This is a genomic window from Streptomyces winkii, assembly GCF_032248595.1.
Lineage (GTDB): Bacteria > Actinomycetota > Actinomycetes > Streptomycetales > Streptomycetaceae > Streptomyces > Streptomyces winkii.
In genome coordinates this window covers 624285-739627 of sequence record NZ_JASTTH010000003.1, presented here as the reverse complement: position 1 = coordinate 739627, position 115343 = coordinate 624285, and the positions used below count along the sequence as shown (strand labels likewise).

The 115343-nt window shown below is 72.1% G+C and carries 90 protein-coding genes, 3 pseudogenes and 1 riboswitch (2 of these 94 cut by a window edge); of the genes and pseudogenes, 34 read left to right on the top strand and 59 right to left on the bottom strand.

Annotation, left to right across the window (positions count from 1 at the left end):
• Window positions 1-1412, bottom strand: partial view of an IlvD/Edd family dehydratase gene (locus QQM67_RS11720; protein WP_314173631.1) — the 5' portion only. It extends 367 nt beyond the left edge of the window; the window shows 1412 of its 1779 coding nt (coding positions 1-1412); it begins with the start codon at window positions 1410-1412; its stop codon lies beyond the left edge, outside the window.
• A gap of 76 nt (window positions 1413-1488) precedes the next feature.
• Complete coding sequence (locus tag QQM67_RS11715; protein WP_399066261.1) at window positions 1489-3906, bottom strand: GH92 family glycosyl hydrolase; 2418 nt, start codon at window positions 3904-3906, stop codon at window positions 1489-1491.
• Window positions 3907-4062: 156 nt separating this feature from the next.
• Between QQM67_RS11715 and lnt the strand changes: the two genes are divergently transcribed.
• Window positions 4063-5655: an apolipoprotein N-acyltransferase gene (gene lnt / locus QQM67_RS11710; RefSeq protein ID WP_314173629.1), complete on the top strand. Its 1593-nt coding sequence runs from the start codon at window positions 4063-4065 to the stop codon at window positions 5653-5655.
• On the opposite strand, the gene QQM67_RS11705 is transcribed toward lnt, so the two are convergent.
• The gene (locus tag QQM67_RS11705; RefSeq protein ID WP_314173628.1) at window positions 5635-7032 is read right to left on the bottom strand and encodes an FAD-dependent monooxygenase; all 1398 of its coding nucleotides are present in this window, start codon (window positions 7030-7032) and stop codon (window positions 5635-5637) included. The two genes, lnt and QQM67_RS11705, sit on opposite strands and share 21 nt — an antisense overlap.
• 113 nt (window positions 7033-7145) lie before the next feature.
• Between QQM67_RS11705 and QQM67_RS11700 the strand changes: the two genes are divergently transcribed.
• Complete coding sequence (locus tag QQM67_RS11700) at window positions 7146-7775, top strand: TetR/AcrR family transcriptional regulator (RefSeq protein ID WP_314173627.1); 630 nt, start codon at window positions 7146-7148, stop codon at window positions 7773-7775.
• A 47-nt stretch (window positions 7776-7822) separates the two neighbouring features.
• On the opposite strand, the gene QQM67_RS11695 is transcribed toward QQM67_RS11700, so the two are convergent.
• From QQM67_RS11695 to QQM67_RS11665, 7 genes are all read right to left on the bottom strand, one after another.
• Window positions 7823-8299: a hypothetical protein gene (locus QQM67_RS11695; protein ID WP_399066257.1), complete on the bottom strand. Its 477-nt coding sequence runs from the start codon at window positions 8297-8299 to the stop codon at window positions 7823-7825.
• Window positions 8300-8377: 78 nt separating this feature from the next.
• Complete coding sequence (locus QQM67_RS11690) at window positions 8378-9064, bottom strand: uracil-DNA glycosylase (RefSeq protein WP_314173783.1); 687 nt, start codon at window positions 9062-9064, stop codon at window positions 8378-8380.
• 137 nt (window positions 9065-9201) lie between these two features.
• Entirely contained in the window at window positions 9202-10794 is a 1593-nt protein-coding gene (locus QQM67_RS11685; RefSeq protein ID WP_314173626.1) for an ABC transporter substrate-binding protein, read from the bottom strand.
• A gap of 310 nt (window positions 10795-11104) precedes the next feature.
• On the bottom strand, window positions 11105-11875 hold the full coding sequence (locus QQM67_RS11680; RefSeq protein WP_314173625.1) for an SDR family oxidoreductase: 771 nt from the start codon (window positions 11873-11875) through the stop codon (window positions 11105-11107).
• Window positions 11876-11892: 17 nt separating this feature from the next.
• The gene (fabG, locus tag QQM67_RS11675; RefSeq protein ID WP_314173624.1) at window positions 11893-12654 is read right to left on the bottom strand and encodes a 3-oxoacyl-ACP reductase FabG; all 762 of its coding nucleotides are present in this window, start codon (window positions 12652-12654) and stop codon (window positions 11893-11895) included.
• A 110-nt stretch (window positions 12655-12764) separates the two neighbouring features.
• Window positions 12765-13163, bottom strand: a complete 399-nt coding sequence (locus QQM67_RS11670; protein ID WP_314173623.1) for a DUF3037 domain-containing protein — start codon at window positions 13161-13163, stop codon at window positions 12765-12767.
• Window positions 13160-14002, bottom strand: a complete 843-nt coding sequence (locus QQM67_RS11665) for a HipA family kinase (protein ID WP_314173622.1) — start codon at window positions 14000-14002, stop codon at window positions 13160-13162. The genes QQM67_RS11670 and QQM67_RS11665 overlap by 4 nt, the downstream gene beginning before the upstream one ends.
• Window positions 14003-14085: 83 nt before the next feature.
• Between QQM67_RS11665 and QQM67_RS11660 the strand changes: the two genes are divergently transcribed.
• Together QQM67_RS11660 and QQM67_RS11655 are read left to right on the top strand one after the other, a co-directional pair.
• Window positions 14086-16338, top strand: a complete 2253-nt coding sequence (locus tag QQM67_RS11660) for a S9 family peptidase (RefSeq protein WP_314173621.1) — start codon at window positions 14086-14088, stop codon at window positions 16336-16338.
• A 68-nt stretch (window positions 16339-16406) separates the two neighbouring features.
• Entirely contained in the window at window positions 16407-16859 is a 453-nt protein-coding gene (locus QQM67_RS11655) for a Rieske (2Fe-2S) protein (protein WP_314173620.1), read from the top strand.
• Window positions 16860-16957: 98 nt separating this feature from the next.
• Here QQM67_RS11655 and QQM67_RS11650 read toward each other — a convergent pair whose 3' ends face one another.
• A complete protein-coding gene (locus QQM67_RS11650; RefSeq protein WP_314173619.1) occupies window positions 16958-17863 on the bottom strand; it encodes a LysR family transcriptional regulator in 906 nt (301 codons plus the stop codon).
• A 74-nt stretch (window positions 17864-17937) separates the two neighbouring features.
• Here QQM67_RS11650 and QQM67_RS11645 point away from each other — a divergent pair, with 74 nt between their 5' ends.
• The gene (locus tag QQM67_RS11645; RefSeq protein ID WP_314173618.1) at window positions 17938-19035 is read left to right on the top strand and encodes a DMT family transporter; all 1098 of its coding nucleotides are present in this window, start codon (window positions 17938-17940) and stop codon (window positions 19033-19035) included.
• On the opposite strand, the gene QQM67_RS11640 is transcribed toward QQM67_RS11645, so the two are convergent.
• Complete coding sequence (locus QQM67_RS11640) at window positions 19026-20357, bottom strand: aminotransferase class I/II-fold pyridoxal phosphate-dependent enzyme (protein ID WP_314173617.1); 1332 nt, start codon at window positions 20355-20357, stop codon at window positions 19026-19028. The genes QQM67_RS11645 and QQM67_RS11640 overlap by 10 nt on opposite strands.
• A 47-nt stretch (window positions 20358-20404) precedes the next feature.
• On the opposite strand from QQM67_RS11640, the gene QQM67_RS11635 reads away from it, so the two are divergent.
• Window positions 20405-21088 (top strand): pyridoxamine 5'-phosphate oxidase family protein, encoded by a 684-nt coding sequence (locus tag QQM67_RS11635; RefSeq protein ID WP_314173616.1) that lies wholly within the window; start codon window positions 20405-20407, stop codon window positions 21086-21088.
• A gap of 12 nt (window positions 21089-21100) precedes the next feature.
• On the opposite strand, the gene QQM67_RS11630 is transcribed toward QQM67_RS11635, so the two are convergent.
• Window positions 21101-22144 carry an EamA family transporter gene (locus QQM67_RS11630; protein ID WP_314173615.1) on the bottom strand — a complete coding sequence of 348 codons (1044 nt, stop codon included), beginning with the start codon at window positions 22142-22144 and terminating at the stop codon, window positions 21101-21103.
• A gap of 12 nt (window positions 22145-22156) precedes the next feature.
• The gene (locus tag QQM67_RS11625; RefSeq protein WP_399066247.1) at window positions 22157-22750 is read right to left on the bottom strand and encodes a peptidase; all 594 of its coding nucleotides are present in this window, start codon (window positions 22748-22750) and stop codon (window positions 22157-22159) included.
• 211 nt (window positions 22751-22961) lie between these two features.
• Here QQM67_RS11625 and QQM67_RS11620 point away from each other — a divergent pair, with 211 nt between their 5' ends.
• On the top strand, window positions 22962-23627 hold the full coding sequence (locus tag QQM67_RS11620; RefSeq protein WP_314173614.1) for a DUF4232 domain-containing protein: 666 nt from the start codon (window positions 22962-22964) through the stop codon (window positions 23625-23627).
• A 60-nt stretch (window positions 23628-23687) separates the two neighbouring features.
• Here QQM67_RS11620 and QQM67_RS11615 read toward each other — a convergent pair whose 3' ends face one another.
• A complete protein-coding gene (locus QQM67_RS11615; RefSeq protein WP_314173613.1) occupies window positions 23688-24302 on the bottom strand; it encodes a PadR family transcriptional regulator in 615 nt (204 codons plus the stop codon).
• A 214-nt stretch (window positions 24303-24516) separates the two neighbouring features.
• Between QQM67_RS11615 and QQM67_RS11610 the strand changes: the two genes are divergently transcribed.
• Window positions 24517-25356, top strand: coding sequence for a PhzF family phenazine biosynthesis protein (locus QQM67_RS11610; RefSeq protein ID WP_314173612.1), 840 nt, complete (start codon window positions 24517-24519; stop codon window positions 25354-25356).
• Between the two features lie 21 nt (window positions 25357-25377).
• On the opposite strand, the gene QQM67_RS11605 is transcribed toward QQM67_RS11610, so the two are convergent.
• Window positions 25378-26133 carry a CPBP family intramembrane glutamic endopeptidase gene (locus QQM67_RS11605; protein ID WP_314173781.1) on the bottom strand — a complete coding sequence of 252 codons (756 nt, stop codon included), beginning with the start codon at window positions 26131-26133 and terminating at the stop codon, window positions 25378-25380.
• A gap of 201 nt (window positions 26134-26334) precedes the next feature.
• Window positions 26335-27831, bottom strand: coding sequence for a glutamate--cysteine ligase (locus QQM67_RS11600; RefSeq protein WP_314173611.1), 1497 nt, complete (start codon window positions 27829-27831; stop codon window positions 26335-26337).
• Window positions 27832-28337: 506 nt separating this feature from the next.
• Between QQM67_RS11600 and QQM67_RS11595 the strand changes: the two genes are divergently transcribed.
• Both QQM67_RS11595 and QQM67_RS11590 read left to right on the top strand, forming a co-directional pair.
• A complete protein-coding gene (locus QQM67_RS11595) occupies window positions 28338-28955 on the top strand; it encodes a hypothetical protein (RefSeq protein ID WP_314173610.1) in 618 nt (205 codons plus the stop codon).
• Between the two features lie 283 nt (window positions 28956-29238).
• A complete protein-coding gene (locus QQM67_RS11590) occupies window positions 29239-29445 on the top strand; it encodes a DUF5999 family protein (protein WP_028437360.1) in 207 nt (68 codons plus the stop codon).
• 93 nt (window positions 29446-29538) lie between these two features.
• On the opposite strand, the gene gcvP is transcribed toward QQM67_RS11590, so the two are convergent.
• A complete protein-coding gene (gene gcvP / locus QQM67_RS11585; protein ID WP_314173609.1) occupies window positions 29539-32439 on the bottom strand; it encodes an aminomethyl-transferring glycine dehydrogenase in 2901 nt (966 codons plus the stop codon).
• Window positions 32440-32626: 187 nt separating this feature from the next.
• A riboswitch (glycine riboswitch) is annotated at window positions 32627-32722 on the bottom strand.
• Window positions 32723-32979: 257 nt separating this feature from the next.
• On the opposite strand from gcvP, the gene QQM67_RS11580 reads away from it, so the two are divergent.
• Window positions 32980-33423 (top strand): PRC-barrel domain-containing protein, encoded by a 444-nt coding sequence (locus QQM67_RS11580; RefSeq protein ID WP_314173608.1) that lies wholly within the window; start codon window positions 32980-32982, stop codon window positions 33421-33423.
• On the opposite strand, the pseudogene QQM67_RS11575 reads toward QQM67_RS11580, so the two are convergent.
• From QQM67_RS11575 to QQM67_RS11530, 10 genes and pseudogenes are all read right to left on the bottom strand, one after another.
• A pseudogene (locus QQM67_RS11575) lies at window positions 33360-34862 on the bottom strand (DNA polymerase IV); the annotation flags it as partial. The gene QQM67_RS11580 and the pseudogene QQM67_RS11575 sit on opposite strands and share 64 nt — an antisense overlap.
• Before the next feature lie 33 nt (window positions 34863-34895).
• Complete coding sequence (locus QQM67_RS11570) at window positions 34896-35507, bottom strand: MerR family transcriptional regulator (RefSeq protein WP_399066239.1); 612 nt, start codon at window positions 35505-35507, stop codon at window positions 34896-34898.
• Between the two features lie 185 nt (window positions 35508-35692).
• Window positions 35693-36166 (bottom strand): bifunctional nuclease family protein, encoded by a 474-nt coding sequence (locus tag QQM67_RS11565; protein WP_028437364.1) that lies wholly within the window; start codon window positions 36164-36166, stop codon window positions 35693-35695.
• Between the two features lie 69 nt (window positions 36167-36235).
• Window positions 36236-36932: pseudogene (locus tag QQM67_RS11560) on the bottom strand (MerR family transcriptional regulator).
• A 25-nt stretch (window positions 36933-36957) separates the two neighbouring features.
• Window positions 36958-37858, bottom strand: a pseudogene (locus tag QQM67_RS30635) (FHA domain-containing protein).
• A gap of 58 nt (window positions 37859-37916) precedes the next feature.
• Window positions 37917-38987: a DUF881 domain-containing protein gene (locus QQM67_RS11550; protein ID WP_399066235.1), complete on the bottom strand. Its 1071-nt coding sequence runs from the start codon at window positions 38985-38987 to the stop codon at window positions 37917-37919.
• A gap of 5 nt (window positions 38988-38992) precedes the next feature.
• Entirely contained in the window at window positions 38993-39325 is a 333-nt protein-coding gene (locus QQM67_RS11545; RefSeq protein ID WP_314173605.1) for a small basic family protein, read from the bottom strand.
• A complete protein-coding gene (locus QQM67_RS11540; protein ID WP_314173604.1) occupies window positions 39325-40221 on the bottom strand; it encodes a DUF881 domain-containing protein in 897 nt (298 codons plus the stop codon). The genes QQM67_RS11545 and QQM67_RS11540 overlap by 1 nt, the downstream gene beginning before the upstream one ends.
• A 59-nt stretch (window positions 40222-40280) precedes the next feature.
• Window positions 40281-42776, bottom strand: coding sequence for a mannose-1-phosphate guanyltransferase (locus QQM67_RS11535; RefSeq protein WP_314173603.1), 2496 nt, complete (start codon window positions 42774-42776; stop codon window positions 40281-40283).
• A gap of 107 nt (window positions 42777-42883) precedes the next feature.
• Window positions 42884-43492 (bottom strand): CDP-alcohol phosphatidyltransferase family protein, encoded by a 609-nt coding sequence (locus QQM67_RS11530; protein ID WP_314173602.1) that lies wholly within the window; start codon window positions 43490-43492, stop codon window positions 42884-42886.
• Window positions 43493-44139: 647 nt separating this feature from the next.
• On the opposite strand from QQM67_RS11530, the gene QQM67_RS11525 reads away from it, so the two are divergent.
• Entirely contained in the window at window positions 44140-44589 is a 450-nt protein-coding gene (locus QQM67_RS11525; RefSeq protein ID WP_314173601.1) for a PTS sugar transporter subunit IIA, read from the top strand.
• Window positions 44590-44676: 87 nt separating this feature from the next.
• Window positions 44677-46347 (top strand): phosphoenolpyruvate--protein phosphotransferase, encoded by a 1671-nt coding sequence (gene ptsP, locus QQM67_RS11520; protein ID WP_314173600.1) that lies wholly within the window; start codon window positions 44677-44679, stop codon window positions 46345-46347.
• Between the two features lie 47 nt (window positions 46348-46394).
• On the opposite strand, the gene QQM67_RS11515 is transcribed toward ptsP, so the two are convergent.
• Together QQM67_RS11515 and QQM67_RS11510 are read right to left on the bottom strand one after the other, a co-directional pair.
• Window positions 46395-47342: a hypothetical protein gene (locus QQM67_RS11515; protein ID WP_314173599.1), complete on the bottom strand. Its 948-nt coding sequence runs from the start codon at window positions 47340-47342 to the stop codon at window positions 46395-46397.
• Between the two features lie 108 nt (window positions 47343-47450).
• Window positions 47451-49487 (bottom strand): acetoacetate--CoA ligase, encoded by a 2037-nt coding sequence (locus QQM67_RS11510; RefSeq protein WP_314173598.1) that lies wholly within the window; start codon window positions 49485-49487, stop codon window positions 47451-47453.
• A gap of 309 nt (window positions 49488-49796) precedes the next feature.
• On the opposite strand from QQM67_RS11510, the gene QQM67_RS11505 reads away from it, so the two are divergent.
• Both QQM67_RS11505 and QQM67_RS11500 read left to right on the top strand, forming a co-directional pair.
• Entirely contained in the window at window positions 49797-52073 is a 2277-nt protein-coding gene (locus QQM67_RS11505; RefSeq protein WP_314173597.1) for a glycoside hydrolase family 31 protein, read from the top strand.
• Between the two features lie 13 nt (window positions 52074-52086).
• Window positions 52087-52938 (top strand): M15 family metallopeptidase, encoded by an 852-nt coding sequence (locus QQM67_RS11500; protein ID WP_314173596.1) that lies wholly within the window; start codon window positions 52087-52089, stop codon window positions 52936-52938.
• A 206-nt stretch (window positions 52939-53144) separates the two neighbouring features.
• Here the strand turns inward: QQM67_RS11500 and QQM67_RS11495 are convergent, their stop codons facing one another.
• Window positions 53145-54605, bottom strand: coding sequence for an aldehyde dehydrogenase family protein (locus QQM67_RS11495; protein ID WP_314173595.1), 1461 nt, complete (start codon window positions 54603-54605; stop codon window positions 53145-53147).
• Window positions 54606-55335: 730 nt separating this feature from the next.
• Between QQM67_RS11495 and QQM67_RS11490 the strand changes: the two genes are divergently transcribed.
• A complete protein-coding gene (locus QQM67_RS11490) occupies window positions 55336-56070 on the top strand; it encodes an MIP/aquaporin family protein (RefSeq protein ID WP_314173594.1) in 735 nt (244 codons plus the stop codon).
• 64 nt (window positions 56071-56134) lie between these two features.
• A complete protein-coding gene (gene glpK, locus QQM67_RS11485) occupies window positions 56135-57643 on the top strand; it encodes a glycerol kinase GlpK (protein ID WP_314173593.1) in 1509 nt (502 codons plus the stop codon).
• Window positions 57644-57728: 85 nt separating this feature from the next.
• Here glpK and QQM67_RS11480 read toward each other — a convergent pair whose 3' ends face one another.
• The 4 genes from QQM67_RS11480 to QQM67_RS11465 are packed head-to-tail and all read right to left on the bottom strand — an operon-like array spanning window position 57729 to window position 62032.
• Entirely contained in the window at window positions 57729-58358 is a 630-nt protein-coding gene (locus tag QQM67_RS11480) for a GTP-binding protein (RefSeq protein ID WP_314173592.1), read from the bottom strand.
• On the bottom strand, window positions 58339-58818 hold the full coding sequence (locus QQM67_RS11475; protein ID WP_314173591.1) for a DUF742 domain-containing protein: 480 nt from the start codon (window positions 58816-58818) through the stop codon (window positions 58339-58341). The genes QQM67_RS11480 and QQM67_RS11475 overlap by 20 nt, the downstream gene beginning before the upstream one ends.
• 23 nt (window positions 58819-58841) lie before the next feature.
• Complete coding sequence (locus QQM67_RS11470) at window positions 58842-59285, bottom strand: roadblock/LC7 domain-containing protein (protein WP_314173590.1); 444 nt, start codon at window positions 59283-59285, stop codon at window positions 58842-58844.
• Window positions 59282-62032 carry a nitrate- and nitrite sensing domain-containing protein gene (locus tag QQM67_RS11465; protein WP_314173589.1) on the bottom strand — a complete coding sequence of 917 codons (2751 nt, stop codon included), beginning with the start codon at window positions 62030-62032 and terminating at the stop codon, window positions 59282-59284. The genes QQM67_RS11470 and QQM67_RS11465 overlap by 4 nt, the downstream gene beginning before the upstream one ends.
• A 236-nt stretch (window positions 62033-62268) precedes the next feature.
• On the opposite strand from QQM67_RS11465, the gene QQM67_RS11460 reads away from it, so the two are divergent.
• Entirely contained in the window at window positions 62269-62778 is a 510-nt protein-coding gene (locus QQM67_RS11460; RefSeq protein WP_399066223.1) for a hypothetical protein, read from the top strand.
• A gap of 83 nt (window positions 62779-62861) precedes the next feature.
• Here QQM67_RS11460 and QQM67_RS11455 read toward each other — a convergent pair whose 3' ends face one another.
• From QQM67_RS11455 to QQM67_RS11440, 4 genes are all read right to left on the bottom strand, one after another.
• Entirely contained in the window at window positions 62862-67613 is a 4752-nt protein-coding gene (locus QQM67_RS11455; RefSeq protein WP_314173588.1) for a coiled-coil domain-containing protein, read from the bottom strand.
• 202 nt (window positions 67614-67815) lie between these two features.
• Complete coding sequence (locus tag QQM67_RS11450; RefSeq protein ID WP_314173779.1) at window positions 67816-68703, bottom strand: hypothetical protein; 888 nt, start codon at window positions 68701-68703, stop codon at window positions 67816-67818.
• Between the two features lie 211 nt (window positions 68704-68914).
• Window positions 68915-70435, bottom strand: a complete 1521-nt coding sequence (locus tag QQM67_RS11445; protein WP_314173587.1) for a hypothetical protein — start codon at window positions 70433-70435, stop codon at window positions 68915-68917.
• A 175-nt stretch (window positions 70436-70610) separates the two neighbouring features.
• Entirely contained in the window at window positions 70611-72083 is a 1473-nt protein-coding gene (locus QQM67_RS11440; protein ID WP_314173586.1) for a HEAT repeat domain-containing protein, read from the bottom strand.
• A gap of 326 nt (window positions 72084-72409) precedes the next feature.
• Here QQM67_RS11440 and QQM67_RS11435 point away from each other — a divergent pair, with 326 nt between their 5' ends.
• Together QQM67_RS11435 and QQM67_RS11430 are read left to right on the top strand one after the other, a co-directional pair.
• Window positions 72410-73924, top strand: coding sequence for a PP2C family protein-serine/threonine phosphatase (locus QQM67_RS11435; protein WP_314173585.1), 1515 nt, complete (start codon window positions 72410-72412; stop codon window positions 73922-73924).
• A gap of 375 nt (window positions 73925-74299) precedes the next feature.
• Window positions 74300-76516, top strand: a complete 2217-nt coding sequence (locus QQM67_RS11430; RefSeq protein WP_314173584.1) for a glycoside hydrolase family 15 protein — start codon at window positions 74300-74302, stop codon at window positions 76514-76516.
• 120 nt (window positions 76517-76636) lie between these two features.
• On the opposite strand, the gene QQM67_RS11425 is transcribed toward QQM67_RS11430, so the two are convergent.
• Entirely contained in the window at window positions 76637-78166 is a 1530-nt protein-coding gene (locus QQM67_RS11425; RefSeq protein WP_314173583.1) for a DNA-binding protein NsdB, read from the bottom strand.
• Between the two features lie 236 nt (window positions 78167-78402).
• Between QQM67_RS11425 and QQM67_RS11420 the strand changes: the two genes are divergently transcribed.
• Window positions 78403-79563, top strand: a complete 1161-nt coding sequence (locus QQM67_RS11420) for an aminoglycoside phosphotransferase family protein (RefSeq protein WP_314173582.1) — start codon at window positions 78403-78405, stop codon at window positions 79561-79563.
• 162 nt (window positions 79564-79725) lie between these two features.
• Window positions 79726-81921 (top strand): N-acetylmuramoyl-L-alanine amidase, encoded by a 2196-nt coding sequence (locus QQM67_RS11415; RefSeq protein ID WP_399066216.1) that lies wholly within the window; start codon window positions 79726-79728, stop codon window positions 81919-81921.
• 134 nt (window positions 81922-82055) lie between these two features.
• On the opposite strand, the gene QQM67_RS11410 is transcribed toward QQM67_RS11415, so the two are convergent.
• The gene (locus QQM67_RS11410) at window positions 82056-82553 is read right to left on the bottom strand and encodes a hypothetical protein (RefSeq protein ID WP_314173581.1); all 498 of its coding nucleotides are present in this window, start codon (window positions 82551-82553) and stop codon (window positions 82056-82058) included.
• Window positions 82554-82790: 237 nt separating this feature from the next.
• Here QQM67_RS11410 and QQM67_RS11405 point away from each other — a divergent pair, with 237 nt between their 5' ends.
• A complete protein-coding gene (locus QQM67_RS11405) occupies window positions 82791-85103 on the top strand; it encodes a HelD family protein (protein ID WP_314173580.1) in 2313 nt (770 codons plus the stop codon).
• A gap of 47 nt (window positions 85104-85150) precedes the next feature.
• Here QQM67_RS11405 and QQM67_RS11400 read toward each other — a convergent pair whose 3' ends face one another.
• The 6 genes from QQM67_RS11400 to QQM67_RS11375 form a co-directional block, all read right to left on the bottom strand.
• The gene (locus QQM67_RS11400; RefSeq protein ID WP_314173579.1) at window positions 85151-85381 is read right to left on the bottom strand and encodes a DUF397 domain-containing protein; all 231 of its coding nucleotides are present in this window, start codon (window positions 85379-85381) and stop codon (window positions 85151-85153) included.
• Between the two features lie 124 nt (window positions 85382-85505).
• Window positions 85506-86021 (bottom strand): VOC family protein, encoded by a 516-nt coding sequence (locus tag QQM67_RS11395; RefSeq protein ID WP_314173578.1) that lies wholly within the window; start codon window positions 86019-86021, stop codon window positions 85506-85508.
• A 103-nt stretch (window positions 86022-86124) separates the two neighbouring features.
• Complete coding sequence (locus tag QQM67_RS11390) at window positions 86125-86844, bottom strand: alpha/beta fold hydrolase (protein ID WP_314173577.1); 720 nt, start codon at window positions 86842-86844, stop codon at window positions 86125-86127.
• A gap of 10 nt (window positions 86845-86854) precedes the next feature.
• Window positions 86855-88303 carry an amino acid permease gene (locus QQM67_RS11385; protein ID WP_314173576.1) on the bottom strand — a complete coding sequence of 483 codons (1449 nt, stop codon included), beginning with the start codon at window positions 88301-88303 and terminating at the stop codon, window positions 86855-86857.
• A gap of 156 nt (window positions 88304-88459) precedes the next feature.
• Entirely contained in the window at window positions 88460-90136 is a 1677-nt protein-coding gene (locus tag QQM67_RS11380; RefSeq protein ID WP_314173575.1) for a phytoene desaturase family protein, read from the bottom strand.
• A gap of 37 nt (window positions 90137-90173) precedes the next feature.
• A complete protein-coding gene (locus QQM67_RS11375; RefSeq protein ID WP_314173574.1) occupies window positions 90174-90938 on the bottom strand; it encodes an MgtC/SapB family protein in 765 nt (254 codons plus the stop codon).
• A gap of 580 nt (window positions 90939-91518) precedes the next feature.
• Between QQM67_RS11375 and QQM67_RS11370 the strand changes: the two genes are divergently transcribed.
• From QQM67_RS11370 to QQM67_RS11360, 3 genes are all read left to right on the top strand, one after another.
• A complete protein-coding gene (locus QQM67_RS11370) occupies window positions 91519-92475 on the top strand; it encodes a hypothetical protein (RefSeq protein WP_314173573.1) in 957 nt (318 codons plus the stop codon).
• 213 nt (window positions 92476-92688) lie between these two features.
• A complete protein-coding gene (locus QQM67_RS11365) occupies window positions 92689-94140 on the top strand; it encodes an amino acid permease (RefSeq protein ID WP_314173777.1) in 1452 nt (483 codons plus the stop codon).
• Window positions 94141-94239: 99 nt separating this feature from the next.
• Complete coding sequence (locus QQM67_RS11360; RefSeq protein ID WP_314173572.1) at window positions 94240-95181, top strand: GNAT family N-acetyltransferase; 942 nt, start codon at window positions 94240-94242, stop codon at window positions 95179-95181.
• On the opposite strand, the gene QQM67_RS11355 is transcribed toward QQM67_RS11360, so the two are convergent.
• Window positions 95159-95326: a hypothetical protein gene (locus QQM67_RS11355; protein ID WP_314173571.1), complete on the bottom strand. Its 168-nt coding sequence runs from the start codon at window positions 95324-95326 to the stop codon at window positions 95159-95161. The two genes, QQM67_RS11360 and QQM67_RS11355, sit on opposite strands and share 23 nt — an antisense overlap.
• Window positions 95327-95463: 137 nt before the next feature.
• Between QQM67_RS11355 and dhaK the strand changes: the two genes are divergently transcribed.
• From dhaK to dhaM, 3 genes are all read left to right on the top strand, one after another.
• The gene (gene dhaK, locus QQM67_RS11350; protein ID WP_314173570.1) at window positions 95464-96456 is read left to right on the top strand and encodes a dihydroxyacetone kinase subunit DhaK; all 993 of its coding nucleotides are present in this window, start codon (window positions 95464-95466) and stop codon (window positions 96454-96456) included.
• 79 nt (window positions 96457-96535) lie between these two features.
• On the top strand, window positions 96536-97168 hold the full coding sequence (gene dhaL / locus QQM67_RS11345; RefSeq protein ID WP_314173569.1) for a dihydroxyacetone kinase subunit DhaL: 633 nt from the start codon (window positions 96536-96538) through the stop codon (window positions 97166-97168).
• Window positions 97161-97583 carry a dihydroxyacetone kinase phosphoryl donor subunit DhaM gene (gene dhaM, locus QQM67_RS11340; RefSeq protein ID WP_314173568.1) on the top strand — a complete coding sequence of 141 codons (423 nt, stop codon included), beginning with the start codon at window positions 97161-97163 and terminating at the stop codon, window positions 97581-97583. The genes dhaL and dhaM overlap by 8 nt, the downstream gene beginning before the upstream one ends.
• 114 nt (window positions 97584-97697) lie before the next feature.
• Here the strand turns inward: dhaM and QQM67_RS11335 are convergent, their stop codons facing one another.
• The 4 genes from QQM67_RS11335 to QQM67_RS11320 all read right to left on the bottom strand — a co-directional run bounded on the left by QQM67_RS11335 (window position 97698) and on the right by QQM67_RS11320 (window position 101524).
• Window positions 97698-98432, bottom strand: a complete 735-nt coding sequence (locus QQM67_RS11335; RefSeq protein WP_314173567.1) for a DUF309 domain-containing protein — start codon at window positions 98430-98432, stop codon at window positions 97698-97700.
• Between the two features lie 41 nt (window positions 98433-98473).
• On the bottom strand, window positions 98474-99712 hold the full coding sequence (locus QQM67_RS11330; protein ID WP_314173566.1) for an NAD(P)/FAD-dependent oxidoreductase: 1239 nt from the start codon (window positions 99710-99712) through the stop codon (window positions 98474-98476).
• Window positions 99713-99811: 99 nt separating this feature from the next.
• Complete coding sequence (tal, locus tag QQM67_RS11325; RefSeq protein ID WP_314173565.1) at window positions 99812-100936, bottom strand: transaldolase; 1125 nt, start codon at window positions 100934-100936, stop codon at window positions 99812-99814.
• A 105-nt stretch (window positions 100937-101041) separates the two neighbouring features.
• Window positions 101042-101524, bottom strand: coding sequence for an NUDIX hydrolase (locus QQM67_RS11320; protein WP_314173564.1), 483 nt, complete (start codon window positions 101522-101524; stop codon window positions 101042-101044).
• Between the two features lie 217 nt (window positions 101525-101741).
• Between QQM67_RS11320 and QQM67_RS11315 the strand changes: the two genes are divergently transcribed.
• Complete coding sequence (locus QQM67_RS11315; protein WP_314173563.1) at window positions 101742-102806, top strand: O-antigen ligase family protein; 1065 nt, start codon at window positions 101742-101744, stop codon at window positions 102804-102806.
• Here QQM67_RS11315 and QQM67_RS11310 read toward each other — a convergent pair.
• Both QQM67_RS11310 and QQM67_RS11305 read right to left on the bottom strand, forming a co-directional pair.
• The gene (locus tag QQM67_RS11310) at window positions 102799-103335 is read right to left on the bottom strand and encodes a hypothetical protein (RefSeq protein WP_314173562.1); all 537 of its coding nucleotides are present in this window, start codon (window positions 103333-103335) and stop codon (window positions 102799-102801) included. The genes QQM67_RS11315 and QQM67_RS11310 overlap by 8 nt on opposite strands.
• 95 nt (window positions 103336-103430) lie before the next feature.
• Window positions 103431-104261, bottom strand: a complete 831-nt coding sequence (locus QQM67_RS11305; RefSeq protein ID WP_314173561.1) for a glutamate racemase — start codon at window positions 104259-104261, stop codon at window positions 103431-103433.
• Between the two features lie 108 nt (window positions 104262-104369).
• Here QQM67_RS11305 and QQM67_RS11300 point away from each other — a divergent pair, with 108 nt between their 5' ends.
• Window positions 104370-105503, top strand: a complete 1134-nt coding sequence (locus tag QQM67_RS11300) for a glycosyltransferase (RefSeq protein ID WP_314173560.1) — start codon at window positions 104370-104372, stop codon at window positions 105501-105503.
• Window positions 105504-105574: 71 nt separating this feature from the next.
• Here the strand turns inward: QQM67_RS11300 and QQM67_RS11295 are convergent, their stop codons facing one another.
• A complete protein-coding gene (locus QQM67_RS11295; protein ID WP_314173559.1) occupies window positions 105575-106888 on the bottom strand; it encodes a TerD family protein in 1314 nt (437 codons plus the stop codon).
• 227 nt (window positions 106889-107115) lie between these two features.
• On the opposite strand from QQM67_RS11295, the gene QQM67_RS11290 reads away from it, so the two are divergent.
• Window positions 107116-107667 (top strand): DUF6643 family protein, encoded by a 552-nt coding sequence (locus tag QQM67_RS11290; RefSeq protein WP_314173558.1) that lies wholly within the window; start codon window positions 107116-107118, stop codon window positions 107665-107667.
• 47 nt (window positions 107668-107714) lie between these two features.
• The gene (locus tag QQM67_RS11285) at window positions 107715-108542 is read left to right on the top strand and encodes an MOSC domain-containing protein (RefSeq protein ID WP_314173557.1); all 828 of its coding nucleotides are present in this window, start codon (window positions 107715-107717) and stop codon (window positions 108540-108542) included.
• Window positions 108543-108688: 146 nt separating this feature from the next.
• Here QQM67_RS11285 and QQM67_RS11280 read toward each other — a convergent pair whose 3' ends face one another.
• From QQM67_RS11280 to QQM67_RS11270, 3 genes are all read right to left on the bottom strand, one after another.
• Complete coding sequence (locus QQM67_RS11280) at window positions 108689-109087, bottom strand: DUF779 domain-containing protein (RefSeq protein ID WP_314173556.1); 399 nt, start codon at window positions 109085-109087, stop codon at window positions 108689-108691.
• On the bottom strand, window positions 109087-110610 hold the full coding sequence (gene exaC, locus QQM67_RS11275; RefSeq protein ID WP_314173555.1) for an acetaldehyde dehydrogenase ExaC: 1524 nt from the start codon (window positions 110608-110610) through the stop codon (window positions 109087-109089). Before exaC ends, QQM67_RS11280 begins: the two co-directional genes overlap by 1 nt.
• Window positions 110611-110674: 64 nt before the next feature.
• Complete coding sequence (locus QQM67_RS11270; protein WP_314173554.1) at window positions 110675-112027, bottom strand: GAF domain-containing protein; 1353 nt, start codon at window positions 112025-112027, stop codon at window positions 110675-110677.
• 140 nt (window positions 112028-112167) lie between these two features.
• Here QQM67_RS11270 and QQM67_RS11265 point away from each other — a divergent pair, with 140 nt between their 5' ends.
• Window positions 112168-114615: a phosphoketolase family protein gene (locus QQM67_RS11265; protein WP_314173553.1), complete on the top strand. Its 2448-nt coding sequence runs from the start codon at window positions 112168-112170 to the stop codon at window positions 114613-114615.
• Window positions 114616-114679: 64 nt separating this feature from the next.
• On the opposite strand, the gene QQM67_RS11260 is transcribed toward QQM67_RS11265, so the two are convergent.
• Window positions 114680-115343, bottom strand: partial view of a family 2B encapsulin nanocompartment shell protein gene (locus tag QQM67_RS11260; RefSeq protein ID WP_314173552.1) — the 3' end only. The gene runs 731 nt beyond the window's last position; the window shows 664 of its 1395 coding nt (coding positions 732-1395); its start codon lies beyond the right edge, outside the window; the stop codon is at window positions 114680-114682.

Sequence of the window (115343 nt, the reverse complement as noted above, 5' to 3'; positions counted from 1 at the left end):
ACGCGTACGACGTCCTCGATCCCGGCCTCCAGCAGCACTTTCGGCACCGGTACGTTCCCCACCTCGGGGAAGCCGGGATACCCCTTGGGGCCCGCGTTGCGCACCACGATGACGGTGGAGGCGTCGACCGGCAGTTCGGGGTCGTCGGCCGCCGCCGTGTAGTCCTCGATGCGGTCGAAGACGAGCGCGCGCCCGCGGTGGGTGAGCAGTCCGGGGTCGGCCGCGGAGACCTTGAGCACCGCGCCGTCGGGGCACAGGCTGCCGTAGAGCACCGCGGTCCCCGCTCCGGCCGGCATGAACGGCTCCGAAACGGTGCGTATGACCTCGCGGTTGAAGCACTCCGCGCCGGCGATCTCCTCACCGATGGCCCGTCCGGAGACGGTGACGGGCTCCTGGTGCAAAAGTGCGCCCAGTTCACGCATGACGACGGGCAGGCCGCCCGCGTAGTAGAAGTCCTCCATCAGGAAGCGGCCCGAGGGCATCATGTCGGCGAGCACCGGGACTTCGGCGGTCAGTTCGTCGAACTCCCCGAGTTCCAGGGGCACTCCGACCCGTCCGGCCAGCGCCAGCAGATGGACGACGGCGTTCGTCGAGCCTCCGAGCGCCGCGTTCACCCGGATCGCGTTCTCGAACGCCTCGCGCGTGAGCACCTGCGAGGGCCGCAGATCCTCCTCCACGAGCCGGACGGCCTGCCGTCCCGACGCCTGCGCCAGCGCGTACCGCCGCGCGTCGACGGCGGGGATGGCCGCGCCGCCGGACATCTGCATGCCGAGGCTCTCGGCCATGCACGCCATCGTCGAGGCGGTGCCCATCGTCATGCAGTGGCCGCGGCTGCGCGACATGCAGCCCTCGGCCTCGCGGAAGTCCGCCTCGGTGATCTTTCCGGCGCGCATCTCCTCGCTGAGCTTCCACACCGCGGTGCCCGAACCGATGTCCCTGCCGCGGAACTTGCCGTTGAGCATCGGTCCGCCGGTGACCATGATCGAGGGGATGTCGACGCTCGCCGCGCCCATGAGCATGGCGGGCGTCGTCTTGTCGCAGCCGGAGAGCAGCACGACGCCGTCGAGGGGATTCGCCCGCAGGGTCTCCTCGACCTCCATGGCCATCAGGTTGCGGTAGAGCATGGTGGTGGGCCGCATCAGTGGTTCGCCCAGCGACATGGCCGGGAACTCCAGCGGCAGCCCGCCTGCTTCCCACACGCCGCGCTTCACGGCGTCCGCCACCTCGCGCAAGTGGGCGTTGCAGGGGGTGAGTTCGGACCAGCTGTTCCCGATGCCGATGACGGGCCTGCCGTCGAAGACCTCGGGCCCGAATCCCTGGTTGCGCATCCACGAGCGGTGGATGAAGCCGTTGCGGCCCTCTGCCGCGAACCAGGCCGAACTGCGGCGGGCGGCTGCGTCGTTGCTGCTCATGCTCACTCCCTGGTGCTGCTCTCGTCGGCGGCGCCCCCGGGTCAACGACGATCTTGGTGTGCGGCCCACCGCCGGGTCAACGGTCGCGTCCGTCTCCGCCGGTCCCGCCGAGCGGCGGCGGGGCGTCCTGCGCGCCGGTGCCCCACCGCGAGGGCTCGGAGCCGAGCCGGAAGTCCAGCGAGCCGCCGCGCCGTATGTCGTCCGTGCTGATCCAGGTACGGGAGATCTGCGAACCGCCGGCCGACACCGAGCGGATGTAGCGGTCGGTGTCGTCCCCGCGCGGCGCGCGGATGGTGAAGCGGCCCCGCGGATACCACTCGCGGTCGAGGGTGAGCTCCACGCGGTCGAAGGCGGGCGCGCTGAGCCCCCAGGTGTCCGCGCCGGGGGCGACCGGGAAGACTCCCATTGCCGAGAGCACCATCCAGGACGACATCGTGCCCAGGTCGTCGTTGCCGGTGACGCCGTCCGGGGCGTCGGTGAAGCGGCACAGTGCCGCGTCGACGACGTCCGTGGTCTTCCAGGGCGAACCGGTCGAGAGGTAGGTGTACGGGGCGATGAGGTCGTGCTCGTTCTGCGGGTTGTAGTTGTCGGACGTGTAGTAGTCGTACGGGCCGTCGACCCACTCGGCGCTCGCCGGCGTCCGCGGGTCCTCGGCCAGCCGGTCGTAGTCGAAGAAGTCGTCCAGGCGCCGCTCGGCGGCCCCGCGCCCTCCGAGACGCGACACCAGACCCGGCACGTCCTGCGGCACCATCCACATGTACTGCGACGGCGTCCCCTCGTGGAACCCTTCGTTCCCGGCGCGGCCGGTGACCGGGGCGAAGGTGCCGTCCGCCTGCCGGGCGCGGAACGATCCGGTACCGGGGTCGAGGATGTTGCGGTAATTGCGGGAGCGTTCCGCGTAGCGGCCGGCGTCCGCGGTGTGGCCGAGGTCACGCGCCATTCCGGCGAGTGCGGCGTCGGCGACGGCGTACTCGAGGGTGGCGGAGCCGCTGTGCGTGAAGTCCGGACTGCCTGGTTTGGGGCGTTTCCTCTCCGGGTCGTACGGGATGTATCCGTCCTCGATGTACTCCTTGTTGGCCATGCGCCCCAAATAGGGGGAATCGGCGGGAGGTACGCCGTCGGCGTTCTTCTTCAGCGCCCGGTACGCCCGCTCTTCGTTCCCCTTCAGCAGGCCCTGCTGATAGGCGTTGGCGAGGAAGGGCGTGACCGGGTCGCCGGCCATGATGTTCGTCTCCCGCGTCGCGTACCCCCATCGCGGCAGCCAGCCGCCCTGCTCGTCGACGTCCAGCAGCGAGAGCGCCATGTCACGGGACTCGCGGGGCGCGACCAGCGAGAGCAGCTGCGCCTGCGTGCGATAGGTGTCCCACAATGACCAGTTCTGGTAGTAGGTGTGACCCTTCGCGCGGTGGACCCGCTGATCCCAGCCCCGGTAGCGCCGGTCCACGTCCTCCCCGGTGTTGGGGTGCAGCAGCGCCCGGTACAGGGACGAGTAGAAGACGCGGAGACGATCCTCGCTGCCGCCGGAGACCTCGACCCTGCGGAGCCGCTCCTGCCAGGCCCGGCGCGCGGCGTCGCGCGTCTCGTCGAAGGAACGGCCGTCCGCCGCGTCGAGATTGCGGGCGGCGCCCTCGGCGTCGACGTACGACAGGGCCGTCACCGCCTCGACGTCGCGGTCGCCGTCGCGGGTGTCGAACCGGGCGTACGCGCCGCGCCTCCCGCCGCCGGCCGAGGAGTCGCCGCCCTCGGTGATCTGCTCGCCGTCCCACGTGCCGTGGGAGTCGAAGGGCCGGTCGAAGCGCGTGACGGCCCACACGGTGTAGGGCTCGGTCCCCTGGCAGAAGCCGCTTCCGGTGACCTCCGTGGCGATGGTGCGGTCGTCGAGGACGCGCACGCTGCTGCCGGTCACCTTGTGCAGCGCCTGACCGGAGTTGAGCAGGACGTTGGCCTTGCCGGTCCGGGGGAAGGTGTAGCGCTGGTGGCCCGTGTGCGTGCCCGCGGTGAGTTCGGCCGTGGTGCCGCCGTAGTCGTCGAGGGCGACCTTGTACGCCCCGGGCGAGGCGCTCTCGGTCTCGTGGCGGAAGCGGGAGGCGTACTCGTTGTTGTCGGTGCTTTTGATGTCGCCGGTGGTCGGCATGGCCGGCAGGTCACCGCCGATGCCGCATCCCACGCCCGACAGGTGTACGGCGGAGAAGCCGCGTATGCGGTCCTCGTCCCAGTCGTAGCCCGTATTGCTGCCCGTGGTGTCGGGCGAGAGCTGCACTTTCCCGAAGGGGACGGCGGCCCCGGGGAAAGTGTTGCCTTCGTCGCGGGTTCCTGTGAAAGGGTCGACGTACGCGGCCGGGTCCGTCACCGGACCCGCGTGCATCCGCCCTCCCCCGCATGGGGCGTCGGGCGGCGAGGCCCCGACGAGACCCGCACAGAGCGTCGCAGCGGCCAGGCCCAGCAGGGTCTGGATCCGTCTCGCTCGTAGCACCTGGGCCTCCGGCCGGGACATCGTTGTCGAACGGCCCAGGGTTGCGACAGCACCGGCGGCTGTCTATGCCCCAGGTCACAACCGGTCCGTACGGTCCTCCCGGGTGCATGCGCTCTTCTCCGCCGGGGAAGCCCTCCGCACAGTCGCCGGTCCGGTCACGAAGGGTGGAGGCGAGGCATGGCCCCAGGGCGTGAGGGTGTCCCCCGTGCCGCGCGACGGAGACCTCGCTGGGTACGCCCGGTGCTGGCCGCCCCGGCGGGCGCCCTGCCCGCGTTCGCCTTCCCGGCGCCGTCCCTGTGGGGCCTCGCCTGGGTGGCGCTGGTGCCGTGGCTGCTGCTGGTGCGGGGTGCGCCCTCCGGCCGTCAGGCGGCGGTGACGGGCTGGATCGGCGGTGCCGCCTTCATGCTGACGGTGCACCACTGGCTCCTGCCGAGCCTGCACGTCTTCATCTTCATACTGGCCGCCCTGCTGGGGCTGTTGTGGGCGCCGTGGGGGTGGCTCGTGCGGCGGCTGCTGTACGGGCGGCCCGGTCCGGGCCGGCTCGCGGCGGCCGTCGTCCTGGTGCCGTCGGGCTGGCTGATGGTCGAACTGGCCCGTTCCTGGGAGTACTTGGGAGGGCCCTGGGGCCTGCTCGGCGCGAGCCAGTGGCAGACCACCGCGGGGCTGCGGCTGGCGTCGGCCGGCGGGGTGTGGCTGGTCTCCTTCGTCCTGGTCGCCGTGGACACGGCCCTCGCGGGGCTCGTGGCTCTGGCGGTGACGCGTTTCAGCACGGGCGGCCGCGTGGTGCCCTCGGCCGTCGCGGGAGCCGTGGCGCTCGCCGTCTGCGGCGGCGGTGTGGCCGCCGCGTGGGCGTGGGCCCCGGTGCCCCGCGCGGACGGCGAGCAGCGCATCGCCGTCGTCCAGCCCGGAGTGGTCAAGGGCCAGCGCGCCCGGCTGGCGCGCAGCGAGGAGCTGACCCGCGAGCTGGAAGGGCGCCGTCTGGATCTGGTGGTGTGGGGCGAGAGCAGCGTCAGCTTCGACCTGGGTGCCCACCCGCGGCTGCGCGAGCGCCTCGCGCGGCTCTCCTCGCGGGTCGGATCGCGGATCCTGGTCAATGTGGACGCCCGGCGCTCCGACCGGCCCGGCATCTACAAGAGTTCGGTGCTGATCGGGCCGGGCGGCCCGGTCGGGCCCCGCTATGACAAGACGCGCCTGGTGCCCTTCGGCGAGTACGTCCCCGCACGCTCCCTCCTCGGCTGGGCCACGTCGGTGGGCCGCGCGGCGGGAGAGGACCGGATCCGCGGCGACGGTCCCGTGACGATGAGGACCGCCGGCGTGACGTTCGGGCCGCTCATCTGCTTCGAGAGCGCCTTCCCCGACATGAGCCGCCAACTGACGCTCGACGGCGCCCGGTTGATCGTCACCCAGTCCTCCACGTCGTCGTTCCAGCACGGTTGGGCACCCGAGCAGCACGCCTCGCTGGCCGCGCTGCGCGCCGCCGAGACGGGGCGGCCGATGGTGCACGCCACACTCACCGGCGTCAGCGCGGTGTACGGGCCACGGGGCGAGCCCGCGGGCCCGTGGCTCGGTACCGACCGCAGCACCGCGCACGTCTACACGGTGCCGCTCGCCACCGGTACGACGCTCTACGTCCGCGCGGGCGACTGGATCGTGCACGCGGCGGCGGCCGCGCTCGTGCTCTTCGGCGCCGTGGCGGCGGGGCGGGCGCTGAGCGGTCGCAGGCGCGTGAAGAGCAACAGGTCCGAGGTCTCACCCCCGGCGCGCCGCTGACGGGCCGTCCGCGGACGCGCTCTTCCCCCGTCCGCCCGTGAACTCCCCGCCCTCTTCCGGCTCTTCGGACGGCCCGGCGGGCTCGCCGTGACCGGGCGGGCTCCAGTCGGCGATGCCGTCGAGTGCGCGCAGTGCCAGATGCGGCCCCAGCCGGTTGACGGCGGCCATCGCGGCGTCCCGCAACGCGCAAGCGGGCGCCGAGGTCATGGTGACGAACCGTCCGACCCGTACGGCACGCCGCACCACCTCGCTCGTACGCGGCAGCCGGTCGCGCGTATAGGCGGCCAGGGCGTCCGGAACGTCCGCGCGGGGGTGGGCGTGATGGGCCAGGACGACGGCGTCCTCGATCGCCTGGTTGCCTCCCTGGCCGAGAGTCGGATTCATGGCGTGGGCGGCGTCGCCGAGGAGGGCCACCCGCCCGCGGTGGAAGGCGGGCAGCGGCACGGCGGCCTGGTACACGTCGTTGCGCAGGACGTCGCCCGGTTCCGCGGCGTCCAGGATCGCCGGCAGCGGATCGTGCCATGTGCCGAATCGGCGCCGGAGTTCGGCGAGTTCGTCGTCGGGCGCGCGCTCGCCCGCCGGTACGGCCGCGGCGGCGTACGCGTAGATGCGTCCGTCGTGCAGCGGCTGCGTGCCCCACAGCGTGCCGCGGCCCCAGGTCTCATGCGGTACGTAGGCCACTTCGGGTGCCGGGATGACGAGCCGCCAGGCGGTGAACCCCGCGTACCGGGGAGCGGGGCTGTGGGGGAAGAGGGCGGGCCGCGCCGCGGAGTGAACTCCGTCGGCGGCGACGACGAGTTCGGCCTCCCACTCCCGTTCGCCGCCGCGCACCCGCGCAGGGCGGTCCGCGGCTCCGGGGTCGGCGACCTCGGCCACCGCGCCCGTGCGCACCGCGCCCTCGGGCAGCCGGGAGTGGAGCAGCGAGATGAGCGTGGATCTGTGCAGCGCCACGACCGGGCCGCCGAACCGTTCGGCCGCGGCGTCCTGGCTCGTACGGGAGAGCCACCGGCCGGAGGGGGTGCGCAACCCGCCCTCGGCGTTCCACGCGCGCATGGACCGGACGGTGTCGCCGAGGCCGATCATGTCCAGCGCCCGCAGGGAGTTGGGGGTCAGGCCGAGGCCCGCGCCCACGGCCTCGATGGCCGGGGCGCGTTCGAGGACGGTGACCTGCCAGCCGTGCTGGTGCAGCGCGACGGCGGCGGTCAGTCCGCCGATGCCGGCGCCGATGACGAGCGCCCGGGGCTCGTGCCCGGGCGGGGGCTGGGCCGGAGGCTCCGGCCGGGTCAGGTTCCCGGGCTCCGCGTCCACTCCCGCGTCCACTCCCGCATCCGCCTCCGGCTCGGCGCCGGAATCGCGCCCGGACTCGGCTCGCGGCATGGGCGGCCTCCTTCTGCATCGGGTGACCTCCGGCAACGGTCACTACATGTGTAGTCTACTACGCCTGTAGTGCCTGCCTGTCGGCGTCCGCACGGCGTCGTACATTTGCTGCCATGACCGCCCCCCGTTCCTCCACTCCTCCCGCCCGCTCCGAGATGATCGCCGACGCCGCGATCGCCCTCGTCGCCGACCGCGGGCTGCGCGCGCTGACCCACCGGGCCGTCGACGAGGCGGCCGGTCTCCCGCAGGGCTCCACCTCCAACCACGCCCGTACGAGGGCGGCTCTGATCGAGGCGGCGGTGCGGCGCCTGGCGGTGCGGGAGGCGCAGGTGGTCTCGGTCGAGGAGATGCCGAGGGGGGAGGACGCCGACGAGCTCGCGGACGGGCTGGCCCTCGCACTGCACCGCTATCTCACCCGGGACCCCTCGCTCCTCATCGCGCGCTACGAGCTGGCGCTGGAGATCACGCGCCGGCCCGAGCTGCGCGCGATGTACGTGCGCACCGGGACCAGCGCGTTCCGGGAGCCGTTGACGGCGATGCTGAGGCAGGCCGGGTCCGCCGATCCGGAACGGCACACGCTGTCGCTGGTCGCGTGGTGCGACGGCATGCTCTTCTCGTGCACGGCGGGCTCCTACGCCGAGGAGGTGCCCACGCGGCAGCAACTGCGGGAAGGACTCGGCGAGTTGCTGGGCGGAATGCTCGGCGGCTCCCCCGCCGGAGCGACCGGCCGGGGAGCCGTCTGAGGACGCACTCACCGCCCGGCCACCCGCCGGGGTCCGGGCTCAGGAGATCAGCCCGGACCCAGCCGGCTCTCCAGCCTCCCCACGGCGGCCCTGATGCCCGCCCCGTACTCGTCGTCCGCCAGGGAGCCCAGTGCGCCCTGTGCGCGGCGCAGTTCGCGCCGCGCGGCGCCGCTGTCGCCGAGCTTGGCGTGGTCCGCGGCGACGTTCAGATAGAGCGAGGGATACAGGGAGCGCACCGCCAGGGAGTGCTCCCCCCACTCCACCTCCTCCTCGGTCAGCGCGTCTGCCGCGGCCAGGGCGCGCAGGTCCCACTCCAGCTCGGCGCCCGGGTCGTCCTGAGTGTCCGCCATGTAGTGCGCGATGGTGCAGCGGTGGAAGAGGTCGCCCTCGCCCGTCGTCTCGGACCACAGCAACGCCAAGCGGTTGCGGGCCTCCTCGCGGTCTCCGGCGCGGTGGAGCATGATCGCCTGGCCGATCCGGACCATGATCCCGTCCGGGGTCGTCTCCTGCTGCGGCTCGGTCACGCAAGCCTCCTTCACCGGGCGCCGTCTGCGGCTGTCACCTGCACCGACGACGCTAGCCGCAGGCACTGACAATCGCGCTCAGGCGCGTGCGCCGGTCTCCGGGATGCGCCAGTCGACGGGCGTGTGGCCGGCGGCCGCGACTGCCTCGTCGATGCGGCTGAAGGGCCTGGAGCCGAAGAACTTCTTCGCCGAGAGGGGCGAGGGGTGCGCGCCCTGCACCACCGTGTGCCATGCGGTGTCGATCAGCGGGAGCTTCTTTTTCGCGTAGTTCCCCCACAGCACGAAGACCGCCGGAGTCTCCCTGGCCGACACGGCCTTGATCACGGCGTCCGTGAACGTCTCCCAGCCCTTGCCCTTATGGGAGTTGGCCTCTCCGGCCCGCACCGTGAGCACCGCGTTGAGGAGCAGCACGCCCTGCTCGGCCCAGGGCATCAGATAGCCGCTGCCGGGAACGGGATGGCCGAGGTCCTCCCGCATCTCCTTGTAGATGTTGCGCAGCGACGGCGGCGTACGGACGCCGGGCCGCACGGAGAAGCACAGGCCGTGGCCCTGGCCCTCCCCGTGATAGGGATCCTGGCCGAGGATCAGCACCTTCACCCGCTCGTACGGGGTGGCGTGCAGCGCGGCGAAGACCTCGTCGCGCGGCGGGTACACGGGCCCGCGCTCCCGCTCCTGCTCGACGAACTCGGCGAGCTCCTTGAAGTAGGGCTTGCCCGTCTCCTCGCCGAGGACCTGCTCCCAGGACTCCGGCAGCGTGCCCAGCATGTCGCTCAACTCTCGTACCTCCGCGGCGGCTTCGCGTCTCGTCATTGCCGTCACGAAAGGTACCTGCCGGCGCCGACACTCCCCCGGGCCTCACCCTCCGGGCCGGGCCCGTCCGGCGCGTCAGCGAGCGGGCGCGTCTACCAGCTGGACTTCTTGTGCAGCTCCCACAGGCGCGGCAGCGTGGAGGGGTCGAGGACCCACTCGACGCCGGCCACGTCCTTGAGCGACGCCACGTACACCCTGCCCTGCCACAGCGGCAGCAGCCTCGCGTCCTTCGCGATGATCTTCTGGGCCTGGGTGAAGGCGCGGCTGGCCGTCGCGCGGTTGCTCTCCTTGCGCGACTTGGGGAGCAGCTGATCGGTGATCTCGCGGTTGTCGTACGGCGTGCCGAGCGCGTTGTTCTTGCCGACGAAGGGGGCGACGTAGTTGTCGGCGTCCGGGAAGTCGGGGAACCAACCGCGGCCGAAGACCGGGTACTTGCCCTTGCTGTAGCCCTCGACGAACTCGGACCAGGGACGGCCCTCGACAGTGACGTCGAACAGCCCGGACTTGTTCAGCTGCCGCTTGAGCTCGGCGAACGTCTCACCCGTCGTGGAGCCGTAGCGGTCGGTGGTGTACCAGAGCTTCAGCGGCACCTTCTTGTTGATGCCCGCGTCCGTGAGCGTCTTCTTCGCCTTCTCCCGGTCCGGCTCGCCGTACCGGTCGTAGTAGGCGCTCGTGTGGCCGGTGATCCCGCCCGGGACCATCGAGTAGAGCGGGTCGGTCGTGCGGTTGTAGACGTTGCGCACGAGCGCCTTGCGGTCGATCAGCTCGGCGATCGCCTTGCGCACGGAGGCGTTCCCCGCCATCGGGTCCTTGGGATTGAAGACGAGATAGCTGATCTCCGAGCCGAGGAGTTCGGTCAGCTCGATCTGCTGGTCGCCGTTCGCCTGCGCCTTCTGGAAACCGCTGACCTGATCCGGCGTCAGGCCGCGGTATGCGACGTCGATCTTCTTGTCCTTCAGCGCGGTCACCATCTTCTTGGAGTCCTGGAAGTACTCGATGGTGACGACGTCGTTCTTGGGCTTCGCGGGACCGCGGTAGCCGTTGTACCTCGTCAGCTCCGCGCTCTTGCCCTTTGCGTAGGACTTCAGGGAGTACGGCCCGGAACCCACGAGTTTGCTTCCCTTGCGCAGTTTCTTCGCGGGGTAGACCTCAGGGTCGACGATCGCGGTCGCCGGGGTCGCGAGAATGAACGGGAACGTCGCGTCGGATTTCTTCAGATGGAAGACGACGGTGCGCTTGTCCGGAGCCTCGACGCGGTCGAGGCTTCCCATCAGCCCGAGCGGGCCCGACTTCGCCTTGATCGTCATCACGCGGTCGACCGAGTGCTTGACGGCGCGGGAGTCGAGAGGGTTCCCGTTGGAGAATTTCAGTCCGTCCCGCAGCGTGCACCGGTAGACCCGGCTCGCGGAGTCGGTGAAGCCGCAGCGCTTGGCCGCGTCCGGCTCGGGGGAGGAACTGCTGCTGGGGAAGGAGAGGAGCGTCTGGAAGACGTTCTTGTAGAGTTCCCACGATCCGTCCCAGGCAGCCGCCGGATCGAGCGTGCTGGGGGCGCTGGTGGTGCCCGTGACGATCTCGCGGCGCTTCTCCTCGCTGTCGCTGCCCGACATCGAACTGCACCCAGCGACCATGGATGTTGCTATGACAACGGTCGCTGCGATCCTCAGAGATCCGTTCCGGTCGAACACCTGCGCGCTCCTAGTCGGCGGGGCCACTACTGCCGATGCAGTTGCAAAAGGGAAATGCCGTCGGCCGGTCAAATGCGTTGATTGCGTTTCTCACCGTCGTACGAAGTACAACGGTGCCCTACGCGGACCCGCTGGCCGAGAGGCGAGAGAGACCCTACCTCAGCATCCGACCCCGGGAACATGCACTGGTCAACCATTCGTCAATTGCCAACAGGACGCGGAGCATTCCGATGACAGCGGGTGCCGGTCCGACGACGGACCGGCACCCGGAATCCCCTCTGCGGCAGTGCGCGCGGTGCTTCGTTATCCCCTACTCGACTCCGGCGTTGAGCGCGAGCCCGCCGTCGACGACCAGAGTCTGGCCCGTGATCCACGCGGAGTCGGCGGATGTCAGGAAGGCGGCGGCCCCGCCGATGTCCTCGGGCACTCCGAGCCGGTTCATGGGGTAGCGCGCGATGGCGTCCTGCTCACGCCCCTCGTAGAGGGCCGCGGCGAACTTCGTCTTCACCACGGCCGGAGCGATCGCGTTGACCCTGACGACCGGCGCGAACTCGTGCGCCAGCTGCTGTGTGAGATTGATCATCGCCGCCTTGCTCATGCCGTACGCGCCGATGAAAGGCGAGGCCGACATCCCGGCGATGGAGGCGACGTTCACGATCGTGCCGCCGTGATCCCGCTGCCAGGCGGCCCATGTGGCCTGCGCGAAGCCCAGCGCGGAGACCACGTTGGTCTCGAAGACCTTGCGGGCCACTCCGAGGTCCAGTTCGGCTATGGGCCCGAAGACCGGGTTCGTGCCCGCGTTGTTGACGAGGTGGTCGACCCGTCCGTAGGCCTCCATGACCTGCTCGACGGCCGTGCGCCGGTGCTCCTCGTCGTGCGCCTTGCCCGCGACGTACATGGCGCGCTCGGCGCCGAGGGACGCGACGGCCTCCTTGAGGGCGTCCTCGTTGCGTCCCGTGATGCACACCCGGTGCCCGCGGGCGATCAGTGCCTCGGCGACTCCGTAACCGATGCCCCGGCTGCCGCCGGTGACGATCGCGACCTCGCCGCTCTCCTGCGGTTCTGCGTTCTGCTGTGCCATCTTCCGCGACCCTCCCGTCAGTTGAGCGGGCCGCCGGCCACGTACAGGACCTGGCCGGAGACGAACCCGGCCTGCTCACCGCTGAAGAAGGCGATGGCGCCCGCGACGTCCTCGGGCCTGCCGACACGCTGTACGGGGATCTGCGAGGCGGCCGCGGTCTGGAACTCCTCGAAGTCCATGCCGACGCGCTCCGCGGTGGCGGCCGTCATGTCGGTGACGATGAAGCCGGGGGCGACGGCGTTCGCGGTGATGCCGAACTTGCCCAGCTCCTTGGCGAGGGTCTTGGTGAAGCCCTGCATCCCCGCCTTGGCCGCGGAGTAGTTGACCTGCCCGCGGTTGCCGAGCGCCGAGGAGGAGGACAGGTTCACGATGCGCCCGAACCCGGCGTCGACCATGTGCTTCTGACAGGCGCGGGACATCACGAAGGCGCCGCGCAGATGCACGTTCATGACCGTGTCCCAGTCGGCGTCGCTCATCTTGAACAGCAGGTTGTCCCGCAGCACGCCCGCGTTGTTCACGAGCACCGTCGGCGGCCCGAGTTCGTCGACGACCCGGGCGACGGCGGTCTCCACCTGCGCGGAGTCGGAGACGTCGCAGCCCACGGCGATCGCGCGGCCGCCCTCGGCTGTGATCTTCTCGACGGTCTCCTTGCAGGCCGACTCGTCGAGGTCGAGCACGGCTACGGCGCGGCCCTCGGCCGCGAGCCGTACCGCGGTGGCCGCGCCGATGCCCCGCGCCGCACCGGTGACGATCGCGACGCGCTGGTCGGTGGTGGACATGCTGTTCTCCTCGCCCTGATTACGTGGTGAGCAACCGCTTAGTACCTGTGGCAGTCGTGACGCTATGAGGACGGACACCGGCTGTCAACGGGTGCCCCGCCACATGAGATTCACCGCACCAGCAGCTCCAGCAGCCGCTCGGCCTCCGCCTCCGGGTCACAGGTCAGTCCCGTGTGCACCGGCCCGGGCTGCACCACGGTGCTGCGGGGAGCGACGAGCCAGCGGAAACGGCTGCCCGGCGTCTCCCCCGCCGCCTGACCGGCCGCGTCGCCGCCGTCGCAGACGCCCTCGGCCGCGTGCAGCGCCGCGCGCACGCCCTCCAGGTCCGCCCGGGGGTCGAGGGCGCGCAGCCGCTCCTCGTCCAGGTGCGTACGGGCGATCACGACGGATCGGGCGCGGCAGTAGAGGACGACTCCGGCGTTCATCGTCTCGCCGCGCTCGACGCGCGGCACCACTCGCAGCAGCGCGTACTCGAACACGTCGCGCCCGGCGCGCTTCTCGTCGCTCACCGCCGCGCGCTCCTCCTGCTCCGCTGCCCGTGCGGCCACCCTCCGGTCAGCCAGCCCGGCGCCTTCGAGGGGCCGTCCTGGCTCGGCTCGCCCAGCGTGATGCGCTCGGCGAGGCCGGGAAGGCGCGAGGAGAGCGCCGCGACATACGCGCCGCGCAGCTCGCCGGGGTCCGCGAACCCGGGCTCGTCCGTGAGCCACTCGTCGGGGACCTCGTCGGCGCACTCGGCCAGCAGCGAGTCGGTCACCAGCGGCGCCAACTCCGCGCCCGCGGCGGCCACATCGGGGCCGAACGGGGCGAGCACGTGATCGGACGCGTCGTACGGCTTCCCCGAAGCCGCCTGCGCGGAAGGCCAGTTGTGGTGCCAGATCATCGTCGCGCCGTGGTCGATGAGCCACATGTCGCCGTGCCACACCAGCAGATTGGGGTTGCGCCAGGACCGGTCGACGTTGCCGACGAGCGCGTCGAACCACACGACACGCCCCGCCTCGGCGGCGCTCACCCGGAACGCCAGCGGGTCGAGGCCGAGCGAGCCCGGCAGGAAGTCCATGCCGAGGTTGAGGCCGCCGCTCGCCTTCAGCAGCGCCTGGACCTCTTCGTCCGGCTCGCCCAGACCGATCACCGGATCCAGCTGGATGCGGACGAGTTCGGGGACGCGCAGGCCGAGCCGCTGCGCGAGCCTGCCGGCGATGACCTCCGCCACGAGCGTCTTGCGGCCCTGCCCGGCGCCGGTGAACTTCATGACGTACGTGCCGAGATCGTCCGCCTCGACGATCCCGGGCAGCGAACCGCCCTCCCGGAGCGGGGTGACGTAGCGGGTCGCGGTGACTTCGCGCAGCATCGGCCCAGGCTATCCGCCCGCGGGGCAGGGCACCGCGCAATAAACCGGGGCCCCGGCGGCGGGGCCGGTGGCATGGTTCGGCCATGACCAATCCTTCCGGTGCTTCCGGTCCCTCCGGTCCTTTCGGTCCTTCCGGTCCTTCCGGCGCCTCCGGTGTTCCCGTGCCGCCCGGCGCCTCGGGCTCTTCCGCCTCGTCCCGTCCGTCCGGCGCCCTGGACGGGGCCCGCCACGCCTACTCCGAGGAGGCCGTCGCGGCCTTCCCCCGGCAGTACGCCCGCACCCGCCGCTTCTCGCTGGGGGCGGTGCGCCACACGGCGCTCTCACCGGACGGGGAGCGCGTGCTGTTCCTGCGCACGCGCAGCGGCAGCGACCCCGTCGGCGGGCTGTGGATACGGGACTCCGGCGGGGAGCGCCTGCTCGCCGATCCGGACGCCCTGGAGACAGAAGCCGCGCCCGGGGCCGCCGTCACCCCGGAGGAGGCGGCGCGCAAGGAGCGGGACCGCGATCTGTCCACGGGCGTGACCGCCTTCGCCGTGGACGACGCCGCGGAGCTGGCGGTCTTCGCGCTCCGCGGCACGCTGTGGGCGGTGCGCACGCGGGACGGCGCTCCCTTCCCCGTACCGGCGGCCGGCCCCGTCGCGGATCCGCGGCCCTCCCCCGACGGACGGCTCATCGCGTACGTCACCGCCGGGGCGCTGCACGTCGTGCGGACGGACGGCAGCGGCGACCGCCGCCTCGCCGGCCCGGAACAGAGCGAGGAAGGGACGGTGACCTACGGGCTGACCGACCACGTCTCGGATGAGTCCATGGGCCGCAGCCGCGGCTACTGGTGGGCTCCCGACGGCAGCGCGCTGCTCGTGGCCCGCGTCGACTGCGCGGCCGTGCGGCGCCGCTTCCTCGGCGACCCGGCCGACCCCGGCGCCCCGCCGCGCACGCAGCACTATCCGGAGGCCGGGACGCCCAACGCCGACGTCTCCCTCCACCTGGTGCTCGACGGGCCGGCCACCCAAGTGGACTGGGACCGCGGCGCGTTCGAGTACGTGGCCGCGGCGGGCTGGGACGCGCACGGCCCCCTGGCCACCGTGCAGAGCCGCGATCAGCGCACCGTGCTGACCCTGGCGATCGACCCCGGCACCGGAGCCACGCGCGAACTGGCACGGCAGCGCGACGAGAGATGGGTCGAGCTCCTGCCCGGCGCGTACTGCCGCACCGCGTCGGGCGCCCTGGTGACGCCGGCGGAGAGCGACGACACCCGGAGGCTGCGGGTCGGTGAGCGCGTCGTGACGCCGCCGGGCCTGCACGTCTCCCAAGTCCTCGGCACCGAAGGGGAGTCGGTGCTCTTCGCGGCGAGCGACGACCCGCTGGAGACGCATGTGTGGTCCTGGTCCCCGGCCACCGGGTGCGTCCGCGTCAGCGACGGCCCGGGGCTGCACTCGGCCGTGGCGCGCGGCGGCACGACCGTGCTCGACAGCATCACGCCGGACGGACCCCGCGTGAGCGTCCTGCGCGACGGCGAAGCCCCCGGCACCATCGCCACTCTCGTCGAGGAGCCGTCGATCCTGCCCCGCCCGGAACTGCTCGCACTCGGCGAACGGCGGCTGAACAGCGCGCTGTTCCTTCCCAGTTGGTACGAGCCCGGGTACCCCGGCGCCTCCCGGCTGCCGGTGCTTCTCGCCCCGTACAGCGGCCCGGGAATGCGGCTGGTGGTGCGGGCGCGCATCTGGCCGGCGCTCGTCGCGCAGTGGTTCGCGGAGCAGGGTTACGCGGTGCTGGTGACGGACGGGCGGGGCACACCCGCAAGGGGCCCCGCGTGGGAGAAGGCCGTCTGGGGCGACCAGCTCACCCCCGTACTGGAGGACCAGATCGACGCCCTGCACGCCGCCGCAGCGGCACGCCCGTATCTCGATCCCGGCCGGGTCGGCATCCAGGGCTGGTCGTTCGCCGGTGCCCTGGCCACGGCCGCCGTGCTGCGCCACCCGGAGACGTTCCACGTGGCGGTCGCGGGCGCTCCCGCCGTCGACCCGCGGCTGTACGACACGCACTGGAAGGAGCGCTTCCTGGGGCACCCGGAGGAACACCCGGAGAACTACGACCGCTGTACGCCGGTCCTGGAGGCCCATCTGCTGCGGCGTCCGCTGCTGCTGGTGCACGGCACCGCCGACGACAACGTGGCCTTCGCGCATACGCTGCGCATGTCGGCGGCTCTGCTGGCGGCGGGACGGGAGCACTCGGTGCTGCCTCTGCCCGGGCAGTCGCACATCGTAAGCGACCCGGTCACGGCCGAGCGGCTGCTCTCGGCTCAATTGCTTTTTCTTGACAAAGCCCTTCGCGGCTGAAGGGCGCCTGTGCAGGATGCCCAGGGCAGAGGCAATGCGTGCAGTCCCAACAGAACAGGATCTTCTCCATGTCAGCATCGACCACCCGTAGGTCCGTGCTCGCCGCCGCGGGCGCCGCCTCGGCCGCCGTCACTCTCGCCGCCTGCGGCTCCGGCGGCAGTGACAGCTCCGGCAGCGACGAGAACGCCGGCGGCGACGGCGGCAGCGAGGAAGGCGGCGGTGGCGCCAAGGGCGAACTCGGCAAGGCCGCCGACATCCCGGAGGGCGGCGGCAAGGTCTTCAAGGAGCAGAAGGTCGTCGTGACCCGTCCGAGCGGGTCGGAGTACAAGGCCTTCTCGGCGACGTGCACGCACAAGGGCTGCTCCGTCTCCGAGGTCAAGGGCGGCACGATCATCTGCCCGTGCCATGACAGCAAGTTCGACATCTCCGACGGCAGCGTCAAGGGCGGCCCGGCGACCAAGCCGCTGCCTCCGGCCAAGGTCTCCGTCAAGGGCGGCAGCATCCACCTCGCCGAGGGCTGAGCCTCCGCGCACGCGACGCGCACGCGGCTCCGGCGCGAGGGCCGCTGTCGCGACACGGCCCACGGGACCGCGTTACGGCCGGTCGCCCGACGGCCCGGCTACGGCGTGATCTCGCGTGCGGCCTTCTCCAGGGCGGCCACGGCCGCCCGGATCGAGGGCCTGCGGTCGGCGTCCGTCCGCCAGACCGCGTGGATACGTCGCCGCAGGGTGTGGTGTACGGGCACGAGCGCCACACCCTGCGGCACGGGCCCGCGCCCGAGGCGCGGGGTGACCGCGACGCCCATCCCGGCCGCCACCAGGGCCAGTTGGGTGTGGTGCTCCGCCGCCTCGTGCGACAGGCGCGGCTCGATGCCCTCGCCGCGCAGCGTCCGCATCAGCCAGTCGTGGCAGAACTCCCCCTCGGGCCAGGAGATCCACTCCTCGTCCGCGACCTCCGTCAGCTCCACCCTTCGCCGGCCGGCGAGCGGATGGCCGGAGGGCAGCGCGAGATCGATGGGGTCCTCCAGCAGCGGCGCCCTGCTCAGCCCGGCGGGCAGCGACAGCTCTCTGTTGTGCCAGTCCAGGACGAGCGCCAGATCCGTGGTGCCGCGCACCAGCCGCGGCAGCGCCACCTCGGCCTCCGACTCCGTGAGCCGCGGCCGCAGTTGGGGATGCTCGCGCCTCAACTGCGCCAGGGCGGCGGGGAAGAGACCGCGCGCGGCCGTGGGGAACGCGCTCAGCATCAGTTCACCGGCCGCCCGGCCGCGGTGCGCCTCCAGGTCCGCCTGCGCGACCTCCAGCAGGGAGAGGACCTTGCCCGCGTGGTCCGCCAGCAGGCGCCCCGCGTCGGTCAGGCGGATCCCCCGGCCGCTCCGGAACAGCAGTTGCTCCCCCGTCTCCCGCTCCAGCTTCGCCATCTGCTGGGAGATCGCCGACGTGGTGACGTACAGGGCCCCGGCCGCACCGCCCACCGTGCCGTGCACGGAGATCTCGTGCAGCACGCGCAACCGCTCCAGATTGAACATGTAAGCGATGCTACGTCTTCACGTCTACTGATTCTCGCTTGTGCTAAATCATGCGGGACGGGACCGTGGGGCGCATGACCACCTCGCCGCGTCCGTCGGGCGGTGCGCCGCACCCGACGGCTCCCCCGCCCTCAGCACCGCAACCGGCCGGCCCACCGCGCGGACCGGCGGGCGGACCGCCGGATACGGCACCTCCCGCGACGCCTTCGCACCGGCTCGACTGGCGCGTGCGCTTCGCCGCGCTGGCGCTCGTATGGGGCTTCAGCTTCCTGTTCATCAAGGTCGGCACCGAGGCCTTCGCCCCGCTCCAAGTCGCCCTGGGGCGCATGGTGTTCGGCGCGGCGGTGCTCGCCGCCGCCCTCGCGGTGAAGCGCGAGCGGCTGCCCGGCTGCGTACGGATCTGGGCCCATCTGTCCGTCTCCGCGTTCTTCCTCAACACGCTTCCGTACTCGCTCTTCGCGTACGCCGAACTCACCATCTCCTCCGGCCTCGCGGGCATCTGCAACGCCACCAGTCCCCTCTTCGGCATGCTTCTCTCGCTCGCCGCCCTCTCCGAGGACCGCCCCACGCGGCGCAGAGTCGCGGGCCTGGTGGTCGGATTCGGCGGTGTGCTGATCGTGCTGGGCGCGTGGCGCGGCTTCTCCGGACAGGACCCCGCCGGTACGGCCATGGCGCTGGGTGCCGCCGCCAGCTACTCCGTCGGCTGGCTGTACGTACGGCGCAACGTCGCCGGCAGCCCGCACTCGGCACTGTCCATGTCGGGCGGGCAGTTGCTGCTCGGCTCCGCTCAACTGCTCCTGCTGACGGGGCTGTTCACGTCGCTGCCGGCCCGTTTCCCGGTCGTGCCGCTGCTGGCGGTGCTGGCGCTGGGCGCGCTCGGCACGGGGCTCGCCTTCCTGATCCAGTACGGAATCGTGGCCGAAGTCGGCCCGACGACGGGGCAGATGGTCACGTACTTCATCCCCGTCATCGCGACGGCGGCAGGCGTGATCGTGCTCGGCGAGCCCCTCACCTGGAACACTCCGGTGGGAGCGCTGATCGTGCTGCTCGGCGCCGCCCTCACGCAGCTGGCTCCGGCGCGCCGGACGCGCCCCGCGGGCGGGGCGGAGAAGCCCGAACGGCGCCTCGGGCGCGGGAAGTTCCGTTCCCGGCTCCGTACCCCTCAGTCGTAGCGCCGGGCGGCGGCGGGGCGGAGGGCGGCGGCGACCGCGTCGGCGACCTCCTCGGTGCTGTCGGCTGTCAGCGGGGAGACGGTCAGCCGCACTCCGGGCGGCGACGCCATCCGGAAGCGGGCCCCCGGCGCGACGGCCCAGCCCGCGTGCAGGAGGCGTGCGACGACGCCCGTCTCGTCGGGCACGGGGACCCATACGTTCATGCCGCTGCGCCCGTGCGCCTCGACGCCGCGTGCCGCGAGCGCCCGTACGAGTGCGTCCCGCCGCCTCCCGTACGAGCGCGCCACCGCGGCCACGTCGACGGCCCGCGTCTCCCACAGATGCAGCACGGCGTCCTGAAGCAGGTGGCTGACCCAGCCGGGGCCGAGGAGCTGGCGGTCGCGGACCCGGTCGAGGGTGAGGGCGTCGCCGGTGACGACGGCGAGCCGCAGATCCGGCCCGTACGCCTTCGCGGTGGACCGCACGACAGCCCAGCGATCCGTGGGCCCCGCAAGGGTGTTGAGCGCCTGGTCGACGATGCCGTGGCCGTGGTCGTCCTCGATGAGGAGGGTGCGGGGATGTGCGGCGAGCACGTCGCGCAGCAGGCCGGCACGCTCGGCGCTCACCGCGGCGCCCGTGGGATTCTGGGCCCGGGCGGTGACGATCAGGGCGCGGGCCCCCGCGCCGAGGGCGCGGGCGGTCTCTCCGGGCAGCGGGCCCTCGTCGTCGACGGCCACGGGCAGCGTCTTCAGCCCGAGCGCGGGGATCAGATCGAGCAGGCTGCCCCATCCCGGGTCCTCGACGGCGACCGCGTCGCCGGGGCGCAGCTGTGCCGAGAGCACGCGGTCGATGGCGTCGAGCGCCCCGGAGGTCACCGCGACCGGCCCTTCGGGGACACCGTCGTCGTCGAGCCGGCCACGTGCCGCCCGCGCGAACTCCTCGCTCACCGCGGGGTCTCCGTAGAGCGCGCTGCGCCGGGCGGCGTTGGCGGCAGCCGACGCGAGCGCGTCGTGCAGCCCGGGCAGCAGGGCGGTGTCGGGGTTGCCGGTGGAGATGTCCACGCATCCCGCGGGCACGTCGGGACGGATGGCCTCCCGCGAGGTCCCGGCGGGCCGCCCCCGTACGCGGCTGCCGCGGCGGCCCGCCGTCTCGATGACCCCGCGGTCGCGCAGGCTGCGGTAGGCGGCCGCGACGGTGTTCGCGTTGACCCCCAGCTCGTTCGCCAACTCCCGCAGGGGCGGGAGCAGTTGACCGTGCCCGAGGCCGCCGCTGTGCACGCCGCGCTCCACGCTCGCCGCGATCTCGGCTGCGCGCCGCCCTTCGATCCGATATTCTCCTAGCACAAAGGAGATTATGCACTAGTTCAAAAATCAGCGCAAGGGAGAGTTCCTTGGCCCGCACCGTCCCGTCCCCCGGCCCCTCCTCGGACGCGTACGTCCGCACGGAGCGCAGCGTCCCGACCCGCCACCGCGAACGCGCCTCGTACGACCGCGAGTTGGTGCACTCGATCCTCGACGAGGAGTACGTCTGCCACCTCGGCTTCGTGCGCGACGGCGCACCCGTGGTACTCCCGACGCTGTACGTGCGCAGGGGCGAGCGCATCTATCTGCACGGCTCCACCGGTTCGCGCCCGCTGCGGGAGGCGGACGGCCCGCAGGGCCTGCCCGTCTGCGTCACGGTCACCCGCGTCGAGGGGCTCGTGCTGGCGCGCTCCGCCTTCCACCACTCGCTCAACTACCGCTCCGTGCTGGTTCACGGGACGGCGCACCGGGTCCCGGAGGGCGAGGAGCTCGCAGCCGCTCTGGACGCGCTGGTCGACGGCGTGGTCCCCGGCCGGGCCGCCGACTCGCGCCGCGCGGACGCCAAGGAGCGGGCCGCCACCGCCGTCCTCCGCCTCGACCTCGCGGAGGTCTCCGCGAAGGTGCGCGAGGGCGGCCCCGTCGACGACCCAGAGGACCTCGCGCTCCCGCACTGGAGCGGCGTCGTCCCGGTCAGCCGCACATACGGGACACCGGTGCCCTCCGAGGACCTGGCTCCCGGCACGGCACTGCCCGGATATCTCAAGGGGCGTTGATCCGGGGCGAGTTCAGGCTCCGGCCCCGGGCTCGTCGGGCGCGGGCGCCGCCCGGAAGGTCGCCGGGCGGGCCGCGCCGCCGGCCGCTCCGCCCGACGCCACCGGCTCGTCCTGCTGCCCCTTCGGGGCCGAACTCTGCGCGATGAGCGCGCCCAGCAGCACGACCGCGCCGCCCACGAGCTGTACGGCGGCGAGGTGTTCGCCGAGGAGCACCCAGGCGAGCACCGTCGCGATCACGGCTTCGAGGCATGCCACGACGCCCGCGACCTGCGGGGAGAGCCTGCGCACCGAGACGACCCCGGTGAGATACGCGGCGACCGTCGCCACCAGCACGATCCAGCCGAGCAGCACGACGGCGGGAAGCGTCCTGCCGTCCATGGACGCCTCCCCGGCCAGGACGCGCCACTCCATCTCCCAGGGCCTGGCGATCACGGTCAGCACGAGGGCGCCGGTCAGCAGTCCGTACGCGATGACGCCCAGCGGATCCGTGGGGCGGCGTCCGTCCGCACCGTCGCTGCCGTGGTCCGACAGCACGAAGTAGCCCACCTGGCAGCAGGCCGCGCCCAGCGCCAGCAGCAGCCCCGCGAGATCGAGCGTGAGCCCCGACCACACCTGCACGACGCAGGCCAGTCCGCCCACCGCGAGGACGACTCCCACCCCCGCGGCGCGGCTCACCGGCCGCCGCTGCACGAAGCGCACCCACCCCAGAACCATCGCCGGCGCGAGGTATTCGATGAGCAGCGCGACGCCGACCGGGATGCGGGAGAGCGCCGCGAAATAGCACGCCTGGACTCCGGCGACGGCCAGCAGCCCGAACCCCGCCAGGAGTACGGGGCGTTCACGCACCAGCCACCGGTAGCGCCAGGCGAGCGGAAGCATGACGCAGGCGGCGCCCGCCACCCGCAGCCACGTCACATGGAGCGGTTCGAGACCGGCCTCGATGAGTGGTTTCGCGGCCGGTCCCGAACCACCGAACGCGAAGGCGGAGATGAGGGCGAGCGTGAGGCCGAGACTGCGGCCGCCGGTGGACGCGGCCGGCTGTGGAGCGTCGTGCATGCGCCCATCATGTCAACCCTCGACAGGAGTGTCACATGCCAGACCCCTGACACCCCGGGGAGCCTCGGACAGCAACACGGCGGCTCCGACGTCGAGTCCGAGTGCGAGCCCCCGCACGTCGACTCCGGCGATACGCAGCACCTCGGCCGCGCGGCACCCCTCGTCGGCGGCCAGCCCGGCGAAGAGGTCGACACCCTCCGCGCGCACGGCGCCCCGCACGGCGGCACGCTCCAGCGCCACCTCCAACGCCCCCGCGGCGGCGGGCGACCAGCCGGGCAGCAGGCCGGTGTTCACCTTCCCCGCACGCGGACCGGCGGCCTTCTCGACCGCGTGGCGCCAGCGCAGCCCGTAGCCGATGGAGCGCTGGGCGAGATAGCCGAGCAGCTTCGCGGTCTGCGCACCGCCTCCGCCGAGGAACGCCCGTACGACGGGGTCCGATTCGAGAAGGCTGTGCAGGAGATGCGCCGTGTCCACCTCGCGGTCGCCCCCGCGCGAGGCCCGCCGGCGCGCGGTCGCGGCGACGGCGGCGAGCTGCTCGCTCAGCCGGTCCTCGATCACCGCGCCTGCCGTTGCGCTGGCGGGCCTGGGGGGCGTACTGATGTCCACATCACCACCACATCACACGCACAACCCGGCTCACATCCGCGCTGCGGGGCATATGTCGTACCCCGGCAGGAGCGTGGGTGCCGGACCGGCCCTCCTCCCTGAGGATGAGGCCGTATCGGGGAACCCACGGAGGGCGTCCGGGAACCGAATGCCCGGAACGTCGCGTCTTGTTCTTCAACAGCCCCCCATACGGCAGCACTTGGAGATTTCCATGGCCGTTCACCATGCACGCTCCGTTCTCGCCGCTCTCGCTCTCGGTGCCGCTGTGACCGTCAGCGGATGCACCGCGGGCTCCGGGTCCTCTTCCAACTCGCCCGCGTCCGTGGACGGCACGGACTCCGGCTCCACCTCGTCACCCCGTCCCTCCGCGCCCGGCGACGCCGGCCCGAAGGGACCGGAGGCGCAAGGTGCCGAGGACGACGGCGGAGGCCGGCCCGGCTCCGGCGACGCGGCGAGCCGAACCCGCTGGTGCACGACGAAGGCGCTCTCGGTCTCGCTGCGCCCGGGGCAGCCCGCCGCCGGCAACCGCTACGCGGACCTCGTCCTCACCAACTCCTCGTCCGCGGCCTGCCGTACGCAAGGCTGGCCGGGCCTCCAGCTGACCGGCGAGGACGGCGAGAAGATCCCCACCGACGCCGTACGGGATCACTCCACGCCCTCGGAGCCGATCACCCTCTCCCCCGGCGGACGCGCGTCGGCCCGGCTGCACTGGACCGTCGTACCGGGCAAGGACGATCCGGCGGACGGCAAGTGCCCCGGCCCGGCGGCGCTGCGCGTGATACCCCCGGACCAGCGCACCGCGAAGTCCGCGGCGTGGAAGATGGGCGAGGTGTGCGGCGCCGGCCAGATCGACGTCCGGCCGCTGCTGCCCGGGTAGGCCCCTCGGGACGGCAGCGGCCGGAGTCCCACCGGGCACGGAGCACCCGTGCCCGGACGGTCACTCGTCCTCGGCGAGGATCAAGTACAGCTTCTTGCGGGCGTCGTTGACGACCTCGACGGCCTTGTTCCGCTGCTCCTGAGTGCCGTTCGCCCAGACCTGCTGGAACGCGCTGACCAGACCGCCGCCGGCCTTGCGGACCTCGTTCATCGCATCCCAGTCGATGCCGCGCCCAGCGTCCTCCCACGGGGCCTCCGGGCCCGCGTCGGCCTCCTCGCGGCCGGCGTCGGTGAGGGAGAAGAGGTTCTTCCCGCCCTCACTGGCGCTGCTGATCAGACCCTCGTCCTCCAGCAGCTGGAGCGTCGGGTAGACGGAGCCGGGGCTGGGCTTCCACGCCCCGCCGCTGCGCTCGGCGATCTCCTGGATCATCTCGTAGCCGTGCATCGGGCGGTCCTTCAGGAGCGCCAGGATCGACGCCCGTACGTCACCGCGGCGGGCCCGCCCACGCGGTCCTCCGCGGCCCCGGCCCCTGGGCCCGAAGGGCGGACCGTCGCCGAAGGGAGGGCCGAAGGCCCCGAAGGCCCGCCGCTCGGACGGACCGAACCCGGAAGGCCCGCGGTGTCCCGGGCCGTGACCGCGCCCGCGGCCACCGAATCGTTCTTCTTCCTTACGCATTGCGTCATCCTTTCGGTGAGCTGTCTTCGACAGCCCATTGACTTGTCGTGATGGGTCAACGATATATCGGCGATGCTCGTATGGCAATGCCCACCGGTCTCCGGATCTGAGAGACCGGCCGGCGCCGCGTACGGTCCGCGTCCACCGGTACCGGTCCACCTGCGCCGCATTGGCCGTCGTCCTCCCGGCGCCGCGTCGTCTAGCCTCCCGGCGCATGAGGATCCGTACAGTCGACGCCTTCACCGACCGTCCCTACTGCGGCAATCCGGCTGCCGTCGTGCTGCTGGAGGAGTCCGCCTTCCCGGCGGACCGGCGCCTCCAGCAGGTCGCCAACGAGATGAACCTCTCGGAGACCGCCTTCGCACACCCGCTCCCCGGCGACGAGGACGCCGACTGGGCACTGCGCTGGTTCACGCCCACCGCGGAGGTCGACCTGTGCGGCCACGCCACGCTGGCTACGGCCCACGTGCTGCACAGCGACGGCCTCGGTGGCGGGACGGTCCGCTTCCGCACCCGCAGCGGCGTGCTCACCGCGGCCACCGCTCCCGGCGGCGCGATCACCCTGGACTTTCCGACGGCTCCGCTCACGCCGGTGGCGCCCCCCGAAGGGCTCGCCGCGGCGCTCGGCGCGGAACCGGTCTCCGTGCACGACACGGGCCCTCTCGGCGACCTTCTCGTCGAGGTGCCGGACGAAGGGACGCTGCGCGCCCTCGCCCCCGACGGGGCGGCGGTGGGCCGGCTGCCGCACCGGGGCGTCATCGTCACCGCGCTCGCGGACGGCGGCGGCGAGGACGACGGCAGCGACAGTCAGGACTACGACTTCGTCTCGCGGATGTTCGCTCCCTCGGTCGGCATCCCCGAGGACCCGGTCACCGGCAGCGCCCACACCGCGCTGGCGCCGCTGTGGTACGCACGGCTCGGCCGGGACTCGCTGACGGGCCTCCAGTGCTCCGCGCGCACGGGCCTGGTGCGTACGACGCTGCGCGGAGAGCGCACGGAACTGACGGGCGAGGCGGTCACGGTGCTCGACGCGCAGCTGTGCGTCGAATGGTGAGAGCGGGGCGGCCCCGCCGTGTCACTGCGTGGGAAGCCAGCCCACCTTGCCGGCGAAGAGCGCGTAGCCGGTGAAGGCCACGATGTCGATCAGCGCGTGAGCCACCACGAGCGGCCCGACCCGTCCCCACCGGCGGTACAGCACGACGAAGACGGCGCCCATCGCCATGTTTCCGAGCAGACCGCCGACGCCCTGGTACAGGTGGTACGAGCCGCGCAGCACCGAGCTGACCCCGAGCGCCGCCCACGGTGAGAACCGCAGCTGCCCGAGCCTGCGCAGCAGGTAGCCGACGACGATCACCTCTTCCACCACGGCGTTCTGCACGGCGGAGGCGATCAGTACGGGGATCCGCCACCACACATGGGGCAGCGACTCCGGGACGACCGTCAGATTGAAGCCCGCCTGGATCGCCGCCAGGTACAGCGCGAGCCCGCTGCCGCCGATGGCAGCCGCCAGCAGCGCTCCCCACCCCAGGTCGAACCCGGGCTTTCTCCGGTCGAACCCGAGGGAGCGCAGACCGCCGGTGCCTTCGCGCATGAGCAGATGTGCGACCAGCGCCACCGGAACCAGTGCCGTGGCGATCCCGAAGAGCTGCCAGGCCAGGTCGAGCCACGGCCGGTCCGGAGCGCGTGAGGTGTTGAGCCGTGCCGCCTGGTCGGCGAGGACTCCGGAGGCGGTCAGCGAACCCACGAAGCTGATCAGGGCCGATACGGCACTCGCCCCGAGCGACAGCGCGAGCACCAGCAGCGTCTCGTGCCGGAGTGCGGGCGCAGGCAGCGTCTCCCCGGACGCCGGGGACCGAGCGGGGTCGCTCGCTTGCGACTGCACACATGCCTCCAGTTCACCGGTCCGCGTCAGCCGGGGACGTCCATAGCTTGCCGGACGGCACGGCGCCGCGCGAAGCGGGGTGGGGCGTCGCCGGAAACCAGGGGGGCGACCCGGCGGCCGGGGAGCGGGGCGGCGGCGTCGCCGGACCGGCTACGCGCCGGGCGGCCAGGTGTGCACCGGCTCGCCCGTGCGCGCGAGTTCGCAGTAGCGCCGCGTGACCGCCGCGAGCGCCTTCTCCCGGTCGAGGCCGGAGTCGACGGCGCGGTGGTAGGCGGCGGCCTGCCACGAGGCCCCGTTGACGCGGCGCCGGCAGCGCTCCTCGATGATGCCCAGACAGCGCTCGCGGTCGCCCTTCTCCACTCCCCACGCCTCCAGCCCGGCGGCCGCCATGGGCAGCAGTTCCTCCTGGACGAGCCGCGCCGCGGGCACCGTCGCCAGCCCGCCGGTGCGCCCGGCCCGCGGCCACGTCAGCTCTGCCTCGATGCCGTGCCGGCAGGCCGCGTCGAAGTTCGCGGACGCCGCCGCGAACGGCAGCCGTGACCAGACGGGGCGCGGCTCGTCGGCGAGGCTGCGCACCAGCCCGTAGTAGAGCGCGGTGTTGGCGAGTACGTCCGCAACGGTGGGGCCCGCGGGCAGCACCCTGTTCTCCACGCGCAGATGCGGCACACCGCCGGTGACGGCGTACACGGGTCTGTTCCAGCGGTAGACGGTGCCGTTGTGCAGGACGAGTTCGGGCAGCGCCGGGATGCCGCCGTCGCCGAGTACGCGGTGCGGGTCCTCGTCGTCGCAGATGGGCAGCAGGGAGGGGAAGTAGCGCAGGTTCTCCTCGAAGAGGTCGTACACGGAGCCGATCCACCGCTCGCCGAACCAGGTGCGCGGCCGGACGCCCTGGGCGCTCAGCTCGGCCGGCCGGGTGTCGGTGGCCTGGAGGAAGAGCGGGATGCGCGACTCCCGCCACAGCTCGCGGCCGAAGAGGAAGGGCGAGTTGGCGCCCATCGCGACCTGCACCGCGGAGACCGCCTGCGAGGCGTTCCACACATCAGCGAAACGTTCCGGCGTCACCTGGAGATGCAGCTGCACCGACGTGCACGCGGCCTCGGGCGCGATCGAGGCGGACGTACGCGTCAGCCGCTCGACCCCTTCGATGTCGAGGACGACCTCCTCGCCGCGCGAGGCCATGATCTGGTCGTTGAGCAGGGTGTAGCGGTCCACGTCGGTGAGGTTGGAGGAGACGAGGTCCTCGTCCGTGAGCGTCGGCAGGATGCCGATCATCACGATGCCCGCGCCCTCCTCCATGGCCTGGCGGTCCGCGTAACCGAGCCCGGTGCGCAGCTCCTCGGCGAGCTGGTCGAACACCCGCCCTGCCAGGCGGTGCGGCACGATGTTCACCTCGAGATTGAACTGCCCGAGTTCCGTCTGGAAGTCCTTGCTGCCGATACGGCGCAGCACCTCGGCGTTCATCATGCGCGGCATTCCGTCGGCGTCCGCGAGATTCAGCTCGATCTCCAGACCCATGAGATTCCGCGGGCGCTCGAACCGCCCCTCGTCCAGGAGCACTCCGAACGCTTCGAGGCACTCCTTCAGTTTCCGCCTGTACCGATGCCGAGCGGACAGGTCGAACCCGTCGGAGACGACCTTCTCACCCATCGGGGTTGTCCCTCCTCGATACGGCCGCGTGGTGTCAGCGATGATGCCCGTACGGCCGGCGGATAACGCCTCAGCAGCATCCCCGTACCCGGCTGCCGGTCACCGCTCACCTGCCCGGGGCGCACGTTCCTCTGGCATGACGCAGCGGTCCAATCCCATCCGCACAATCCTTGTGGGAAACGCAGACGGGATCCGGCCGACCACGGCAGAGCTGTTTCTCCAGGCAGCGGGACCGGACGGTCCCGCACATGCGGTCAAGTACCGCGCAATACTGACCGGATAACGTCTCGCGTGAGAAAGCACGACGTGTTAGTCGAAATGGGGATGTAACACGCTTCGTATAAACTCCGGTCCAGGCTGAGACGCGGTATCACCGGTCGGCCGGTGCCCGCAGTCGACGCCTCCGCCGCTGCTTCGCGGCCCTTCTTTCGCATTCTCACGCCGACACTGCCGTCCGCGCCATGCCGAGCACCACGAGTCTCCAGCTTGAGAGGTGGCGACCCATCATGCCGCTGCATGTCCTTTCCGCCCCGGCTCCCGCATCACGCAGCGTTCTCGCGGCACTCCGCTCCCCCGCCGCAGTGCACCGGGGCGGCAAGCCGTCCGCCACGGATGCCGCCGACGCCGCGGGGCGCTCACTGGAGATCGAACTTCCGCTGCCCGTCCACGAATTGACCGGTTCCGGTTCCTCCGGGGCGGGGTGGAAGACGCGACTGGCGGGCTGGCGCTTCCTGCTGAGGGAAGCGGGAGCAGCCGCCGGGTCGGACGCCGTCGGCGCCGCGGAGACCCTGCTCACCGCCGACGGCTGGGCGTTCGCGTACTTCTGCGGCGGCCCGTACGTCGCCTCGTCCCAACGCGCCCTGCGGCAGGCCGAGTCGGTGCCCGGCCTCCATCAGCCGCGGCTGCTGTCCGTGCCCGGGCTCTACATGCTCACGCTGTGGCTGCACGCGAACACCGCCGCGGACGTGGGCGAGGGCACTCCGCAGCGCTCCGACGTGCTGATCCCGCTCGCTCCCGCGCCGCCCGGCATCGCGGCCCATGTGCCGCATCGGGCCGGTGCCCTGCTGCCGCTGCTCACCAGCCGTTCCGTCCCGGCGACTCCCCTGCTCAGCAGCGGGGCGTGAACCTCCGCGGGGCAGGCGCATCAAGCGGGGGTGCCCCTGGGGCGTGTGCGCCCCCGCTTCCCCGTGTATGAATACGGCAAATCGCCCGTAAAGCCTGCGTAGTTGACGGCAACCACCCGCGCGGGTGAAGCGTCTGTCCTGGTTGAGTACCGGTGACACGAAATCCCTGCGGAATCCACTCCGCTTGGGAACACTGGGACACGCATCAGAACGGGGGGCGGCCATGAAGACCGTCACGAGCCGCAGCACGGACGACACAACACAACGGAAGACGACAGCGACAATGTGCCAGCACCAGCCACCGTGCCCGACAGCCGAGTCCGCCGACCGGGAGGCCGCCCATCCTGTGGCCCACTTCCCGGAGCAGGGCTGGAGCCTGCTGTGCAATGGTGTTCTGCTCTTCGAGGACACGGGCGAACTGCTTCCGGACGGCAAGATCATCGATCCGCACCGTCCTCTCGACAGCCGTAACATCGCCACCGCTGCCTGAATCCGCAGCGGCGAATGGCCAGGGCCGGCCCGGTGTTTCCACCGAACCGGCCCTGACGTACGCGGTATTGCCCGCGTAGCTCCGAGAACGCCGTCAGCCGTCGTACTCCTCGACGGGCGGGCAGGAGCACACGAGATTGCGGTCGCCGTAGGCGCCGTCGATCCGCCGCACCGGCGGCCAGTACTTGTCCGCGGAACCGACCCCAGCCGGGAAGGCCGCCTCCTCACGTCCGTACGGATGGTCCCAGGCCCGGCTCAACTGCCCCGCCGTGTGGGGTGCGTTGCGCAGCGGGTTGTCCTCGGCGGGCCACTCCCCCGAGCCGACCTTGTCGATCTCACCGCGGATCTCGATCATCGCCTCGCAGAACCGGTCGAGTTCCGCCAGGTCCTCGCTCTCGGTGGGCTCCGTCATGAGCGTCCCCGGCACGGGGAACGACATGGTCGGCGCGTGGAAGCCGTAGTCGATCAGCCGCTTGGCCACGTCGTCGATGCTCACGCCGGTCTGCTTCGTCAGCGGCCGTACGTCGATGATGCACTCGTGCGCGACGAGTCCGCGCGGACCCGTGTAGAGCACCGGGTAGTGCGGCTCCAGGCGCTTGGCGATGTAGTTGGCGCCGAGCACGGCCACCTGCGTGGCCCTGCGCAGCCCTTCGGCTCCCATCAGCCGGACGTACGCCCACGAGATCGGCAGGATTCCGGCCGAGCCCCAGGGCGAACCGGAGACCGGGCCGATGCCGGTCGACGGGCCCGCGGCGGGCTGCAGGGGGTGGTTGGGCAGATGCGGTGCGAGGTGCTCGCGCACGCCGATCGGGCCGACGCCCGGTCCGCCGCCGCCGTGCGGGATGCAGAAGGTCTTGTGCAGGTTGAGGTGTGAGACGTCGGCGCCGAACTTGCCGGGACGGGCGAGCCCCATCAGGGCGTTGAGGTTCGCCCCGTCCACGTAGACCTGCCCGCCGGCGTCGTGCACGGCCGCGCAGATGTCGGTGATGTGCTCCTCGAAGACGCCGTGCGTGGAGGGGTAGGTGACCATCAGCACGGACAGTTCGTCGCCGTACTGCTCGATCTTCGCGCGCAGGTCGGCGGTGTCGACGTCGCCGTCCTCGCTGGTCTTGATCACCACGACCCGCATCCCGGCCATCACGGCGCTGGCGGCGTTCGTGCCGTGCGCCGAGGACGGGATCAGGCACACGGTGCGCTGGTCGTCCCCGCGCGAGCGGTGGTAGGCGCGCACCGCCAGCAGGCCCGCCAGCTCGCCCTGGGAGCCCGCGTTGGGCTGCAACGACACCTGGTCGTATCCGGTGATCTCCGCGAGCTGCTCCTCCAGCTGCCGGATCAGCGCCAGGTAGCCCTCGGCCTGGTCGCCCGGCGCGAAGGGGTGCAGCGACGCGAACTCCGGCCAGGTGACGGCCTCCATCTCGGCGGTCGCGTTGAGCTTCATCGTGCACGACCCGAGCGGGATCATGCCCCGGTCGAGCGCGTAGTCCCGGTCCGCCAGCCTGCGCAGGTAGCGCAGCATGGCCGTCTCGGAGCGGTGCTCGTGGAAGACGGGGTGGGTCAGGTAGTCGTCGGTACGCAGCAGCGCCTCGGGCAGTGCGTCCGGGAGCTCGCCGTCCACGGCGCGGTCGTCCAGCTCCCCGGCGTCCGCCTCCACGCCGAAGGCGGCCCAGACAGCCTTCAGCTGGGCCCGGCCCGTGGTCTCGTCGCAGGCCATCCCGACGTGGTCGGCGTCCGTCTCGCGCAGGTTCACGCCCGCCTCGCGGGCGCGGGCGACGATCTCGGCCGCACGCCCCGGGACCCTGGCCGTGACGGTGTCGAAGTAGCTGCCGTGGACGATCTCCACGCCGCCTCCGCGCAGCCCCTCGGCGAGCAGCGTCGCGTAGCGGTGGGTACGGCGGGCGATGCGGGCCAGGCCCTCGGGCCCGTGGTACACGGCGTACATCCCGGACATCACCGCGAGCAGCACCTGTGCGGTGCAGATGTTGCTGGTCGCCTTCTCGCGGCGGATGTGCTGCTCGCGGGTCTGAAGGGCGAGGCGGTAGGCCTGGTCGCCGTCGGCGTCCTTGGACACTCCGACGAGGCGGCCGGGCAGGCTGCGGGCGTACTTGTCGCGCACCGACATGTAGCCGGCGTGCGGCCCGCCGAAGCCCATGGGCACACCGAAGCGCTGGCTCGACCCCACGGCGATGTCGGCGCCGAGGGAGCCGGGCGAGCTGAGCAGCGTGAGGGCCAGCAGATCCGCGGCGACCGTCACGACGGCGCCGAGCTCGTGCGCCTGGTCGATGACCGCGCGGTGGTCCCGCACGGCGCCGGACGCTCCCGGGTACTGGAGCAGCATCCCGAAGACGCCGCGTTCGGCCACCTCCGCGGGGATGCCGTCGGTCAGGTCCGCGACCACGACCTCGACGCCGGTCGGCTCGGCGCGCGTACGGATCACGGCGACGGTCTGCGGCAGGCAGTCGGCGTCGACGAGGAAGACCCCCTGCTTGACCTTGCCCACGCGCCGGGAGAGCGCCATGGCCTCGGCCGCGGCCGTGGGCTCGTCCAGGAGCGAGGCACCGGAGGTCGGGAGACCCGTCAGATCGGCCACCATGGTCTGGAAGTTGAGCAGGGCCTCCAGCCGTCCCTGCGAGATCTCCGGCTGGTAGGGCGTGTACGCGGTGTACCAGGCCGGGTTCTCCATGACGTTCCGCAGGACGACGGACGGCGTGAACGTCCCGTAGTAGCCGAGGCCGATCATGGACGGGAGCACCCGGTTCCGGGAGGCGAACTCGCGCAGCTCGGCGATGACCTCGGCCTCGGTGCGGGCGGGCGGCAGGTTCAGGGCCTCGTTGCTCTTGATCACTTCGGGGACGGCGGCCGCGGTGAGCTCGTCGAGGGATCCGTACCCCACTTGGGCGAGCATCTTGGCCTGAGCACCGGCGTCGGGGCCGATGTGCCGCGATTCGAAGGGGGTTCCGCGTTCCAGATCGGCGAGAGGGATGCGGTTGGCAGTCATCTGCGGGGGCCTCCTGGTCACTGTGACCTTCGGGGACACCACGGCGCTGGTGCCCGGACGCCCTCCCCCTCTGTCATCGCGACCTGAGAGTTTCACCGGCCCGCCCCGGCTGAGCGGCGGCCCGGCTTTCACCGTCGGTGAGGAGGAGCCCAGGCACTGCTCGGCCCGCCCTGCTTTCCAGAGTGACCTCACCCGCGCGGTACGTGAGCCTGAGAGATTCCGGGGAGGAGTTGCTCCTTCGGCGCCCCCGGCTGACGCCGGAGGACTCTCCCGCTCGGGGTCCACAGCCGGTTCCGAGCCTACCAGCGGTTCCTGTCACAGGGGCCCCGAGGTGCACTCGGGTGGCCAACCGCTGAAATGTGCCTTTGGGTGGTAATACGGCTTGTACGACCGGCTCTCGGCGTCCTCGGCGCCCCCGCAGCTCGCCGTTGCGCGGCAGTACGGCAAGGCCGAGGGAGGGGTTCGTCAGACCACCAGACCCAGGGCCGGCCTCGTCGCGCGACGCACCCGGTGCCCCGGTCAGGACGACTTGGAGGGACCGTGCAGAACGACATCGATCCACGGAGCCTTATCGGGCGCAGAGCGCTCGACAGCAGCGGCTGCAAGATCGGGACCATCGGCGAGGTCTACCTCGACGACGCGACCGGCGAGCCCGAGTGGGCGGCCGTGCGCACGGGGCTCTTCCGGCGCGAGGCCCTCGTACCGCTGGAACCGAGCGAGCTGGTCGGCGGCGTCCTCCGCGTCCCGTTCGAGCGGGCTCTGGTGCGCAGCACACCGGTCCTGGGCGTGGGCAGGCATCTCTCTCCGCGCCAGGAGCTTCAGCTCTACCTCCACTACGGGCTGGACGTGCCGCCTTCACCGGAGGCCGGGGGCCCCTCGGCCTCCCCCTCTGCGAAGTCTCCGGGCTCGGCCGCATCGCCCTCGTCCCCCTCGTCGCCCCCTGCCGACAGGGACTTCGGACGGATAGCGGGAACCGAGAGCTGAGACGGTTCTTCCGTCGCTTCCCCTGCCGGGTCCGGCGGATCCGCACGGCCGTGCCGCGACATCGCGGCGAGCGGCGGCGGCTCTGCCGGCTCCAGAGCGGGATCGTCGACCGAGAACGTACGTACGCGCCCGGGCCGCGATCCCGGGTCCTCGAACCGCACGGTGACCCGTCCCAGGCCGCTGCCCTGCACCCAGCCGTGGCCGTGTTCCGTGTGCCGCACGTCCCGTCCGGGGACCCAGCGCCGGCCGCCGCCCGGCAGCTCCGCCGTCTCCGCTACCGCCGCCGGTCCCTGCCGTGGCCGCTCCGGGGCCTCGGCCCCCGTTTCCGTGGACTCACCGGTGCTCGCCGTCGCCTGTGCATGTGCCTGTGCGAACAGATCCTCCTGTGTGAAGTCCGCCAGGCCGCTCACGCCGACGCCGAGCAGCCGCACGCCCGCCGTGGTGTCCACGGTGTCGATCAGCCTGGCCGCGGCCTCGCGCACCACACCCGAGTCGTCGGTGGGGCCGCGGAGGGTCTCCGAGCGCGTCAGGGTGGAGAAGTCGTAACTCCGCACCTTGATCACCACCGTGCGGCCGGATCTGCCCGCAGCGCGCAGCCGCTCCGTACAGCGGTCCGCGAGCCGTGCGACCTGGGCCTGGACGAGCGCCCGGTCGGTGAGATCGACGTCGAAGGTGTCCTCGACCGACACGGACTTCGCGTCGCGCTCCGCGATCACCGGCCTGTCGTCCCAGCCGTTCGCCATCGCGTACAGCGAGGTCCCGTGGGCCTTGCCCAGGAGCCTCAGCAGCTCCGCCTCGCCGGCCTCTGCCGTGTCCCCGACCGTGGTGATCCCGGCCCGGCGCAGCACCTCCGCGGTGGCAGGGCCCACCCCGGGCAGCGTCCGTACCGGCATCGGAGCCAGCAGCTCCCGCTCCGTACCGGGTTCGATGACGACGAGCCCGTCCGGCTTGGCCTCCTCCGAGGCGATCTTGGCGAGCATCTTCGAACCGGCCAGGCCCACCGAGCCGTTGAGGCCCGTGCTCTCGCTGATCTTCTTCCGCAGACGATCGCCGACGACCCGTACGGCGGCCGAGTCCGTGCCCGCCGTGAGCTCGTCGCCCGCCTCCAGGTCCACGAACGCCTCGTCGAGGCTGAGCGGCTCCACCAGCGGCGACATGGCGCCGAGGATCTCCATCACGGCGTCGCTGACCTCGCGGTAGAGGCTGAAGCGCGGCACGAGGTAGGCGGCGTTGGGGCACAGCCGCCGGGCCTGGGCCATGGGCATGGCGGAGTGGACACCGAAGATCCGCGCCTCGTACGACGCCGTCGCGACGACTCCGCGGGGGCCGAGACCGCCCACGACGACGGGCTTGCCCCGGAGGCTGGGCTTGGACGCCTGCTCGACCGCGGCGTAGAAGGCGTCCATGTCCAGATGAAGGATCGTCGGAGCGCTTCTCACGCTCGTCGATGCTGCCGCATGGGACTGACAGTCTCAGCCGGCGCGGTTGCGGCGCCGTGCCAGCTCGTCCCCGGGGTGATCGCCGACGATGGTCTCACCGGTGTCGACGTGCTCGCCGTGCAGCTGTGCCAGCGCCCCCTCGACGTCCTTCCACACCACGCCCACCGCGATCCCGAACACGCCCTGCCCGGCTTGCAGCAGGTCGACGACCTCGTCGGGCGACGAGCACTCGTACACGGTGGCGCCGTCGCTCATCAGCGTCATCTGTGCGAGGTCGGTGCGGCCCCGGGAGCGCAGATGCTGGACGGCGGTGCGGATGTTCTGGAGCGAGACTCCGGTGTCCAGCAGCCGCTTGACGATCTTGAGGACGACGATGTCGCGGAAGCTGTAGAGCCGCTGACTGCCCGACCCGTAGGCGGGCCGGATGCTGGGCTCCACGAGCCCCGTGCGCGCCCAGTAGTCGAGCTGGCGGTAGGTGATGCCGGCGGCTGAGCAGGCGGTGGGGCCGCGGTATCCGATCAGGTCGGGCGATTCCCCGGCGGAACTCTCCCCCTGCTGCGGCTCTGCCGGGGCACCTGGGGGTGGGGATTGGTCCGCTGCCATACCGTCGCCGGTACTTCTCACGCCGACCTCCGTCCTCCACATCCCGGGGCATACCCCGGAACCTGCCTCACCGAAGGTAGGCAGTCACCGGTGGTGCGTCAACGATCGCCGCACTCGGCACGCCGGGTGATGATGCCCCAAGGTGTGGTTTGCCGTAACCACAAGCGGGGAAGACGTGGCGCTTCGCGTTCGGGAGGGGACGTACGGGGAGTGCCGGAGCGGCCGGATCACTGGCTGCTCGTGCCGAAGTCCTCGGGCGAGATCTGGTCGAGGAACTCGCGGAACTTCTCCACCTCGTCCTCCTGCTCGTCCGGGATCGCGATCCCCGCGTCGTCGAGCACACCCTCGCTGCCGTAGATCGGCGTACCGGTGCGCAGTGCCAGCGCTATGGCGTCCGACGGGCGCGCGCTGACCTCGACCCCGCTGGCGAAGACCAGCTCGGCGTAGAACACGCCCTCGCGGAGGTCGGTGATGCGGACAGCAGTGAGCTCCTGCCCCACCGCCTCCAGGACGTCCTTGAAAAGATCATGGGTGAGCGGGCGAGCAGGCGTCATGCCCTGCTGCGCGAAGGCGATCGCGGTCGCCTCCCCGGGGCCGATCCAGATGGGGAGGTACCGGTCGCCACCCACTTCACGCAGCAGCACGATCGGTTGGTTGGAGGGCATTTCGACCCGGACACCCACAACGTCGAGCTCGTTCACACAGCAACCCTAGGCCGTGCCCCGCCTGTTTGGGTAGTCGGGACCCGCGCCCCGAGCCGCCGTATGAACCTACTCACTCGGGCAGCACCCCGCCCTCAGACCGCTTTTCGAGCGGCAGCCGAGCGCCGCCTGCAGGAACGCCGCGTGCAGCTGGGCGCAGAGGGCCGCTGGTCGCGGGGCCGTGGGTCCGCGTCCGGTGCGGTCGCGGCGTCGGTACCGATGTCGGTACGGGAACCCGGACGCGAATCCGTACCGGAATCGCGGTGCCGTCTGAGCGGGACCAGCGCCCTCCCCAGCATTCCGGCCTCGTGATCGGCGGCGGCCTGCACGGAGCGCAGCTGCCGCGGTGGGATTCCGTAGCCGCCGAGGTCCGAGACCATGCGGGCCACCGTCATGCAGGGCGAGGAGGCCCTGCGACCCCCACTCGGCCAGCTCCGCCTCCGTTACCGCGGCCGTCGCCAGCGGATGCGGTCGCTCACCGCGGGCCACAGCTTCGAGATGCTCTCTGATCACCTTCAGCGGGACGTAGTGGTCGCGCTGCGTCCGCAGGACGCAGGCGAGCCGCTCGACGTCGGCCGCAGTGAACCTGCGGTAGCCCGAGGGGGACCGCGCGGGCTCGATCAGGTTTTCTGTCTCGATCGAGGAAACGGATCTTGGAGGCCGTCACTCCAGGAAACTCCTCACGGAGCACGTGCAGCACGCCTCCGATGCTCAACGACCCGCTGCCCGCCCCGGCGGCACCACCGTCGGCACCGGCGGACGGTATGCCCCTCCATCGACCTCCCCGGAGGTCAGACGGCTCGCTTGCTGGCGAAGAAGACCAGTCGGAACTTGCCGATCTGGACCTCGTCGCCGTTCGCCAGCGGGACGCCGGCCTCGATGCGCTCCCGGTTGACGTACGTGCCGTTGAGGCTGCCGACGTCGGAGACGGTGAAGACGCCGTCCGGACCGCGCCGGAACTCCACATGGCGCCGCGAGACGGTCACGTCGTCCAGGAAGATGTCGCTCTCGGGGTGACGGCCCGCGGTCGTCAGGTCGCCGTCCAGGAGGAAGCGGCTGCCGGAGTTGGGGCCGCGGCGCACCACCATCAGCGCGGAGCCCAGCGGAAGAGCGTCGACGGCGGCCTGTGCCTCGGGGGACAGCGGCGGTGACTGCTGACCGGTCGCCTCCGCCTCGTAAGCCTCCAGGCCGGAGATCGAGATGGTCGACGTCGTCTCGGAGGAACCCTCGCCCGCCGGGACCCCGCCGCGCAGCGGTGCCCCGCAGTTGGAACAGAACCGGCTCGCCTCGGCGACCTGGGTCCCGCACCTGCTACACACCGGCACGGCAGATCCTCCACCTGTACTCGAGGTTGATGGTGCCCCGGAACCTATGCGGCCCGACGCTGCGGGGTCAACAGAAACCCCTCCCTGACCACCCGCATGGCCACCGCCGGGGGCAGAGACCTCGTCACGGAACAACGGCCGCCCTGCGCCCTCGTCGTCGGGGCCCGCGCCCGGCTCGTGCTGCCGGAAGGACCGGCGCCGCGCGCCACCGCCGTGATCCTGGCGGCCCTTGCCGAACAACCTTGCAAAAAAACTCACGGGCGATTCCCCTCGCACGAAACAGACCCGCCCGTGGGGCAGGACAGACCCTCGATGCTCTCACTCCGCTTGATCCGACGCCCAGACAACGTCCCCGGCCTACGGACAGTTTCCCTCACGCGATGGTCACCGGGGCCGCCGACCCCCCGCAAGACTCCGCCGCCACCTCACCGTTGGGATGACCGAGCGTAATCAGGCCGCTTCGCAGAGCGCAAGGCGTCCACGACGATCTTCTCCGAGGGCTGAACCGAGGCGTCAGCCTGCTCCTTGCGCAGTGTCTGCACCACGCCGCCGGGGATGTTCAGCGCCGGCTCAAGGTCCTTGGGCTTGCCGATCACCTGAAAGCGGTACGGCGGACTGATCTTGTGGCCGTCGACGCTCACGCCGCCGGCACTGTCCGAGAAGTACGTATTCGCAACCACGCGTACGTTGTTGACCTCGATCGCTTCGGCGCCGGCCGCGCGGAGTTCCTGCACGGCGTCGAGCAGCATGTCGGCCTCGACGGACTTTCCGGGGTCGGTGATGGTCAATTCGATCCCCGTGCCCTGCGCGCCCACCGTCCCGGCGAGCACGCCGAGTTGACGTGCCTTCTGACGTGTCTGCTTGCGTGCCTCCTCGGCCTGGTCCGAGCTGTTCTCCAACTCGGTGCGCTGGCCTTCGAGGCTCTGCTTCTCGTCCTCAAGTCGCTTGGTGCGGTCGTCCAGTTCGTCGAGGATGCGGACCAGGTCCTCCTGGCGCGCGCCGCGCAGCGAGCTGTTCTCGCTCGTCGAGCGGACCTGGATCGCCAGCCCGAGGCCCAGTACGAACAGCAGGAGCGCGACGATGAGTTGGGCTCGCGTCACGCGTGGCGGCCACACGGCCTGGGCAAGCCGCTGCCTGCCCGTGCGCCCTGACTCCTCTTCCGCGGCCGCGGACTCCGCGGGCGGCCTCCGCTCGCCGCCGCCGGCCGGGCCGTTCGCCGGCTTCTCCTCGGAGCTCTCCGCCGCTCCGTTCGCGGCTGCCGCCGAGTCGCCCGAACTCGCCTTCGGCTCCCGCGAGTCGGCGTTGCCTGCCTCGCGGTCACGCGGCGGCCTGGCTCCGTTGCCGCCAGCGCCGTCGCTGTTCTCCGGCCCGTCCGGCCGACCGCCGGGTCGGTTGTTCTCCGCGCCCTCGGCAGGGCCACGACCGGGCTCGCGCTTCCGCGCCGGTTCCTCGGGAGGCAGTTCGCCGGGGTGCTTGCCGGCCTCTCCGTCGCTCATCGGCCTCACGCCCGGAAGACGTGCCGTCGGATGGCGGCCGCGTTCGAGAAGATGCGGATGCCGAGCACCACGACGACGCCGGTGGACAGTTGGGCCCCGACCCCGAGCTTGTCGCCGAGGAACACGATCAAGGCGGCGACGACGACGTTCGACAGGAACGAGACGACGAACACCTTGTCGTCGAAGATTCCGTCGAGCATTGCCCGCAGCCCGCCGAAGACAGCGTCCAGCGCCGCGACGACGGCGATCGGAAGGTAGGGCTCGACAATCGTCGGGACGACGGGCCGGACGACGAGCCCTGCCACGACCCCGACGACGAGGCCCAGTACGGCGATCACTATCTGCTGCCCTCTCCTGTCTGCACCGGCTTTGCCGTTCGGACGATCAGGCTCGGCGCGGCCGGAAGCCGCACCTCCCCCTGGGTGCTGATGCTGGTGCGCACACCGTAGTTCTCCTGCAACACCTGCAAGTACTGCCCGTCTGCGCTGTCCTGGAACGCCGTGCTCAGCTTTTTCCCGGGCCCCAGTGCGAGCAGAGTGTACGGAGGCACCAGCGGCTTGTTGTCGACGAGTACGGCATCGCCGGCGGCCCGGATCGCCGAAAGCGACGTCAGACGCTGGCCGTTGACGGACACGGCCTCCGATCCCGACTCCCAGAGCCCGTTGACCACGCGCTGGAGATCCCGGTCGCGGACCCGGCCGTTGTCCGAGAAGTCACTGCTCTGCCGCGGGCCGCCGGAGTCGCTGGCCTGGGTGTCCTTGGCGTCGTCGACGACGAGCTTGATGCCGGGCCCGTGCACGGGCAGCGCGCCGGAGAGCAGCCCGGCCACCTCCGCCTCGTTGCCGCCGTGCTTCTCCAGCGCCTTGCGCTGCCGCGCCTCGACGTCCTTGCGCAGGTCGTCGACGCTGCGCTGGAGGGAGTCGGCCCGGCGGTCGCCGTCGTCGATCCGGGTGATCAACTCCTGCCGTTCCTTGGCGAGTTCGGGCGCGGACACCCGCGCCTGCGCCGCTCCGACGGTCACGACGAGCGCGGCGAGGACCAGTCCGGCGGCGAGCCAGAGCTTCGCGCGGACGGTGTCCGGCATGCCGGACCGGCCCTCGACGCCGCGGCGGGCGGCGGCCTGCGCGTAGCCGTCGTCGAGGCTGTGGTACATCGCGTTGTTCAGCAGCGACATGGAGGCGTCGGGCCGCGCAGGCCGCGACGCGGTACTCCGTTCGGGGTGCTGCTGCGACATGACGCACATCGTCGCACGGCAAGGTCACAACCGCGGAACGGGCCCGCCTTCTCCGGCGGTCAGCGGCCGGCGCTGTCGACCACCGCGGACCATTCGTCCAGCAATGCCTGTGCGGAGGCGTCGTCGGGGCCCTCCGCCCACAGGTGAGTGACCGCCTCCGCCGGGTCCGGGAGCACCATCACCCACCGCCCGTCGGACTCCACGATCCGGATGCCGTCGGTGGTGTCCACGGTGCGGTCGCCCGCCGCCTCGACGACGGTCCGCATGACGAGTCCCTTCACGGCCCAGGGCGTCGCCAGGTCGCGCTTGAGGACGTGCGCCCTCGGGATGCGGGCGTCGATCTGGCTGAGCGTGAGCTGTGCGCGGGCGACGAGGCCGATGAGCCGTACGAAGGCGGCCGAGCCGTCGAAGACGGAGCTGAACTCCGGGGTGATGTAGCCGCCGCGGCCGTCGCCTCCGAAGACGGTCGTCTCGTCCCGGCCGACGCGCGTCAGGTCGTCGGGCGACGTGGTCGTCCACTCGACCCGGGTGCCGTGGTAGGCGGCGACCTGCTCGGCGATGCGGGTCGTGGTCACCGGCAGGGCCACCTTGCCGCTGCGCCGCTCGGCGGCGATCAGGTCGAGCATCACCAGGAGCGCCCGGTCGTCCTCGATGATCCGTCCGCGCTCGTCGACGAGGGAGAGCCGGTCGCCCACCGGGTCGAAGCGGATGCCGAACGCGGCGCGCGCCGAGGAGACGATCTCGCCGAGGCGGACGAGTCCGAAGCGGCGCTCGTCGGCCGTCTCGGTCGGACGGGACTCGTCCAGGCCGGGATTGATGGTCAGCGAGTCCACGCCGAGCCGCCCCAGCAGGCTGGGCAGGACGAGCCCCGCGCTGCCGTTGGACGCGTCGACGACGACCTTGAGGCCGGAGTCCTCGACTCCGGTGGTGTCCACGGAGCGGAGCAGGGAGCCGGTGTAGGAGTCGTACACGCTCGACGGGAACCGCAGGTCGCCGATCTCGCCGGGGAACGCGCGCCGGTACTCCTGCCGTGCGAAGACCCGGTCGAGCTTGCGCTGCGCGGCCTGGGAGAGGTCGGCGCCGCGCTCGTCGAAGAACATGATGTCGACGTTCTCCGGCACTCCCGGCGTCGTACGGATCATGATGCCTCCGGCGCTGCCGCGTGCCGTCTGCTGGCGTGCGACGGGCAGCGGCACGTTCTCCAGGTCGCGCACGTCGATGGCGCTGGTCTGGAGCGCGGAGATCATGGCCCGCTTCAGGGCACGGGCACCGCGGGAGTGGTCGCGGGCCGTGGTGACGGTGGACCCCTTCTTCAGCGTGGTCGCATAGGCGCCGGCCAGCCGTACGGCCAGCTCCGGCGTGATCTCCACGTTCACGATGCCCGATACGCCGCGGGCGCCGAAGAGGTGGGCCTGGCCCCGCGACTCCCAGATGACGGACGTGTTGACGAACGCACCGGCCTCCACGGTCTTGAAGGGGTATACTCGCACGTTGCCCTGGACGATGGACTCCTCGCCGATGAGGCACTCGTCCCCGATGACGGCGCCGTCCTCGATGCGGGCGGCGCGCATGATGTCGGTGTTCTTGCCGACGACGCAGCCACGGAGGTTGGCCTGCGGCCCGATGTAGACGTTCTGGTCCACGACGGCGCGGTGGAGGAAGGCGCCGCTCTTGACGACGACGTTGGAGCCGATGACGGAGTGCTCGCGGAGCTCGGCGCCCGCCTCGACCTTCGCGTAGTCACCGATGTAGAGCGGGCCGCGAAGTACGGCGTCGGGGTGCACCTCGGCCCCTTCGGCCACCCACACGCCCGGAGAGATCTCGAAGCCGTCGATGTCGACCTCGACCTTGCCCTCCAGCACGTCGGCCTGTGCCTTCACATAGCTCTCGTGCGTGCCCACGTCCTCCCAGTAGCCCTCGGCGACGAAGCCGTAGATGGGCTTGCCCTCCTTCATCAGCTGCGGGAAGACGTCGCCGGACCAGTCGACGGACACGTCGGGTTCCACGTAGTCGAAGACCTCGGGCTCCATGACGTAGATCCCGGTGTTGACGGTGTCCGAGAAGACCTGACCCCAGGTGGGCTTCTCCAGGAAACGTTCCACCTTCCCGTCGTCGTCGACGATCGTGATGCCGAACTCGAGGGGATTGGGCACGCGCGTCAGGCAAACGGTGACGAGGGCGCCGCGGCGCTTGTGGTAGTCGATGAGTTCGGTCAGGTCGAAGTCGGTGAGCGCGTCCCCGGAGATGACGAGGAACGAGTCGTCCTTGAGGGCCTCTTCCGCATTCTTGACGCTGCCCGCCGTGCCGAGCGGCTTCTCCTCGTTGGCGTAGCTCAGCTCCATGCCGAGCTCTTCGCCGTCCCCGAAGTAATTCCTGACGAGCGACGCCAGGAATTGCACGGTCACTACGGTCTCGCTGAGCCCATGGCGCCTGAGCAACCGCAGTACGTGCTCCATGATGGGGCGATTGGCCACGGGCAGAAGCGGCTTGGGCATGCTCGCGGTCATGGGGCGAAGGCGGGTGCCCTCACCGCCGGCCATTACGACGGCCTTCATATCGGAAGCGTCCTCCTCGGTAAGACGACGGTCATACCGACTTCCCCGATCGGGGAAGACCCACACATTGCCGTGGCGCGAACCAGTCGTTGCGGCTCGGAAAAGCCTCAGGCCGCCGCCGTTCCCGCCTTGATCAGACGACGTACTTGGACCACGTACAGGATGCCCGCCCACCAGTAGAGCGCGGTTCCCCAGCCGGCGAAGGCCCATCCGAAAATCGCCGCCAATGACGCGATCCAGCCGCTGCCGTCGCTGAGAAGCAGGAGCGGAAACGCGTACATCAAGTTGAACGTGGCGGCTTTCCCGAGGAAGTTCACCTGCGGCGGCGCATAGCCGTGCCGGTCGAGAAGCCACACCATCACCAGGAGGAGCAGTTCACGGGCCAGCAGCGTCGCCGTGAGCCAGAGCGGCAGGATGCCGCGCCAGGTGAGCCCCAGCAGGGTCGAGAGGATGTAGAGCCTGTCGGCCGCCGGGTCCAGAATCCGGCCGAGGTTGCTGACCTGATTCCAGCGGCGGGCGAGCTTCCCGTCCAGGTAGTCGCTGACGCCGCTCAGCGCGAGGACGAGGAGGGCCCAGCCGTCGAGGTTGGGACCGTGGAAGACCGGCCACAGGATCAGCCACAGGAAGACCGGCACGCCGACGAGGCGGGCCATGCTGAGGATGTTCGGGATGGTGAAGACCCGGCCCTCCTCGGACTTCCTGTCCTGGACCTCCAACGGGGCCTCCTGTGAACCTCGCGCCGACGATGCACCCAGACACTACCGGCAGCTTCGTGCCCCGGGTACAGGGGCCCCAGCGGTGCGCAGGGGCCCGTCGGCGCGGTGTACGGGCCTCCCGAGGGGGCTTCCGCGACCGGCGGTTCGGGGGCCCGTCGGAGAGGCAGGACCCCGGCTTCGGGGTGCGGAATTCCGCCGGGGATTTCCCGCGCTCTTATTGCGGCTGAAATGACGGAATCGGTCATGCAATGGTCGGGGGATTGTTCAGACGCGTCACTGCACGCAGTGCGCTCTTCCGGTGGGGCCTGAACCGCGGACGCGTTGTCACATTCGCGTGTCACCCCGGTTTCATGGCCGTGCGGCCGATGTGCATGCACAAGGCCCGGGAACGCATTCGCCGCCGCGGTGAATTGGAGCCGCACCGCCGGGTTGCCGGTCTTTCTCCGCCGTGCGCCGGGCCGTACCCGGGACTCGGAAACGGGAGCACTTTGCTTTCCCGGGGCGGCGGGCGGGGCCGCGGCAGTGCACACGCCACGCGCTTACGCTCGCACTGAGCGCGCGGTTTCGATGACTTACGCTTCTCAACGATGCGCCGTCCAGGACAGGTCGGGGACGGCGAACGTTCCGTTCCCTCACCGGGAGGCGCCATGACCACCGTTACGTCCCCTCTGGCCGGAGTCGCCATCGGGCTTTCGGCGGTGCCCGATCCCGTCTTCTCCACGGCGATGGTCGGCCCCGGTACCGCCGTGGATCCGGTGCGGCGGCCGATCGAGGCCGTCTCCCCGATCGACGGGATCATCGTCTCTCTCCATCCCCACGCGTTCGTCGTCGTGGACTCCGACGGTCACGGACTGCTGACCCACCTCGGCATCGACACGGTCCAGCTCAACGGCGAAGGGTTCGAACTGCTTGCCGCCAAGGGCGACACGGTGGAGCGTGGTCAGGCGCTCGTACGGTGGGACCCGGCCGTCATCGAAGAGGCCGGGAAGTCCCCCATCTCTCCGGTGATCGCGCTCGAGGCTTCCGCTGACTCGCTTGCCGCCGTCGTCGAAGAGGGTGTCGTCGACACCGGTACGACGCTCTTCAAGTGGAAGTGACGCCCGTACCCGCTCCAGCGCAGAGGGTCCGGGAGCCGTGAAGCACAGCGGTGGACGTGCTCACCGCGCCAACCGGAGATGAGTGAGATGGACGCAACCCTTCGAGGTGTCGGCGTAAGTCATGGAGTGGCGATCGGCGAGGTCCGCCACATGGGGACCGCTGCCGTGGAGCCGCCCGCCAGACAGATCGCCGAGTCGGAGGCGCCGCGGGAGCAGGAGCGGGCGCGGCGTGCCGTCGAGGCCGTGGCCAACGACCTGTCGGCGCGGGGCACTCTCGCGGGCGGCGAGGCCCAGGCCGTGCTCGAAGCGCAGGCCATGATGGCTCAGGACCCCGAGCTGATGGCCGACGTCGAACGCCGCATCACGGTCGGGAGCACGGCGGCACGTGCCGTCTACGACGCGTTCGCCGCCTACCGCGCGCTGCTCGCCGGGGCCGGGGAGTACCTCGCGGGACGGGTCGCCGATCTTGACGACGTACGGAACCGCATCGTGGCGCGCCTGATGGGGGTGCCCATGCCGGGCGTGCCGGACAGCGACCAGCCGTTCGTGCTCATCGCCCGTGACCTGGCCCCGGCGGACACCGCACTGCTCGACCCGGGTCTGGTCCTCGGTTTCGTGACGGAGGAGGGCGGCCCGACGAGCCACAGCGCCATCCTCGCGCGGGCGTTGGGCGTGCCGGCGGTCGTGGCCCTGGCCGATGCCTGCGAGGTGGCGGAGGGCACCGTCGTCGCGGTCGACGGCAGCTCCGGCACGGTGCGCATCTCGCCGAGCGAGGCCGAGCAGGCCGAACTCCTCAGGGAGGCCGAGGACCGCAGGGCCGCCCTCGACGCCGCCAAGGGGCCGGGCGCGACGTCCGACGGCCACAAGGTGCCGCTGCTGGCGAACGTCGGTGGTCCCTCGGATCTGAGCGCCGCCCTGGAGGCCGGCGCGGAGGGCGTCGGACTCTTCCGTACGGAATTCCTCTTCCTCGACGACAGCACGAAGGCGCCCTCAGAGGAGAAGCAGGTCACGGCCTACAGGCAGGTGCTTGAGGCGTTCCCCGAGGGCCGGGTCGTGGTGCGGGTGCTGGATGCCGGGGCCGACAAGCCGCTGGACTTCCTCACCCCCGGCGACGAGCCGAACCCTGCGCTGGGCGTGCGTGGCCTGCGGACGCTGCTCGACCACCCCGAGGTGCTCCAGGGACAGCTCACCGCGCTCGCGAAGGCCGCCGACGGACTGCCCGTCTACCTTGAGGTGATGGCGCCCATGGTGGCTGACCGCGCCGACGCCCGCGCCTTCGCGGAAGCCTGCCGGACGGCGGGTCTGGAGGCCAAGTGCGGCGTGATGGTGGAGGTGCCGTCGGCGGCGCTGCGGGCCCGGTCGGTGCTTCAGGAAGTGGAGTTCCTCTCGCTGGGGACGAACGATCTCGCCCAGTACACCTTCGCCGCCGACCGCCAGGTCGGGGCGGTCTCGCGGTTGCAGGACCCCTGGCAGCCCGCGCTGCTGGATCTGGTGGCGCTCGCGGCCGAGGCCGCCTCGGCGGAGGGCAAGAGCTGCGGCGTGTGCGGAGAGGCCGCGGCGGATCCGCTGCTCGCGTGCGTGCTGACGGGCCTCGGGGTGACCAGCCTGTCGATGGGCGCGGCCTCCATTCCGTACGTACGGGCCACGCTCGCGAAGCACACGCTGGCGCAGTGCGAGCGTGCCGCCTCGGCGGCGCGGGCGGCGGACAGCGCACACGACTCGCGCATCGCGGCGCAGGCCGTGCTCTCCGGGGAGTGACCGGAAGCGCGCCCTCGCAGAGGTGCGCGGAGGCCGAACGTGCCGGGTCAGCAGTGCAGTTCACCTCCCGGGTGCGGCAGTGCCTGACCCGGTGCGTGCTCGACGCCGGGCTCGGGGGCGACGGGCTCCCACGTGGACGGATCGGTGCAGTACGCGGCGAAGACCTCGGCGGCGCTGAGCGGGGTCAGCCAGCATCCCGCCGGGTCGAGCCGCCATCCGCGGACGACGTCGGGCACCGCTCCCCCGCCCTTGTCACCGTCGCCGCGCCCTTCGTCGTGCTGGGCCCCGCCGCCTTCCGTACGGAGCACGAGGCCGCCGGGGCTGCCGGTGGCGAAGCCCGCCGCGAGCGCGGTGGTCAGCGCGAGCGCGGCGGACTCGTGGGCGTGAACGGCGCCGTCACCCACGCGGCGCACGTCGAGTGACGTCACGAGGGCGGCGCCCGGAACCGCGACGCTGGCGACCAGATGGTGCGTGCCCGTTCCGGCCGCGTCGAGGACGGCGCTCAGCGCGCGGGCGGCGCGGTCGAAGGCCGCCTTCCCGATGTCGCGCCCGCAGCGCGCGCACGAGCCGGCCCGTGCCAGGATCTCGACGCCCGCGTGCCAGGTCAGGCGGCACGCGTGTGCGTCGCGAAGCTGCGGCAGCAGCCGGACCAGGGACTGCCCTCCGTACGGCACTGTGGTGCCCGAGGCGGCGACCTCCGCGACATAGCGCCCGCGGCTGACCGCGGAGTCGGCGTCCAGCCCGTGCTCCTGGCAGAACAGCTCATAGTCCACGGGGTCGAAGAGCGCGACGCGGGCGTGCACTTGGTCGGCCGTCAGCGCACGCAGCAGCCCCTCCGTCTGACGCAGATAGCTGCCGTGATCGTCGAAGGCGAAGGATCCGTACGCACGCATCCGCGCGAAGTGCGCCTCGTCGGCCAGGACCGGGACGATGCTCGGTGCTTCGCGGCGCAGGGTGCGGCGGCGGCTGCGTTTGCGGCTTCTGGTGTGTGCCATGGGCTCCCCCTCAGGCCGTACGGATCACTTGCTCACTCACCGTAATCGGGGGGTCTGACAACGGCAGCCGTCGGCCGGTCCGGGCGGCCCGCGCGTACCGCTCGCCGTTCAGCCGGCGCGGTCCTGGGCCAGCCGTTCGTAGAAGCGGAGGAGTTCGACGTCGTCCACCGAGCCCGGGTTGACGGCCTTGTCCAGGCGGGCGCCCTGGAGCAGCCGCTTGACGGGGACTTCGAGACGCTTGCCGGTCAGGGTGTGCGGCACGCCCTGGATCTCGATGATCTCGTCGGGGACGTGGCGGGGCGAGAGTCCCTCGCGGATGGCGCGCTTGATGCGGTCGCGCAGCGCGTCGTCGAGCACGGCTCCCTGCGCGAGGTGGACGAAGAGAGGCATCCAGTAGCCGCCGTCGGCCTGTTCGACGCCGATGACGAGCGATTCACGGATCTCGGGCAGCCGTTCCACGGCCTCGTAGATGTCGGCCGATCCCATGCGCACGCCCTGCCGGTTGAGCGTGGAGTCCGAACGGCCGTGGATGACCACGGAGTTGCGGCCGGTGAGGGTGATCCAGTCGCCGTGCCGCCAGACGCCGGGGAACATCTCGAAGTAGCTCTCGCGGTAGCGCGAGCCGTCGGGGTCGTTCCAGAAGCGGATGGGCATGGACGGCATGGGCCGGGTGACGACCAGTTCGCCGACCTCGTCCGTGAGCGGCTTTCCCTGCGGGTCCCAGGACTGGAGGTCCGTGGCGAGCGCGGGGGCCTGCAGCTCGCCGGTGTGCACGGGCAGAGTGGGCACGGCTCCGGCGAAACAGCTGCACACGTCGGTGCCGCCGCTGACGGAGGCGATCCACATGTCGTGGGAGACCTCGTCGTGGATCCAGCGGAAGCCGTCGGGCGGCAGCGGCGAGCCGGTCGTGGCGACGCACTCGACGCGGGAGAGGTCCAGGTCACGGCCGGGATGGATGTCCGCTTTGCGGCACGCCATGATGTACGCGGCCGAGGTGCCGAAGAACGTCGTACCGGTACGGGCCGCCACGTTCCACTGGGCGCTGATGTCCGGGTGGCCGGCGCTGCCGTCGTACGTGACGACGGTGCAGCCGGTCAGGAGGCCGGAGACCAGGAAGTTCCACATCATCCAGCCGGTGGAGGTGTACCAGAAGAAGCGGTCGCCGGGGCCGGTGTCGCAGTGCAGGCCGAGCTGCTTGAGGTGCTCCAGGAGGATGCCGCCCTGCGACTGCACGATGGCCTTGGGCAGCCCCGTGGTGCCGGAGGAGTACAGGACCCACAGCGGGTGGCCGAAGGGCACCTGCTCGAAGACCGGGGCGCTGTCGGTGGAGCCGGCCGGCGCGTCGGTGAGGGCGGACCATTCGAGCGTCCCCTCCGGAGCGGGGGTGCCCAGCAGCGGGACGTGAACGACCGCGCGCAGACTGGGCAGTTCGCGGCGGAGTTCGGCGACGGTCTCCCGGCGGTCGTGCTCCTTGCCGCCGTAGCGGTATCCGTCCACGGTGAACAGGACGACGGGCTCGACCTGCTGGAAGCGGTCGAGGACGCTGCGGGCGCCGAAGTCGGGCGCGCAGGACGTCCACACCGCTCCGACGGCGGCCGTCGCCAGCAACGCGACCACCGCTTGCGGGATGTTGGGCAGATAGCCGCTCACGCGGTCGCCGGGCCGCACGCCGAGGCGGCGCAACTCGGCGGAGAGGGAGCCCACTTGGCGCCGCAACTCACCCCAGGTGACGGGGCGGGGCTCGTGCTCCTCGTCGACGTGCAGCAGCGCGGGCTCGTCCGCGCGTGCCGGGTCCTCGGCGGAACGCAGCGCGTGCTCCGCGTAGTTGAGCGTCGCTCCGGGGAACCAGTCGGCGCCGGGCATGGCGTCGTCGGCCAGCACCGTCTCGTACGGGGCGGAGAACCGTACGTCGAACCACTCGGCGAGCGCCTGCCAGAAGACCCGCAGCTCCTCGACGGACCAGCGGTGCAGTGCGGCGTAGCTCGCTTCGGGGTCGCCGGGGACCGCTGCGGGCGCACCGTGGTGCTCCGCGGCCCACTCCTGGAAGCGCGTGATCCGTGCGCCGGCAACGCGGTCGGTGCCCGGCTGCCAGAGGGGTTCCGGCGTGACGGGCTGCGGCTGCGGTGCGCTGTGCGCTGTGGTCATGGCGGCTCCCGGTCCGGCTGTGCTGGATGTCCTGGGTGTGCTGGCGGCACGATGTGCGGGCGTACGTGTGGCTGTTCTGGACGATGCCACGTGATCAACACTCACGCCAGGGCGCACACCACATGCCCGCCTCGCAGCGAATGTGGCGGGGCCACCCTCTGCGCGTGACGTGAACGGGCGCGGGCACCACACGTCGGTCCCGGGTGCGTGTGGAGGCGCAGGGGGCGCATGGCACGAGCGGGTGGTCGCTGAGTGAACTCCGGTTGAACGCCGATGACGCCGGCTCCGCCCGCTGGCACGCTGAACTGCATGGACGGTCGTGGCCTGGTGGGGACGGTGAGGGCGGCGGGTGTGGCGTGGCGGTCGAGGCCGGGACGGCGTTCCTGGGGGCTCAGGCGTGCGTCGGCGGGCAGGCAGCGGCTCCCTGGGGGCGAACGGGCGCGGGTGCCGGGGCAGGTGCGGGGCGCGGAGGTCCGTCCGGGCGGCGGGGTGATCCGGTTCGGACGCTCGTCGCTCTCGGTACGGGTCGCTGTGGGCGGTGCCGTCTTCCTCGGCTGGGACGGTGTGGAGCCGTGCCCGTCGGACGCCCTGCCGGGGCCCGCTCCGAAGCCCGACACCCGTGCGGTGCTGGAGCCGGACAAGGACGGCGGGTGGCGGCTCGTCTCCGAGCGGCTGCTGGTGAACGTCTCGCGGCACGGCACCGTGGAAGTGCGGACGCCGGGCGGTGAACTGCTGCGCAGGGACCTGCCGCCGCGCTGGTGGGAGACGTCCGCGGCGCAGCGGGCCCATGCGCAGCGGGAGTCGGACGAGCGGCCGGACCAGGACCAGGGCCAGGGCCAGAACCAGGGCCAAGGCCAGGGCGAGGGACGGAGCACGGGCGCGGGCGCAGAGGGCGCCGCCGCGGGGACGGAGCCGCGAGCCGATCCGTCCGCATACGCCGGGGGCGGCCGCTGGATGCACCGCTCCGAAGTGCCCGCCGACGCCCGCTTCTTCGGGCTCGGCGGGCGCATCTGCGGACCGCGTCTGCCGGACGGCTCGTACGCGCTGCGCAGCGGCGGCCGTCCGGGCTCGGAGGACTCCGGCCGGGACGAGAGCGCGCCGCGCATCACCATGCCGGTGCAGCTGGTCGTCGCGGACGCGGGCACGCATCTGGTGTTCCACGACAACACCGGGGACGGCAGGGTGACGGTGCGCGAGGGGCTGGAGGGCCGCGGGTCCGGGCACGACCGGCCGGGGTGCAGCGAGACCCGCATGGACGGCGGGCCGCTGCGGTACTGGGTGATCGCCGGGCCGCCCGCGCGGGTGCTGCACGGCTGGGCGCGCTTGACGGGTGCGCCGGCGCTTCCTCCGGGCTGGGCGCTGGGGTATCAGCACACCGGGCATCCCGTCGGGGCGGGGCAGCGGTCGCGGGACGTGGCGGCGGGGTATCGGGCGCACGAACTGCCGCTGGGTGCCCTGCACTTGGACGGCCAAGGGGGGCAGAGCGGGCACCGGCTCCTCAGGGGCGACCGGGGACGGCCCGGCGATCTGCCGCGCCTGGCAGCCGAGTTGAGGGAGCAGGGCGTCCAGCTCGTCTCCGCCGGGGAGTCCGGCGCCAGAGCCGTCACACAGGACACGGCAGAGGACACGACAGAGGACAGGGCAGAGGACACCTCGAAGGACAGAGCGGGCGCCGCAGACGACACTGCCAGCGCCGACGTTCCCGAATCCGCCCGCGGCGGCGGTGAGTTCGCCATCTCGGGCTCCGGCTGGGCGGGCATGCAGCGCGAGGGCGGCACCTGGGGCGGCGAGGTGGCCACGGGATGGGCGGGGCTGCGCGAGGCGCTGTCGCTCGTCCTGGGTCTCGGGCTGTGCGGTGTGCCGTACGCGGGCCCGGCCATCGGCGGGTCCACCGCGGCCCCCTCCCCGGAGCTCTACCTGCGCTGGTTCCAGCTCTCCGCGTACTTCCCCCTCTTCCACTCCCACAGCGCCAAGGGGGCCGGTCCACGGGCCCCTTGGGCGTTCGGCGACGAGGTCCTCGCGGGATGCGCCGCCGCGATGGCCGAACGGGAGCGGCTGCGCCCGTACTTCACCACCCTGGCCCATCTGGCGCACCGCACCGGGGCGCCGTTCGTACGTCCCCTGTGGTGGCAGCATCCGCGCGAGCGGTCGCTGCGCGAGAGCGGCGACGCCTTTCTGCTGGGCGACGCGCTGCTCGTGGCACCGGTGCTGGAGGAGGGCACGCGAAGGCGGCGGGTGCGGCTGCCGTACGGCCGCTGGTACGAGACGGTGACGGGCGAGGCGCACGACGGCCCGGGCGAAGTCCTCCTCGACGCACCGCTGTCGCGGATTCCCGTGCTGGCGCGCGCCGGTGCCGCCGTGCCGGTGACCGGCGACGGGGGCGGCACGGAGCTGGAGGTGTGGACGCCCGCACCGGGGCGCCGGGGCAAGGGACTCGTCATCGCAGGCGCGGACGGCGGCGGCCGCGACGGCGGCGAACTCCCCGCGCCCGCCGAGCGGTTCTCCGTCATCCGGCGCGACGGGACCACCGTCGTCACCCGGGAAGACGGTGCGCCCGTGGGCTACCCGGTACGGCTGCGCACCTGATAGACGAATGCCCATGGCAGCTTTCAGAGGATCATTCAGCCGCACGGCCCTCCCCGCCGCGCTGCTCGCCCTGGCCGCTCTCGTCCCCTCCGCGCCCGCCGCCTCGGCCGCGGCCGGCGCCGCCCCGGACACCTCCGCTCCGCGCGACTCCCAAGACCCGTCCGCGCCCAGGGAGTTCGTCGCGCTGCGGGACGTGGCGCCCACCGTCCTCCAGGAGATCCGCTACCGCACGCGGCACAACTTCGTCGGCGACCGCGTGCACGGCTACCGGCAGGGCATGTGCATCGTCACCCGCGACACCGCCGAGGCGCTCAGGGCGGCCCAGCGCGCCGTCCTCAAGAAGGGCTACTCCCTGAAGGTGTACGACTGCTACCGCCCGCAGCGGGCCGTCGACCACTTCGTGGAGTGGGCCAAGGACCTGGACGACGAGCGGATGAAGGACGAGTTCTATCCGCGCGTGGAGAAGAACCGCCTCTTCGAGGACGGGTACATAGCGGAGAAGTCGGGCCACAGCAGGGGCAGTACGGTCGATCTGACGCTGGTGCGGCTGCCGGCGCAGCCGACGCGCCCCTACCGTCCGGGCGAGCCGCTGGTCTCCTGCTTCGCCCCGCAGGACGAGCGCTTCCCCGACAACTCCGTCGACATGGGCACCGGTTACGACTGCTTCGACACGCTCGCGCACACCCTCGATCCGCGGATCAAGGGCGAGCAGCGGGCGAACCGGATGCTGCTGAAGGGGACGATGGAGCGGGCCGGGTTCACCAACCTCCCGGAGGAGTGGTGGCACTACACGCTCACGGACGAGACCTTCCCCGACACCTACTTCGACTTCCCCGTCTGGCGCCGGGCGCTGAACGGGCACTGACGAGCGGGCAGTTGACCGTCCGTGCCGCCGTACGCCGTGGGGGCGGACGGCGGCACGGAGCCACCCCCGTCGGTCCCGTGCCGCCGTCCTGTCGTCGTGGACGGCGCTGACCTCGGGGAAGTTCGCCGCTCAGGCGCTCCGTATACTCGTGTGCACGTCCGGTGACGCGGCCGTGACATCCGGGACCGTACCGAGCCGTACGAATCTCAGAACGGGTAGTGCGCGTGCCGCGTGGCCAGGGTGACCCAGCGGGTGTTGCTGAACGCCTCGATGCCCCAGCGGCCGCCGAACCGGCCGTAGCCGGACGCCTTGAAGCCGCCGAACGGCACCTGGGGCTCGTCCGCCACCGACTGGTCGTTCACGTGCACGATGCCGGTGCGTATGCGGCGGGCGAGGCCGAGCCCGCGCGTGCCGTTCTCCGTGATGATTCCGCAAGTGAGGCCGTGCTCCGTGTCGTTGGCCAGCTCGACGGCCTCGTCGTCGTCGGTGAACGTCGCGATCGCGCAGACGGGGCCGAACGCCTCACCGTGGTACAGCTCCATGCCGGGGGTGACGCCGCGCAGCACGGTGGCCGGATGCACGGCGTTCTGCGGTGCGCCGCCGCCGGTCAGTACCTCGGCGCCCTTGTCGACGGCGTCCTGGACGAGCGCCGCGACCCGCTGCGCGGAGGCAGCGCTCACCAGCGGCCCGATGACGGTGGTCGGTTCGTCGGGTCCTCCGTGCGGGAGGGAGGCGACCTTCGCGGTGAACTTCTCGGTGAACTCCTCGGCCACCGAGTCGTGTACGAGTATCCGGTCGCCCGACATGCAGATCTGGCCCGCGTTCATGAAGACCGAGAACGTCGCCGCGTCCACCGCGTAGTCGACGTCGGCGTCGTCGAGGACGACGACGGAGTTCTTCCCGCCCAACTCCAGGACGGCGGGCTTGAGATGCTGCGCCGCGAGATTGCCGATGAGGCGGCCGACGCCCGTGGAGCCGGTGAAGTTGACGGCACGCACGGCAGGTTCGGCGATCAGCGTCGCGGCGACCTCGGCCGCGTCCTCGGGTGCGTTGCTGACGACGTTGAGCACGCCGTCGGGCAGACCCGCCTCCCGCAGCACGTCGGCCACGAAGTAGCCGCATGCCAGCGGGGCGTCCTCGCTCGGCTTGACGACGACGGTGTTCCCCGCGGCGAGCGGCGCGGCCACGGCGCGGGTGCCGAGGATCACCGGGGCGTTCCACGGGGCGAACGCCGCGACGACGCCGACCGGTTCGCGGACGGCGAGGCTCAGCGTCCCCCCGTCCTGCGGTGTGAGCACCTCGCCCTGAGGCGCGGTGACCGCCGCGGCGGCCTCGCGCAGCATCCCGGAGGCGAGCTGCACGTTGAAGAGGGCCCAGGGGCGGCTTCCCCCTGCCTCCTGCGCCATGAGCGTCGCGGCGTCCTCACCGCGGGAGTCGAGGATGTCGGCCGCCTTGAGGAAGACGGCGCGGCGCTCGGCGGGCCCCGTGGCCGCCCAGTCGGGGAACGCGGCCTCGGCGGCGGATACCGCGCGGCGCACGTCCTCCGGCCCGCCGGCGGCCACGGTCGCGTACACCTCGCCGGTGGCCGGGTTGCGGTCGTCGGCCGTGCGGCCGGAGACGGCGGGGACCTCCCGCCCGCCGATGAGCAGATCGCGGTGGATGGTCATGGCGGGTCCTCCCGAGGTGGCGGCAGTCCGGGCGTGCGGTCTCACACCGCCGCGACGGGGCGACCGCGGGCCGCCGGGCGCAGCGCGTAAGCCATGTTCGCCGGGCGAACTTTCGTTCAAACGGTGCTGGCCGGGAGTCTCCGGCCGCCCGGTGCCGGTGTCAACGGTCGGGCTGCGAGAGCGCACCCGGTGAAGGGCTCCGGGGTTCCGGGCGACGGTCCGGGTGGCGGTCCCAGGTAGCGGTCCCGGGTGGCGGTCCCATTCCGCGTCCGTACGGGCTGCCGTGCCGGAGCCGCCCGGGGTGTGATCACGGTGAGCGAGAGAGCAGCTCCGGCACTCTCCGTGAGGCCCGGTCCAGCGGTACGGACGGCGGTGCCGGCGGCCCGGGCGAGACGGCGGCTCCGGGTGCCCGGCGTGAACCCTCCGTCTCCGCTCCCTCGACCGGTCCCGCGGCGGCCCGGGAATCCGGGGGAAATGCGGAGCCGATCACTCCGACACGGCGGCGATGTCGATGACCTCCGCGGCCCGGCACGTCCATGATGTCAATGCCCTTGACGGTCCCTCAGCTGCGATGAACACTGCCAAAACGCTCGTCACGGAGACCGGGCGGGGTGGCGCGCCGGACCGTGATCAGCGGCCCTCTGCCCTGGCGCCGGCTCCGTGCCAGATCAAGCACCATCCCGAGACCACACCGGGGTGACCTCCCCGGTCACAGGGACAAGGAGCCGTCATGAGCCAGTTCTCCAACACGGACATCTTCGCGGGCGAGGTGATCGGAACCGCGATCCTCATCCTCTTCGGGGCGGGTGTCTGTGCAGCCGTGAATCTCCGGTTCTCCAAGGCCGCCGCTTCGGGCTGGGTCGTCATCGCCTTCGGCTGGGGCTTCGGCGTGCTCGCCGGTGCCTACACGGCGCTGCCGCTCTCCGGCGGGCACATCAACCCCGCCGTGACGGTGGCCATCGCCATCGACAGCGGCGAGTGGAGCAAGGTGCCGCTCTACATAGCCTCACAGATGATCGGCGCGGTGATCGGCGCGTTCCTGGTGTGGGTGGCGTACTACGCACAGTTCGCCGCCAACGCCGATCCCGAGTTCGCCCAGGGGACGCTCGGCAACTTCTCCACCATCCCCGAGGTGCGCAACCCGGCCGCCAATCTCGCCACGGAAATAGTCGCCACGATCGCGCTGGTGCTGCCGATCCTCGCCTTCGGCGCGACCGCGGCGCTCGCCAAGACGGGCTCGCAGGTGCTCATCGTCTCGCTGCTCGTCGTCGGCATCGGCCTCTCACTCGGCGGCCCGACGGGGTACGCCATCAATCCCGCCCGTGACCTCGGCCCCCGCATAGCCCACGCGTTGCTGCCCATCCCCAACAAGGGCGGGTCGGACTGGGGTTACTCCTGGATCCCGGTCGCCGGACCGCTCATCGGGGCCGTCATAGCGGCGGGCATCTTCAAACTCGCTTTCTGACTCCCGGGCCCGAAGGCCCCGGGGACTCTCTCCAGCACTCCGGTTCGGACAAGGGGACGTGACCATGTCGGACAAGTTCGTCGCAGCGATCGACCAGGGCACCACGTCAAGCCGCTGCATCATCTTCAACCAGGACGGCGCGCCCGTAGCCGTCGACCAGCGCGAGCACCGCCAGATCTTCCCCAAGCCAGGCTGGGTGGAGCACGACGCCACCGAGATCTGGTCGAAGGTGCAGGCCGTGGTGGCCGGGGCGATCGCCAAGGCCGGTCTGCGCGCCGACCAGCTGAGCGCGCTGGGCATCACCAACCAGCGTGAGACCACCGTCCTGTGGGACAGGAAGACCGGCAAGCCGGTGCACAACGCCATCGTCTGGCAGGACACCCGTACCGCCGCCCTGTGCACGGAGCTGGGCGGCTCGGACGGGCAGGACCGTTTCCGCGACCGTACGGGCCTGCCGCTGGCGAGCTACTTCGCCGGCCCGAAGGTCGCGTGGCTGCTGGACAACGTGCCCGGTCTGCGGCAGCGGGCCGAGAACGGCGAGATCGCGTTCGGCACCATCGACTCGTGGCTGATCTGGAACCTCACCGGCGCGACCGACGGCGGCGTGCACGTCACCGACGTCACCAACGCGGGGCGCACCATGCTGATGAACCTGGAGACCCTCCAGTGGGACCAGTCGATCCTCGACGCGATGAACGTGCCGGCGGCCGTGCTGCCGGAGATCAAGTCCTCGTCCGAGGTGTACGGAACGGCCCACGGGCAGGTCGCCGGCGTGCCGGTGGCCTCGGCGCTCGGCGACCAGCACGCGGCGCTGTTCGGCCAGACGTGCTACGACGTCGGCGAGGCCAAGAACACCTATGGCACCGGTTCGTTCCTGCTGCTCAACACCGGGCACCGTCCGGTCCCGAGCAAGAGCGGCCTGCTGACGACGATGGCGTACCAGCTCGACGGTGAGCAGCCCACCTACTGCCTGGAGGGGTCGATCGCCATCACCGGAGCCCTCGTCCAGTGGTTCCGGGACCAGCTCGGCATCATCAAGGAGGCCGCCGAGATCGAGACGCTGGCGGCGAGCGTCGAGGACAACGGCGGCGCGTACATCGTCCCGGCCTTCTCGGGGCTGTTCGCCCCGTACTGGCGCTCGGACGCGCGCGGCGTCATCGCGGGTCTGACCCGGTACGTCACCAAGGGGCACCTCGCGCGGGCCGTGCTGGAGGCGACCAGCTGGCAGACGCGGGAGGTCGTGGACGCCATGTACCAGGACTCCGGCGTCCACATCACCAGCCTCAAGGTCGACGGCGGCATGACGGCGAACAACCTGCTGATGCAGCATCAGGCGGACGTGCTCGGGGTGCCGGTGATCCGTCCCGTCGTCGCGGAGACGACGTGCCTCGGCGCCGCCTACGCGGCGGGACTGGCGACCGGCGTCTGGTCCGACCTGGACGAGCTGAGCACCCACTGGAAACGGGACGCGGAGTGGAGTCCCCAGATGGACTCGGAGGCGCGGGAGAAGGAGTTCCACAACTGGCACAAGGCGGTGGAGCGCAGCTTCGGCTGGCAGGAGGACGGCGACTGACCGGCTGAGCAGCACCGGTCGCACGCCGCCGGGCTGCCGCCGCCGCGCGGCAGCCCGCCCGGAGCCCCGTTCCGTCCCGGCGCGTTCAGCGCACCGGGGCGGGGCGGGGCTCCTTCTGCTGGGCGGCCACGGCATGGCGCATCGCGTTCTCGACGACGGAGACCAGGACGTCGCGGACGGAGTCGCGGCGACGGGCGTCGCACCCCAGCACCGGAACCGAGGCGTCGAGGTCGAGGGCCTCGCGGATCGCGTCCGGCGGGTAGACCTGGGCGCCGTCGAAGTGGTTGACGGCGACGGTGAAGGGGATGCTGCGGCGCTCGAAGTAGTCGATCCCGGCGAAGCTGTCCTCCAGCCGGCGGGTGTCCACGAGCACGACCGCGCCCAGCGCGCCCTGCGCCAGCTCGTCCCACAGGAACCAGAACCGGTCCTGGCCGGGCGTGCCGAACAGGTACAGCACCAGGCCGTCGTTGATCGTGATGCGGCCGAAGTCCATGGCGACGGTGGTCGTGGACTTCGCCTCGACTCCCGCGGTGTCGTCCACCGGACGGCCGGCCTCGGTGAGCGTCTCCTCGGTGCGCAGGGGTTTTATCTCGCTGACGGATCCGACGAGAGTCGTCTTGCCGACGCCGAAGCCCCCCGCCACGAGGAGCTTCAGCGTCACCGGTTCGGCGGGCGACGCGGCGCCGGCGCCTCGTTTAGAGCGCCCGAAGGCCATCGATAACCTCTCTCAGGATGCTTTCGTCCGGCAGTTCCGCCGGAGGGACGGGCCGGCTGACGCGGACCCAGTCCGCGTCGATGAGGTCCCCGATGAGGACGCGTACGACGCCGACGGGCAGGTCGAGTTCGGCGGCCAGCTCGGCCACGGACTGCGGAGCACGGCGGCACTGGACGACGATGTCGACGTGCTCCGGCGCGAGAGAGTTGTCCGCGAGCACATCGGCGTTGACGTGAGTGCCGCCGCCGGTCTCCGCACCGGCCGCGCCCGCGTGATTGTCGCCGTCGCCGTCGACGTTCTCGTCGGGCTTCGCGTCACCTTCACCGTCCCGGCTCTGCGCGATCACCAGTGCGATGAGGTCGAGACGTTCCTCATCGGAGCTGCTGCGGGTGCGGCCGCGCGTCATGGCGTACGGCCGCACCACAGGCCCTGCGGCGTCGTCGAACCAGCGGTCCGTCATCATCGAGTTCCGTTCGGATTCCGTCAGTTCCCGCCCGTGCGGCTCGGCGGACCCGACCGGGGGGCGGTGCCCAGGTGCGCACCGACCCGCTTGACCAGGAGGGTCATCTCGTAGGCGATCAGCCCCACATCGGCGTCCGCTTCGGCGACGACGGCCAGGCAGCTGCCGTCTCCCGCGGCCGTGACGAAGAGAAAGGCCTCCTCCAGCTCGACGACGGTCTGCCGTACGCCGCCGACGTCGAAGTGGCGGCCGACTCCCTTGGCGAGGCTGTGGAATCCGGACGCGACCGCCGCCAGATGCTCGCCGTCCTCCCGCGTCAGATTCTGGGACGCTCCGCGGGGCAGCCCGTCGCCGGAGAGCACGAGAGCCTTGCTGATGCTGCCGACACGCTGGACCAACTCGTCCAGGAGCCAGTTGAGTTCACCGCTCCCAGAAGCGTTGCTCTCCGTGCCTTTCGGTGCGGTCATCGACCGTCCCCCTCCGGTGTCGTTCCTGGTGCTGGGTCCGTCGCCTCGTCCCCCGATGCGCCGGCGTTGTGCTGGCGGCCGCGCTGCCAGCCGCGCTGGAGCGAAGCCATCCGGCTGCGTACCTCATCCGCGTCGCGGTTCGCCAGATCGCCGGGGCGGGGCCCGCGATCGCCGCGCCCCGGGGCCGCTTCGCCCGAGTCCTGTTTGAGCTGGGGTGCCAGGTTCGCCTGCCGGACCCTGCGGGGCAGTCCGCTGACCGTACCGGACGGCGCCGGTCCGGTGGCGGGCGTAGCGCTGGAAGCTGTATCGGCGGAGCGATCCGTGCGCTCCCGGCGGTCCGGCCGCGCCTCGCTCTCCTCGCCCTCCTCGGCTTCCTGGGCGTCCTCGGCCTCCTTGACGTCCGGCGCCTCCTGGCGCCCGACGGTGCGACCGTGGTCCGCGACCAGTACGGGAGTACGGGGGCGGCGGCGCGGCAGCGGGGCCAGCCCGTTCCTGCCCTCTCCCTGCGAGGACGACGTGGGCCGGGAGGAACCGTCTGGCTCGTCCTGCGCCTGCTGATGCTGCTCCAGGCCGGGCCTGGGACCGCCCAGCGCGACCGGGCCTCCCGCACTGCGCAGCGGCGCCGGCCGCTCGGTGTCCGCGTCCGTCCCGCCGGGTTCGCGGGTCTCGCGGCCGGGGCCCTTCTCCAACTCTCCGAGCGGCGCCTCCAGTTCGACGGGGCCGTCCAGGGCGGCACGCTGCCGCGGCGTCCCTCCCGGGGCCGGCGCGGCGGGACCGCGGGTGAGGGCGTCCAGCCGCGTACCGGAGACCCCCTTGCCCAGGCGCTCCTGGTCGCCGCGGTCGTCGTCGTGTCCCGAGGTCTCGGTGAGGATCCTGCCGGGGATGAGGACGACGGCCGTCGTGCCGCCGTACGGCGAGGGCTGGAGCGAGACGCGCACGCCCTGCCGCTGCGCGAGGCGGGAGACCACGAAGAGGCCGAGGCGGTCGGTGTCGGAGAGCTCGAACTCCGGCGTCTCCGCGAGCCGCAGGTTCGCCTCCAGCAGCGCGTCGGCCGCCATGCCCAGCCCGCGGTCGTGGATCTCCAGGGTGAAGCCGTTGGCGACGCGTTCGCCGAGGACCTGGACCGCCGTGTGCGGCGGCGAGAACACCGTTGCGTTCTCCAGGAGTTCGGCTATGAGGTGCGTGAGGTCGGCGACGGAGCCGCCGTCCACCGCGAGCCGCGCGAGGCGGCGCACCTCGATGCGCTCGTAGTCCTCGACCTCGGCGACGGCCGCCCGTACGACGTCCATCAGCTGTACGGGCTTGCGCCACTGCCGGGAGGGCGCGGCGCCGGAGAGGATGACCAGACCCTCGGCGTGGCGGCGCATGCGGGTCGTGAGGTGGTCGAGGCGGAAGAGGTCGGCGAGTTCGTCGGAGTCCTCGGTGCGCCGCTCCATGTGGTCGAGGAGGCTCAACTGGCGGTGCAGCAGTACCTGGTTGCGGCGGGCCAGGTTGACGAAGACCTCGGAGACACCGCGCCGCATGTCCGCCTGTTTCACGGCCGCTTCGACCGCCGCCCGCTGGAGGGTGTTGACCGCCTGGCCGACCTGTCCGGCCTCGTCCTGCGGGTACTCCAGCCTGGGCGCCTCGGTCTCGATGTCGACGGCCTCGCCGGCGGCCAGGCGCCGCATCACGCTGGGCAGCCGTACGCCCGCGGCCTCCTGCGCCTCCCTGCGCAGGGTGCGCAGATCGCGTATGAGTCCGCGGCCGACCCGGAAGGAGATGATCAGCGAGGCGACGACGGCGGCCGCGCCGAGCAGCGCCGCCGCTCCGGCCTGGATGATCACCTTGGTCGCGTCGGGCTGCACGCGCTGCTCGTAGCGGTCGCGGGCCTCGAAGTTCATGCGCTCGAGGTCGGTGAGGACGGTCGAGGTCGCCGACTGCCAGCGTTCGGAGTTGACGACGCCGGACGTGCCGCGGGGGCCCGCAGCGATGACGGCGTCCTCGTAGCTGCGCAGCGTGCGGCCGTCGGTGCCGTTCCAGTACGTCTCGAAGATCTGCCGCTCCTCGGCGGGCAGTTCGGAGAGGGTCGTCTCGTAGGTGAGGCTGCGCTCGGCGACGCGGTCCGAGAAGGCCCGGCGGTCGCCCTTGGTCATCTTCCCGGAGGCGAGCGCGGAGGCCATCAGCGCGTCCTCGCGGGAGAGATACTCGCGGGCGCGTGCGAGACCGACGAGGGCGCGGCCCTGCTTATCGAGGTCGACGTCGTCGAGGCCGCCGAGCGCGCTGAGGAACGTGTAGCAGGGGTCGATGAGTTCGTTGTACGCCTGGAAGGCGCCGCCGCGGGTGAGCGTGTTCTCCTCCGCCTTGCGGACCTTCCGCAGCCCGTCGAGCTTGTCCAGCATCGCGTCGAGACGCTGGTGCGCGTTGTCCGTGAGGTTCGAACGCAGGCCGGTGGCACCGGCGTTGGAACGCAGCCTCGCTATCTGCGCGTCCGTGTCCCGCTGCTGCTTCTTCAGCTGGGTCAGGGCCTCGGAGCCGCGCGGGTCGGCGAGGTAGACCATGACCTGCCGCCGCTCCCGCTGGAGCGCCTGCGCCGTGTCCTCCGCCGGATCCCCCACCTTGTCCACGGTGTTGACGACGTTGAGCAGCTCCTGCGCCTGACGGCCGGTGATGTACGTGGCGAAGGCCCAGATGGACACCAGGGACAGCAGCGGCACCAGCAGCAGCACCACGATCTTCCGGCGGATCGACCTACCGCGCAAGCGCATGGCCTCCCCTAGTCAACCCCGTCCGCCCGGGGGCGAGTTCCGACATCAAACGGCGTGAGCCTACTACTGACGCAGTACCGAGTCGTAGATGTGTCCGAGCGGGAAAACCGGCCGTCCAGGGTGCCTCATCCTGAGATGTCCGTCGATGCCCCAGACGCGTTCGCGGATTGTGGCGCAGTCCACTGACGTGGAAACGTGTGACGCTTGGGGGATTCTGAGGGGGGAGTGAAAGGATCATGTACGCGAGGCCAAGACTGCCGGACTCGGTCCGTTCGGCGGCGGTTCGCGCGCTCGTCATCGTCGCGGTGACCCTCGTGCAGTTGATGATCGCCGTGCTCTGTTCGCTCGCGCAGGTGTGGCTGGCCTTCCCCATGGTGATCTCCACCGTGGCCAGCACCGTGGTGGCGACGTGGGCGGTGCTCGATGTGTGGGTGACGCGCCAGGTGTGGCGGCAGCGGCACGGGGTGCTCTCCGAGCCGAGCAGCGCGGCCCGGGAGCGTGCCGTGGACCGGGCGCGCACGCGGACGAGGCGGAAGCCGGACCCGCAGCCGCAATCCCGGTCGCAGTCGCAATCCCAGCCCCAGCCGCAGGCACAGTCCCCATCGCATCCCCAATCGCAGCCGCAGTCGCAGCGATCCCGGCCGTCGGGGCAGGCGCACGCCCAGGCGAAGAGGCAGGCAGGCGCGAAGACGACGGCACGGGCCAAGGCCCGGAGGCGGACCCAGCACGACGGCCGCAACGTGTGAATTCTGTGAACTCTGCCTGGCCGCAGGGCTGTTGACGTTCGCGGGAGTTCCCAGCGGCCCGGGCGCGACGTGACGCCGGCCGGTCAGAGCTCCCCGCGAGGGCCCTCCGCCTGAGCCGGAACGCGCGGCTCGTGGCCGCCGTCCTCCGGCGGCCGCCGGAACATCCGCGTGGCGGTGATCTCCCCCTGGGAGGCCTCCTCTTCGGGATCCTGCTCCGGCAGCCCCGGACGCAGATGCTCCTCGACGCTGATGTACTTCAGCCCGGCCCGCAGGTCGGCGTCGTTGCGCAGCCGGATGACGAGCGGGAACTCGGCCAGGGCCGTGGTGTCGAACAGGCCCGTGGTGTAGAGCAGTTGGACGCCGAGCGCGTCGGCGACCGCGCGCTGCAACTCCAGGAGATAGGTGGCGTTGGCGCGCCCGATGGGGTTGTCGAGGAACAGCGTCCCTGCGTGCCGGTCCTTCTCCTGGCCGCGGTCGTTGCCGCGCAGCGCCGCCATCGTGCAGTACAGGGCGATGGCGGCGGTCAGCAGCTGGCCGCCGGAGAAGACGTCGCCCATCTGACCGACCGGCACCCGCTCGGCACGCAGCACCGCGTCCGGCTTGAGGATCTCCACGGAGACCCCGCGCGGCTCCAGCGCGGCGTGAACTCCCCGCAGCAGCAGGGACATTCCGTCCCGCCGCAGATCGGAGCTCTTCGCGACGGCGGTACGGGTGGTCTCGTCGACGACCTCGCCCAGCCGCTCGGACAGCACGGCCTGGTCGGGGTCGTCGAAGCGGATGCGCAGGAACTCCTGGCCCGACCACTCCCCCAGGCCCTCCGGCAGCCTGGAGAGGCGCTGCGCCGAACGCAGCGTCGCCAGCGACGACTCCACGAGACCGCGCAGCCGGTCGACGATGCTGTCACGGTTGCGCTCCAGCTGCTCCAGCTCGTCGCTGAGCACGCGGAGCCGCGGTGCGAAGGCCTCCGCCCAGGCGGACGCGTGCTCCGGCAGGGCGGCGGCGGGCAGTTCGCGGATCTGCTGCCGGGCGGGGGTGCGGACCTGCTCGTACCGGGTGGAGTTGGCGTGCCGTACGAGCACGTCGCACGCCTCGCGCACCGACTGCTCGGCGCCGGAGAGGTCGGCCGCGCAGCCCCGCAGGGAGCGGCGCGCCTCGGCCGCGCTCTGGCGGGCCTCGGCGAGCGTGCCGGGGTAGGGCTCGGGAGCCTCGGAGGCCTCCTGCGGGGCGGGCTGCTGCGGATCGCGCAGCAGGTCGCGCAGGAGCGCGGCCGTCTCGTCGAATCCGTCCGCGGCCTCCTCGGCGCTGCCGAGCGCCCGCACAAGCGCGGCGTGCGCCGTCCGGGCCTCCTCCAACTCGTCGCTGTGCGCGGCGAGTTCGGCGTTGGCCGTACGCAGCAGGCGCTGCGCCTCCTCGACGTCGCCCGGCTCCATGCCCGCCGGCAGCTCCGTGTGGCACTCGCCGTGGGCCGGTGCCAGCCGCTCGGCCTCGCCGCGCAGCCTGCCGAGCTGTTCGCTCGCGGCGGCGGCGCGGGACTCGAGCATCTGCACGCGCGCCTCGGCACGTGCCGCGGCGGCCTGGCGGGCGGGGCCGTCCGCGCCGTCGGACCCGTCCAGCAGCTGCGCGGCGCGGGTGCGGACCTTGTTGGTGAGCCGGTCCAGGGCCGCCCGTGCCGCGGATTCGTCGCTCTCGGCGTGCGCCTGCTCGGCACGCAGGTCCGCGCCCACACCGACCTTCTCGTACAGCCGCGAGGCCGACCGGTAGGCCTCGCGCAGCGCGGGCAGCGACGTGCCGCCCGGCGCCGGGAGGGTCTCGTCGATGTCGTCGGGGACGCCGGCGATCTGGGCGCGTTCGGCGCGCAGGGCACGGGCGGTGCGGCGCGCGTCGTCCGCCGCACGCTGGGCGGCCCGTCTGTCCTCGTCGCCCGCGCGTGCACGCGTCAGACAGGTCTCCGCCCGCTCTTCCGCCTCGACGGTCTCCTCTGCGAGGGCGCGGAGCCGGGTCAGCCAGCCGCCGCGCTCCCGCAGACGGGAGGCGAGGCCGGCAAGGGCGTCGGCGCCGCGGCGCGAGCGCTGCGCCTGTTCCTGCTGTTCGTCCCGAACGCGGGCGGCGTCGGCCGCCGCCTCCTCCGCCTCTTCGTGCGCCGTACGCGCCTGTGCGAGGTGTGTACGGGCCGCCTCCGCGGCGTCCCGGGTGCTCTCGGCCGCCGCCGCCAGCTCCGCGAGGCGCCCCGGGGGGCAGCCGGTGCGCCACGAGGCGAGCCGAGCCGAGAGGGTGCGGTCGGCGGAGAGGCGGGCGGCGAGGGTGCGGATCTCCTCGTCGCGGGCGAGCGCCCTGCCGCGCAGCTGCCTGCGCTCCTCGTCGGCGGCCTGCTCGTCGTGCATGGCCGGGTTCGGCGGTACGAGGAAGACGTCGTCGCGCCGCTCCGCGGAGCCCTCGCGGGGGACGGGCGCGAGGAGGGCCGCGGCGGTGCCGACCGCCACCGCGGAGCGGGGCAGCAACGCCGCGCCGGACAGGGCCTCTTGGGCCCGGGTGTGGCTGGCGGGGTCGGTGATGACGACGCCGTCGACCAGCTCGGGCCGGGCCGCCAGCACGTCGGCGTGGTCTGCCGGGTCGACGGCTTGTGCGAGATAGCGCCAGCCGGGCAGCGCGGGGATGCCGTGCTCGCCGAGGAAGTCCACGGTCGCGGTGACGTCGGGGGCGGGCGGCAGCAGGCCGCCGTCACCGAGGGCGCCCAGCATGCGGGAGTCCTCGGCCGCGGCGGTGCGCAGCTCGAACAGCTGCCGTTCGCTGCGGGCGACCGCGTCGTTGAGAAGCTCCGCCAGCGTCTCCCCCGCGGCATCCAACTCCTCGGCGGTGAGGGGGCCTTCGGCGCGGACGGCCGCGGGCGCCCCCTGCTCGTCGTCGCTGCGGGCCGTGCGCGGCGAGGGCACCGCGGGCGCGGAGGATTCGCCGTCCGGCACTGGACGCCCGGCCGTGTGCGGCATGCCGAGAAGTTCGGCGAGGCGTTCCTCCGTGCCCAGGGTCTCGGCCGTGCGGCGTTCGGCACCGTACGCGGCAGACGCCGCCGCGGCCGCGTCTTCGGCGCGGGCGGCGGCCAGTTCGGCGCGGGAGAGCTCAGCGCTCGCCTCGTGGGCCCGCTCGGCGGCGCGGCGTGCGGACTCGGACGACTCCTCCCAGGCCGCGGCGGCGCGCCGTCCGGCGTCCTCGGCGGCGAGGGCGGCAGCGGCGGGATCGGCCGTGCTCTCGCCGCCGCCCTCCTCAGGTGACTCGATCCACCCGGCGCGGACCGCCTCCGCCGTCTCCTGCTCCACCTCCGCGAGGCGCTGGCGCAGATGGCCCGTCTCGCTGCGGGCGCGCTGGGCCTCCGTGGCGGCGGCGGTGGCGTCCCGGTGCGCCGCCTCCGACTCGGCCTGGAGGGCGGCGGAGCGTTCCTCCTCCACCGCGGCCGTGTGCTCGGCCTCCTCGGACGCCGCGTGCAGGGCGCGTACGAGGTCGGCCGCGGCGGTGGCCCGGGCGGCGAGCGCGGGTGCGGCGTCCCGTTCGGCCTCGCGGATCGCGTCGGAGAGCCGTGCGGCACGGTCGGCGGCGGTGCGGTGCGCGAGCACGGTCTCGGCCGCCTGCCAGGCCGAGTGCAGGGTGCGGGCCTCGGTGAGTTCGCGGCGCTGCGCGGAGGCGGCCTTCTCCGCTCCCTCCAGCGCGGACGAGGCGTGTCTGTAGGCGAGTTCGGCAGCGATGAGGGAGGAGCGTTCGCGCGTGGCGGCGGCTCGGGTGACGGCCTCTTCCGCCTCGGCGGCCCGTTCGGCGAGCTCGGCGCTCGTGCGGCGTTCGGCGTCGCCGCGCGCCGAGAGGCGGCGCACCAGCGTGCGTGCGCGCCGTTCGGCGGCGGCGTGGATGTCGCGGGCACGCTCGCGCTGCTCCGCGGATTCGCCGATGCGGCGCAGCAGTTCGAGGGACCCGGCGGTGAAGTCGCGCTCCGCGGTGAGTTCGGTGCGGCGGCCGAGCTTGTGGGCGAAGCCGTGGACGAGGTCGGCAAGGCCGTCGGTGTCGCGTGTGTCGGTGACGGCCCGCAGCAGCAGGTCGGTGAAGTCCGAGTCGTTCTTGACGGCGAAGAGGCCGGCGGCCTCGCCCTCGTCGGCGTTCATCTCCCGCTGGTAGCGGAAGAGTTCGGGGTCGAGGCCGAGACCGGTGAGGCGCTCCGTCCAGCGTTCGTGCACCTCTTCCCAGGCGACGTCGAGGTTCGGGTACGCCTTGCCCGTCTCCGTCAGGACGTCCCGGAAGCCCTTCATGGTGCGCCGTCTGCCGCGCGCCGTGGAACCGCCCTCGGAGGCCGGGCGCAGCGCGGCCGACTCCGCGACGGGCAGCGAGTCGAGCGTCATGCCGGGACCGGGCCGGAAGGAGTACCAGGCCTCGGCGAACTTCCGCGGGTCGCTGGAGACTTGGCGTCCGCGCCACTCGCTGACCTTGCCGACGACGACCGTCTCGCCGGTGCGGGTGTGCTGCCACTCCAGGGCCACGTGCCCGCAGTCGTCGGCGAGCAGGAACTTGCGCAGCACGCCGGAGCTCGCACCGCCGAGGGTGTTGCGGTGGCCCGGCAGCATCACGGAGAAGATCAGCTTCAGCAGGACGGACTTGCCGCCGCCGTTCTCCAGGAAGAGGACTCCGGCGGGCGCGGGACGGCGCGGCGGTCCCGCCGGCTCGTCCTCGAAGAAGTCGGCCTGGGCGGGCGCCGGGCTGGGCACCGGGCCGCCGACTCCGCGCAGATCCAGCACGGTGTCGGCGTAGCGCGCACCGGCGGGTCCGATGGAGTAGAGGCGGATCCGGGACAGCTCGTACATGGCGGCGGGCTCTCGTGGTCGTGGTGGTCGGTGGTCTACGGGGTGGGGTTGGCGGTCGGTTGCCGGGGCCGGAGCGCGGGCTGACGGCAACGGGCGCTGGACATGCCGCGGTCCGCTCGACAGGGGCATACGGCTACGGGACGGGCCCGGCCCGGGGCGGCAGGGTCATGGACGCGAGCCGGATCACGCGTGGAAGTCCGGTTCACGAGTGGAAGGGGAGGGCCGCGTCGCCCGCGATCTGCGAGCCGTCGCCCTCGGGGGCCGGGAGGAGCGTGGCGGTGCCGTCGCTGACGGGGACGACGCCCAGCTCCAGCAGTTCGGACATCGCGGCGCTGCCCGCCATGTCGCGGACCTGGAGCTGGTAGCGGGCGGTGGTGCGGTAGGTGCCTCCCGCGTCGTCGCTCGTGCGCTGGAGGAATCCGGAGTCGACGAGGAAGGCGACGGCCTTGCCGATGATGCCGGTCGTCGAACCGGCAAGCCTGCGGGCGTCCTTGGTGGCGCCGGTGGCGCTGCGCCGTGCGTACACCCGCCAGGCGGCTTCGAGGCCGGGAGCGTCGGTGACCGGGTCGTGGTTCTCGCCCGCCTCCTCCGCGCGCTCCGCGAGTCGCCGGCACGCCTGCCGTACGAAGGAGTCCACGCCGTTGACCGAGATGCGGCCGATGTAGCTGTCGTCGGCGAGGTCTTCGGGACGGGGGAACGCCATTGCCGCGACGGCCAGATGGGCGAGGCCGTGCAGAAAGCGGTCGGCGGAGTCGGCGGCGGCCCGGCGCGCGTAGTCGCCCATCCGGACGGCGAAGACCGAGTCCTCCCCCGCGGCGAGGGCCATTCCGGCCCGGTGCGAGACCTCCAGGACGACGAGGCCCAGCCCCGTGGCGACGGCGTCGGCCAGGCGCGCGAACGCGGGCTCTTCGCGGTAACGCCGCAGCAGACCCGCGTATTCGGCGTCACGGGCGGGGAGCAGCTTGGGCTGCAGCCCGAAGGAGACGAGGCGCGCGGCGTCGGCGGTGTCGGCGGGCGTGACCGCCGCCTGTGACGACGGTGAGCCGGGACGGGAGCCGGAGGCGGCCGGGTTGCCCGCTCCGTCGTCCAGGTCCCCGCTCTGGTCGAGGTGTTCGGTCACGGGTGCGTCACTCCTGCGCCTCGGGGTCGGATGCGGGCGGGACGGGGACGGGGGTCGTGGCCGAGTGTCAACGCACCCGCCTCACACGGCAGTTCACGTCGGGCCGTGGACGGCGCGAGGGGCGGAACCGGCGTGCCCACGGCCGCTGTCACCGCGGCTCCCGCCGCCGTGGCCCGGCGCCTCATGCCGCCCCCTCCCGGCCGTCACGGCTGGACGCCGCCTCCGCCTCGTCGAGCACCGCCGTGCCCACGATCAGGTCCGCTCCCCCGAACTCCTCGTCGTCGAGCTCTTCGCCGTCGTCGACGGCGAAGAGCAGCGTGCGCTCGCCCTGGCGGTGGGCGGTGCCCACGGGCGGGCTCGCGGCGTGCACCGCCAGCAGCGAGACGAGATGGGGCAGTTCGGGATCGAGGCGCCTGGCGTCGGCCAGCAGCCCGGAGAGCCTGCGCGGCGCGTCCGCCGGGAGCGCCAGCAGCTCCATGGCGGACTCCAGCTGCTCCTCGCTGAACCTGCTGTCGTCCGGGGTGGCGATCAGATCCGGCTCCGGCATCTCGGCGCCCAGGTGTTCGCGCGGTGCGGGCGGCGTCAGCAGCATCTCCGTCAGATCGCCGAGGCGCGTGGCACCCGGCGTGCGCAGCCCCGCCCCGTGAGCGAAGAAGGCGTCCGTGACCCCGCCCGCGTGCTCCAGCGGCAACGGCAGGAGCGGCGCGAGCAGTTGACCGTACAGATCGAGGCCGGTGCGGGCGGCCGGCGGCGCGAACGCCTGACGGTCCTGCTCGGCACGGAAGAGCGGCCCGGCCGCCAGCAGCCGGGACTGGAGCTGGGTGTGGCGGCGGATGCAGTCCTTGACGATGTCGACGAGCTCGGCGGCGCGGCGCTTGTGGTCGGGGCCCCGCTCGGTCGCCGCCTCGTCGCGGGCGCGGCGGATGTTGGTGAGGATCGCGTTCTCGTGGCGGTAGCGCTCGGCGACGTGCTCCAGGGCCTCGGTGATCATGTCGGGCACGGTGCTCAACCAGTCCACCGCGCGGACGTCGCGCCGCGTGGCCTCAAGGGTGCGGCGCAGCGTCTCCGCATACTGCACCGTGCGGTAACGGGCTTGCTCCGCCGCGAGTTGGGCGTCTGCGAGGCGCCCGCGGCTGACGAGGACCTCCAGTTTGACCTCGGCGGCGATCTGGGCGCTGGTGACGTCGGTGTCGAGCGCGCCGACCAGGACGTTGACCGCCTCGTCGGTGGTACGCAGATACACGCTGCCGCCGGGCCCCGGGACCTCCTCGATCAGCTTGAAGTCGTAGTCCCGGCGCACATAGGAGCCCTCCGGCCCGAACGTGCCGTACACGGCGCGGAATCCGCGGTCGACGCTGCCGACGTTGAGCAGGTTCTCCAGCACCCAGCGGGCGACGCGCTCGTGCTCCGCGGCGGAACGGCCCGGAGCCTGGGCGGCGACGCGGGGCAGCAGCCGCGCCACGACGTCCTCATGGTCGGCGCCGGTGTCGAAGTCCATCTGGAGGGTGACGAGGTCGATGGCGCTGAGTGCGACCTCGGCCATCGCGTAAGTGCTGTACTCCCCCGCGAGGTTGGCCTTGCGGACGTCCAGATCGTGCAGCGGCGCGGTGCAGGCGAGAGCGCGCAGCCGCCGCGCCAGCCCCTCGTCGGCCGCGGGGCCGGGAGCCGGGGACGGGACGATCGGCGGGGCGTGCTCAGTCACGACGGACACACTATGCGGTGGCACCGACAACGCCCGGAACAGCCCCTGATGTCGCTTACGTGACCAGCGCGCGGTCCCGACTGCGCGCCCCCTTACGGCAGTTCACGCGAGAGTCCGCACCGGCCCCGCCGCCGCGGTTCCCTCGCCGTGGAGTACGCCGCGACCCGACCCGGCGTCAGCGCCCCGCCTCCGCACCCGTCCCCGGGCTGAGCCTGCCGCGCACCGCGCTCTGCACACCGGCCTCCTCGGCGGGATCAGCGGCGAGCCGCCGCAGCCGTTCGACAACGCGCTCGTCCCCGGTCGCGGCGTACTCCGCGGCGACGGCCCGCGTGGTCTCCTCGCAGTCCCACAGGCACTCCACGGCGAAGCCCGCGGCGAACGACGGATCGGTGAGGGCGAGCGCCCCCGCCGCACGGCCGCGCAGCTGTGAGGAGGCCGTCTCCCGGTAGATGTGCCGGAGCACGGGTGCGGCGCATTCCACGCCGAGCCGGCCGACGCCGTCCACGAGGGGCCAGAGCTCGTCGCTGTCGGGCCCTTCCTCGCGCACGGTGCGGCGCAGCGCGCCCAGAACCGCCTCCGCGTCCTGAGCCGCGCCGCAGCAGGCGAGCATCTCCGCCGCCACGGTCGTCAGACGAGCGGGCAGCGAGCCCGCGGGGGCGGACACCCACTGCCGGGCGCGGACGACGGCCGCCGTGCTGCGCATCCTCGCGAACGCGCAGAGCGCGGCCTCGGCGACGGTCTCGCTCGGCTCGGCGGCGGCCAGTTCGATGAGGTCGAGGGCGTCGGGATCGCCGTGGCCGGCGAGGTGGCGCAGCGCCGCCGCGCGTGCGGCCTCGCGCTGGCCGCGGGCCGCGTCGAGCAGCTCTGCCCGGTCCTCGGGAGCGGCCACGGCGGACAGGCACCGGGCGGCGGCCGCCTCCCGGGAGACCCGCGGGTGCTGCTCGTATCCGTCCTGCGCCCAGTCGAGGACTTCGCGCACGCTCCAGCCGGGCCTCGGCCCCTGGGCGTGCAGCTGCCGCTGCCAGCGGTCGAAGCAGCCCGCTTCGCGCACGCGGCGCAGCCGCTCCGCCTGCTCGGGACGTGCCGGGTCCTCCGCCCACAGACGCCACGGACGGGGCTCGAAAGCGTCCCTCGCCGCGGCGGCCAGCTCCGCGTCGCCCTCCGCGGTGTGCGGGAAGCGGGAGAGCACGGCGGGGCCCAGCCCGCGCAGGCCCTCGTCCTCGTCGCGTACGGCCAGTTCGTCCAGGGCCCACTGCCAGTTGGCGCCCGACGTGGCGTACCGGCGCAGGAGTCGCGTCGCGCCGGCGTTCTCGTACGAGGCGAGGTGGCCCAGCACGGAGAGCGCCAGCCCCGTGCGCATCTCGCAGTCGCCCGCGGAGGGGAGCCCGTCCTCCGGAGCGAAGAGGTGTTCCTCGATGTCGTCGAGCGAGGCGTCGAGCTCCATGTGGAGCCGTGCGTAGTAGAGCGAACGGTGCTCGATCTGCCAGTCCCGCCGGGGATCGTGGAGCACGCACTGCCTCAGCGCGGCGAGCGCCTCGGCACGGGGTGCCGCCAGCGCGTGCAGCGTGCCGTCGCCGCGGCCTCTCTGAAGGAGGCCGAGCAGCGTGCCGCTGGGCGCTATGTCTGAATCGACGGAATCGACGAACATAAGGGTCAGCATCCGGTGCGGGGTGTTCGACTGGCAACGGGATTTCCGTTGACCAGCATCCTTGCCGGTGGTCGCCGTTCTACTCCTGGTGCACGGCCGGGGCACAAGCGGAATGGAGAGACCTCCCGTACGGGCGGGGAGCTTACCGGCACTCCCGGCAGGGACCCAGCCGTGGTCGGGAGGCGGCGGGCGGCACCCGGGGCGGTTCGGCCTGGGGGCATATGTCGCGAGCACCACCGGATCGGGTATCGCGAAACCACTTACGGAGGGTCGCCGCCTGTGCAACAGTCGTAACCGAGCCCTCACTTCCCGTATCGGAGATCTCGATGCCCTCCCACCTCGATGCGGACCGCGCGGCCTCCCAGCCGCCCGGACACGGTGTGCTGGACGCCCTCATCACGCAGGCGCGGCACCTGCGCGGCGGTATCGACGCCGTGCGCCCCCGCGCGGCGGACGAGGACGGCGAGGGAGTCGAGGACCCGGCGCGACGCTGGCGGCGAGCCCTGTGCGACCTCGCCGCCCACCACCTCGACGACCTGGACGAACACCTGGGCCAGCTGCGGGCGGGCGCTCCCGTACCGCCCCCGCCGAGCGGCCCGTCGGCCGCTGCCGGTGACGCCACGGGAGGCAGGGCGCCCACGGACGCCCCGGACTCTTCCGGTGATCCCACGACGCTCACCGGCCGGGTGGGCAGCGCGGAGTGGAACCTGCTCACCGACGAGGTGTCCTGGTCCCAGGAGCTGTACGGGATCTTCGGCCGCGCGGCCGAGGACGGGCCTCTCTCCCTCGACGAACTCCCCTCCTGGGTGCTCCCCGACGACCAGCCCCTGCTGGCGTCGGCCGTGACGGACTGCCTCGTGGACGGCAGGCCCATCGACAAGGAGTTCCGGATCATGCGTCCGGACGGCGCGGTCCGCAGTCTCCATCTGCTCGGCGAGCCGGTGCTCGACGGCCAGGACGGCACCGCGGCGATGTGGGCCGTGCTCCGTGACGTCAGCGAGCTGCGCCGCAGCGAGCACGCCGTACGCGAGATCCGCGAGACGGTCCGCCACGAGCGGAACGCCGCGCAGGCCGAGCGGAGGCTCGCGGCCGAGTTGCAGGAGACGGTGCTCCCGCCCTGGCGGGGCTCGCGGCGGATTCCCCGCGGCGGCGGGCCGGGACGCACGGGCGCCGTGGGCACCCTCGACATCGCCTCGCACTATCTGCCGTCCGCGACGAGCACCATGATCGGCGGCGACTGGTACGACGCGCTCGAACTGCCCGGCGGCGCCACCCTCCTCTCCGCGGGAGACCTCACCGGGCACGGCGTCGCGGCCGCCTCCGGGATGGCGATGCTGCTGGGGGCGGTGCGCGGCATGGCCTTCGCGGGCGTGGAGCCGGGCGTGCTGATGGGCCATCTGAACCGGTTGCTGGAGGCCTCCGCCCAGCCCGCTCTCGGCAGCGCGGTGTGCTGCCGCTACGAGCCCGCCGACCGCACCCTCACCTGGGCCCAGGCGGGGCATCCGGCGCCGGTCCTCTTCCGCGGCGGCGGGGGCAGGGTGCTGCGCCCCCCGCAGGGCGTGATGCTCGGGGCGACCTCGGGTGCCGCGTACGGCCAGAGCACCGAAGTGCTGCGCCCCGGCGACCTGCTGGTGCTGCACACGGACGGGCTCGCCCCGCGCGCCGGGGGGCCGGGCACCGCGGGCGCGCAGCACACCGCGGCGGACCGCCTGCTGGACCTCGCGGGCCGCTTCGCCGGGACGCGCTCGGCGCACGAGTGCGTGCGCGTCCTCATCGAGGAGTTCGCCGGCGGGGAGCGTGAGGACGACGCCTGCGTGCTGGCCGCCCGCGTGAGCGACTGACCACCCGTAGGACCGTTACGGCCCGTGCGGCGGTCGACGCCGGTACCGGTACGGCGCTGACGTGCCGTCAGCAACCGGAGCCCGTCAGGGCAGCCCCACGGCGACGTCACATCGTCAACTACCGGCGCCCGCGGGCCTGTTGAGACGGCCGTGCCCCGAAGTGTCACCGGGTGCCTATACGGGACCATTACCGAGAAAGCGCCCGTGGGCGTTCATTCCTTGTAGTCACAACACTCACTCTTGACGTCTCGTTTCTCCGCCGCGAAGCTTTCGCTCACCCGGGACGTGGCCGTCCGACCAAGCGGCTTCACGTGATGAACTCATCGGGGCGCGGCGGTCGGCCGGCCCCCGTTTCTCTCCTCACCTGGAGGATGCGTGCGTACCAACTCCCGCCGGAACTTCCTGCGAGCAGCGCTGGTCGGGGCGTCGGCGATCGCCGCCCCGGTCCCGCTGGCGGGAGTGGCCCGGGCCGAGGCCGCAGGGGGAACCACGGGGACGGCCTCGGGAGAGGCGCCCGGCGGCCCGGGCGCGAGCGCGGCGTTCGCCCCTGCCGACAAGACCGGCTTCGGCACCTCGCGCACGAAGCAGAGCCCGGTGTGGTTCACGCTCCAGGGCGGCCGGATGAGCGAGACGTACTACCCGGACCTGAGCACCCCCGCCAGCCGGCAGACGCAGCTCGTGATCACGGACGGGAAGACGTTCGCGGAACGCCTCAGCGACGGCGAGTGCCGTACGGAGCTGTGCGGGCAGGGCGGCGCTCCCGCCTACCGGCTCACCAGCAGGGGCACGGGCTGGTGCGCGGTCACGCGGTACGTCACCGATCCTGAGCGCGCGAGCGTCCTCGTCGACGTCGAGGTGCGCTCCGAGACGGGCGCGCCGCTCCAGGTGTTCGTCCTGCACGACCCGTCGCTGTCCGGCGAGGGCAACGACGACAGCGCCTTCCCCCAGGACGGCGCACTCGTCGCGAAGGACGAGCACGCGGCGAGCGCGCTCGTCGCCCAGGACGGCTTCGCGGAGTCGACGGTCGGCTATCTCGGCGTGAACGACGGCTGGAGCGAACTTTCCGAGAACCAGGGCCGCTTGAAGCACCACTACGCCACCGCGGGCCCCGGAAACGTCGTGCAGGTCGGCCGGCTCCGCATGGACGGATGCGCCCGCACGCGGCAGACGGTGGTGCTCGGCTTCGGCGAGAAGCCCGCGGAGGCCGTGCGCACGGCGCGGCGCTCGCTCCGGCGGGGCTTCGAGGCGGCTTCGCGCGCGTACGGGCGCGGCTGGGCCGACTACCTCGCCGGACTGCCCAACTCGCCCGGGAGCCTGCGGAGTCCGTCCGACCAGGCCCTCTACACGGCGTCCGTGGTGGCGCTGGCCGCGAGCGAGGACAAGCACAACCCCGGCGCGTTCATCGCCTCGCCGTCCATGCCGTGGGCGTTCGGCACCGACCGGCACATCGCGCCCGAGACCGGTTCGTACCACCTGGTGTGGGCCCGCGACCTCTACCACATCGGTACGGGACTCCTGGCGGCCGGCGACCGCGACGCGGCGAACCGGGCCATGGACCATCTGCTGCGCAGTCAGATGTCCGACGGGCACTGGTCGCAGAACCACAAGGTCGACGGCACGCCGTTCTGGACGAACATCCAGCTGGACGAGACGTCCACGCCGATGCTGCTCGCCTGGATGCTCGACCGCCACGACGCGAAGACGCTCCGGCACCTGCGGCGCGGTGCGGACTTCATCCTGAAGTTCAAGAGCGAGGAGGGCTACAAGGCGCCCTTCAGCCCGCAGGAGAGGTGGGAGGAGCAGAGCGGCTACTCGCCCTCCACGATCGCCTCCGCCATCGCGGCCCTCGTCTGTCTCGCCGACCTGATGCGGCGCGGCGGCCAGGGCGCCGAGTCCGTGAAGTACCTCGAGGCCGCCGACAAGTGGCGGGATGCGCTGGACGGCTGGACGGTGACGACCAACGGGCCGCACTCCTCCGAGCCGTACTATCTGCGGCTCACCAAGGACGGCAAGCCGAACTCCGGCACCGCGTACGAGCTCGGCAACAACAACGAGGGCAAGGCCGACCAGCGCACCGTCGTGGACGCGGGCTTCCTGGAGCTCGTGCGGCTCGGCATCAAGCCCGCCGACGACCCGGTGATCCGCAACTCCCTCGCGGTCGTCGACCGCGAGCTCGCGGTCGACACCCCCTCCGGCCGGCACTGGCACCGCTACAGCGGCGACGGCTACGGCGAGCAGCCGAACGGCGACCCCTGGATCGTCGACCGTCCCGAGGTGAAGACGACGTACGGCCGCGTCTGGCCCATCTTCTCGGGCGAGCGCGGGGAGTACGAACTCCTCTGCGGCGACCGGCAGTCGGCGGCCCGGCGACTGCGCGACATCGCCGCCACGGCCGGCGAGACGCTGCTGCTTCCCGAGCAGGTGTGGGACGACCGCCCGCCCGTGCCGCGCGAGCCGTCCGGCAAGGGCACGGCGTCGGCCACGCCGCTCGCCTGGACGCACGCGCAGTACATACGCCTCGCGTGGTCCGTGGAGCGCGGGTCTCCGGTGGAGTACCCGACCGTCGTGGCGGAGCGCTATCTGCGCCGCTGATCCGGCAGCCGCCCCGTCCCCACGCCCGTACGGACTACTTGGGACGCGTCTCCAACGGGACCCCCGCGGAAGGTCCCCCGACCCCCAACCGGCCCGGCCGGCCCGGGGATTGCTGCTCGCTCAGACCGAGCGCAGCCCCCTGCTCCCGGGCAGCCGGGCCGGCTTGGGCTCCCGTGAGAGCTTCGGCTGCTTGGGCTGCTTCGGCAGGGCGTGCCGGATCTCCTCGCGGAGGTCCGCGACGGGGCCGTGCCCGGCGTACTGGCCCGTGAGCCGGTACATCTCGCGCAGCCGGTCCCAGGTGCGGTGCGAGGAGTTCTCGCCGATGCTCACCAGGGCCAACCGGGCGTAGCGGTCGGCCTGTTCGGGCTCGTCCGCGATGAAGTACGCCGACGCCAGAGAGATCCAGTCGAAGATCTTCGAGCGCTGGCGCCCGTCCTCCCTCAGCTCGAGGGCCCGCGTGGCGTGCGCCTCGGCGGCACCGGCCGCCACCGGATCGTGCTCGGCGAGCGTGCGGAACGCCAGGGCCTGCATGCCGTGCAGATCCGCCTCGTCGAACATCTGCATCCAACTCGGCGGCGGTACGTCGCCCTTGTCGGACGCGAAGAGCTCCTCGGCCTCCCCGAGCGTCCGCCGCATCTCCTGCCCGCGCCCCATCGACGCCTGAGCCCACGCCTCGATGGTGTGCAGCATGGCCCGCGTGCGCGGCAGCATCTCCTCGCCGGAGCCCGCCCGGGCCAGCTTCATCAGGTCGAGCGCGTCGTCGGGCCTGCCCAGATGCACCATCTGGCGTGCGGCCCGCGAGAGGGCCTCGCCCGCGCGTGGCCTGTCGCCGCCCTCGCGTGCGGCGTGCGCGGCGATGACGAAGTACTTCTGCGCGGTGGGTTCCAGGCCGACGTCGTGGGACATCCAGCCGGCGAGCACCGCGAGGTTCGCGGCCACCCCCCACAACCGCCGCTGGAGACGCTCCGGATGGTGGTAGGCGAGCATCCCGCCCACCTCGTTGAGCTGGCCGACGACCGCCTTGCGCTGGAGTCCGCCGCCGCGCGCCGCGTCCCAGGCGCGGAAGACCTCGACCGAGTGCTCCAGCGCCTCGATCTCCTGCGACCCCACGGGGGCCGCGTCGTACCTGTCGACGGACGCCTGGTCCGCGTGGCGCAGCTGGCCCGGGCTGCCCTGGTGGAGAACGGCGGCGGAACCCGGGGCGCCGTGGAGCCACTCGTACATGGCACTGCTGAGTGCCGATCCTGCGGTGAGCGCGGCACCCGCGCCCACCAAGCCGCGTCGGTTGAGCATGAGGTCCATTCCCGTGAATTCGGTGAGGACCTCGGCCGTCCGCTCGGGCGCCCACGGCACCCCGTCCAGTCCGGACTGCTGCCGTCTGGCGGACTGCCCTGGCTTGCTGAACCCGAGGTCCTCGATGGTCACGACACGGCCGAGTCGCTCGGTGAACAGGGCCGCCAGCACCTTCGGCACCGGATCGCGCGGGGTCTCCCCCATGTCGATCCAACGCCGCACCCGCGAGGTGTCGGTCGCCAGCTGCGCGTGGCCCATGGCCACGGACTGCCGGTTCACGAGCCTCGCGAGCTCGCCCTTGGACCATCCGGCGAGGCCGAACAGGTCCGCGAGACGGGTGTTGGGTCCCTTGGTCACGTCAAGCCCCCAGGTTCTCGGCTGAGTTGACAGTAACCCCCGCTCAACTGCCCTGCGAGTATTCGCCAGGGTTCGCCAGGGTCCGCCAGATGGTGTGCCACCCGCGCGCGGGTGTCCTGTAGGAACGCGCCACCCCGGTCCCGTCCGGCAGGCCACGCATTCCCCAGGGTGCGGGCCGCCGCCGGGCGGGCCCGGCGGGCGCGCGACCCGTCGGCGTACGAAGGGACTCTGCTCACATGCATCCAGCGACGTCCGCCGTGTCCGCACCGCTCCGGCCGCTCGGCACGCCGCCCTACGGCGGCGGCTCCCCCGCGGTTCCCTCCGCTGCGCGGACGGCCGCCGGGCGGGGCGGCGCCGCGCGGACGCGGCTCGCGACCGGTGCCGGATCTCAATCCGTCAGCGGGAGACTGGACTTGTCCGGCCCTCACGGTGCGCAGCTGCGCGCGGCCATCGCCTCCGTCCACCGCATCTGCCCGGAGTTCCACCCGGTGCAGGTGCTGCGCCGGGTCGGCCGCTCCGTGCTGGTGTCGGGGACGGCCGGCCGGAACGCCGTGGTCGCCAAGTGCCTGGTGGACAAGGCCGATTCGTCCGTCGAGCGCTTCCGGCACGAAATAGCGGCCTACCGCGCCTTCGTGCACAACCGGCCCCCGGTCCGGGTGCCGAGGCTGGTGGCAGCGGACCCCGAAGAGTGCGTGCTGGTGATCGAGCGCATGCCGGGCCGCGTGGCGGCGTTACGCCGTCATCTGCTGGACAGCCCGCCGCGCGCCGATCTGCGCGCCTCGCTGGGCGCGTTGTGCAAGGTCAACCTCTGGCAGCCGCCGTCCTCGGCCTTCACGCGTCCGATCGACTATCCGTCCCGCCTGGCCCGGTGCCACGCGCAGGGTCTGCTGACGGACCGTGATCTCGGGGACCTCCAGTCGTTGCTGCACGGGATCGCCAAGGCGCAGGGCGCGGGCGGCGGCACGCCCTGGCAGTTCTGCCACGGGGACGCCCTGCTGACCAACGTGCTCCTCGCCCCGACGGGCCCCGCTCTCGTCGACTGGGAGCACGCCGGCTGGTACCTGCCGGGGTACGACCTGGCGACGCTGTGGGTGGTGCTCGGCGACGCGCCGATGGCCCGCCGCCACATCAGCCAGCTCGCGCAGGCGCAGGGCGCGGCGGCCAGGGACGCGTTCCTGGTGAACCTGATGCTCGTGCTGACGCGTGAGATCCGTACGTACGAGACCGCGATCCAGCGCACCATGCGGGGACCGGCCCCGGCCGCACCCCCGGGCGGCGGCCAGGAGCGCCCGGGCGCCATGGCCACCGGCGAGCAGCAACGGCTGCTGCTGCGCCGGCTGCACGACGACTGCGGTCTCGCGCGCGGGGCGGTGCGTGCCGCCGTGGGCACCCGGTAGGCGGAGCCGGCGGGGGGTCCTTTCGGGGGCCCTGCCGCCGTCACCTGCGGGGCGTCACCGGTCTGGACAGGTGGCGCCCCCTGCCTGTCGCGGCGCACTTCGGCACGTCCTCAACACACCACGCTGACGTGCGACTTCTCCTCGCCGTACGGTCATTGACGGATGGTCGGGCAACCGATACCTCTGAGGCCTGCTCGCACCCGTATGCGACGAGCCCAGACCGAGGAGGCCGCATTGCCTGGATCATCTGGATCTTCTGGTTCGGTTCACGATGCTCTCGACCCGCTCAGACGCCTCGCACGGCGGGCGTTCGCACAGGACGGCCCGGGAGGCCGCCGCTCCCGCGCGCTGCGGGCCGCGGGCACCGGCGTCGCCGCGACGGCGCTGCTGCTTCCGCTGGTCTCCGCCAGTCCGTACGCGACGGCGGAGCAGCGGGGCACCTCACGGCTCCAGCAGCAGTTCGCCGACGCCGCGCAGGAGTACGGGGTGCCGGAGAGCGTGCTGCTCGGGGTCTCCTATCTCCAGTCCCGCTGGGACGGGCATGACGGCGCCCCCAGCGTCACCGGCGGCTACGGACCGATGCACCTGACCGACGCCGCCACGGCGCTCGCCCGGCCCGCCGCCGCCCGGCACGCGCACAGCCCCGGCACGGCAGGCGAGGAGGACGCCCGCGGCGACACGGCACGCGCCGTCCGCACCACCCACGCCGCCACGACGGGCCCCGGCGCACGCAAGCCGGACACCCGCCGTCTGCCCGCCCGGCTGCGCACCGCGGAGCGAGCGGCGAAGCTGACGGGTCTGAGCGGTACGGCGCTGCGCGAGTCAGCGGCAGCGAACCTGCGCGGCGGAGCGGCGCTGCTGGCGGCGGCGCAGAAGAAGCTGGGCCGTCCGCTCAGCTCCGACCCCGCCGACTGGTACGGCGCGGTGGCGGCGTTTCCGGCCACGTCCGACCGCAGCTCGGCGACGGCGTTCGCGAACGACGTCTTCGACGTGATGCGGTCGGGCGAGCAGCGCACCACGGACTCCGGGCAGCGGGTGCGGCTCGCGGCCGAGCCCGGTCTGCGTGCGGACACCTCGCAGACGGACGGCGCCGGGCTGACGGACCTGCGCTCCTCCGCGAAGGGTTCGCAGGAGAAGCCCGAGTGCCCGCGCAGCGTGTCGTGCGAGTGGCTGCCCGCGCCGTACGAGGAGTACACGGACGACGACGGCAATCCGACCTACGGCAACCACGACAAGGCGCGCCGGCCCGAGTCCGCCTCGATCGACTACATCGTCGTGCACGACACCGAGGGCAGCTGGGACACCGTGATGGACCTGATCCAGGACCCGACATACGTGTCCTGGAACTACTCGCTGCGCTCCTCCGACGGCCACATCGCCCAGCACGTACGGGCCAAGGACGCGGCCTGGCACGCCGGGAACTGGTACGTCAACGCCAAGTCGCTGGGCCTGGAGCACGAGGGTTTCCTCGCCGAGCCCGACGCGTGGTACACGGAGGCGATGTACCGCTCGTCGGCACGCCTGGTGCGGTACCTGGCCGGCAAGTACGACATCCCGCTGGACCGCCAGCACATCCTCGGCCACGACAACGTTCCGGGTGTGACCACCGCCAACATCCCCGGCATGCACACCGATCCGGGCCCGTACTTCGACTGGCGGCACTACTTCGACCTCCTCGGAAAGCCGTTCGGGCAGGGCTCGTCGGCGAAGAGCAGGCTGCTGACGATCCGGCCCGACTACGACAAGAACCGGCCGACCTACACCAAGTGCGACGACTCGGACGACCCCTGCCCTGAGCACGGCTCCGGGGCCGTGCGGCTGCACACCGCGCCCGACGCGGACTCCGAACTCGTCACCGACGAGGGCCTGCACCCGGACGGCGGGAAGTCCACGACAGGCGTCAACGACACGGGCGCCCGGGCGAGTACGGGCCAGCAGTACGCCGTCGCCGGCCGCAAGGGCGAGTGGACCGCGATCTGGTACCTCGGGAAGAAGGCCTGGTTCCACAACCCGAAGGGGCAGCCCACCGCGGTTCCTTCCCGCGGCAAGCTGGTCGTCCCCAAGGACGGCAAGGACGAGGTCGCCGTCTACGGCCGCGCCTACCCCGAGAAGGACGCCTACCCCGAGGGCGTCCCGGCGCAGGAACTCTCGCCGCTGCCATACAAGATCAAGGCGGGGCAGGCGTACGCGGCCGGGCTGAAGACGAAGGGCGAGTACCTCTACGCCAAGGAATTCGACCCGAAGGCGGAGAAGTTCAAGGTAGTGCGCGGTGATCTCACGTACTACCAGGTCCAGTTGGGGCACCGCGTCGCCTTCGTCAAGGCGGACGACGTGCGGGTGACCGACTCCGCCCCGTAAGGCGGCCGGGCCGCGGCGCATACGAGGGGCCCGGCGCCCCGGACGGCACTCAGATGTGACGTCCGGTGGTGCCGGGCCCTTCGCGCGTACGGGGCTCGATACCTCGGCTGTGCCTCAGCGGCGCCGCGGCGCGGTCACTGCTGGAACATCTCGGCGGGCAGCGGCTTGAGCAGCGCGTAGAGGTCGTTGGTGATGGGCCGGTCCCAGCTGGCGATGGTGACGAGCACGCCGTCACTCCGGTCGAACTGGACGCAGGAGATGCGCTCTTCGGAGCACTTGACGCGGCGCACGATCAGCAGGTTGTCCTCGTGCATCACGGGGTCGTCCTCGACGCCCGTGACCTCGACCGCCTCGTCGTTCTCCAGCGCCGCCATCAGCTGCGCCACTTCGAAGGGCACCTGCTTGCCGGAGACCTCGCGGGCCGGGGAGCCCTCCGGCAGATTCCCGATGATCATCGCGGGGCCGCGGCCGCCGAAGAGGTCGTAGCGCAGGAAGACGCCCTGGCACGTCCCGTCCGGCGCGGGCAGCAGGCCGGCACCGAGGTTGCCCGGCCAGTCGGTCGGGTCCATGGCCAGGACGTCGAAGTCCGGACCTGCTGGAACGGACGCGCTGCGACGGCGGAGGAACGACATGCGGACATGGTACGTCCCGCGACGCACGTCTCCTCCGGTGCACCTCAGCATGGTCACGGTCCCATCACCGCAGGCGGAGCGGGGGCACTTCACACGGCGTGGAAGCAGGCACGGCCCAGCGGCGGAGAGTCACGGCGGATGCGGAACGGGCGGCGGGGCTCCGGAGCTGCTAAGCTCGACGGTTTGTAACGGTCAACTCCCGCGCACACCAATCCTGTTGAGGAGTTTAGCAGCCATATGGACGAGCGTCAACCGGAAGCTGTTTTCGCCTCGGTGCTGGAGGCGGAGCAGGCCTACGTGGACGGACTGTACGCACGGCTCGACGACGAACGCACGGCGACCGCGGCCGCCCTGGCCGAGGTGCACGCCCGGGGCGCCGACGGGGGCACCCGGCAGGCCACGACCGAACGCGAGGCGCTCTCCTCCGAGTACGCGCGGCGGCTGGCGCAGCTCGACTCGGTCGACAGCGGGCTGTGCTTCGGCAGGATCGACACCACCGCCTCCGACAGCCACTACATCGGGCGGATCGGGCTGCGCAGCGAGAGGCGCGATCCGCTCCTCGTCGACTGGCGAGCCCCGGCCGCCGCGCCCTTCTACACGGCCACCCCGGCGGCCCCGGCCGGCCTCGTCCGTCGCCGCCGTCTGCACACCGCGGGGCGCTCGGTGACAGGTGTCGACGACGAGGTCCTCGACCCCGCCGCTCTCGGCGCGGACCCCGCGCACACGCCCGCAGGGGGCGGCCTCGTCGGCGAGGCGGCGCTGCTCGCGGCCGTGCGGCAGGCCCGTACCGGACGCATGACCGACGTCGTCGCCACGATCCAGGCGGAGCAGGACCGGGTCATCCGCTCGCCGCTCGCCGGAGTTCTCGTCGTGCAGGGCGGGCCGGGCACCGGCAAGACCGTCGCCGCCCTCCACCGGGCGGCCTATCTGCTCTACACGCACCGGCAGACCCTCGCCCGCCGGGGCGTGCTCGTCATCGGTCCCAACGCCGTGTTCCTGCGCTACATCGGCGAAGTCCTGCCCTCGCTCGGCGAGTCCGACGTCGTCCTCACCTCCCTCGGCGGTCTCTTCCCCGGCGTGCAGACGAGCGCCGAGGACGCCCCCGGCGCCGCCGTCGTGAAGGGCGATCCGCGGATGGCCGCGGTGCTCGCCGATGCGGTGCGGCTCCAACAGTCCGTCCCCGAGGGGGACTTGACGGTGCGGCTGGAGGACGCCGACGAGAGCGTGAGGGTGCCGCACGCGGTGTGCGTACGGGCGCTGCGCCGCGCGCAGGGACTGGGCGCCCCGCACAACATGGCACGGAAGCGCTTCGTCACCGACCTGCTGGACGCTCTCGTACGGGCGCGCGCCGACCTGACGGGGCGGCCGCTGGACGAGGAGGAGTCTCGCCACGGTCCCGGGGAGCTGTGGCGGCAGCGTTCGGTGCGGCGGGCCGTCGACGGGCTCTGGCCGCCGCTGAGCCCGCAGACTCTGGTGGACCGGCTGCTGTCCGACGCCGCCCTGCTGCGCTCCGCCGCCGGCGGACGGCTCGGCGCCCAGGAGCGGGCGGCACTGCTGCGCGAGCCGCGGGCCCCGTGGACCGTCGGCGACGTGCCGCTCCTCGACGAGGCGGCCGTGCTGCTCGGAGAGGACGACTCGGCGCGCAGGGCCGCCGAGCGGGCCGCACGCGCGGAGCGCGGCGAGGAGGAGCGCTATGCGCGGGGGGTGCTTCAGATCCTCGGACTCGACGGCTCCGGCCTGGTCGACGCGGCGCAGCTCGCCGGAGCGCACAGCGGCGGCGAAGCGGTGCGTACGACGGCCGAGCGTGCGGCGGCCGACCCGAACTGGGCGTACGGGCACGTCATCGTCGACGAGGCACAGGAGTTGTCCGCGATGGCCTGGCGGATGGTGATGCGCAGGGCGCCCGCACGCTCGATGACGCTGGTCGGCGATGTGGCGCAGACGGGCAGTCCCGCCGGGGCGCGCTCGTGGGCCGCGATGCTCGACCCGTACGTGGCGGGGCGCTGGCGTGAGGAGCGGCTCACGGTCAACTACCGCACGCCGGCGGAGGTGATGGAGCTGGCGGGGAGCGTGCTCCGTGCCGTCGCCCCCGGGATGGAGCCGCCGGAGTCCGTGCGTGAGGAGGGGGGACCTCCGCGAGCCGTGCGCGCTCCCGCCGGCGCTCGCTCCCTGTGGATTCGCACCGCGGAGACGGCACGGCGGGAGCTGGCGGAGCTGACGGCCGCCGGTGGCGGCAGACTCGCCGTCATCGCTCCGGACGGCGCGCTGCCCGCGCTCGCGGCCGCCCTGCCCGAAGCCGTCCGGGGCGGCGGGCCGGAGGTGCTGGACGCAGCCGTGGCCCTGCTGAGCGTGGCCGAGGCCAAGGGGCTGGAGTTCGACCGTGTGGTGCTGGCGGACCCGGCGGGCGTCCTCGCACAGTCACCGAAGGGAGGTCACGGCCTGTATGTCGCCCTGACCCGGGCCACGCGGCGTCTGACGGTGGTGTACGAGGGTGAACTGCCCGAGCCGCTGCGGCAGTTGGAGCCCGCCGGGGCCGACTCCGCCGGATGAGGCCCAACGGGGCCCAGATGCATCCCAGCTGAGGTCCCGGACGGGTCTCAGGTCAGGTCGAAGCGTCCGTTGCGCGCACCGAGCACGAACGCGTTCCACTCCCCCGGCGAGAAGATGACCGCGGGGATCTCCGGTGTCCGGCCGTTGCGCATCGCGATGTAGCCCTCCACGAAGGCGATCTCCACACCGCCCATCTCCTGGGTGCCCGACTGCCAGCGGGCGTTGGTGAGATCGAGGTCCGGCCTCTCCGCGGTGCTGGTGGTGGTGCGCTCGGCCACGTGCACTCCTTCTGTCTCTCTTCGGAAGGGAGTTCAGCCTAACGACCTGTGGCGGGCACCGGACAGTGCTCGACCGGGGTGGATTGCGCCCGGCGCCGGGGTACGGCGCCGGACGCCCCCGCGCTCAGACGATCTTGTTGCCGTTGAAGACCCCGAGGCGCTCGCGGTACAGCTCCACGGGCACGCCGTTGGGGTCGCGCAGATACAGGCTCTCCTCGACGCCTCGGTCGGGTCCGGCGTACTCGATGCCCGCCTCGTCGAGGGCGCTGCGCGCGGCCGAGTGCGCCTCGCTGCCCATCGACAGGGCGACGTGCTGCACTCCGCCGACGGTCTCGGCGAACGGCGGGTGGTCGTGGCCGGGGAAGTCGAAGAAGCCGAGCAGGTTGCCGTTGCCGATGTCGAAGAAGAAGTGCGTCGAGCCCCGGTAGTCGCGGTTCTCCACCAGCTCGACGAGGGGGAAGCCGAGCAGCTCCTGGTAGAAGCGGATGGTCTCCTCCACGTCCCGGCAGATGAACGCCACATGATGGAGACCTCTGGCCGCGGTCGCGGGCCGGTCGGGAACACGGGTCAGATAGCGGGACCGCAACGTCTCCCGCCTGGTGCGCAGTTCCTCCAATGCCGTCCCCTCGGGCTCAGCCATCTCGGACCTTCCTCCAGAAGTGCTTTGCTGTTCAACAATCACTCTAGAGGTGCGCGGTCCCGTGCGGCGAGCCGCCGCCGTCGTGTTCAGGGTCCGGGCGGCGTCACCGTGCCGGCGCGTCCCCGGCCAGGAACGTCTGCACGGCCGCGGCGAACTCCTTGGGCCGCTGCTCGTGCACCATGTGACCGCCGTCCTCGACGGTGACGAACGTGCCGTGCTGGACGCGCTCCGCGACAGCGGCCATGTCCTCCTGCGGAAGATGGCTGCCGGGTCCGCCGCCGACGACGAGCGTGGGCGCGTCGATGTCGCTCAGCCGCCGCCACCAGCGCGGATCGGGCTCGTTGCGCTGCCGGTTCCACTGCCGCCTGACCTCGAAGTCGAACTGCGGCTGCGACGGCGGCGGTTCGGGGATCTCGCGGGGAGGGTCGAGCGGCGTCAGCGCGACGGTCTCCTCCAGCACGAGCCGCTCGACCCGCGCGGGGTGCGCTCCCGCGAACACCCCGGCGACGGCCGAGCCGAAGGAGTGGCCGACGAGGATCACGCGTCCCAGGCCGAGTTCGTCCAGGAAGCACCGCAGATCCTCGCTGAGCGCGTCCAGTCCGTACTCCCCCGGCCAGTCGCTGCGGCCGTGTCCGCGCAGGTCCGGCGCGAACAGCGGGTGGGCGGCGGCGAGTTGGGCGATGAGCGGCCCGCGCCAGTCCTCGCCGTCCTCGCCCAGGCAGTGCAGCAGGACGACGGGCGTGCCGTCCGCGTTCTCCGTTCCCCAGCTGCGGTAGGCGATGCGGATCCCGTTCGCCCGGACCGTACGGACTTCGTCACTCATACGGGCGACGCTACTTCACGTCCTTCCCGTCCTTCCCGTACCCCGGCTGCTGACGGGCGAGTTCGGAGCGGCGGTAGGAGTAGCCGAAGTAGATGGCCAGACCGATCACCAGCCACACGCCGAAGCGGATCCACGTCTCCACGGTCAGGAAGGTGGTGAGCCAGACGGAGGCGGCCACCCCGAGACCCGGCACCCACGGCATCCACGGGGTGCGGAACGTACGGGGCAGGTCCGGGCGCCGGTAGCGCAGCACGATCACCGCGACGCACACCACCACGAAGGCCAGCAGGATGCCGATGTTGGTGAGCTCGGCGGCCTCCTCGATGGGCAGGAAACCGGCGATCACCGCGGAGGCGACGCCCACGATCCAGGTGACGCGGGTGGGCACGTGCCGCGTGGCGTGGGTCTTCGCGAACCACTTGGGCAGCAGGCCGTCGCGGCTCATGGAGAACCAGACGCGGGTGACGCCCAGCATGAAGGTGAACATCACGGTGAGGATGCCGATGATGGCGCCGACGGCGATGATGTCGGCGATGCCCGAGAGGCCCACGGACTTGAAGGCGGTGGAGAAGCCGCTCTCCTTGTCGATGTGCTTGAAGTTCTGCATCCCCGTCAGCACGAGGCAGGCCAGCACGTACAGCACCATCGAGATCGCCAGCGAGTAGATGATCGCCTTGGGCATGTGGCGCTGGGAGTCCTTCGACTCCTCGGCCGCGGTGCTCATCGCGTCGTATCCGAAGACCGCGAAGAAGACCGTGGCCGCGCCGGTGAAGGCCCCCGAGACGCCGAAGGGGAAGAACGGCTCGTAGTTCGCGCTGTTGACGTGGAAGAACCCCACCGCGATGACCAGCAGGACGACCAGCACCTTCAGCCCCACCACGACGGTCTCGAAGCGGGCGGCGCTCTTGATGCCGCGGGTGAGCAGATAGGCGATCAGCAGGCACAGCAGCGCCGCGAAGAGGTCGACGCGGTGGCCGTCGCCGGTGCCTGGCGCGCCCAGCATCCAGGCGGGCAGCTGCGCCCCCGCCTCCTGGACGAGGAAGGAGAAGTAGCCGGAGATGCCGATCGCGACGACGGCGACGATCGCGGTGTACTCCAGCAGCAGGTCCCAGCCGATGAACCAGCCGCCGAGTTCGCCGAGCACGGCGTAGCCGTAGGTGTAGGCGGAGCCGGCCTTCGGGATGAGCCCCGCGAACTCGGCGTAGGAGAGCGCGGCGGCGGCGCTCGCGACGCCGGCGATGAGGAAGGAGACGAGCACGGCCGGGCCGGCCGTGCCGTTGGCCACGGTGCCCGCCAGTGTGAAGATGCCCGCGCCGATGATGCCGCCGACGCCGATGGCGGTCAGCTGCCACAGGCTCAGCACCCGGGAGAGCTGTTCCCCCGAGGCCCCTTCGGCCTCCGCGATGTGCTCGATGGGTTTACGTCGCAGTACGCCTTGTGCACTCCAGAGACCGTTCATCGAGGACCTCCTCAGCTGACGGTGCCGACGCCGGCGACGCGCTCGGCGACGCGGTCATCATGGCGCGCACTCGTCGGCCGCGAAAGCACCCGTGCGGCCCACCCGTACGGACCGCCGCCGGATCGGGAGGGTGCGGGCCGGGAGAGTCCTCCGGGCTCACCGCGCCGGGGCCGCGCCCCGTCCCTCCTCCGCCTCCAGCACGGCCATCGCCGCGTTGTGCCCTCCGATGCCGCTGACGCCGCCGCCGCGTACCGAACCGGCCCCGCACAGCAGGACGTTGGGGTGTGCGGTGGTCACGCCCCAGCGCCCGCCGTCCTCGTCGGCGGCCCACGGGAAGGACAGGTCGCCGTGGAAGATGTGACCGCCGGGAAGGCGCAGTTCGCCTTCGAGGTCCAGCGGGGTCTTGGCCTCGATGCACGGCCTGCCGTCGGCGTCGAGGGCGAGGCAGTCGCGGACGGGCTCCGCGAGATGCCGGTCGAGCTCTTCGAGGGTGCGTGCCAGGGCCTGCTCGCGCAGCGCGTCCCGCTCGGCGCCGCTCGCGGCGTCGAAGCAGCCGGCGGGGGTGAGCAGCCCGAAGAGGGTGAGCGTCTGGCAGCCCTGCGCGGCGAGTTCCGGGCCGAGGATCGTGGGATCGGTGAGGGAGTGGCAGTACAGCTCGGACGGCGGCACGCGGGGCAGGTCTCCCGCCGCGGCCTGCCGGTGCGCCTCGGCCAACTGCTCGTATCCCTCGGCCACATGGAAGGTGCCGGCGAAGGCCTCCCGCGCGTCCACGGAGGGGTCGCCGAGGCGGGGAAGGCGGCGCAGCAGCATGTTGACCTTCAGCTGCGACCCGGAGGCCGGACGCGCACCCGCGCCGGTGCCGGTCCCCTCGCCGAGCATCTCCGACAGCGCCTGCGGCGAGGCGTTCACCAGGACTCTGCGTGCCGCCGCCGTGCCCTCGCCGTCCGCGGTGCGGTAGTGGACCTCGGCGGTGGTGCCGTCGGTGTCGATGCGGTGCACGGTGTGGCCCGTACGGATCTGGGCGCCGGCGGCGCGGGCGGCGTCGGCGAGGGCGTCGGTGAGCGCCCCCATGCCGCCGACGGGCACGTCCCAGTCGCCGGTGCCGCCGCCGATGACGTGGTAGAGGAAGCACCGGTTCTGCAGCAGGGTCGCGTCGTGCGCGTGGCTGAACGTGCCGATCAGGCCGTCGGTGAGAACCACGCCGCGTACCAGGTCGTCGGCGAAGTACTCCTCCACGGTCTCGCCGAGCGGCCGCTCGAACAGCGCCTCCCACGCGGCGTCGTCGCCGACGCGGGCCTTCAACTCCGCACGCGTCGGCAGCGGTTCGGTGAGAGTGGGGAAGACGCGCTGGGCGACGCGCTGCGTCATCCCGTAGAAGCGCTCCCAGGCCTCGAACTCCCGGTCCCCTCCGGTGAGCCGGGCGAAGGACTCGCGCGTGCGTGACGTGCCGTCGCCGACGAAGAGCCCGGTGACCCGCCCGTCGCGCACGGCCGGCGTGTAGGAGGAGACGCCGCGCTTGCGTACGGCGAAGCGCACGCCGAGATCGTCGATGATCCGCTGCGGAAGCAGGCTCACGAGATACGAGTAGCGCGAGAGCCGGGCGTCGACGCCCGCGAAGGTCTGCTCTGAGACGGCGGCTCCGCCCGTGCGGCCGAGGCGTTCCAGAACCAGGACGCGCTGTCCCGCGCGCGCGAGGTACGCGGCGGCGACGAGGCCGTTGTGGCCGCCGCCGACGATCACGGCGTCGTGAGCGCCGGCGGGACGCGAGGAGTCAGAGGGGTCGGAGGATTCAGCGGGGACAGAGCCGTGAGGGGTGCGGGAGGCGGCAGGCATGCCTCTTCGTAGCATGTCCCCGCCGCCCCGCACAGGTTCACTCGTCCTGATCGGGATCGAGTGAGACGTCCATCCCGAGCACTCCGGCGACGTGGAACATCTCCGAGGCCAGCTGCCGCACGTCCCCCGTGCCTTCGAGGCGCAGCAGCACCCGCGCGGTGTCCTCCACGCCTCCGCGCTCCGCTTCCGCGGGCTCCGCTCCCGGGCGCGGCACCCGGTCGACCCGGACGGCGAGGATGTGGAACCCCCGGCTGGTGCACATCTCCATCAGCTGCGGCAGGAGGGCCGCCCCGGTGCGGTAGCGCAGCCGGATCGCGGACTCGGTGGACGTGGGCCCCGCCGAGAACCGGGCGGCGAAGGACGAGTAGCCGCGGATGACCACGAAGTAGAGGGCGGTGGTCACGGCGGCCAGCACTCCGAGCCCGCCCCCGCAGGCCATGCCCACGGCGCAGGTGAGCCAGACGGTCGCTGCGGTGGTCAGGCCGCGCACGGCGTCGCGCCGTACGAAGATCAGGCCGCCGCCGATGAAGCCGATACCGGCGATGATCTGCGAGGCGACCCTGGAGGGGTCGAACGAGACGTCCTGCGTGCCCAGCACGCTGCTGAACCCGAACTGGGAGATCTGCATCATCAGGGCGCTGGCCATGCCGACCAGCGCGTGCGTGCGCAGCCCGGCGCTCTTCTGCTTCGAGCCGCGTTCCCAGCCGATCAGCGTGGAGAGCACCAGGGCGAGGCCCAACTGACCGAGCTGGGACCAGCCCTGATGGTTGTGCACGTCCCACAGCGGAGCCGCCAGTTCCATCGCACGCGCCTCCTCTCGCTCCGGTACGCCGGAGCCGGAAACTACCAGTAATCCACACCTTTCCGACTCTCCCGACACAGGAGGGTTCCGGCCACGGCGGCACGTCCGCTCCCGCGCTCTTCGGTTCCCGCTCTCGCGTTCCCGACTCCCGCGAGAATCAATGCAGTTCGCCATTCAACGTATTGGATTCCGCAGCCGTCTTCTTCGAACGCCCCTTCCACGGGCGCTACTTGAGGATCACTCGCGGCCGACTCCGGGCTGTGACCGGACGTGTGTACGGACACCCGCGGCGGTTCAACTCGGGACCCGGGCCGGCGCCCAACGCAAATGCCGCCGGGGGCAGCTGACATATGCTCAGCACATACCCCGCCCGGAGCGCACACGGGCAAAGCGGGGGCGGAACGGGCAGAAAAAGGCACCGCGGGGCCGGGGCGATGGGAATAGTGGTTCCGGTCGGTCATGACGCTGAGTAGGGTGTGCGTTGCTGCCGGGCACCGGACACGTTCCGGGTGAATTCGGGTTGCCCGAATTGTGCACATAGGCGCAGCATCCGCAGAGAGTGCAGATTCGGCAGGAGAGCATGACCGCTGGCTTTTTCGAGGGGCAGTACGTGTGGCACCCGGCGGCCGACGACCGCCAGCTGGCACGCGCATGCGTGGACGTGCGGGCGGGCCGCTACCTCAGCGCACACGAGGTGCTGAAGGACGCCCGCCGCGACTCCGGGCTGCGCGCGCACCGTTCACTCGTGCTCGCCTCCGAGGCCTGCGACTCCGACCTCGCCGAACGCTGGCTCGCGGAGGAGCCGAGCAAGGAGGCCGCGCTGCTGTGGGCGCGGGTCTCCTCGCTGCGCGCGCTGCGTGCGGCGGACGCGGGCGACCGGCACGCCGCCGATCTCGGCCGCATCGCCTTCGCCGCCTGCCAGCGGGCGGCGCTGATGGCTCCGAGGGACCCGACACCCTGGGTCACCCAGCTCTCCCTCGCCCGGCTGCAACGCCCGCGGGACCCGGCGCCGCAGGGTCTGCTGACCTCGCCGCCCGGCCCCTGGTCCCTCTTCTCGCACATCCTCCGGCTCGACCCCTGGCACCGGGAGGCCCATCACCGGCTCCTGTCCTTCTTCTTCGCCCGGTACGGCGGCTCGGCCAACGCCGCGTGGGACGTGGCCGCGTTCCTCGGCCAACGCGCCCCGACGTCCTCCGCGTTGCGGCTGCTGCCCCTGGTCGCCCTGATCGAGGAGCACGACCCGTCCTCGCTCCTGGCCGACCGCACATGGGAGCAACCGCAGTGGAAGGCAACGGCGTTGGGGGCATACCAGCACTGGCTGCCCGAGGTCGCCGAGTACGAGTTCACTCCCGTACTGGACCTGGCGTACCTGGCGCACGCGCTGATCATGGCGCACTGCGAGTTCGAAGCACGTCCCGTCTTCGCCGCCATGGGCCCCTATGCCTCGCGGATGCCGTGGAGCGCCCTGGGTGACCCCGAGGAGCAGCTCAGCAAGGCCCGCCTGGCATGCGGGCTTCCCGTGCCGGGCTCGCGCTGAGGGTGGCCCGTACCGCTGCGCGCGGGGCGCCGGCCGAAGGGTGGCCGGCTCCCGGCTGAACGCGGCGCGCGTCCCGTGCTCATGGCGGCGAAGCTTTCCAACTGTCCACACGAGAAAGGCCCGACCGTGTCCGACTCCTCTTTTGCAGGACGTACGAGAATCAGGCAGCGAGAAGCGCCTGTCGCCCTGGACGATGATGCCACGCTGCACGCGATGGGATATCCGCGAAAACTCACGCGCAGGTTCCGCGCGTTCGACAATTTCGCGATCTCCTTCACCATCATCAACATCATCTCCGGGATCTTCTCGTCGTTCGGCTTCGGGATGAATGCGGGCGGTCCCCTGATTCTGATATTCGGGTGGATCGGCGTCTCGGTGATGGTGCTCTTCATCGGCGCCTCGATGGGCGAGATCGCGTCCGCCTATCCCACGAGCGGCGCGCTGTACTTCTCCGCCGGAAAACTCGCCAAGCACAACAAGGGCGCCTGGTCCTGGTACACGGGCTGGCTCAACTTCGTCGGCCAGGTCGGAGGCACCGCCGCGACGGGTTACGCCGCGGCCACTTTCATCCAGGCGTTCATCGCGATGCAGTGGCCTTCCTATGACGTGACGGGCCAGCACACGGTGGTCATCACCGCGGTGATCCTGCTGCTCCAGGGGCTGGCCAACACCTACACGGTGCAGTTGGTGGCCCTGCTGAACCGCATCTCGGTGTGGTGGCTGCTGATCGGCATGGTGGTAATCGTCACCGCACTGACGGTGATGCCCGAGCAGCACCAGTCCGCGTCCTTTGTGACGCACTTCGCCAACAACACCGGTTTCACCAACGCCCTTTACGGCGGCATGCTCGGCCTGCTCGTCACCAGCTGGACCTTTACCGGCTTCGACGGCAGTTTCCACATGTCCGAAGAGACCGTTCAGGCCACGGTGAACGCGCCGCGTGGCATCATGCGTGCGATCGGTTACTCCGCGATCACGGGTCTGATCCTCATGCTGGCGCTGGTGTTCTCGATCCGCGACTACGGCAAGGAGGCCGCCGCGGACGCCCCACCCGTGCAGATTCTCGTCGACGCGCTTGGCATGGGCACAGCCAAACTTCTCCTGCTCATCGTGATCGGCGCGATGCTCTTTTGCGGTCTGGCGAACATGACCAGCAACACCCGCCAGATCTTCGCCTTTTCACGGGACGGCGCCATGCCCGGGTCCCGCTGGTGGCATTCGGTCTCCCCGCGTACCCGTACACCCGTGAAGGCCGTCTGGCTCGCCGCCGCCTGCTCGCTGGTTCTGGTCATCCCGGGCTGGTGGTCCGAGACGGCGTTCACGGCCATCGTCAGCGTCAACGTCGTCGGGCTCTTCCTCGCCTACGCGGTGCCCATCTATCTCCGCCTGCGGCTGAGCGACTTCCAGCCCGGCCCGTGGCACCTCGGGCGGTGGGGCAAGCCGATCGGGATCGTCGCGGTGGCGTGGATCCTCGTCAGCAACGTGCTGTTCATGCTTCCGCACGCCTCGCCGATCACCGTGACGACGTTCAACTACGCGCCGATCGCACTGGCCATCGTGCTCATCATCGCCACGGTGTGGTGGTTCGCCACCGCCCGCAGGCGATTCCAGGGCCCCGTCAGCTACGGCCGCCCCGACGAAGTGGCGGCCATGGACCTGATCTGACGCACCCGAGGCGGGCCGGCCGCCGCCGGCCGGCCCGCCGGGCCGACACCATCCACGGAACCGTTCAGGGACCGTTCACGGAAAGGACGGACACAAGGCATGGAACCTCTCGGCGACGACGCCCCGCATCAGCCCCCGCCGGCGGGGTCCCCCGCGGCACCATCCGCCGCGACCGCCGCGCGGGACGGCGCGGGCGCGGGCGAACTCGGCGTCGCCCCCGCCTCGTTGGAGGAGTGGCTCCAGGTCGAGGAGTGGGCGGCCGAGGAGCAGTGGAACCCGGGCCTGGGCGACACGGGCTGCTTCCATCCCACCGATCCCGGCGGCTTCTTCCTGGGACGCCGCGACGGCACACCCGTCTCCGCCGTCTCGGTCGTCAACTACTCCGACGACTTCGCCTTCCTCGGCTACTACCTGGTCCGCCCGGAGGTGCGGGGCACGGGGCTCGGCATGGCCACCTGGAACGCGGCACTGCCGCACGCCGGCGCCAGGACGGTCGGCCTGGACGCGGTCCTCGCACAGGAGGAGACCTACCGCCGCTCGGGCTTCGCCGCCGCCTACGGCACGGGCCGCTACGGCGGGCGCCCCGCCTCCCCCGGCTCCCCGTCCCCCTCCGTCGTACCCGTGACGGAGGAGCACTTCGAGGCGCTCGCCGCATACGACGAGCAGTGCTTCCCCGCCTCCCGCAGGGGCTTCCTGCGCCGCTGGCTCGCCGCGCCCGGACACCGTGCGCACGTCTTCCTGCGCGACGGGGAACCCGCCGGCTACGGCGTGATCCGGCAGGCCAGGGACGGTCACCGCATCGGCCCCCTCTTCGCCGACGGCCCCGAGGCGGCCGAAGCCCTCTTCGACACGCTCACCGCCCACCTCAGCCCGGACGACGAGGTCCATGTCGACATCCCCAAGAACCATGAAGCGGCCGTCTCCCTCGCCACGAGCCGCGGCCTCACGCTCGGCTTCGAGAGCGTACGCATGTACAAGGGCACGCCCCCTGTCCTGCGGGCCGAGCGGGTCTTCGGCGTCACGAGCCTCGAACTCGGCTGACGCCTGCGCGGTTCCGGGCGAAACCCGCCGCGAAGGCCGCGCGGGTCTCGGCGCGGGCGGCGGCGTGCGGCAGGCTGTAGGCGTGCAGCCGGACCGGGTCCCGCTCCGTGTCGCCGAGGGTCTGCTGACGGGCGGTCAGGGACACCTCGCGGCTCGGCGGGAACCCTCGCGCCGAGCCCGTACCGCACGGCCGGTACGGCGCCGCCTCTCACCCGCGATCTCGGTTCTGACCTGTAGTAATACTGGCCAGAGGGACAGTGCTACGCTCACTCGGAGGTATCAATGAAGATGCTGATCAATGTGCCGGAAACCGTCGTCGCGGACGCGTTGCGAGGTATCGCCGCGGCGCATCCCGAGCTGACGGTGGACGTGGAGAACCGCGTCGTGGTGCGCCGTGACGCTCCCGTGGCCGGCAAGGTGGGCCTGGTCTCCGGCGGCGGCTCCGGCCACGAACCCCTGCACGGCGGCTTCGTCGGCCGCGGAATGCTCGACGCCGCCTGTCCCGGCGCCATCTTCACCTCCCCCGTGCCCGACCAGATGACCCGGGCCGCCGCGGCGGTGGACAGCGGAAACGGCGTCCTGTTCGTGGTGAAGAACTACACCGGCGACGTGCTCAACTTCGACATGGCCGCCGAGCTGGCGGAGGACGAGGGCATCCAGGTCGGCAAGGTCCTCGTGCAGGACGACGTCGCCGTCACCGACAGCGAGTTCACGGCCGGCCGCCGCGGCACCGGCGGGACGCTCTTCGTCGAGAAGATCGCCGGAGCACTCGCCGAGGAGGGTGCCCCGCTGGAGCGGGTCGAGGCGATCGCGCGTCAGGTCGCGGACTCCTCCCGGAGCTTCGGCGTGGCGCTCGGGGCCTGCACGACGCCCTCGAAGGGCAGCCCCACCTTCGACCTTCCCGCCGGGGAGCTGGAGCTGGGCATCGGCATCCACGGCGAGTCGGGCCGCGAGCGGCGCCCGATGATGACCTCCGGAGAGATCGCCGACTTCGCGGTCGACGCCGTCGTGACCGACCTGGAGCCCGACGGTCCCGTGCTGCTGCTCGTCAACGGCATGGGCGCCACACCCCTGATCGAGCTGTACGGCTTCTGCGCCGAGGTGCAGCGCGTCCTGGACGAGCGCCGCGTGCCGGTCGCCCGTACCCTCGTCGGCAACTACGTCACCTCGCTGGACATGGCCGGAGCTTCGGTGACACTGTGCCGGGCCGATGAGGAGATGCTGCGGCTGTGGGACGCACCGGCGAGCACACCGGCGCTTCGCTGGGGTTGCTGAAGATGAGTCATGAGCACCGGGCCGAGCTGGGCCCGCCGTTCCGGGAACGGCTCTCGGCCCTTGTGAAAAGGGAGTTGTCTTGACCGACCTGACCGATGAGCTGGACGCCGGTACCGTCTTCCGCTGGCTCACCACCGCAGCCGCCTCCGTCGAGCGCGAGGCGGACCTGCTCACCGAGCTCGACTCGGCCATCGGGGACGCGGATCACGGCAGCAACCTTCAGCGGGGATTCGCCGCCGTCGTGACGGCTCTGGGCAAGGAGTCGCCGTCGGCCCCGGGTGCCGTACTGATCCTCGCCGGGCGGCAGTTGGTCTCCAGCGTCGGCGGTGCGTCCGGCCCGCTGTACGGGACGCTGCTGCGCCGTACGGGCAAGGCCCTGGGCGACGCGGAGCAGGTGACGGGCAGCCAGCTGGCGGAGGCGATGCGCATCGGCGTCGACGCCGTGGCGCAGCTCGGCGGTGCGGCCCTGGGAGACAAGACGATGCTGGACGCGCTCTATCCGGGAGTCGAGGCGCTCGCGGCGGGCGGGCCGCATCCGTACGGCGCGGCACGCACCGCGGCCGACGAGGGTGCGCTGGCCACCGTGCCGATGCGGGCGCGCAAGGGCCGGGCGAGCTACCTCGGCGAGAGAAGCGTGGGGCACAAGGACCCCGGGGCGACGTCCTCCGCGCTGCTCTTCACTGCCCTGGCTGCGGCGGTCGCCGATGAGTGAGCAGCAGGACACTCCTCCGAAAGTCGGGATCGTTCTGGTCTCGCACAGCAAGGAGGTCGCCGACTCCGTGGCCCGTCTCGCCGTCGGGCTCGCCGCCGGGCGGGACAGCGCTCCCGTGGAGGGGGCGGGCGGCGGGCCGGACGGCGGCCTGGGCACCAGTGCGGAACTCATCAGCTCCGCCGCGCACAAGGTCGACTCGGGGGCGGGCGTGGCCATCCTCGTCGACCTCGGCAGCGCCGTGCTGACGGTGAAGGTGCTGCTGGCCGAGGGTGACGAACTGCCCGAGAACGCGCAGCTGGTGGACGCCCCGCTCGTCGAGGGGGCGATCGCCGCCGTGGTCGCTTCGGCGGGCGGCGCGGATCTGGCGGAGGTCGCGGCGGCGGCCGAGGAGGCATACCACTTCCGGAAGGTGTGAGGCAGGCCGCGGCTCCCGCCGCCACGGGCGCGGCCGCCTCGCATGTGCCGTCTCGCATGCGGTCGTCGGACGCGGGCCGACTCGGCGCTCGGCCCTCTCACATGCGGCTCCGCCTCAGGTATCTCCGCGGAGCCTGGGAGCGGCCGGTGCCTCCGCCCCGGACGCCGCCGCCCCTGCCGCGTCCGCCGCCTGCACCGCATCCTCCGCACTGCGGGCCGTCGTACGCGCCCAGTCCGCGAGCCCGCCGACGTCGATGCCGTGCGGCGGGCTGCTCCGGAACGGCTCGACGCCATCGGCACCGCGCAGCAGCAGACGTGCTCCGCCCTTGGTGTTGCCGCGTGCGAGATGGGTGATCCCGACGGCGAGCTGCGCGAGGCCCTTCCACAGCGGCGCCTCCGCCTCCGGTGCGCTTTTCCACGCGTCCTCCAGCACCTCGTGTGCGTGGAAGGGCATGCCGTCGTCGAGGAGCCGCTGCGCCTCCTCCAGCGTGCGGCCGGGAGTTCGCACCACGCCCTCGGGCTGCCGGGCGACGCCCTGCTGCCCGTACGGAAGCGGCCTGCCCAGCCCGTCGCGGGGACGTGCGTTGCGGGCTTTCCCCTCCGGGTCGCGGTCGCGCGAGCGGGACCGCGCACCGGTGCCGGAGCCGGCGCCGCCGCGAGCAGGGCCGGGAGCAGGGCCGGGAGCGGCGTCAGAAGCGGGGGCGGGGACCGTACGGGCGGTCTGCGGATCGTGGCCGCAGAACTCGCAGTCCGCGCGGGAGGGGTCCTCGCGGACGCGGCCGCACTCCTCGCACACCTGGTTGAGCCAGCACGCCGGTTCCCCGCCCTGCTGCTCGTGCTCGTACCGCACCTGGCCCCCTCGCTCTCTCTCGCCGTACGCCGGCGCCGCCGTCACCCTTCAGCGAAGACCTCGGTGAGGGGCACGCCGACGTCACCGAGTTTCGCCGCATCGACCGGCAGACCGGAAGTCACCAGGGTCCGCACCGGGCCGGTGACGTCCCAGACGTTGACGTTCATCCCCGCCAGTACCCGGCGCTCGGTCAGCCAGAACGCGATGAACTCGCGGTCCGCGGTGCTTCCCCGGAAGACGACCTGGTCGTATCCGCCGCGCCCCACATGGCCCGTGTACTCCATGCCCAGGTCGTACTGGTCGGTGAAGAAGTAGGGGAGCCTGTCGTACGCCGCTTCCTCGCCGAGCATCGAACGGGCCGCCACGGCGGGCTGGTTGAGGGCGTTCGCCCAGTGCTCGACCCGGATGTGCCTGCCCAGCAGCGGGTGGAACGCGCTGGCGACGTCGCCCGCGGCCCAGATGTCCGGATGCGACGTGCGCAGTGCGGCGTCGACCTTGACCCCGTCGTCGACCTCGAGACCGGCGTCGGCGGCGAGCGAGGTGTTGGGCGTGATGCCTACGCCGACGACGACGGCGTCGGCCTCGATCCGCTCGCCGCCGTGCAGCAGCACGCCGCTCACGCGGCCGTGCTCACCGGTGATCTCCGTGACGTGCGTGCCGCAGCGCAGATCCACGCCGTGCGCGGTGTGCAGGTCGGCGAAGACCTGCGCCGCCTCGCGGCCCAGCACCCCGAGCAGCGGCAGCTCCCCGGCCTCCAGCAGCGTCACCTGCGCGCCCGCCGTGCGCGCGGCGGCCGTCGTCTCCAGGCCGATCCAGCCGCCGCCGATGACGACGACCCGCGAGGCGTTGCGGAACTCCTCCTTGAGGCTGTCGCTGTCGGCGAGGCGCCGCAGATAGTGCACGCCGCCGAGGTCCTCGCCCGGCACCGGAAGCCGGCGCGGCGAGGAGCCGGTGGCGAGCAGCAGCTTCGAGTACGGCACGGAGTCGCCGTCCGCGAGCGTCACCATGTGGCCGTCCGGGTCGATGCCGCTGACGGCGGTGCCGAGGCGCAGCTCGACGCCGTTCTCCTCGTACCAGCCGCGCGGGTGGACGTAGACGTCCTCGCGCACCGACGTGCTCAACAGGTACCCCTTCGACAGCGGGGGACGTTCGTACGGGCGCTCCTCCTCGTCGCCGACGAGGACGACGCCGCCGTCGAAGCCCCGTTCCCGCAGCGCCTCCGCGGCCTTGGCTCCGGCAAGTCCTGCACCGGCGATCACGACGGGTGAGTTCGCGGCCATCTTCTGCTCCTCGGCTGGGAATCGGCGGGACCGGCCCGACGCCGCAGATCCTCTCACCGTGCCCGGGCGGCGCCGCCGAGACATCCCGGGCCGCGGAGGTCAGCCGGGCCGCTTCTTGGAAGCGGCGCCGCGGAGCTCCTTCTCCAGCGTCCCGTACAGGTCGCTCCAGGAGTCCGCGAACTTCGTGACGCCCTCGTCCTCGAGGGTCGTCACCACATCGTGGTACGAGACGCCTGCCACGTCGAGGTCGTCCAGGATCTGCTGCGACTCGGCGTACGTGCCGCGGACGGTGTCGCCCGTGATCTCACCGTGGTCCTCGACCGCGCGGAGAGTCGCCTCGGGCATGGTGTTCACGACGTCGGGCGCGACCAGAGAGACGACGTAACGCGTGTCGTCGAAGGACGGGTCCTTCACACCGGTCGAGGCCCACAGCGGGCGCTGCGGCCGCATCCCCGCGGCCTCGAGCGCCATCCAGCGGTCGCCCGCACGCGCCCGCTCGAAGTGCTCATAGGCGAGGCGGGCGTTGGCCAGGGCAGCGCGGCCGCGCAGCGCCTGCGCCTGTGAACTGCCCATCTTGTCAAGGCGGTTGTCGGTCTCGGTGTCGACGCGGCTGACGAAGAAGGACGCCACGGAGGCGATCGCGGACAGGTCGCGCCCCGCCGCGTGGGCCTCCTCCATGCCCGCCAGGAACGCGTCGATCACCTGGTCGTAGCGGTCGAGGGAGAAGACGAGCGTCACGTTGACGCTGATGCCCTCGGCGAGGGCCGCGCTGATCGCTCCCAGGCCCTCGCGGGTGGCCGGGATCTTCACGAAGAGGTTCGGCCGGTCCACCAGCCACCACAGGGCGCGGGCCTCGGCGAGCGTGGCCTCCGTGTCATGGGCCAGGCGCGGGTCCACCTCGATGGAGACGCGCCCGTCCACGCCATGGCTGGTCTCGTAGACGCCGTGCAGGACGTCGCAGGCCCAGCGCACGTCGTACGCCGTCATCAGACGGGCGGCCTCGGCGACGTCCACTCCCCGCCGGGCGAGGTCGGCCACCTGGGCGTCGTAGTGCGGTCCGTGCCCGATCGCCTTGTCGAAGATCGTCGGATTGCTCGTGATGCCGACGACGCCCTGCTCGCTCACCAGGCGGGCCAGCCCGCCGCTCGCGAGCCGTTCGCGGTTCAGATCGTCGAGCCAGGGCGCCACGCCTTCGGCGGCGAGCCGCTCCAGGGTGTCGTTCATGGTCTTCTCCTCGGGTCGTCTCCCCCCGAGCAGCCCATGCTTCCAACGTAACGCCGCGCGCCCGCACGCCCATGGCCTGCGAGAACTCCGCGGAGCCGGGACGGCTCAGCCGCTCCCGGCCTCCTCGAACAGGGTGGGCCCGTCCCCGGCGGCCAGCTTGATGCGGGCGACGACGCCCTCCGACATGGGCGGCAGCGCATCCAGCCCGAACCAGCCCACGTCGAGCGACTCGTCGTCGTTGACGCGGGCCTCTCCCCCGGTGGCGCGGCAGCGGAAGCAGATGTCCATGAACTGGCAGACGTCGCCGTTGGGGTAGGTGACCGACTCCTCCAACGCCTGCACGAGGACGATGCGTTCGGCGACGCAGACGACCGCCGTCTCCTCCTCCACCTCACGCCGGGCCGCCGCCGCGGGCTGCTCGCCGGGCTCGGGGATGCCGCCGATGATCGACCAGTACCCCGTGTCGGCCCGTCTGCCCAGCAGCACGCGCCCCGCGTCGTCGAACACGACGGCGCTGACCCCCGGCAGATAGAGCAGCTGGTGACCGGCGGTGGCGCGGATGCGGCGGATGAACTCGGGTGTCGCCATGATCCCGAGCCTACGTGCTCCGTGCGGTTCCCTCCTGCGGCGCCCTTCACGGAACGCACATCTCTCCGGTACGACGCATCCACAATCCGGGCCGTACGCACTACCGTTGAGCCGCGAGGTCGCGGCCCGTCCCGTTCCCGGGGAGGCGGAGCGGTACGGGGTGCGCCGGTTTCGGGGGGTCGCAGGAATGACGTCGTCTGTGCTCGGATCATCCGCCGTGCGTGATCGCGAGAGCGGCTCCGCGGATGTCACAGGGGTGCTCGTGCTCGGGGCGTGCGCCGGCTGGGCCCTGATCACCGCGGCCGGCCGGGACGCCCGGCCGGAGGGGCTGCTCCTCGCCGTTCTGGCGGTGGGCGCCGGGTACGCCACCGGGCGCATCGCGGGCTCCCTGCTGCCCGCCGGTGCCGCGGCGGGAGCGGCGGTCGTGGGCGTCTTCCTCGCCTTCTTCGGCCCGTCGTCCTCACGCGTGATGCCGGGCGGCGTCGACTTCGCGGGCCCGGCGGGGCGTTCGGGGGTGACCGCCGCGCTGCTCACGCTCGCGGTGGGCGCGTTCTGCTGTGCGGCGTGGGCGGCCCGTGCTCGCGCCGTGCGGGTCGTCCTGCGGCTGCTGGCGGCCGGGACGGTGGTGTGCGCGCTGCTCGTCGGAACTCCGGTCGGCTTCGCGGCCGCCCTCGGCGTTCTGGTGTGCTCGCTGGTGGCGGGTCCGGTACGGCGGCGGCCGGTCTGGCTCGGGGCCTTCGCGCTGTCGGCCGTGGCCGTCACGGGCGTCGCCGTCGCGGTGGCCCACGACGGGCTGCCGCGCGGGACCTCCGCCGTACTGCACGAGCAACTGACGGACCACCGCGTGGAGTTGTGGCGGGACGCCCTCGCGATCACGGAGGAGCACCCGCTGTTCGGCGCCGGTCCGGACTCGTTCAGGGAGCTGAGCGTCACCGCCCGGGCGGCTGGGACGGCGCGGGCAGCCGTCACCGGGCTGGACACCGGACAGGCCGATCAGGAAGCGCGGGAGGCGGCACCGTCCGACGGCAAGCCGCACTCGGCACCGCTCCAGGTCGCGGCCGAGCAGGGGCTGCCGGGGCTGGCGCTGCTCGCGGCGGCCTTCGGGTGGCTGCTGCTGGCGCTGTGGACCTCGCCGCGCTCGACGCCGGTCGTGCTCACCGCGGGCGCCGCGCTCACGGCACTCGCCGCGCTGGCGGCGATAGGGAACGCGCTGAGCTTCACGCAGGTGACGGTGGGTGCGGGGCTGCTCGCGGGCATCGCCTGTGCGCGGCGGCTCAGCTGAGGCGGGTGCCCCCGGTGAGGTGCCCGCGGATGGCCCGTACCGCGGACTCCGCGTCGTCGACGGTGAAGGTGAAGGTCTCTCCGTCCTCCAGCCGCAGCCGTACGCCCTCGCCGCGCCGTACGACGAGGGCCGTGCCCTTGCCGGGGAGCCATCTGTAGCCCCAGCCGCCCCACTGGAAGGGCGTGACCCCGCGCACCACATCCGCCGCGAGGACCTCGCCGAGCGGAATGCGGCGCCGCGGCACGCCCGCGTGCCCGCAGCGCAGTTCGAGCGCTTCGCTGTCGACCTTCACTCGTACGTGTACGAACGAAAGGGTCCCGAAGAGGCCGAGCAGGCCGGCGGCGAAGCAGCCGACGACGGACATCACGAGCGGTGCGCTGTCCAGCTGCCACGAGGCCCGCGCGGCCAGCACGACGCCCAGCCCCACGAAGGCGGCGCCCAGCGGTGCCAGCAGCCACTGGGTGCGGTTGGTGGCACCGCCGGTCCAGACACCGGCGGGCTCCGGTGGGGCTCCGGGGCGCTCGCTCATGCAGCGCAGATTACGCCCGGCGACCGGTGCCGGGGGCCCGTGCCGATGCCCGTGCCAGTGCGGCTGCCGGTATCCGGCTTCACGGGGTCACGGGGTCACGGGGTCACGGTGGCCCCGGCCAGCAGCCTGCCCTCCGCGTATGTGGCCGCCGCCTCGGGCAGCCGGGCCGTGCGGCCGCCGAGCAGCACGGTCAGCCCGCCGGTCGGGGCGGCACCCGGGTCGGGGCGGGCGCCGATCCTGCGCAGGGCCTGCGCGGCGACCGCGTCGGCGGAGCCGAAGAGCGCGGGCGCTGCCTCGCCGGAGCCTGCCCCGCCGGGACGTGCCTCGCCGGGACGTGCCTCGCCGGCCTCCGCCACCGCGGCGCGGATGCGCTCGCCGACGAGTTCGTAGTGCGTGCAGCCGAGGACGACGGCGCGCGTGCCGCGCGGCGTCAGCGCCGCGGCCGCGCCGACGGCCACGTCGATGGCGTGCTCCTGCGCGGTCTCCACGGCGTCCGCGAGACCGTGGCAGGGCACCTCCGTGAACTGCGCGTCGTGTCCGAAGTCCGCGATGAGACGCCGCTGGTAGGAGCTGCCCGTGGTGGCCGGGGTGGCCCAGACGGCCACCGGACCGCCGCTCTGCGCGGCCGGCTTGACGGCGGGCACGGTCCCGATCACGGGCAGGTCCGGTTCCAGCTCGGCGCGGAGCGCGGACAGCGCGTGCACGGACGCGGTGTTGCAGGCGACGATCAGCGCGTCGGGCGCGTGGGCGCGCGCTGCCTTCGCACAGGCCAGGGCGTGTGCGGTGATGTCGTCGGCGGTGCGGGGCCCCCACGGCATGCTGCCGGGATCGCTGGAGAGGACGAGGTCCGCGTCGGGACGTGCTCTGCGTACTGCCGCAGCCGCTGCGAGAAGGCCGATGCCGGAGTCCACGAACGCGATCTTCACGGCACGCAACTCTAGTCGATGGGCCGTACGGGCCATCCGCCTCGTACCGCCCCACAGCCGGCCCCGGCGTACCGGCTCCGGCGCCCGCCGTGCGGCAGACTCCGTCGGATGAGCGCGCTGACCTGGATCGCCGGGGGATCGCTTGCCGCATGGGTGTGGCTGCTGCTGGGCCAGGCCCGCTTCTGGCGTACGGACATCCGGCTGCCGCCCGGCGAAGTGCCGGAGCGCTGGCCGACGGTGGCGGTCGTCGTGCCCGCGCGGAACGAGGCGGAGGTGCTGCCGCTGAGCCTGCCCGGGCTGCTGGCCCAGGAGTATCCCGGGCGGGCCGAGGTCTTCCTCGTGGACGACGGGTCCACGGACGGCACCGGCGAGCTCGCCGGGCGCCTGGCCAGTGAACTGGGCCCGCGCGGCCTGCCGTTGACGGTCACCTCCCCTGGCGAGCCGGAACCGGGGTGGACGGGAAAGCTGTGGGCGCTACGCCATGGCACGGCTCTCGCGCGGGAACGCACCGGCGCCGCGTTCCTCCTGTTCACGGACGCGGACATCGCCCACGCGCCGGATTCGCTGCGGGACCTGGTGAGCGCCGCGACCGGCGCCCGCCTCGATCTCCTCTCGCAGATGGCACGGCTGCGCGCCGACAGCGCGTGGGAGCGCCTCATCGTGCCCGCCTTCGTGTACTTCTTCGCGCAGCTCTACCCCTTCGGCCGGGTCAACCGCCCGGCGTCCCGCACCGCCGCGGCTGCCGGGGGCTGTGTGCTGCTGCGCACCGAGGCGGCCGAGCGCGCGGGGATTCCGGAGAGCATCCGCGGCGCCGTCATCGACGACGTGACGCTGGCGCGCGCCGTCAAGCGCGCGGGCGGGCGGATCTGGCTGGGGCTCGCGGACGGCGTGGAGAGCGTGCGCCCGTACGAACGGCTTCCGCAGCTGTGGCGGATGGTGGCGCGCAGCGCGTACGCGCAGCTCGGAAACAACCCCCTGGTGCTCCTGGGCACCGTCGCCGGGCTGACGCTGGTGTATCTGGTGCCGCCGCTCACGGCGCTCGCGGGGTCGCCCGTGGGCGCCGCGGCGTGGGCGGCGATGGCGCTGACGTATGTGCCGATGCTGCGCTACTACCGGCAGCCGCCGTGGCGGGCGCTGGCGCTGCCCGTCACGGCGGCCCTGTATCTGCTGATGACGCTGGACTCGGCGGTGCGGCACCACCGGGGGCGCGGCGCCGCCTGGAAGGGCCGCACGTACGCGTGACCCGCGCGTCCGCGCCCCCGAGGGTCACCGCCCCATGTCACCGCTTCAACACCGGTGCGCGGTACGGGAGTTCACTTGCGCCCGGGGGTCCACTGCATTCCCCAGCCGTATGCGGCGTCCACGGTGCGCTGCGGGCTGCTGCCGCGCTCGACGACGAGGTAGCGGGCCTCGCGGTGGACGACGAGGTCGCCGCTCTCGTTGGTGATGAGCGCCAGTGCGCAGACATTGGAGGCGACGGTGCACTCGTCGAGCGAGAACTCCACGGGGGCGCCGTGCTGGGGCTGGAGGGTCACGGTGCCGTCGACGCCCTCGAAGCTGCGGGCGCCGGCGTAGATCGTGACGAAGACGAGGATCCGCCGAAGGGCCGAGGCGTGGTCGAGGTTGACCGTGAGGTTCTCGCCGGAGGCGTTCGCGCCCGTACGGTCGTCGCCGTCGAGGTGGATGTACGGCGGCTGGTGCAGCGAGCCGAAGGCGTTGCCGAGCGCCTGCACGACGCCCTTGCGTCCGTCGGCGAGCTCGTAGAGGGCGCACAGGTCGAGGTCGAGGCCGGACTGCCCGGTGAGCGCCTTCCCGAGCTTCCGGCCCAGGCCCCCCGGACTCTCCTTGGTCATCCGCCAGTTGAGGTTGACGCGCAGAGCGCCGCCGGTGCCGCCCTGCTTGGTGAGGGAGACGGAGGGCGCCTGCTTGGTCAGCGTGACCTTGGTCAGCCGTACGGGTTCGGACGCGGGCGGTGCGGGCGGATGGGGCGCCGCGGGCTGTGAGGGCATGGCAGAGGCTGGGGCTGCCACCGCGGGCGCAGGCGCGGCCGGGGGCGCCTGGTTGCGCTCCGATGCACCGGTGTCCGTGTGTCCGTCAACGCTGATCCCGAAGTCCTCGGCCAGACCTGCCAGTCCGCTGCCGTAGCCCTGGCCGATCGCGCGGAATTTCCAGCCGCCCTGCCGGCGGTAGAGCTCGCCGAGGACGAACGCGGTCTCGACCGTGGCGTCCGTGCTCTCGAAGCGGGCGATCTCCGCGCCGCCTGACGCGTCCACGAGCCGGATGTACAGCCCCGGGACCTGTCCGAACGTGCCGCCGTCCGCGGAGGCGGCGAGGACGATCCGGTCGATGCCGGGCTCGGTGCCGTGGAGGTCCGCCCTCAACACATCGCGTACCGCGGCCCCTTCGGTGCTCTTGCCCTCGTGGGCCACGGCGCCGGAGGGGTGCCGGGGCTGGTTGTAGAAGACGAAGTCGTCGTCGGAGCGGACCTTGCCGGAGTCCGCGAGGAGCAGTGCCGAGGCGTCGACGTCCACGGGCCGTCCGCCCGTCCCGTCCGACGACCGCCACCCCAGTTCGATACGGACCGACGCCGCCGCGACCCCGACGTTGGTGCCCTTCTGCATCGTCATCCCACTCCACTCCCCCTCGTTCCGCTCCGCACCGGCGGGACCGCCGATCCGCCCTGAAAACCGCGACGTGCCTGCGACGGGCGCATTCCGTTACAACATCTCGACACGACTTCGCGACCGATTTTGACGGTTTCGCTCCTATTGGTGATGGGGCGTCACGGCAAGCACGAGAAACCGCTCCATGACCGGGGTCCCCAACGGCCACATTTTGGGCTTACCTTATGGGCATGACCTCCCCCCGCTACTCCCCTGGCGGCTACTACGCTGGCCCTTCCTACCCCGACACCCCGATCTACGACATGCTCGTCAACGAGCGTGGCACACCGCAGATCGCTCCCATCCGGGTCCCGTCGGCGTACGAACCCCTGCCTTCTCTCGCCGCACTGCCTCCCGCTCTTCCGGCACTTCCGGCCGGCCCGAGCCACCAGCAGCAGCCCGCGCCCCCGCAGGGATATCCGGGTGGCATGGGCCAGCAGCCTCCGCCGCCCGGCATGGCGCAGCCCGCGCCGTTGCAGTCGGCTCCGCTCCAGCAGACGCCCGCGCCCTACATTCCGCAGCAGGCGCCACCGCAGCGCGGCTACCCGGATCCGCGTCAGCAGCCGCAGCAGCAACAGCCCCAGCCGCCGCAGCAGATGAGGCCGGTCGCACCGCCCCGCCCTGCCGCGCCCCGGCCCGCCGCACCCAGCCCTGCCGCACCGCGGCCCGCCGCGCCCCGGCAGATGCCGAACTCGTACGACGACCCGTACGGAGGTCACCAGTACCCGGGTCGCGGCTACTGAACTGATCCGGTCGTCCGGCCGTCCGACCCGGGTGGCAGGATGACCGCATGACGTCCGCGAGGCTGGCATCGCTCCACTTCTACCCTGTGAAGGCACTGGCGGGGATCGCGCGTGAGGAGTTGAGGGTCGAGCCGTGGGGCCCGGCCGCGGACCGGCGCTGGATGCTGACGTCTCCCGACGGAGGCCAGATCACGCAGCGCGAGCACCCGAGCCTCGCGCTGGCCCGCGCGACGCCGCTGCCCTCAGGGGGAGTCAGGGTGGCGGCTCCGGGGAGGGAGCCGCTCGACGTCGCCGTGCCGAAGCCGGACCAGGACGCCGTTCCTGTACGGCTGTTCGGCAGGGAGCTGGCGGCGGTGCCGACCGGGGCGGAGGCCGACGAGTGGTTCTCGGCGTATCTCGGAACTCCGGTGCGGTTCGTGCACCTTGACGCTCCCGAGCGGCGCCGCCGCATCGACCCGCGCTACGCGCTCAACGGCGAGACCGTCTCGCTCGCCGACGGCTTTCCGCTCCTGCTCACGACGGTGTCCTCGCTGGACGCGCTCAACTCGCTGATCGCACAGGGCGATCACGCCGACGAGGGCCCGCTGCCGATGAACCGGTTCCGGCCCAACCTGGTGGTCGCGGGCAGCGCCCCGTGGGCCGAGGACGGATGGAAGCGGCTCCGTGTCGGCGAGATCGTCTTCCGGGTCGCCAAACCGTGCGGGCGCTGCGTCGTGAGCACCACCGACCAGACCACGGGCGAGCGCGGAAAGGAACCGCTGCGCACCCTCGCCCGCCACCGTCGCTTCGGGGACCAGCTCGTGTTCGGTCAGAACCTCATCCCGGAGCAAACGGGCAGGGTGCGCAGCGGCGACTCGGTCGAGGTGCTCGCCTAGGCGGTGCCTGTGCGGCACCGGACAGGTGCCCGGGCGAGCGCCTCCTCTCCGTGGTCTCCGGCTTCCGGTCCCTCCGGTCCCTTTGTGGTGCCGGGTCCCCGGCCCGTCCGCCGGTTGTCCCCAAGATCCTTCAGACCGGGGCTACTTCAGCCGTCGTCCTCCATCAGCCGCGAGCGGATCAGGAAGCGCACGCCCTCGGGCGCTTCGAGCGAGAACCCGCTGCCGCGTCCCGGCACCACGTCCACCGTCAGATGGGTGTGGCTCCAGTACGCGTACTGGCTCGCGGACATCCAGAACGGCACCGGCTCGTCGACGCCGTCCACGTGCAGCTGCTCCAGCAGCACGTCCGCATCGCCCGTGCGCAGCTCGCCGAGCTGATAGCACATCGGAGAGCTGCCGTCGCAGCAGCCGCCGGACTGGTGGAACATCAGCGGCCCGTGCTGCTTCGTCAGCCGCAGGATCATCGCGGCGGCCTCGTCGGTGAGGCCGACCCGCTCCGGCGCCGGGGCCGCCGCCCGGTCCTCTGCCTGTTCCGTGCCTGCCATCAGAAGAACCCGAGCTTCTTCGGCGAGTAGCTCACCAGCAGGTTCTTGGTCTGCTGGTAGTGGTCGAGCATCATCCGGTGGTTCTCGCGGCCGATGCCGGACTGCTTGTACCCGCCGAACGCGGCGTGCGCCGGGTAGGCGTGGTAGCAGTTCGTCCATACGCGGCCGGCCTGGATGGTGCGTCCGGCGCGGTAGGCGGTGTTGCCGTCCCGCGTCCACACGCCGGCGCCGAGGCCGTAGAGCGTGTCGTTGGCCGTCTTCATGGCGTCGTCGAAGTCGGAGAAGCCGGTCACGGCGACGACCGGTCCGAAGATCTCCTCCTGGAAGACGCGCATGCTGTTGTCGCCTTCGAGGATCGTGGGCCGCACGTAGAAGCCGCCCTCCAGCTCTCCGCCCAGCTCGGCACGGGTGCCGCCGGTGAGCGCCTTGGCGCCCTCCTGCTTGCCGATGTCGAGGTAGGAGAGGATCTTCTCCAGCTGGTCGTTGGAGGCCTGTGCGCCCACCATGGTCTCGGTGTCCAGCGGGTGCCCCTGGACGATCTTCTCCGTACGGGCGATGCCCGCGTCGAGGAAGTCCCGGTAGTGGCCGTGCTGGATGAGGGCGCGCGACGGACACGTGCACACCTCGCCCTGGTTGAGGGCGAACATGGTGAAGCCCTCCATCGCCTTGTCGTAGAAGTCGTCGTCGGCGGTGGAGACGTCGTCGAAGAAGATGTTCGGGCTCTTGCCGCCGAGTTCGAGCGTGACGGGCTTGAGGTTCTCCGAGGCGTACTGCATGATCAGCCGGCCCGTGGTGGTCTCGCCCGTGAAGGCGACCTTGGCCACGCGTGCGCTGCTGGCCAGCGGCTTGCCCGCTTCCGCGCCGAAGCCGTTGACGATGTTGACGACGCCGGGCGGCAGCAGGTCGGCGACCAGGCTCATCCAGAAGTGGACGGAGGCCGGGGTCTGTTCGGCCGGCTTGAGGACGACCGCGTTGCCCGCGGCCAGAGCGGGGGCCAGCTTCCACACGGCCATCAGGATCGGGAAGTTCCACGGAATGATCTGCGCGACGACGCCCAGCGGTTCGTGGAAGTGGTAGGCGACGGTGTCCTCGTCGATCTCCGACAGCGACCCTTCCTGCGCGCGGATCGCTCCGGCGAAGTAGCGGAAGTGGTCGATGGCCAGCGGGATGTCGGCGGCCAGCGCCTCACGCACCGGCTTGCCGTTCTCCCAGCTCTCGGCGACGGCGAGTTCCTCGAGGTGGTCCTCCATCCGCTGCGCGATGCGGTTGAGCACCGCGGCCCGCTCGGCGGCGGGCGTGCGCGCCCAGCCCGGGGCGGCGTCGTGGGCCGCGTCGATGGCCCGCTCCACGTCGTCCGCGGTGCCGCGGGCGATCTCGGTGAAGGACGCCCCCGTGACCGGTGTGGGGTTCTCGAAGTAGCCGCCCTGTTTGGGGGCGACGTAGGCGCCCCCGATCCAGTGGTCGTAGCGGGACTTGTAGTTCATGACGGCCCCGTCGGACCCGGGCGCGGCGTAGCGGCTCATCTCTGCCTCCCCTTCGTGAGGGCGACCCGCCTCATCCCTCGGCGGGTGCGATATGCGGCAGAGCCTAGGGACGGGAACGTTGCCGATACGTTGCGTGCGCCTCCCTGTCCGCTGCGTACGGACCGGCGCCGGCCGACCGCAGGGCGCTCTCCAGCCCGTAGGCGCGGCGCAGTTCGCGCACCCGGCCGCTGAGCGCCGCGGTGCCGCTCGCTCCGGGCTGCCGACCGGCGAGCAGGGCCTCCCACATCTCCAGGTCGTCCTCGCCCCAGGGCGTGCGGACCCAGTCCTCCAGCAGCGCGGTGTCACGGGACGCCAGCAGGGCGCGGCGCAGCCGGTCCTCCAGCCGCCTGCGCAGCCGGACGACGCCGGGCGCCTCGGACAGCGGCAGCAGCGGACCCCGGTAGGCGGCGAGCGCGGCACGCAGGTCGCCCTCGGCCAGGGCCTCGCCGACTGCGTCGTGATCCGTGTGGGGCACGGTGCGCAGACGGTAGGGACGCGAGCCGAGCAGCGGGCCCAACAGGCCGCGCAGACGGGAGAGTTCGGCGCGCAGGGTGACGGGCGTGACGGCCCGCTCGCCGTAGAGCTCCAGGGCGAGCCGCTCGCCGGTGAGCCCCTCGGGGTGCGCGGCCAGGAGCACCATGATCTCGCTGTGCCGGCGGCCGAGGCGCAGGGGTGCGCCGCCTCCCGCGTCCAGGAGGGCCTCGTCGCAGCCGAGGGCGTTGAGGACGGGTGCGCCTGCGGTGGACGAGCCGCCCGCGGCGGCCAGTTCGGTGAGGTAGGCCTCCGCGGCGCGGGCCGTGGCCTGCACGAGCGCGAGGCTCTGCGGCGAGGCGAGGTGGTCGCCGCCGGTGATGTCGATCGCGCCGATGAGGCGGTGCGTGCGCGGATCGTGTACGGGGGCCGCGGCGCAGGTCCATGCCTGCACGGGGCGGCAGTAGTGCTCGGCGGTGAAGATCTGCACCGCGTGGTCGACGGCGAGGGCGGTGCCCGGGGCGTTGGTGCCGATGTAGCGCTCGGCCCAGCGGGCGCCGGGCACGAAGTTCATCCGCTCGGCGTGGCGCTGGACTTGGGAGTGGCCCTCGACCCACAGCATGCGCCCGTTCTCGTCGCAGACGGAGAGCAGATGGGCGCCGTCGTCGGCGACCGTGCCGAGCAGTTCACGGAAGAGCGGCATGACGCGGGCGAGGGGGTGCGCGGAGCGGTACGCGGCGAGATCGGCGTCCGCGAGGTCGATCCGGGCCACGCTCTCCGGCTCGACGGAGGCACCGGCGCAGCGCTGCCAGGACTCGGCCACCACGTTCCGCACCTGGGAGCCGATCGCGCCCTCGGTCACGAACTCCTCGTGCGCGCGGCGCACCTGGCCCGTCCGCTCGGCCGCGTCTGCCCCTGTCTCCAGCGCCAGCCATGGATTAAGCACACCGTCATCGTGCCGTGCGTCACAGCCCCAGGCAACGCCGGGGAGCCGGACAATCCGCCACGGTTCGGGATACTCCCCGGCCCGCCCGCGCGTCCGTCGGGGCGGGTGTCAGGCGGCGCGCACCCTGGTACCCATCCGGAATGCACACGCACCCCGCGCTCACCGACGCCGAAACGGCCCAGCTCGACGCCCACTGGCGGGCCCTGAACTACCTGTCCGCGTGCCAGCTGTATCTGCGGGAGAACCCGCTGCTCCGCGAGCCGCTGCGCGCGGAGCACATCAAGCCGAGGCTTCTCGGGCACTGGGGAACCTCGCCCGGGCTCGGGCTCGTCTACACCCACCTCAACAGGGCCGTACGGGAGCACGGCCTGGAGGCCATGTGCGTCTGGGGGCCGGGCCACGGTGCGCCCGCGGTGCTCGCGGGGGCCTGGCTGGAGGGTACGTACGGCGAACTGGAACCGGACCGTTCGCGCGACGCCGCGGGCATGCTCGGCCTCTTCCGCGCCTTCTCGCAGCCGGGCGGACTGCCGAGCCATACGGCACCGGACGTACCGGGCTCGATCCAGGAGGGCGGCGAGCTGGGGTACGCGCTGGCACACGCCTACGGCGCCGCGTTCGACAATCCGGACCTGGTGGTGTGCGCCGTGGTCGGCGACGGCGAGGCGGAGACCGGGCCCCTGGCCGCCTCCTGGCACTCCAACAAGTTCCTCGACCCGGTGCACGACGGCGCGGTGCTCCCCGTACTGCACCTCAACGGGTACAAGATCGCGAACCCCACGGTGCTGGCCCGGCTTCCGGAGGACGAGCTGGACGCCCTGCTGCGCGGCTACGGATACGACCCGTTGCACGTGACCGCGCACCCCGGAACCCCGCATGCCGAGACGCACCGGGCGCTGGCCGGCGCCTTCGACGTCGCGCTGGAGCGCATCGCGTCCAGTCAGCGCGAGGCCCGCGCACGTGCCGCGGTGCCCGGGGAGTCCAGGGAGCCCGGCGAGTCCGGACAGCCGGGCGAGCCCGCGGGCCCGGGGCACCGGCCGCGCTGGCCGGTGCTCGTGCTGCGCACGCCCAAGGGCTGGACGGGCCCCGCCGAGGTGGACGGCGTCCCGGTGGAGGACACCTGGCGCTCTCACCAGATCCCGCTGACGGGTGTGCGTGAAGACCCGGAGCGGCTGCGGCAGTTGGAGGGCTGGCTGCGGTCGTACCGTCCTCAGGAGCTGTTCGACGCCGAGGGCAGGCCGAGCGAGGAGGTCCTGGCGTGCGTGCCCGAGGGAGAGCGCAGGCTGGGCTCCGTACCGCACGCCAACGGCGGGAGGCTGCTGCGTGAGCTGCCGGTGCCGGCGCTGGAACCGCACGCCGTGCAGGTCGAGCGGCACGGGCACACGCTGCACCAGCCGACGCGGGTGCTGGGCGGAATGCTGACCGAGCTGTTCGCCGCCACGCGGCACCGGCGCGACTTCCGGCTGTTCGGGCCGGACGAGACGGCCTCCAACCACCTCGACGGCGTCTTCGACGTCACGCCGCGCGGCTGGCAGGCGCAGACGCTGAAGACCGACGAACACCTCGGTGCGCACGGCCGGACGCTGGAGGTGCTCTCGGAGCACATGTGCCAGGGCTGGCTGGAGGGTTACGTACTCACGGGGCGGCACGGGCTGTTCGGCTCCTACGAGGCCTTCACCCACATCGTCGCCAGCATGGCCGGACAGCACGTGAAGTGGTTGCAGAGTTCGCAGGACGTCCCGTGGCGCAGGCCGCTGTCCTCGCTCAACTATCTGCTCACGTCGCACGCCTGGCGGCAGGACCACAACGGCTTCTCCCACCAGGACCCCGGGTTCATCGACCACATCATGAACAAGAGCCCGCAGATCGTGCGCGTCTACCTGCCGCCAGACGCCAACACGCTGCTGTGCGTGGCCGATCACGTGCTGCGCACCCAGGACACCGTCAACGTCGTGGTCGCGGGCAAGCAGGAGTGCTTCGACTGGCTGTCGCTGGAGGAGGCCCGCGGTCACTGTGCGCGCGGGCTCGGCGTGTGGGAGTGGGCGGGCACCGAAGTGCGGGGCGGCGAGCCGGATGTGGTGCTGGCCTGCGCGGGCGACGTCCCCACGCAGGAGACGCTGGCGGCGGCGTGGCTGCTGCGCGAGCGGCTGCCACAGCTGGCGGTACGGGTGGTCAACGTCGTCGACATCGCGCGGCTGCTGCCGCGCTCCGAGCATCCGCACGGGCTGCCCGACGCGGAGTTCGACGCCGTCTTCACCCGCGACAAGCCGGTGATCTTCGCCTACCACGGCTATCCGTGGCTGGTGCACCGCCTCGCCTACCGGCGGGCCGTGCACGATTCGCTGCATGTGCGCGGCTACAAGGAGATGGGCGCCACGACCACGCCGTTCGACATGGTGGTACGCAACGACATGGACCGGTACCGGCTCGTGATGGACGTCATCGACCGCACCGAGGGGCTGCCCGTGCAGGCGACGGGGGTGCGCCAGGCGATGGAGGACAAGCGCACCCGGCACCACTCCTGGATCCGCGAACACGGAACGGACCTGCCGGAGGTCGCGGAGTGGAGCTGGTCCGCGGCCTCCGGCTGAGGTCCCTCCTCCCCACCCGGGTCTGCTGGGATCCCGCGCGTGCGGGATCGCGGTGCCCCCGCGCTCAGACCTCGACGTCCTCCAGCACTCCGAGGGCGTCCGGCACGAGCACGGCGGCCGAGAAGTAGGTGCTCACGAGGTAGGAGATGAGGGCCTTGTCGTCGATGCCCATGAAGCGGACGTTCAGGCCCGGCTGGATCTCGTCCGGGATGCCCGTCTGGTGGAGGGCGACGACGCCCTGGTTCTCCTGGCCGGTGCGCATGGCCAGCACACTGGTCGTACCGTCCCGGCCCACGGGGATCTTGTTGCAGGGAAGCAGCGGGATGCCGCGCCAGGTCCGTACGAGGACGCCGTTGAGTTCAGTCTGCTGGGGGTAGACGCCGCGGTCGCTGCACTCGCGGCCGATGGCGGCGATCGCCTTGGGGTGGGCGAGGATGTACTGCGTCTTGCGGCGGCGTGAGATGAGTTCGTCGAGGTCGTCGGGGGTGGGCGGGCCGGAGCGGGTGTGGATGCGCTGGGAGAGAGCCGCATTGTGCAGCAGCCCGAAGTCCCGGTTGTTGACCATCTCGTGCTCCTGACGCTCCCGCAGCGCCTCCACCGTCAGCCGCAACTGCTCCTCGACCTGGTTCATCGGGTCGTTGTACAGATCCGCCACCCGCGTATGCACCCGCAACACCGTCTGCGCCACACTCAACTCGTACTCACGCGGAGCCGGCTCGTAATCCACG

Bases quoted from the DNA above. Each gene is read 5' to 3' on its own strand.
- QQM67_RS11665 (WP_314173622.1), bottom strand. From the start codon at position 14,002: ATGCTGCGCGAAGTCACCGCGACCCGCTACGTCACCCCGCTCCGGGAG.
- QQM67_RS11290 (WP_314173558.1), top strand. From the start codon at position 107,116: ATGACCTCCCCCCGCTACTCCCCTGGCGGCTACTACGCTGGCCCTTCC.
- QQM67_RS11550 (WP_399066235.1), bottom strand. From the start codon at position 38,987: ATGAGCGACGGAGAGGCCGGCAAGCACCCCGGCGAACTGCCTCCCGAG.
- QQM67_RS11510 (WP_314173598.1), bottom strand. From the start codon at position 49,487: ATGACCACAGCGCACAGCGCACCGCAGCCGCAGCCCGTCACGCCGGAA.
- QQM67_RS11590 (WP_028437360.1), top strand. From the start codon at position 29,239: ATGTGCCAGCACCAGCCACCGTGCCCGACAGCCGAGTCCGCCGACCGG.
- QQM67_RS11680 (WP_314173625.1), bottom strand. From the start codon at position 11,875: ATGGCACAGCAGAACGCAGAACCGCAGGAGAGCGGCGAGGTCGCGATC.
- tal (WP_314173565.1), bottom strand. From the start codon at position 100,936: ATGAACGACACCCTGGAGCGGCTCGCCGCCGAAGGCGTGGCGCCCTGG.
- QQM67_RS11660 (WP_314173621.1), top strand. From the start codon at position 14,086: ATGACCAATCCTTCCGGTGCTTCCGGTCCCTCCGGTCCTTTCGGTCCT.
- lnt (WP_314173629.1), top strand. From the start codon at position 4,063: ATGGCCCCAGGGCGTGAGGGTGTCCCCCGTGCCGCGCGACGGAGACCT.
- QQM67_RS11295 (WP_314173559.1), bottom strand. From the start codon at position 106,888: ATGACGATGCAGAAGGGCACCAACGTCGGGGTCGCGGCGGCGTCGGTC.
- QQM67_RS11480 (WP_314173592.1), bottom strand. From the start codon at position 58,358: ATGGCCTTCGGGCGCTCTAAACGAGGCGCCGGCGCCGCGTCGCCCGCC.
- QQM67_RS11470 (WP_314173590.1), bottom strand. From the start codon at position 59,285: ATGACCGCACCGAAAGGCACGGAGAGCAACGCTTCTGGGAGCGGTGAA.
- QQM67_RS11700 (WP_314173627.1), top strand. From the start codon at position 7,146: ATGACCGCCCCCCGTTCCTCCACTCCTCCCGCCCGCTCCGAGATGATC.
- QQM67_RS11495 (WP_314173595.1), bottom strand. From the start codon at position 54,605: ATGACCATCCACCGCGATCTGCTCATCGGCGGGCGGGAGGTCCCCGCC.
- QQM67_RS11540 (WP_314173604.1), bottom strand. From the start codon at position 40,221: ATGTCGCAGCAGCACCCCGAACGGAGTACCGCGTCGCGGCCTGCGCGG.
- QQM67_RS11440 (WP_314173586.1), bottom strand. From the start codon at position 72,083: ATGTTCGTCGATTCCGTCGATTCAGACATAGCGCCCAGCGGCACGCTG.
- QQM67_RS11460 (WP_399066223.1), top strand. From the start codon at position 62,269: ATGTACGCGAGGCCAAGACTGCCGGACTCGGTCCGTTCGGCGGCGGTT.
- fabG (WP_314173624.1), bottom strand. From the start codon at position 12,654: ATGTCCACCACCGACCAGCGCGTCGCGATCGTCACCGGTGCGGCGCGG.
- QQM67_RS11395 (WP_314173578.1), bottom strand. From the start codon at position 86,021: ATGGCTGAGCCCGAGGGGACGGCATTGGAGGAACTGCGCACCAGGCGG.
- QQM67_RS11265 (WP_314173553.1), top strand. From the start codon at position 112,168: ATGCACACGCACCCCGCGCTCACCGACGCCGAAACGGCCCAGCTCGAC.
- dhaM (WP_314173568.1), top strand. From the start codon at position 97,161: ATGAGTGAGCAGCAGGACACTCCTCCGAAAGTCGGGATCGTTCTGGTC.
- QQM67_RS11420 (WP_314173582.1), top strand. From the start codon at position 78,403: ATGCATCCAGCGACGTCCGCCGTGTCCGCACCGCTCCGGCCGCTCGGC.
- QQM67_RS11655 (WP_314173620.1), top strand. From the start codon at position 16,407: ATGTCAGCATCGACCACCCGTAGGTCCGTGCTCGCCGCCGCGGGCGCC.
- gcvP (WP_314173609.1), bottom strand. From the start codon at position 32,439: ATGACTGCCAACCGCATCCCTCTCGCCGATCTGGAACGCGGAACCCCC.
- QQM67_RS11370 (WP_314173573.1), top strand. From the start codon at position 91,519: ATGACCGCTGGCTTTTTCGAGGGGCAGTACGTGTGGCACCCGGCGGCC.
- QQM67_RS11715 (WP_399066261.1), bottom strand. From the start codon at position 3,906: ATGTCCCGGCCGGAGGCCCAGGTGCTACGAGCGAGACGGATCCAGACC.
- QQM67_RS11690 (WP_314173783.1), bottom strand. From the start codon at position 9,064: ATGCTGGGCACGCTGCCGGAGTCCTGGGAGCAGGTCCTCGGCGAGGAG.
- QQM67_RS11390 (WP_314173577.1), bottom strand. From the start codon at position 86,844: ATGAGTGACGAAGTCCGTACGGTCCGGGCGAACGGGATCCGCATCGCC.
- QQM67_RS11435 (WP_314173585.1), top strand. From the start codon at position 72,410: ATGCCCTCCCACCTCGATGCGGACCGCGCGGCCTCCCAGCCGCCCGGA.
- QQM67_RS11380 (WP_314173575.1), bottom strand. From the start codon at position 90,136: ATGCCTGCCGCCTCCCGCACCCCTCACGGCTCTGTCCCCGCTGAATCC.
- QQM67_RS11415 (WP_399066216.1), top strand. From the start codon at position 79,726: ATGGTCGGGCAACCGATACCTCTGAGGCCTGCTCGCACCCGTATGCGA.
- QQM67_RS11385 (WP_314173576.1), bottom strand. From the start codon at position 88,303: ATGAACGGTCTCTGGAGTGCACAAGGCGTACTGCGACGTAAACCCATC.
- QQM67_RS11705 (WP_314173628.1), bottom strand. From the start codon at position 7,032: ATGCCGCGAGCCGAGTCCGGGCGCGATTCCGGCGCCGAGCCGGAGGCG.
- QQM67_RS11645 (WP_314173618.1), top strand. From the start codon at position 17,938: ATGACCACCTCGCCGCGTCCGTCGGGCGGTGCGCCGCACCCGACGGCT.
- QQM67_RS11515 (WP_314173599.1), bottom strand. From the start codon at position 47,342: ATGGCACACACCAGAAGCCGCAAACGCAGCCGCCGCCGCACCCTGCGC.
- QQM67_RS11280 (WP_314173556.1), bottom strand. From the start codon at position 109,087: ATGGCAGGCACGGAACAGGCAGAGGACCGGGCGGCGGCCCCGGCGCCG.
- exaC (WP_314173555.1), bottom strand. From the start codon at position 110,610: ATGAGCCGCTACGCCGCGCCCGGGTCCGACGGGGCCGTCATGAACTAC.
- QQM67_RS11360 (WP_314173572.1), top strand. From the start codon at position 94,240: ATGGAACCTCTCGGCGACGACGCCCCGCATCAGCCCCCGCCGGCGGGG.
- QQM67_RS11505 (WP_314173597.1), top strand. From the start codon at position 49,797: ATGGACGGTCGTGGCCTGGTGGGGACGGTGAGGGCGGCGGGTGTGGCG.
- QQM67_RS11365 (WP_314173777.1), top strand. From the start codon at position 92,689: ATGGGATATCCGCGAAAACTCACGCGCAGGTTCCGCGCGTTCGACAAT.
- QQM67_RS11630 (WP_314173615.1), bottom strand. From the start codon at position 22,144: ATGCACGACGCTCCACAGCCGGCCGCGTCCACCGGCGGCCGCAGTCTC.
- QQM67_RS11465 (WP_314173589.1), bottom strand. From the start codon at position 62,032: ATGCGCTTGCGCGGTAGGTCGATCCGCCGGAAGATCGTGGTGCTGCTG.
- QQM67_RS11375 (WP_314173574.1), bottom strand. From the start codon at position 90,938: ATGGAACTGGCGGCTCCGCTGTGGGACGTGCACAACCATCAGGGCTGG.
- QQM67_RS11615 (WP_314173613.1), bottom strand. From the start codon at position 24,302: ATGCGTAAGGAAGAAGAACGATTCGGTGGCCGCGGGCGCGGTCACGGC.
- QQM67_RS11525 (WP_314173601.1), top strand. From the start codon at position 44,140: ATGACCACCGTTACGTCCCCTCTGGCCGGAGTCGCCATCGGGCTTTCG.
- QQM67_RS11310 (WP_314173562.1), bottom strand. From the start codon at position 103,335: ATGAGCGAGCGCCCCGGAGCCCCACCGGAGCCCGCCGGTGTCTGGACC.
- QQM67_RS11595 (WP_314173610.1), top strand. From the start codon at position 28,338: ATGCCGCTGCATGTCCTTTCCGCCCCGGCTCCCGCATCACGCAGCGTT.
- QQM67_RS11535 (WP_314173603.1), bottom strand. From the start codon at position 42,776: ATGAAGGCCGTCGTAATGGCCGGCGGTGAGGGCACCCGCCTTCGCCCC.
- QQM67_RS11600 (WP_314173611.1), bottom strand. From the start codon at position 27,831: ATGGGTGAGAAGGTCGTCTCCGACGGGTTCGACCTGTCCGCTCGGCAT.
- glpK (WP_314173593.1), top strand. From the start codon at position 56,135: ATGTCGGACAAGTTCGTCGCAGCGATCGACCAGGGCACCACGTCAAGC.
- QQM67_RS11405 (WP_314173580.1), top strand. From the start codon at position 82,791: ATGGACGAGCGTCAACCGGAAGCTGTTTTCGCCTCGGTGCTGGAGGCG.
- QQM67_RS11455 (WP_314173588.1), bottom strand. From the start codon at position 67,613: ATGTACGAGCTGTCCCGGATCCGCCTCTACTCCATCGGACCCGCCGGT.
- QQM67_RS11500 (WP_314173596.1), top strand. From the start codon at position 52,087: ATGGCAGCTTTCAGAGGATCATTCAGCCGCACGGCCCTCCCCGCCGCG.
- QQM67_RS11620 (WP_314173614.1), top strand. From the start codon at position 22,962: ATGGCCGTTCACCATGCACGCTCCGTTCTCGCCGCTCTCGCTCTCGGT.
- QQM67_RS11610 (WP_314173612.1), top strand. From the start codon at position 24,517: ATGAGGATCCGTACAGTCGACGCCTTCACCGACCGTCCCTACTGCGGC.
- QQM67_RS11650 (WP_314173619.1), bottom strand. From the start codon at position 17,863: ATGTTCAATCTGGAGCGGTTGCGCGTGCTGCACGAGATCTCCGTGCAC.
- dhaK (WP_314173570.1), top strand. From the start codon at position 95,464: ATGAAGATGCTGATCAATGTGCCGGAAACCGTCGTCGCGGACGCGTTG.
- QQM67_RS11475 (WP_314173591.1), bottom strand. From the start codon at position 58,818: ATGACGGACCGCTGGTTCGACGACGCCGCAGGGCCTGTGGTGCGGCCG.
- ptsP (WP_314173600.1), top strand. From the start codon at position 44,677: ATGGACGCAACCCTTCGAGGTGTCGGCGTAAGTCATGGAGTGGCGATC.
- QQM67_RS11410 (WP_314173581.1), bottom strand. From the start codon at position 82,553: ATGTCGTTCCTCCGCCGTCGCAGCGCGTCCGTTCCAGCAGGTCCGGAC.
- QQM67_RS11320 (WP_314173564.1), bottom strand. From the start codon at position 101,524: ATGGCGACACCCGAGTTCATCCGCCGCATCCGCGCCACCGCCGGTCAC.
- QQM67_RS11570 (WP_399066239.1), bottom strand. From the start codon at position 35,507: ATGTGGAGGACGGAGGTCGGCGTGAGAAGTACCGGCGACGGTATGGCA.
- QQM67_RS11285 (WP_314173557.1), top strand. From the start codon at position 107,715: ATGACGTCCGCGAGGCTGGCATCGCTCCACTTCTACCCTGTGAAGGCA.
- QQM67_RS11490 (WP_314173594.1), top strand. From the start codon at position 55,336: ATGAGCCAGTTCTCCAACACGGACATCTTCGCGGGCGAGGTGATCGGA.
- QQM67_RS11300 (WP_314173560.1), top strand. From the start codon at position 104,370: ATGAGCGCGCTGACCTGGATCGCCGGGGGATCGCTTGCCGCATGGGTG.
- QQM67_RS11330 (WP_314173566.1), bottom strand. From the start codon at position 99,712: ATGGCCGCGAACTCACCCGTCGTGATCGCCGGTGCAGGACTTGCCGGA.